The following is a 115089-nucleotide window of genomic DNA, read 5'->3' as shown; positions in this document are numbered from 1 at the left end:
CGTTGCCCTGGGCATCGTCCAGGCGAAGGATCTCGAAACGCATGGGCCTCTCCTTTTCTGGCCTCGGTGGCTCCCGAGGTGCATTCGGTTCGGTCGGTCGTGCAGCAGCCGGGAGGCGCACCGCTCCCGAGTCGGCAAGGAGGCGCGCACGAATGTTTCCCGGACAGAATCAAATATTACCCGAGCTAAAGACTTTTGTCCTGTGTTATCGCGAGACAGCGTGACGGGACTCACAACGGCGGGTTGACGGGCGGGAACGCGGAGGTGGTCAGCCCAGGCTCGGGCCGGCTCAGCCCCAGAAGGCGGCCAGGGCGGCGGCCGTCGCGGCCGGCTCCTCGGCGTTGGGTGAGTGGCCCGCGTCCGGCACGACCACCCGGGCGGCGCCCAGGCGCTCGGCCATCGCGGTCTGCTCCTCGACCGGCCAGGCGTAGTCCCGGACCCCGGAGAGCACCAGCTTGGGCAGTTCGACGGCGGCCAGCTCGGCGACCCGGTCGGGTGCGGCGATCAGGTGCGCGCCCATGGTGGCGAGCGCCTCCGGCACGTTGGCCAGCCAGCGGCGGTGCAGGAACCCGGCGATCTCCGGGCGCGGCCGGGTGGCCCCCGAGCCCTCCTCCATCTGCTGCATGACCTGCCAGATGGACTCCAGGTCCATTCCGCCCAGGGCGTCCACCAGCAGCTTGGTCCGGGCCGCCTCGCCCGGCTCGATCGCCCCGGGGCCGGTGGCCAGCAGGGTCAGCGAGCGCCAGGGCAGCGGCGCGCCCACCGACTTCAGGACGGCCTCCCGGACGACCTGGCCGCCGAAGGAGTGGCCGAGCAGGTGCAGCGGCCCGTCGCCGGCCAGCTCGGCGGTGAGCGCGAGGACGTCCTCGGCCAGCTCGGTGACCGCGTACGCCGCCGGGTCGGCCGGGCCGCCGGTCTCGTACTGGCCGCGCTGGTCCACCGCCACCACCCGGTAGCCCGCCTCGGCGAGGGGGGCGAGCAGGGCGATGAAGTCCTCCTTGCTGCCGGTGAAGCCCGGCACCAGCAGGGCCGTGGCCCGGGCCGGCCCGGCGGGCTCGGCCAGGTGCGCGGCGAACTCGCCCCGGCGGGTGCTCAGCCGCAGGGCCCGGGCGCAGCCGGGGAGGGTGAGGAACGGCGGCGTGCTCATCGGTGCGAGCTCCTTCGGGCGGTACGGGCAAGGGGGAAACGCCGGGCGGGCGGGTCGGTGCGATCCGACCCGCCCGCCCGGCTGGCTGTGCCGGGGCTCAGCTCTCCGGAGCCGCCTTCTTGGCGGCGGTCTTCCGGGCAGCCGTCTTCTTGACCGGAGCCTCGGCCGGGGCGGTTGCGGCGGCCTTGCGCGTCCGGGCGGCCGTCTTCTTGACCGGCGCCTCCGGAGCCTCGGCGGCCTCGGCCTTCTTCCGGGCAGCGGCCTTCTTGACCGGCGCGGCGGCGGCCTCGGCGGCGTCCGCGAGGGCCTTCTTGGCGGCGGTCTTGCGGGCGGCCGTCTTCTTGACGGGCACCTCGACCGCGACCTCGGCGGCCGGCGCGGCGGCCTTGCGCGTGCGGGTGGCCTTCTTGACCGGCGCTTCCACGGCCTCGGCCACGACGGCCTCGGCCTTCTTGACGGCGGTCTTGCGGGGGGCCGTCTTCTTGACGGGCACCTCGGCCACGACCTCGGCCGCGACCTCGACGGCGGCGGCCGTCTTCCGGGCGCGGGTGGCCTTCTTGACCGGCGCCGCCGGGGCCTCGACGGCCTCGGCGACGGCCTTGCGGGCGCGGGCGGCCTTCTTGGCCGGGGCCGGGACCTCGGTGGTCGCCGGCTCGGCGACCACGGTGGCGGTGGCGGTCTCGGCCACCGGGCTGCGGCGCGCGCGGGTGCGCGGAGCCGGTGCCTCGACCGTCTCCGGCGCCCGCTGCGCGGGCACCTCGACGACCACGGTGGTCACGGTCTCGACCGGCGCGGTGGTGGTGACCCCGGCGGTGACCCGGCGCGAACGGCGGGCCGGTGCCTTGGCCGGAGCCTCGACCACGGGCTCGGCGACCACGGGGGCCACCGGCTCGGCGGTAGCGGTGTTGGTGACCGGGGCGGTGACCCGGCGCGAACGGCGGGGCGCCTTGGCCACCGGCTCGGCGACCGCGGCAGCCGGCGTCGCGACCTCGGCCACGGGCTCGACGGCCTTGGCGACGGGCTCGACGGCCTTGGCCACCGGCTCCACGGCCTTCGCCACGGGCGCGGCGGCGGGCTGCTCGGTGCGGTTGCGGCGCGGGCGGCTCCGGCGGCCGGTCGGCTCGTCGTCGAAGGCGGCACCGCGCTGGACCGGGGTCCGGGAGGTGATGACGGGCGCCTTGGCCACCGGCGCGGGAGCGGCGTCGACCGCCGGAGCCTCGACCACGGCCTCGACGGCCGGCTCGGTGCCGCGGCGGCGCGCGCGGGTACGGCGGCCCGACTCCTCGGCCGGAGCCTCGGTGGCGGCTTCGGCCGCCGGAGCCTCGACCACGGCCTCGACGACCGGTTCGGCGGCGCGGCCACGGCGCGCGCGGGTACGGCGGCCCGACTCCTCGGCCGGAGCCTCGGTGGCGGCCTCGGCCACCGGAGCCTCCACCACGGCCTCGACGGCGGTCTCGGCCACCGGCTCGGTGCCGCGGCCACGGCGCGAGCGGGTACGGCGGCCCGTCCCCTCGGCCAGCGCCTCGGCGGCAGCGGCCGCCGGAGCGGCCGGGGTCTCGACCACGGCAGCCGTCTCGGCGGCGGCGGCCGCAGCGGCGGCGCTGCCGCGCGAGCGGCGACGCCGGCGACGCGGCGCCGCCTCGCCCTCGGCGAGCGGGGCAGCCGGACCAGCCGGGGTGCCGGGAGCGTCGACGGCGGTGACGGGGGCCTCGGTGGTGACGGCCTCGGCGGCGGAGCCACCGCGCGTGCGGCGGCGCTCGCGCGGCTGGCGGGCCGGACGCTCGGCCTGGCGCTCGGCGGCGGGCGCGTCACCGCGGCCGCCACGGCCGCCCTTGGCACCGCGGCCGCCCCGGCCGCCGGTCTCGCCCAGGTCCTCCATGACCTCGGCGCCGAGCCCGGCGCGGGTGCGCTCGGAGCGCGGCAGGATGCCCTTGGTGCCCGGGGCGATCTTCAGCAGCTCGTAGAAGTGCGGGGAGGTCGAGTAGGTCTCCTCCGGGTCGTTGAAGCTGAGCTCCAGCGCCTTGTTGATGAGCTGCCAGCGCGGGACGTCGTCCCAGTCGACCAGCGTCACGGCGGTGCCGGAGGCGCCGGCCCGGCCGGTGCGGCCGATCCGGTGCAGGTAGGTCTTCTCGTCCTCGGGGCACTGGTAGTTCATGACGTGCGTGACGCCCTCGACGTCGATGCCACGGGCGGCGACGTCGGTGCAGACCAGCACGTCGACCTTGCCGGAGCGGAAGGCCCGCAGGGCCTGCTCGCGGGCGCCCTGGCCGAGGTCACCGTGCACGGCACCGGCGGCGAAGCCGCGCTGGGTCAGCTGGTCGGCGACGTCGGCGGCGGTGCGCTTGGTGCGGCAGAAGATCATCGCCAGCCCGCGGCCCTCGGCCTGCAGGATGCGGGCGACCATCTCGACCTTGTCGAGCGAGTGCGCCCGGAAGACGTGCTGGTCGATGTTGGCCACGGTGTGGCCGGTGTCGTCCGGCGCGGCGGCGCGGATGTGGGTCGGCTGGCTCATGTAGCGGCGGGCGAGGCTGATGACCTGGCCCGGCATGGTGGCCGAGAAGAGCAGGGTCTGCCGCTTGGCCGGCAGCATGGTGATGATCTTCTCGACGTCGGGCAGGAAGCCCAGGTCGAGCATCTCGTCGGCCTCGTCGAGGACGAGCGCGCGGACCTTCGACAGGTCCAGCTTGCGCTGGCCGGCCAGGTCGAGCAGGCGGCCGGGGGTGCCGACGATGATGTCGACGCCCTTCTGCAGCGCCTCGACCTGCGGCTCGTAGGCGCGGCCGCCGTAGATGGCGAGCACGCGGACGTTGCGGACCTTGCCCGCCGTCTGCAGGTCGTTGGTGACCTGGGTGCACAGCTCGCGGGTCGGCACCACGATGAGCGCCTGCGGGCTGTCGCTGAGCTGGTCCTCGGTGGCGCGGCCGGCGTCCACGTCGGCGCGCACGACGGCCCGCTCGATCAGCGGGAGGCCGAAGCCGAGGGTCTTGCCGGTGCCGGTCTTGGCCTGGCCGATGACGTCGTGGCCGGTCAGCGCGACCGGCAGCGTCATCTCCTGGATCGGGAAGGGGTGGACGATGCCGACGGCCTCCAGGGCCTCGGCCGTCTCCGGGAGGATCCCGAGCTCTCGGAAGGTGGTCTTGTGGGTGTCAACGGTGGTGGACAGGGTGCTGCCTCTTCCATGAAAGAAGGGCCGAGAGCGAGAGGGCGGCGGGCAGCCAGCAGCCGTGGGCGGACCGTGAACGGGGCCCTGCGACAACTGGACGCACACCGCGCCGGCCCCTGCGGCCGGCCAGTCACGAGCGGCCCAGCTGGGGGCGCGTCGTGCGGCGGCGTGGGGGAGGATTCCCTGCGGGGCCATGCGCGGGACCTTCGCCGGGGGGCGGCGGGTCCGCGGCGACCTTCGCTCGGCCACTGATGCGGTGCCACGGCTTGAAGTCCAAGCCGAGGTCGGAGCCGATCGGGCTTCCGACCGGGCATCCGCGTACGTGAGGCCGGTGTCCGGAAGCGGAGTGCTGGTCACACACCGTCCGGCTACATCGGGCCTCCCTACCACCATACAGTCAGGCGGCGACTCGAACACGTGACGAGCCTTACTACGAGGCACTCGGTCACGGCGGGTCCTGGCCACGTGCACCCGAGGGTCTAGGGTGGCGAGTCATGGACACTCAGGACTCGAAGGCCCAGGACGGTACGTCGATCGGCGACTGGGAGAGCTGCTCGGCGGACCCCGGCTACCGTGCGGCGGTGCTGGACCTGCTCGGTGCCCTCGCGTACGGCGAGCTGAGCGCCTTCGAGCGGCTCGCGGAGGACGCCAAGCTGGCCCCCGGCCTCCCGGAGAAGGCGGCGCTGGCCCGGATGGCCTCCTCGGAGTTCCAGCACTACCAGCTGCTGCACGACCGCCTGGCCGAGGTCGGCGCGGACCCGACCGAGGTGATGACCCCCTTCGTCGAGCCGCTGGAGTCCTTCCACCGGATGACCGCCCCGGCCGACTGGCTGGAGGGCCTGGTCAAGGCGTACGTCGGCGACGCGATCGCCACCGACTTCTACCGCGAGGTGGCCGTCCGGCTGGACGACGACACCCGGGACCTGGTGCTGCGGGTGATGGCCGACACCGGCCACGCGGAGTTCGCGGTGGACCGCCTGCGCCAGGCCATCGCCGAGGACCCGCGGGTCGGCGGCCGGCTCGCCCTCTGGGGCCGGCGCCTGATGGGCGAGGCGCTCAGCCAGGCCCAGCGGGTGGTCGCCGAGCGCGACGCGCTCTCCAACCTGCTGGTCGGCGGCGCCCAGGTGCAGGGCTTCGACCTGGTCGAGGTCGGCAAGATGTTCAACCGGATCACCGAGGCGCACACCAAGCGGATGGCCGTGCTCGGGCTGGCCTCCTGACGGTTACGCGTGCCGGTGCCGCCCGCGCGGGCGGCTCCCCCGGCCTCCGGCCGGGCGGTGCCCCCTGGCGAGGTCCGGGCGGGCCAGCACGGAGACCAGGGCGACCGCCCCGAGGAGGGCGACCGCGAGTGAGACGCCGGGGAGCCGGCCCTCCAGCGCGTACCGGGTGATCAGGCCGCCGAGCAGGGCGGCCACCAGGCCGGTGCCGACGGTGAGGGTGCGCGGGGCCGGGTACCAGCCGGGCAGCAGTGCCAGGGCACCGACCCCGACGGTCAGGCCGATCAGGGCGAAGGCGATCGTCTCGACGGGCACCGCGGCCTCCTTGGGGGAGTGGCTCCTGAAGAAGCCCTACCGCGCCCGCGACCTCGGCAAACGCCGCCGCCCCGGGCCTCGTCAGGAGGCCCGGGGCGGGGTGTCGAACAGATTGCGGCTCAGAGGGTGCCGAAGCCCACCTTGCGCACGCTGGGCTCGCCGATCTCCACGTACGCCAGGCGCTCGGCCGGGACGATCACGCGGCGGCCGTGCTCGTCGCTCAGCGCGAAGACCTTGGCCGTGCCGTCCAGTGCCTGGGCGACGGCCTTCTCGATCTCCTCCGCGGTCTGCGTGCTGTCGAGAACGATCTCGCGAGGCGCGTGCTGCACGCCGATCTTGACCTCCACGGCTTCCGTCCCTCCGGGTTGCTCGCTGTGATGCGCCCCGCCGCTGAACTGCTGTTCGTGGCGGTTGCGCCGTACGGCTTCACCATAGAGCACCCGGATGGCCCGGAGGCGGAGCTCCGGGGAACGCCGACGGGGCCGGGGCGGCCCCTACTGCTCCGGCTGCTGCTCGGTGGGGTGCATCGGGAAGCCCTTGAGACCGCGCCAGGCCAGGCTGGCGACCAGCCGCACGGCCTCGTCGCGCGGGATCTCCAGGCCCTGGGAGAGCCAGTAGCGGGCGGTGATCTGGGCCATCCCGCAGACGCCCGCGGCGAGCAGCTTCGACTCGTGCTCCGGCAGGTCGGTGTCCTCGGCGATCACCTTGCTGACCAGCGTCGCGCTGGCGTCCGAGGCACGCTCGACCCGCTCGCGGACGGCCGGCTCGTTCGTCAGGTCGGACTCGAAGACCAGCCGGAAGGCGCCGGACTCGCTGGAGACGTAGGTGAAGTACGCCTCCATGGTCGCCGCCACGCGCATCTTGTTGTCCGTGGTCGCGGAGAGCGCGCCCCGGACGGAGTCGACCAGGGCGTCGCAGTGCTTGTCGAGCAGCGCGAGGTAGAGCTCCAGCTTGCCGGGGAAGTGCTGGTACAGCACCGGCTTGCTGACCCCGGCGCGGTCGGCGATGTCGTCCATGGCCGCAGCGTGGTAGCCCTGCGCGACGAACACCTCCTGTGCAGCACCGAGCAGCTGCTCACGGCGGGCGCTTCGCGGCAGGCGGGCACCGCGCGGGCGCTCCTGCGCCTCCTGGATGGCCGTCACGGGCGCTCCTCACTTCACGGTCAGCGGGCTGGCAAGGTGGTTGATTCTACTTTTCGGTAACTCGGTTCGCGCCGGTCGAAGGCGAGAAAAGCTCCGGACACCCTTGTCGGGTGCCCACAATACGGGGCTGGCCTGCACTGTCCATAGGCTGAGACCGCACAGGACTGTGGTCCCGCAGGCCCGCTCATTACCATCGTGCTCCATGAGTACCGATCAGCGGGTGACGGCCTCGGCCGAACCTCTCCGTACCGTTGCCGTCCCCGGGGCCGTGCTGGCCGTGACCGGGCCGCAGGCCGGGAGCGAGGGGCTGCCGCCCGCGCTCTTCGTGCACGGGCTCGGGGGGTCGGGGGACAACTGGCGCGAGCTGATGGCGGAGCTCGCGGGGGAGGTGGCGGGGGAGGCGGTGGACCTGCCCGGCTTCGGGTGGTCGGAGCCGCCGCTGGACGGGGACCACTCGCTGTCCGGGCACGTCCGGGCCGTGATCGGGTACCTGGAGGCGGCCGGGCGGGGGCCGGTGCACCTGTTCGGCAACTCGATGGGCGGCGCGGTGGCCGTCCGGCTCGCGGCGCTGCGGCCGGACCTGGTGCGCAGCCTCACCCTGATCTCGCCCGCGCTGCCCGAGCTGCCGCCGCAGCGCACCGCCTGGCCGACCGGCCTGCTGGCCGTGCCCGGGGTGCCGGCCCTGCTGCAGCGCGGACCCGCGCCGGACGTCGAGCAGGCCACCGACCGGCTGCTGCGGCTGGTCTACGGCGACGCCCCGGGCATACCCGCCGAGCGGCGCGAGCGCGCGGTGGCCGAGTTCCGCCGCCGGGCGGCGCTGCCGCACGCGCTGGCCGCCCTGGTCGGCAGCACCCGGGGGATCGTCTCGGCCTACACCCAGCGCGGCGACCAGTCGCTGTGGAAGCAGGCCGAGCAGGTGCGGGTGCCGGTGCTGCTGGTCTACGGCCTCAAGGACAAGCTGGTCTCCTACCGCTCCGCCCGCCGCGCCTGCGCCGCCTTCGCCGACGCCCGGCTGCTCGTCCTGCCGGAGTCGGGGCACGTGGCGATGATGGAGCACCCGGCGCAGGTCGCCCGCGCGGCCCGGGAGCTGATGGCCCGCAGCTGAGCGATTCCTTGGGCCCCGGAACGCCGTTCCGGGGCCCAAGTCACGCGGGTTCACTCGTTCAGGTGGCAACCAGGCACGTGACCGATGGGGCGTCCGCCGCGGGTTCTACCTTCGTGAGTGTCGGACCGAACAGGTGTGGGGGGAGAACGCACCAGAGGTCCGGGGCCGCGGGGAGCTGCAGTGCAGCCTCCTCCCGTGTGCCCGTACGGGGGCTCCCGCCGTGCCGCGGCCGCCCTTCCCGAACCCGCGCCGCCTCGCAACCAAGAAGAGGCCCGCTCAGCTCTGGAGGTCGTCGTGCGCGTAGCACTGCTCACCGAGGGCGTCCACCCGTACGCCCGGCGTAGTGGCGGCTGGTGCCGCCGACTGGTGGAGGGGCTGCCCGAGCACGAGTTCCAGCTCCACCTGCTGGCCACCGAGGCCTCGGCGCAGGCCCCGGCCGGCCCCGAGACGTACGAGCTGCCGCTGTGGGGCCGCCGGCCCGGCGGGCGCAGCCCGGCCGCGCACCGGCGCCGCCTCTACGGCCGCGCCTACCGGGAGTTCGTCCGGGCGCTGGTGCTGCCGGGCGAGCGCGCGTCCTTCGCCCCCGGCCTCTACCGGCTGGCCGAGCTGGCCCGCCAGGACGGCGCGCTCTCCGCCTTCCTCGCCTCCGGGCACGCCCAGCGGATCCTGGAGCGCGAGTGGCGGGCTCCCGGCGCCGACACCGCCGCCGGGCAGCCGCTGGTACGGGACGTGCTGGTCGCGGGTGATCTGCTCGAGCAGTGCCTGCGGCCGCTCACCGCGCCCTGGTACGGCGAGGGGCCCGGGCGGCTGGGCTCGGTGGACCTCTGCCACGTGGTCGGCGGCGGCCCGGCCGCGCTGCCCGCGCTGGTCGCCAAGCAGCTGCACGGGGTGCCGTTCGTGGTCACCGAGCACGGGCTGCACCTGCGCGAGCAGTACCGCAGCTACCGCAGTGCGCCGTACCGCTGGCCGGTCCGGGCGCTGCTGCTGAGCTTCTTCCGGCTGCTGACCGAGGAGACCTACCGGCAGGCCGCCGTGCTCACCCCCGGCAGCGCCTACGACCAGCGCTGGCAGCAGCACTGCGGGGCCGACCCGGCGCGGACCAGAGTCGTGCACGAGGGCACCGAGGCGGTCGGCCGGGCCGCGGCCGGGGCCGAACCGGAGCGGCCCACCCTGGTCTGGGCGGGCGCGCTGGAGCCCGGGCGGGACGCCGAACTCATGCTGCACGCCTTCGCCGGGGTGCGGGCCGAGCTGCCCGAGGCGCGGCTGCTCGTCCACGGCGAGGAGAGCGCCCCCGGCTACCTGGCGCACTGCCAGGAGGTGGCCGCCCGGCTCGGGCTCGGCAGCTCGGTGACCTTCGCCGGGCGGCCGCGCGGCCTGGCCCAGGCCTGGGCGGCGGGCACGGTGGTGGTCTTCACCGGGCTCACCCAGCGCAGCCCGCGGCTGCTGGCCGACGCGATGCTCAGCGGGCGGGCGGTGGTGACCACCGAGGTCGGGGTGGCCCGCGAGGTGGTCGGGCCGACCGGTCTGCTGGTGCCGCCGCGCAGCCCGCAGGCGCTGGCCGCCGCCTGCCTGGCCCTGCTGCGGGACGAGGAGCGGCGGGCCAGGCTCGGCCTGGCCGGGCGGCTGCGGGCGCAGGAGCGTTTCGCCGTGGAGCCCGTGGTCACCGCCTTCCGTGAGATCTACCTGGAGCTGGTCTCGCACTGGCCCGCCTTCCCCGCCGGGGACGGCTCCGCCGGAGAGCCGCTGCGCCCCTTCGCCCGCCCCGCCGAGTACTGGGTGGCGGGGGCGCTGGCGGAGGCCCACTGATGCAACGCCGCACGACGGGGGAGGCGGCGGATCCGGCCGGCCAGGGCGAGAACGGTGCCGGCGGGTTCGCCGATCCGGTGCGGGAGTTGATGGTGCGGCACCGGGAGGTGTGCGAGCAGGCGGTGGATCCGCTGGAGATCGCCGCCGCGCTGGAGGACTCCGGGCTGGGGCCGCCGGAGGCGGCGCGGTACCGGCACGCGGACGTGTTCACGCTCGCGGAGGAGCTGTACGCCCGGGTGCCGCGCTCGCCCACCGCCCAGCGGGCGGCGGCCGAGCCGGCCGGGTGGCGGTTCGGCCCGCTCGGGTGGGGGCGGCTGGCGCTGGGGCTGCTGCCGGCCGGGCCGCTCTGGTGGGCGGAGCCGGGCCTGGCGGTGGCGGCCGTGGGCGGGGTCGCGGTGGCCGAGCCGGTCGGGCGCTGGCTCGACCGGGCCGCCCGGGGCCACCTGGGCGCGGCGGCCACGCTGGCCGAGTACCGGGCCCGGATGCGGCCGGTGCTGCCGGTCGCGGTGCTGCTGCACCTGGCACTGGTGCTGGCCGGCGGCTTCGCCGCCATGGTGGTCACCGCCGTGCTCGAACCGCCCGACACCGGCCTGCTGCGCGAGGCGGTGACCAGGGCCACCCCGGTGGAGTGGGCGGCCCTGGCCGCCGCCGCCCTGCTGCAGTTGCTCGCGGTCGTGCTCCGCTCCCGGCCCGCCCTGGCCGCCCAGGCGCTCGCGCTCGCCGTCGCGGTGGCGGGTGGCGCCGGCCCGCCCGCGCTGCTGCTCGGCTGCGGCGCGGCGGGCGCGCTGCTGCTCCCGTACGCCTGGGCGCGGCTCGGCCGCCCCGGGGCGGCGGATCACGCCGAGCGGTCGGCGCCGAGGCACGGCCCCTGATGGCGCCCGCCCCGCCGAATCCGGCCGCGGACGAATCGGCCGCCCGGATCCGTCGGACGGGCTCCGGCACCCGCGCGGCGGACCACGCCAGGTGGCCGGCGTCCGAGCGCGGTCCCTGACCATGCCCGCCCCGGCGCGGCACGCCGCAGGCGGCGGCCGTCGACCGGACCCCCGCCGGGCAGGCGCCGCCGCCGGCCGACTCACCACCGGAACCACCCCGACAACCGATACCCGCCCGGCCCGTACGGGCGGGGCCTCGTGGAAGGACACACCCCTGATGAGGGTGCTGCTGCTGGGCGCCGACGGCTTCATCGGCCGCCGGGTCGCCGACCGTCTGCTGGCCGACCAGGACCTGACGGTCACCGTGCTCGGCCGACGCGACTCGGCCGACATCCGCTTCGACCTGACGGCGGGCAGCCCGGGCGCCCTCGCCCGGTTCCTGGACGCGGCGGCCCCGCAGGTGGTGATCAACTGCGCGGGCGCCACGTACGGCACCTCCCGGGCGCTGATCAAGGCCAACACGCTGGCCGTGGCCACCGTCTGCGAGGCGATCCGCCGCAGCCGGGAGCCGGCCCGGCTGGTGCACGTCGGCTCGGCCGCCGAGTACGGCCCGATGCCCGCCGGGGTGCCGATCCCGGAGGGGGCCGAGCCCCGGCCGGTGGGCCCCTACGGGGTGTCGAAGCTGGCCGGCACGGAGCTGGTGATCACCTCGGGGCTGGACGCGGCGGTGCTGCGGGTCTTCGACGTGGTCGGCCCCGGCTCGCCGACCGCCTCGCTGTTCGGCCGCCTCGCCGAGGGGCTGCGCCGGGCGCTGGAGCAGCACGAGCGGGTGGTCCGGATGCCGGACCTGTCCGGCTACCGGGATTTCGTGGACGTGCGGGACGTCGCGAGGGCGATCCAGGCGGCCGCCGTCTCGGCCGCCACGGGCGTGATCAACATCGGCAGCGGCCATGCCGTCCGGGCCCGGGAGGCCGCCCAGCTGCTGGTGCGCGCCTCCGGTTTCGAGGGCTCCATCAGCGAGGACGCCCGCCAGGTGCTGGTGCCGAGCCAGGTGGTGACCGACCTGCACCAGCAGCCGAGGGTGGTCGAGCCGCGCGCCGTGGTGGAGCCGGTGCAGTGGCGGCAGGCGGACGTCCGGACGGCCCGGGACCGTCTCGGATGGCGGACACTCGTACCGCTGGAGGAGTCCCTGGCGGACATCTGGATGGAGACGGCCTGCCGGGTCTGAGGTTCGGTCCGTACCCCGACGAGCCCGCTGAGGCGCTCAACCACGGGCTAGTCGGGGCGGCGCGCGTTCTCCGCCGGAATCCCATCATCCGATGTCAGGTGTCTCGGAGTTCGGACATGCTGTCTCGGAATAGCCGGGCCGCGTGACACTGTTGGCTTAGCTGGTATTCGAAACGCTATCGATCTGACGACCATCGGAGCCCCCGTGTCGCTGCCACCCCTGGTCGAGCCCGCCGCCGAGCTCACCATCGACGAGGTCCGCCGGTACTCCCGCCACCTGATCATCCCGGACGTCGGGATGGCCGGGCAGAAGCGGCTCAAGAACGCCAAGGTGCTGTGCGTCGGCGCCGGCGGCCTGGGCTCGCCCGCCCTGATGTACCTCGCCGCCGCCGGCGTGGGCACCCTCGGCATCGTCGAGTTCGACGTCGTCGACGAGTCCAACCTCCAGCGCCAGATCATCCACGGCCACTCCGACATCGGCCGCTCCAAGGGCGAGTCCGCGCGGGACTCGGTCAAGGAGATCAACCCGTACGTCAACGTGGTGCTGCACGAGGAGCGCCTCGACAACTCCAACGTGATGGAGATCTTCTCCGGCTACGACCTGATCGTGGACGGCACCGACAACTTCGCCACCCGCTACCTGGTGAACGACGCCGCGGTGCTGCTCGGCAAGCCGTACGTCTGGGGTTCGATCTACCGCTTCGACGGCCAGGCCAGCGTGTTCTGGGCCGAGCACGGCCCCTGCTACCGCTGCCTCTACCCGGAGGCGCCGCCGCCGGGCATGGTCCCCTCCTGCGCCGAGGGCGGCGTGCTGGGCGTGCTGTGCGCCTCGATCGGCTCGATCCAGGTCACCGAGGCCATCAAGCTGCTCGCCGGGGTCGGCGAGCCGCTGGTCGGCCGCCTGATGATCTACGACGCCCTGGAGATGAACTACCGTCAGGTGAAGGTCCGCAAGGACCCGAACTGCGCCCTCTGCGGCGACAACCCGACGGTCACCGAGCTCATCGACTACGAGGCCTTCTGCGGTGTCATCTCGGAGGAGGCCCAGGAGGCCGTCGCCGGGTCGACCATCACCTCGAAGCAGCTCAAGCAGTGGATGGACGACGAGGAGGACATCTTCGTCGTCGACGTCCGCGAGCCCAACGAGTACGAGATCGTCTCCATCCCGGGTGCCGTGCTCATCCCCAAGGACCAGTTCCTGATGGGTGACGCGCTGGAGCGCATGCCGCAGGACAAGAAGATCGTCCTGCACTGCAAGACCGGCGTCCGCTCGGCCGAGGTCCTCGCCGTCCTCAAGTCCGCCGGCTTCGCCGACGCCGTCCACCTCGGTGGCGGCGTGATCGGCTGGGTCAACCAGATCGAGCCCCACAAGCCGGTCTACTGACCGTCAGCCGACTGCTGAGCCAAGCACAGTGCCCGCCGAATCCGTTCGGCGGGCACTGTTGTTCTATCGGCTACCTGAGTCGGCTCCGGGCGCCGGTGCCGGTCAGGAGGAGATGCCCGGGATGGTGATGGTGCTGCCGACGACGTAGCGGCCGTCCGCCGTCGCCTGGGGCGTGACGTCCAGGGACTTGTATGTCTCCGCGACCACGGTGGGGACGCTCACCGTCAGGTTGTAGGTGATGGTCTGGCCGTCGGCGAGCGGGCGGTCGAGCGGCTTGGGGTCGGTCCACACCGTGCCGTCGCTGCCGGTGGTGACGTCCAGGTAGGACCCGTTGTTGTCCCAGTAAGCCACGGTGTTGGCCGCGGTCACCCCGTCGCCCAGGATGCCGACGCTCGGGGCGAAGTGCTGGTACGGGGCTCCGGTGTGGTTGGTCACGGTGAGCTGGTACCCCATGCCGTAGTGGCCGGTCCAGACGCCGTCGTGCACGAACGCGACGCTCAGGGTGGGCGTCCCGTGGTGCGCGGGGATGGCGCCGCTCACCGGCACGGCCGAGGCCGGTGCGACGGCGGCACCCGCCATGGCCAGGGCGAGCAGAGCGACGGACGCGGCCTTTACGGAGCCGAGCTTGACGTTCATGAGATTCCTTTCGGCGGCGGTAATTCGGGCGGTGACTGCGAAGGATTCTGCGGAAATCCGACGGCTGGTCACTATGGCCCCCAGTATGGCGTCGAACTATCTCGACGGCGGGCCGATTATCAGCATGTTGTCACGTCAGGAGTCAAGCAAGTAAGGGGAGTTGTCGTGCTTGATGAGCTCCGGGGCGACTTCGCCCATTAAACTTCGAGGGGCGACATTTCTCCTCAAGTATGTGCCGTTGTCCCTTTCTGTACGGTTGAGTCCGTCGAGCGCGTGAATTGGTAGCGACAGGTACGAACTGTCTCTAGTACATTGGCTGCCGCTCGCCGGGGGGAGAGCTCGGTGTGTCCTGGTCGGCAACCTCCGGCGCTGTCATCAGCAGCCAAGAGGGGACTACAGATGCGCCTAGCACCACGAAGAGCAGCGCTGGCCGGCCTGCTCGTACTCCTACCGGCGATGGCCGGCAGTCTGGCGGGTACGCCCGCCTTCGCCGGCACCGCCGGGGCGGGGGCGGCCGCCCGGCCGGCCGCGCCGGTCGCCCCGCACCCGCCCGCCGGCGGTGCGGAGGTGCCGGACCCGGACGGCTCCCTGCCGAAGGGGTGGCGGTCCTCGGGAGACCGTGCGGTGACGACCGCCGGTGACGGCCTGGGCTTCCACGTCCTGGCCGCGGACAGCGCCCAGGCCTACCGGTGGCGCACGGTGGCCTCGTTGGCCGAATCCGGCTTCGAGACCGACCTGTGGGTCGGCAACTCCTGTGTCACCGCGTCGGGGAAGCGCGCCGCCGTCGTCTACGCCCCGCGCCAGTTCACCAACAAGCCGGAGCTGATGCAGCGAGGAGCCTTCGCGGCGATCGTCGACCTCGAGTCCGGCGCCGTGACCAAGCTCCCCGAGCAGGTGTCCCTCGCGTACTTCGATCCGGGCTGCGGAGCGGGGGAGACGGTCGTCTTCACGCAGGGCGGCGACGCGGACCTCGGGAAGACCCGGCTGCTGGTGGTGGACGCGGCGACCGGGAAGACGGTCGACTCGCCCGTCGTGCCGGGGCAGTTCACCTCCGCCGTCCCGGTCCAGGACGGCGTGGTCGGTGCCCGCGGGGCCCAGCTGACCCGGGTCGACCGGCACGGGCAGGCGAGTGCGCTCGCCAAGACCTCGGGGGCGGCCTTCTCGATCCACCCCGACGCGGAGGGCGGCATCACCTTCCTCGACCACGACGGGGAGAGTGCCCAGGCGCGCAGGTACCACGGCGGTGCGGTCTCGACCCTGGCCCACGGCAAGCTCGGCGGGCTCGGCGTGCAGGCGGGAACCGCCGGCCGGGTGTTCCTGACCGGGAGCCCGGAGGGCCTGTCGTCACTTCCCCGGTCGGTCAAGGCGATCGCCGCCGCACCGGACGCCGTGGTCTCCTCCACAGGCGGCCTGGCCGTCGACCAGGCGGTGTCCGGCGCGGCCCGTCGTCTCGCCGACCAGCCGCTGGCCCCGCCCAAGGCCGACGGCGCCGCCGCCGTGGAGATCCAGGCCGAGGTGCCCGGCACCGGCAAGAAGCTCTCCTTCTCCGCCCCGTCCGCCGCGGACCACGCGCCGGTCGGGGACGCCGTCTCGCCGGCCCTCGGCAAGGCGGGGGTCACGCCGAAGAGCACCCCGCGGGCATCGGCCTCGCTCAGCAGCACCGGCAACGACGGCTCCACCGTCGACCTCGACGCCACCTGCGCCGTCGAGCGCAACAGCCCCGCGCTGCAGTCCTACCAACCGACACCCGGCCAGGTCGAGTGGGCGGTGGACATGGCGGTGCGGGGCAACCTGACCAGCAACTGGATCCGGCAGGGCGGCTGGCGCAACCTCGCCGGTCTCGGCACGGTCGACCCCCAGGGGATGTTCCCGCTCCCGGCCCTGGCCGGTGGCGGCCACATCCCGCCGCAGGTGCTGCTCGGGATCCTCGCGCAGGAGTCCAACCTCTGGCAGGCCGAAGGGGGCGCCATCCCCGGCCAGTTCGGCAACCCGCTGGTCGGCGGCTTCTACGGCCACCCGAAGGCGGACCCGAACAACCCGCAGGCCGTCTGGCAGATCGACTGGTCCAAGGTGGACTGCGGGTACGGGATCGGGCAGCAGACGGACGGGATGCACAGCGCCAGTGTCCTGCGCCCCGGTGACCAGGCCTGGCCCGCGGACCAGCAGCAGGCCATCGCGCTGGACTACGCCTCGAACATCGCGGTCGCGGCCCGGACGCTCTCGAACAAGTGGAACGAACTCCACGACCCCAACGCGCCGATGAAGGTCAACAGCGACAACCCGGCCTCGATCGAGAACTGGTTCACGGCAGCCTGGGACTACAACGCCGGGTTCACCCGCTACTCGCCGAGCAACCCCACCGCCCCCTGGGGGCTGGGCTACCTCAACAACCCGGTGAACCCGCTGTACCCGGCCGGGCGCGCCGCCTTCCTCGACAACAACCACTACGCCGACGCGGCGCAGCCGCAGAAGTGGCCGTACGAGGAGAAGGTGCTCGGCTGGGCGGCCTGGCCGATCAACACCGGCCGCTCCTACGACGACAACGGCAACCTCAACGGCGGCAACCCGGCCGGCTACGCCGCTGCCTGGTGGGTGAGCGCCGCGGAGCGGACGGCCATCAAGCCGCCCCTGGCCACCTTCTGCAACACCACCAACAACTGCGACCCCGGCAACCCGCCGCCGTGCGAGATCAACCACCTCGGGGCGAGCTGCGACACCCCCTACTGGTACCACTCCGCCGCGGTGTGGAAGGACTGCGTCTCCAACTGCGGTCACGAGACCATGACGTACAAGACGCTGCGCAGCGAGCCGGGCAACGGCACCACCGGTGCACCGGACTGCAAGGCGCCGGGCAGCGCGGGCGCCCCGCCCAGCGGGTCGCTGATCGTGGACTCCGTCTCGGGCGGCATCCCGCCGTTCCGGTCGGACTGCACCAGGACGTGGAGCAACGCCGGGACGCTCAGCTTCAACTTCCTGCCCGACTCGGCAGGCCACTACGAGGCGAAGGCGGACCTGCACCAGATCGGCGGCGGCTTCGGGGCGCACTTCTGGTACGCCCACACGCGCAGCTCCGGCAGCTCCGTGATCAGTGTGGCGAACAACATCCACCAGCCCACCCAGGCCGCCGGCCCGATGGCGATCACCGGGACGTGGAAGCTGTCCCAGCCGCTGAACGCGTGGACGAAGGTCTTCGTCCACCTGCCGGACACCGGCTCCCAGACGCGGCAGGCCATCTACACCGTTCACCTGGGTGACGGCACCACCGAGAACCGCGTGGTGAACGTCAACGCCAACACCAACCAGTGGGTCAGTCTGGGGGTGTTCCACTTCGTGGCCGGATCGGACATCCAGGGCGTCGAGCTCAGCAACTTCACCCAGGACGGCACCGGCGCGGGCGGTGACGACATCGCCTGGGACGCCGCCGCCTTCCAGCCGCTGCCGGCCAAGCCCGCGGACTTCGTGGTGGCGCTGGGCGACTCGTACTCCTCGGGCGAGGGCACCGGCAACTACTACTACAACAGCGACGTCAACGGTGCGAACGCGGTGACCCGCGACGCCTGCCACCGCTCGCCCAACGCGTGGTCCCGCCAGGCGGTCCTGGCCGACAGCGGCAGCTCGATCGGAGCCCGGGCCGACCAGAACGACGCGACCATGGACTACCACCTGATCGCCTGCGGCGGCGCGCGGGTGAACAACGTCCTGTCGGTGGACTCGCCGCGCGACGCGATATCGCTGAGCGACAAAGCCGGCGGCTTTCAGTCGGGCCAGGGGCAGAACGGCGAGATCGCCCAGCTCGACCAGGGGTTCCTGGACGCCAACACCACGCTGGTGACGATCTCGATCGGCGGGAACGACGCGAAGTTCAGCGACATCGTGACGAAGTGCGTCACGTACCTGGTGCTCTCCGACTGTTCGACCCTCGCTGACGACGAAACCGGTGCGCCACTCGCCCAGGCCGAACCGAAGCTCATGAACTCGGGCGTGCACGACTCGGTCGTCCTGGCCCTCACCGAGATTCACAAGCGGGCTCCCAACGCCCGGATCGTCCTGATGGGGTACCCGCCGCTGTTCGAGAACCACGGGAGCTGCCTGAGCGGCCGGCTCGACACCGCGACGATCTCCGCCTTCGCGATCGGCGGGCCGACTGCGGGCGTGCTGGCCACGCTGGTGGACATTGCCGCCAGTGTGCACATCGGCCCGGACGCGGACTGGATGGACCAGCTCGGGTTCACGCTGGACTCGTCCATGAGGGACGCGGTGGGTGTCGCCCGTGCCGCGGGAGTGCCCGCCACGTTCTCCGATCCCACCGCCGCCTTCGCCGGAAAGGCGATCTGCGGCAGCCCGCAGAGCATCAACGACTTCGTGATCAACAAGACCCCGGGGGAGAACCCCGGCAAGCCGTTCTCCGGTCAGTCGTTCCACCCGCTCGCGAGCGGCGCCTACACTTACTCGCTCGCGTTGAACAGCACCCTTCGGAGTCTGGGGCTCTGAGTGACCAAGCGAACCAAGACCGTGATAGCGATCACCGTCGGCACGCTGTGCCTGTTCGTGGTGACGGTGATCGCCCTGGTGAACGAGCTCTCCCCCTACTACCGGTCCTGGACCGAGTCCGGCATGGACGCTGCCGCGGATCACGCGCGCGCCGATGCCCGGGCGAGGGCGCACCGGATCCAGCAGGGGTTCGACGCGGCCGGCCATGGCAGTGATCAGGAGCGGCTGCAGGTGGCGGAGTCCCTGGTGAAGGCAGACTTGGGCTACGTGTTCCGGACCGAGGAGCAGGGGGCGGTCACCACGGTCTCGTTCGGCGTCAACGGGCGCGGCACGGCCCCTGACTCCATCGGCTCGGGGGAGACCGAGACCGGTCTGCGCCTGTGCGCCGCACTGTCCTGGCCCACCGGAGGTGACGGCAGGTCACGACTGAGTGACGTGCCGTGCCCGCCGGAGCTGCAGCCCATGGTGCAGGGCCCGCTCGGCTGGTCGGAGGGTCTGGCCAAGCTCAGCGGTTGAGGAACCGCCCGTACCACCGTGACGCGAGGACGCGCTGTGATCTCACAGCGCGTCCTTGCGTTGCAGGACGTTGTAGCAGACCCAACCGGGGATCACCGGGAGCCAGAAGGTCAGCGCCCGGTAGAGGAAGACGGCCGGGGTGGCGACGGTGGGCGGCACGTTGGCCAGGGTCAGCGCGCCGACCAGGGCGAGCTCGACCGGGCCGATGCCGCCGGGGGTGGGGATGGCGGAGCCCGCCGCGTTGGCGGTGAGGAAGACGACGGCGACGGCGGAGAAGCTCATCGAGCCGCCGAAGGCCTGGATCGAGGCATCGAGGCAGGCGGTGAAGCTGAGGGTGAGCAGCAGGATGCCGCCGAAGCCGGTGAGCAGCTTGCTGGGTGTCTGCATCAGGTCGAGCATCCGGGGCACCACGCCGAAGAACAGCGAGCGCACCCGGGTGACCACGAACCGCCGCAGCGGGCCGACGGCCGCGACCACCAGCGAGAGCACGGCGGCCGACAGCACCCCGATGATCACCGCCCGGGAGGCGCCGAGATCCCCGTTGGTCTGGCTGCCGGTGATCAGGCCGAAGCAGAACAGCAGCAGCAGGTGCCCGGCGAGCCCGGCCAGCTGCGAGGCACCGACACTGGCCACCGCCTGCACCGGCCGGATGCCGGCCTTCTGCAGGTAGCGGGTGTTGAGCGCGATGCCGCCGATCGCCGCGGGGGCGACCAGCTTCACGAAGGAGCCGGCCACCTGGGCGGCGACGGTGCGCCGGAAGGGCAGCCGCTCCGGCACGAAACCGGTCAGGCTCATCGAGGCCGCGATGTAGGTGAGCGCGGCGGCGGCCAGTGCGGCGGCCGCCCAGGCCCAGTTCATGTGGGAGAGCTTGAGCTGGGCGGGCTTGATGGTGGTCAGCGCCAGGTAGGCGGCGAAGGCCAGCGCGATCACGGTGATCAGCGTCTTCGGCTTGAGCCGCTCCAGCTTCTCCGGTGCGAGCGGCGCCTCCGGGGCGATCTGGAGGATCTGGCCGCGGATCCGGCTGAGCAGGTCCTCCCCGGCCACCGCGATGTCCTCCTCGGCCTGCTGCTGGGTGCGCTCGCCGGAGGCGACCTGCTCCAGGGCCAGCGCCTGGGCGGCGGCCTTGCGCTCCTTGGTCTGCTTGGCGAGGTCGCCCCTGGTCTGCCGGCTCAGGCCGACCGGCTGCAGCAGCGGCAGCGAGCCGGCCACCCGCTCGGCGCCGAGCACCGCGTTGGCGGTGGCCACCGCCCGCTCGGGCCCGACCCGCAGCGCGAAGGTGGTGAGCAGCTGGGCCAGGTCGATCCGCAGCGTGAGGTCACCGGCCGCGATGTCGCCGCCGGAGAGGTTGACCAGGCAGCCGGTCTTGTCGTCGACCACCAGCAGGGACTCGCCGGTGAGCCGGCGGTGGGCGATCCGGCGGTCGTGCAGCCGGCCGACGGACTCCCAGAGCGAGGCCATCACCTGGTCGGTGATCTCCTCGTCCGCCAGCTCGTCCAGGGTGCGGCCGGGCACCTGCTCGTAGACCAGGATCGCCGCGTCCGGGCCGAGCTCGGAGGTGGCCACCAGCTGCGGGGCGCGGGCGCCCGAGGCGGCGGCCGCGTACGCGATCAGTGCCTCCTGCTCCAGCGCCTGCCGCAGCGACTGCGGGCTTCGCCGCACGGCCACCGAGCGCAGCCGCAGGCGGCGCCAGGCGCGGTAGAAGAAGCCGGAGGCCTGCTGCTCGCGGTCGATGATGTGGACGTCCAGCGGCGGGCCGTCCTGCTGCTCGACGTAGTAGCGGCGGGTGCCGCCCGGCGCGTCGGGGGCGCGGTGCGCCCCGGCGGGGGAGAAGCCGACCTTGCGCAGGCCGGTCATCAGGTGGCTGCCGGTCGGGCGGATGTTCGGCGAGCCGATCGCGTACAGGGTGCCGTACGCCACGGACCAGCCGATCAGCACGGTGAGGATCAGCGAGAGCAGCGTGGTGTAGCCGCTGACCAGCTCGGTCATCCCGCTGAGGACGACCACCACCCAGAGCGCCACCCGCCAGCGCGGGCGGCTCGACATGCCGACGGCCGTCATGTAGGCGATCACCGGTGCCAGGTAGCCGTGCACCGGGTCGGTCAGGGTCTGGCCGCCGTCGGGTGGCAGCTGGGTGAGCGCGTCACGGATCTCGGCGGGCGCACCGGCGGCCACCCACCAGTCCACGCCGAGCGAGACGCCGTACGCGAGCACGGAGGCGAGCACGCCGTCCGCGACCCGCAGCCCGTCGCGCTTTATCAGCCGCTCGACGGCGAAGGCCAGCGGTACCGCGAGCACCGCCACGCTGGAGATCAGCGCGGCGACGGTGCTGAGCACCCCGGGGATGCGGTGGGCGTTGGTGGAGATGTCGTTCTCCAGGCCCGAGGTGGTCGAGACCGCGAAGCGGGCGACCAGGAAGAGCGCGATGATGCCGAGCAGCCCGGCCACGAAGCGGATCAGGTCCGAGGGGCGGTGCGCGCGGGCGGCGAGCAGCGGCTCGTCCACGGCGAGGTCGTCGCCGGGCTCCTGGTGCGCAGGCTCTTCGTCTGGTGGCCTCTCGCCCGCCAAACCCTTCTCCCCCTCGTACGGTGCCGCGTGCTCGGCCGGTGGTCGACCGAGCTGGTCAGGACGGTCGAACGGGTCGCCGACGGGAGGCTCGGAGCCCTCGTCCGCTGCCACGTCTACCGTCCCGGTCATCTGGTCTTGTCCTCGTATCACCACTCACCGCCCCGAAGATGGTGGCATGCTCCGGCCGCCCGTGCTGGACAGGGGGCTCACCGGGCGCGGCGAATCCCCCGCTCGGCGCCTGGGAGCCGGGCCGGGAACCGGCCGAACGAATGAGGAACAATCACGCAGATGACGGAGAGTACGGCCGAGGCGCCACCGCCCTATGTCGAGTCGGTCCTGGATCTGGCCGAGCGTATTCCCCCGGGCCGGGTGATGACCTACGGCGACGTGGCCGAGTACCTCGGGCAGGGCGGGCCCCGGCAGGTCGGGCGGGTGATGGCGCTGTACGGCGCGGCCGTGCCGTGGTGGCGGGTGATCCGGGCGGACGGCCGCCCGCTGCCGGGCCACGAGGACCGCGCGCTGGCCAATTACCGGGTGGAGGGCACTCCGCTGCGGCTGGTCGGCGGCGAGCCCCGGGTCGACCTGCGGCAGGCCCGGTGGGACGGCCGGCCCGGCGGCAGCTGAGGCGCGGGCAGCGGCGCACGTGGGGGGCTGCGCGCCCCCGGGTGGGCGGAAGCCGGGGACGGGAGCGGCGTAGGCTCGTTGTTCCCCTTCAGGTCTGAGGTCGTTGGTGTCTTCTCCCTTCCGTCTGGTGCGCAGCCCGCTCGCGCTGCCCGCGCCGCCCGTGCTCGACGAGTACCAGCGGGCGGTGGCCGAGCACGCGGGCGGCCCGCTGCTGGTGCTGGCCGGGCCCGGCACCGGCAAGACCACCACACTGGTGGAGTCCGTCACCCGCCGGATAGAGCGCGGCACGGACCCGGAGCGGATCCTGGTGCTCACCTTCAGCCGCAAGGCGGCGATGGAGCTGCGGGACCGGATGACGGGCCGGCTGGGGGCCGGAGGCGGGGGTGCCCAGGCGCCGCAGGCGACCACCTTCCACTCCTTCTGCTACGCGCTGCTGCGCGCGCACCAGGAGCCGGACGCGTACGCCGAGCCGCTGCGGCTGCTCTCCGGCCCCGAGCAGGACGTCATGGTGCGTGAGCTGCTCGCGGGCGGGGCGGAGGACGCCCGCGAGGGCGTCGGCCGGATCGCCTGGCCGCTGGACCTGCGGGCCTGCCTGACCACGCGCGGCTTCGCCGACGAAGTGCGTGCCGTGCTGGCCCGCAGCCGGGAGCTGGGCCTGGGCGAGGAGGAGCTCGGCCGGTTCGCGACGGGCGTGCAGCGGCCGGACTGGGCGGCGGCGGCGCACTTCCTGGCCGAGTACCTGGACGTGCTCGACCTGCGGGGCGTGCTCGACTACGCGGAGCTGGTGCACCGGGCGGTGCTGCTGGCCGAGCGGGCGGAGGTCGGGGCGGCGCTGCGGGAGCGGTACGAGGCCGTGTACGTGGACGAGTACCAGGACACCGACCCCTCGCAGGTCCGGCTGCTGCGGGCGCTGGCGGGGGGCGGCCGGGACTTGGTCGCGGTGGGCGACCCGGACCAGTCGATCTACGCGTTCCGCGGGGCGGACATCAACGGGATCCTGGACTTCCCGTCGGCCTTTCCGCGCTCGGACGGGCGGCCGGCCGATGTGAAGGTGCTGCGGGTCTCGCGGCGGTCGGGGGCCGTGGTCCTTGCCGCGACCCGGGAGCTGGCGCGGCGGATGCCGATGGGGCGGTTGCCGGCCGGGAAGTTGGCCGAGCACCGGTCGCTGCTGCCCGTGCGGGAGGGCGGCCGGGTGGAGGTCTACACGTACCCGACGCCGGGTGCGGAGCTGGACTCGGTCGCGGACCTGCTGCGCCGGGCGCACCTGGAGGACGGGGTGCCGTGGGGCGAGATGGCGGTGCTGGTCCGTGCCGGGGCGCGGTCGATTCCGGGCGTGCGGCGGGCGCTGGGCGCGGCCGGGGTGCCGCTGGAGATCGACGGTGACGATCTGCCGCTGCGGGAGGAGCCGGGGGTTTCGCCGTTGCTGCTGGCGCTGAAGGTGTGTGCGGCGCCGGCGGTGGAGTGCGACGCGGAGACGGCGCGGACGCTGCTGACCGGGCCGATGGGCGGCCTGGACGGGTCGGACCTGCGGCGGCTCGGGCGGGCGCTGCGGGAGGAGGAGCGGCGGTACCTGCGGCGGCGGGCCGCTGACGCTGCGGGTGCTGCTGAGGGTGAGGCGGCTGCGGCTGAGGGGGTGGTCACGCGCGTAGTTGATCCGGAGGGGCCTCGCGCCCCTGAGGGTGCTGCCGCGCCTCGCGGTGCTGAGGAGTTGCTGCGGGAGGCGCTGGCGGAGCCTGAGCGGTTGGTGGCGTTCGAGGTGGGGGCGGCGCGGCGGGCTTATGAGGTGGGGGTGTTGCTGCGGAAGGTGCGGGAGGGGCTGGCCGGCGGCTGGGGGGCCGAGGAGGCGCTGTGGGAGTTGTGGGAGGGGAGCCGGCGGTGGCGGGAGCGGTTGGAGCGGGCCGCGCTGCGCGGGGGTACGGCGGGGCGTAACGCCGACCGGGACCTCGACGCGCTCTGTGCGCTGTTCGAGACCGCCGCGCGGGCGGAGGAGCAGGTGGCCGGCCACCGGGGCGCCGCCGAGTTCCTCGCCGAGCTGGAGGCGCAGGACATCGCGGCGGACACGCTGACCGTCCGGGCCGTCCGTCCGGAGGCGGTCCGGCTGATGACCGCGCACCGGTCGAAGGGCCTGGAGTGGCGGGTGGTCGTGGTCGCGGGCGTCCAGGAGGGCCTCTGGCCCGACCTGCGCCGCCGTGGTTCGCTGCTCGAGGCGGACCGGATCGGCCGGGACGGCCTGGCCGAGCCGCTCTCCCCGGCCGCCCTGCTCGGGGAGGAGCGGCGCCTCTTCTACACGGCCGCGACCAGGGCGAAGGACCGGCTGATCGTCACGGCGGTCAAGGCGCCGGCCGAGGACGGGGACGAGCCGTCCCGGTTCCTGCGCGAGCTGTACCGGGAGGAGCTGGACCCGCGGACCGGCAAGGTGACCGCCCGTCGGCCGCAGGTGACCGTCGAGGACGTCACACACCGCCCCCGCCGCCCGCTCGCCGTCGCCGCCCTGGTGGCCGAGCTGCGCGCCGTCACCGTCGACCCCGCCCGCAGCCCCGAGCTGCGGCGGGCGGCCGCCGAGCGGCTGGCGCAGCTGGCCGAGGCGACCGACGAGGAGGGCGCACCGCTCGTGCCGGCCGCGCACCCGGACCGCTGGTGGGGCCTGCTCGACCGGACGGAGGCGCCCGATCCGCTGCGGGCGCCGGGCGAGCCGGTCCGGCTCTCCGGCAGCGGGCTGGAGCAGCTGGAGGGCTGCTCGCTGCAGTGGTTCCTGGACAAGGACGTGAAGGCGGCCGGGACGACCACCGCGGCCCAGGGCTTCGGCAACGTGGTGCACGCCCTCGCCGACGAAGTCGGCTCGGGCCGGACCCCGGCGGACCTCGCCGTGCTGATGGCCCGGCTGGACACGGTCTGGGACGCCCTCGCCTTCGACGCCCCCTGGAAGTCCCGCCAGGAGAAGGAGCAGGCGCGGGCGGCGCTCGAGCGGTTCCTGCACTGGCACGTCCTGGAGCGGGGCCGCACGACGGTGGCCACCGAGCACGGCTTCGACCTGACCCTGCCGGTGGGCGGGATCGAGATCCGCATCCGCGGTTCGATGGACCGGGTCGAGCGGGACGAGGCCGGCCGGGCGTACGTGGTCGACTTCAAGACCGGCAAGCAGATCCCGACCGACAAGTCCCTCCCGGACCACCGCCAGCTGGCGGTCTACCAGCTCGCGGTCGAGCACGGCGCCCTGGCCGACGTCCCCGGCTTCGAGGCGGGCGCCGTCTCCGGCGGCGCCGAGCTGGTCCACCTGCGCGAGCCCGCCAAGGGGGACGTCGAGTCGCCCAAGGTCCAGCACCAGGGCCCGGCCTCCGAGCCGTGGGTCTCCGACCTGCTCGCGGACACGGCCGGCAAGGTCCTGGCCGAGCGGTTCGTCCCGACGACGAGCGAGGGCTGCGCCCGCTGCTCGTTCCGCAGCAGCTGCTCGGCCCAGCGCGACGGCCGCCAGCTGATCGACTGAGATCGGGTTGCACTACCCAGGGGCGTGGGGCTCTGCTCAATCAACTGCGTGCGCGACCGGCCCTCTACGGAGGTGCACGGTTGCGCGCGCCGTTCCTCGCGCCCCTGAGGTGGTTGCTCTGAGCCGATCCGCTGCCCGGCCCGCTGTGGTTGCCCTCGGTTAGGTTGAGCCCATGTCCGCCGTGCTCGAAGACCCCCGCCAGCTCAAGGAGCTGCTCGGCATCCCCTTCAACCCGGAGCAGATGGCCGCGATCGGCGCGCCGCTGGAGCCGGCCGTGATCGTGGCCGGGGCCGGGTCGGGGAAGACGACGGTGATGGCGGCCCGGGTGGTGTGGCTGGTCGGGTCGGGGGCGGTGGGGCCGGAGCAGGTGCTGGGGCTCACGTTCACCAACAAGGCGGCCGGGGAGCTCGCGGAGCGGGTGCGCGGTGCGCTGCTGAAGGCCAGGGTGCTCGACCCGGCGGAGGAGAGCCTCGGCGAGCCGGAGATCTCCACGTACCACGCCTTCGCCGGCCGGCTCCTCAAGGAGCACGGCCTGCGCCTCGGCATCGAGCCCGACACCCGCCTGCTCGCCGACGCGACCCGGTTCCAGCTGGCCGCCAAGGTGCTCCGCTCCGCCCAGGGCCCGTACCCGGCGCTGACCGGTGCGTTCTCGGGCCTGGTCGCCGACCTGATCGCGCTGGACGGCCAACTGGCCGAGCACCTGGTGGAGCCCGCCGCCCTGCGGGCCTTCGACGCGGAGCTGCTGGACGTGCTCGCCACCGCCAGGCTCAGCAACGACGACCTGCGCGCCCTGCCCGTCACCGCCCGCGCCCGGCTGGAGCTGCTCGAGCTGGTCGAGGAGTACCGCCGCCGCAAGGCCAAGGCCGGGCTGATGGACTTCGGCGACCAGATCGCCGCCTCCGCCCGGCTGGCCCAGCAGCGGCCCGAGGTGGGCGCGCTGCTGCGCGAGCAGTACAAGGTGGTGCTGCTGGACGAGTACCAGGACACCTCCGTCGCCCAGCGTCTGATGCTGGCCGGGCTGTACGGGGGCGGCACCGGCCACCCCGTCACGGCCGTCGGCGACCCCTGCCAGGCGATCTACGGCTGGCGCGGCGCCTCGGTGGCCAACCTGGACGACTTCCCGAAGCACTTCCCGCACGCCGACGGCACCCCCGCCGCCCGCTTCGCGCTGAGCGAGAACCGCCGCAGCGGCGGGCGGCTGCTGGCCTTCGCCAACCACCTGGCCGCCGAGCTGCGGCAGATGCACGAAGGGGTGGAGGCGCTGCGCCCGGCGCCCGGGGCGGAGCAGGAGGGGTTCGTCCGCTGCGCCCTGCTGCCCACCCACGCCGAGGAGATCGACTGGCTGGCCGACTCGATCGCCCACCTGGTGCGCACCGGCACCGAGCCGGGCCGGATCGCGGTGCTCTGCCGGGGCGGGGTGGCCTTCCCCGACATCCACGCGGCGCTGGTGGCCCGTCAGGTGCCGGTGGAGGTGGTGGGCCTGGGCGGGCTGCTGCAGCTGCCGGAGGTGGCGGACCTGGTCTCGGTCTGCGAGGTGCTGCAGGACCCGACGGCCAACGCCGCGCTGGTGCGGCTGCTGATCGGCCCGCGCTGGCGGATCGGTCCGCGCGATCTGGCCCTGCTCGGCCGCCGGGCCACCGAGCTGGTGCGCACCGGCCGGGCCGAGGGGGTGGACGCGCTGACCGCCGCCGTGGCCGAGACCGACCCGACCGAGATCGTCTCGCTGGCCGACGCGCTGGAGAGCTTCCTCGACACCGAGCAGCCCGACGAGCTGCCGTTCTCCGCCGAGGCCCGGGTGCGCTTCGCCCACCTCGCCCGCGAACTGCGCGAGCTGCGCCGGGTACTGGCCGAGCCGCTGATGGACGTGCTGCACCGGGTGCTGGCCGTCACCGGCCTGGAGGTGGAGCTCGCCGCCTCGCCGTTGGCGCTGGCCGCCCGCCGCCGGGAGACGCTGCACAGCTTCCTGGACGTGGCCGCCTCTTTCGCCGATCTGGACGGCGACCCGGGCCTGCCCGCCTTCCTGGCCTTCCTGCGGGCGGCCCAGGAGTACGAGCGCGGCCTGGACAACAGCCTGCCCGGCGGGGAGAACACCGTGAAGGTGCTCACCGCGCACAAGTCCAAGGGCCTGGAGTGGGACGTGGTGGCCGTGCCCGGCCTGGTCAAGGGGGGCTTCCCGAGCGACAAGGGGCGCGAGCGCTGGACCAGCACCAAGAAGGTGCTGCCGCACGCCCTGCGCGGCGACACCGCGACCCTGCCGGTGCTCGACGGCTACGCCCCGAAGCCGATGGCGGCGTTCAAGAAGGAGATGGCCGAGCACGCCCGGATCGAGGAGCTGCGGCTCGGCTACGTGGCGTTCACCCGCCCGCGCGAGCTGCTGCTCGCCTCCGGCCACTGGTGGGGCCCGAGCCAGAAGCGCCGCCGGGGCCCGTCCGCCTTCCTGACCGAGCTGAAGGAGCACGCCGAGCGGCCGGGCTGCGGCGAGGTCGAGCACTGGGCCGAGCCCCCGCTGCCGGACGCGGAGAACCCGGCGCTGGCCGCCACCGTCGAGACGCCCTGGCCGCTGCCGCTGGACCCGGCCGCGCAGCAGGCCCGGCGGCGGGTCGCCGAGGTGGTGCAGCGGCGCCTGGCCGGCGCACCGGCGGCCGAGCCGGAGCCGATGGCTCCCGAGGACGAGCGGCAGGTGGCCTCCTGGGACCGCGACCTGACGGCGCTGCTCGGCGAGCTGTCGCGCTCGCGCCGGGCCGTGCGCGAGGTGCCGCTGCCGCCCTCGCTCTCGGCGACCCAGCTGCTGCGGGTGGCCGCCGACCCGGACGGCTTCGCCCGCGAGCTGGCCCGCCCGCTGCCGCGCCCGCCGAAGCCGGCCGCCCGCCGGGGCACCCGCTTCCACGCCTGGGTGCAGGCACAGTTCGAGCAGCGGGCCCTGCTCGCCCCGGACGCGCTGCCGGGGGTGGACGATGACGGCATCGAGGACGAGGTGGACCTGGAGCGCCTCAAGGAGGCCTTCCTGCGCAGCCCGTACGCCGGGCGGCAGCCGTACCGGGTCGAGACGCCGTTCCAGCTGGTGCTCGGGGGGCGGGTGGTGCGCGGCCGGATCGATGCGGTCTACCGGGAGCGTGACGGTGGCTCAGGGTCACCGGCCGGTGAGCGGTACGAGGTGGTCGACTGGAAGACCCACCGGGAGGAGACGGCGGACCCGCTGCAGCTGGCCGTCTACCGCCTGGCCTGGGCCGAGCAGGTGGGCGTCGAGCCCGAGCAGGTCACGGCTTCCTTCCTGTACGTCCGGAGCGGGCGGGTGGAAAGACCGTCAGGACTTCCTGGCCGAAAAGAGTTGACCAGGCTTCTGATCGGGAATAGTGAAGAATGAGTCACGCAGAGCATCCAAGTCGTCACAGCGTCGCGCGAAACCTGTGCACAGTGCACGTTTCGCGCCTATTGTGGGGTCGGTAACCGGTCATCCCCCGTACTCCGGCCACCAGCGAGGCCCGTGGGCCCTAACCCTCAGTCATCACCGCAGGTGTCCCCTGGCACCGGCCACCTTCCGCTGGAGAGACCGAAGTTGAGTGCGACCGGATGGATCAGAACGCGCCTCGGGGGCCTGCTCCCGTGGGCCGGGCCCGGTGGTGTGCCCGGCACGTGGCCGAGGACGGCCCTCGCGCTGCCGTACGTCGGCATGCTGCTCGTTGTCGGTCTCGACTGGTTCACCAATGTCGAGGTGACGGTCGAGCCCGCGCTCACCGCCGTGCCCGCGCTGGCCGCCGTGGTCAGCCGCCGGGCCTGGTACCCGCTGCTGATCGGGCTGTACACCGAGCTCGCCGCCTTCCTGATGGCCTGGAACAACGAGGTGCTCGACGAGTCGGTGCACAGCGCCACCGTCTTCGCGATAGCACTGGTCGCCGGCATCGGCTGGGTGAGCGTCACCCTGCGGCTGCGTCAGGAGCGGGCGCTGGCGGACGCGCAGGTGGTGGCCGAGATCGCCCGGCGGGTGCTGCTGCGCCGGGTGCCCGACCGGGTCGGCAGCGTACGGGCGGCCGTGCACTACGCGGCGGCGGCCGAGCACGCCTCGATCGGGGGCGACCTCTACGAGGTGGTCAACACCCGGCATGGGGTGCGGGCCGTGGTCGGCGACGTGCGGGGCAAGGGGCTGAACGCCGTGGAGACGGCGGCCGCCGTGCTCGGCGCGTTCCGCGAGGCCGCGCACCAGGAGCCCGAGCTGGCGCGGGTGGCCGGCTGGCTGGCCGTCAGCCTCGACCGGGCGCTGCACGAGAACGACCACCCCGGGGTGGAGGAGGAGTTCGTCACCCTGGTGCTGATCGGGGTCGGCCCCGACGGCTCGGCCGAGATCGTCAACTGCGGGCACCCGGCGCCGCTGCTGCTGCGCGAGGGCGAGCCGGTCCGGGCCCTGGAGCTGCCCGAGACGGTGCCGCCGCTGGGCGTGCTCGACCCCTGCGAGGTCCGGCCGCCGGTCCAGCGGCTGGCCGTCCGGGCGGGGGACCGCATCCTGCTCTACACCGACGGCGTGATCGAGGCCCGGGACCACCGGGGCGTCTTCTACCCGCTGGCGGAGCGGTTCCCGCACTGCGCGGTGGGCGGGCCGGTGGACGTGCTGGGCCGTCTCCACGAGGACGTCGTACGGCACGTGGGGCGGCGGCTGGGGGACGACGCGGCGATGCTGCTGCTGCAGTACGAGCCGGTCCACGCGGTGCCGCACCAGCTGAACGAGCAGGTGCTGGCGACCGGTTAGCCGGATACCTCAGGGCAACCACAGCAGGGGCGCGAGGAACGGCGCGCGCAACCGTGCACCCTCGTAGCGGGCTGGTCGCGCCGTTCCTCGCGCCCCTGGGCAGTGCAACTAGAGGTCGACCTCCACGACCAAGGGCCTGTGGTCGGAGACCGTCGCCCGGGGAGCCCCGGTCGGGCCGACCGCGGTGCGGGGGAGGCCCATCGCCAGGACGTGGTCGAACTGGACCGCGGGGCGGTGGGAGGGGTAGGTCGGGGTCTTGGCGAGGTCGTACCAGCCGTGCAGGCGGGGGCGGGGCTCGCGGGTGGTGCGGCGGCGGGGGCCGGGCTGGGCGAGGCGGGCCCGGCGGGCGGCCCGGGCGGTGCGGACGCGGTCGCGGGCGGAGGCCCCGCCGAGGACGGTCCGCGGCACGGCGCCGATCAGGTTGAAGTCGCCGAGGACCAGGTGCGGCTGCGGCAGGTCCGCAATCCAGCGGCGGATCGCGGCGAGCTGGGCCATGTTCCAGCCCGGCACGAAGGACAGGTGGGTCGCGACCACGGTGAACGGCCCGTGCTCCCCTTCGAGGACGGCGGCCAGCGCGGCGCGCGGCTCGTCCGGTACGGGGGTCAGCCCGCGCTTGCCCGCGACCCGCAGCGGCAGGCCGAACGGCGCCGGGGCGAACCGCCGGGCCCGCCAGTGCCGCACCGGCAGCCGGGTGAGCAGCGCCGTGCCGTACGAGGGCAGCTCGGTGGCGGTGTCGAGCTCGGCCGGCCCGTAGACGGTGAGCCCGGGGTGCGCCGGGTCGGTCACCCAGCCGGCCAGCGGGGCCGGGCGGCCGTGCAGCGCGGCGGCGAACCGCCAGTCGGCCGCGCCCATCGCCTTGGCTGCCACGGCCGTCTGGTCGGCCAGTCCGGAGCGCTCCTGGTGGCGGTCGACCTCCTGGAGCGCGAGCACGTCCGCGTCCAGCGCCGCGATCGCCTCGCCCAGCGGCTCGCCGGGATCGAGCGGGAAGGGCAGCGGGGTGCCGTCCTCGGCCAGGGGCTGACCGTGCAGCAGGTTGAAGGTCGCGATGCGCAGCTGGGTCACCGGACGACCGTACCCGGTCCGCCGGGCTGCGAGGCTTGAGCCTTCGGCGCATACCGGGTATACATACTTGGTATGTCCATCCGTCACGGTCTGCTCGCCCTCCTCGACCAGGGCCCGCGCTACGGCTACCAGCTGCGCACCGAGTTCGAGGCCCGTACCGGGGCCACCTGGCCCCTGAACGTCGGCCAGGTCTACACCACCCTCAGCCGCCTGGAACGTGACGGTCTCGTCGCCCCGCACGGGGAGGACGAGGAGGGCCACCTCTACTACGCCGTCACCGAAGCAGGACGCACGGAACTGCGCTCCTGGTTCGACACCCCGGTGCCGCGGACCAACCCGCCCCGGGACGAGCTGGCGATCAAGCTCGCGATGGCCGTGACGGTGCCCGGCGTGGACGTGACTGCCGTTGTGCAGGGCCAGCGCAAGCACAGCATGAAGGCCCTCCAGGACTACACCCGGCTCAAGGGCCAGGCGCTGGTCGGCGACACCGGCAGCCAGGCCGACCTCGCCTGGCTGCTCGTGCTCGAGCAGCTGATCTTCCAGACCGAGGCGGAGATCCGCTGGCTGGACCACTGCGAGAGCCGGCTGGTCCAGCGCGCCGCCCTGCCCGCCCCGGCCGAGGCCCCCGCGGAGCCCGCCAAGCCCCGGCGCCGAGCCCGCCTCTAAGACTCTTATCCGACCCAGCACCACCAGGGGGAGACGTTGACCACCTCTCAGCAGCCCGTACTCGAGCTCCGTGGCGTGACCCGCGTCCACGGCCAGGGCACCACCGAGGTGCATGCCCTCAGAGGGGTGGACCTGGCGGTGCGGCCGGGTGAGTTCGTGGCGGTGATGGGCCCTTCGGGGTCGGGGAAGTCGACCCTGCTGACGCTGGCGGGCGGGCTGGACACGCCGTCGGGCGGTCAGGTGCTGGTGGAGGGGACGGTGCTGGGCGAGCTGTCGCGCAAGGAGCTGGCCCGGGTGCGGCGGCGCAGCGTGGGGTACGTGTTCCAGGACTACAACCTGATACCGGCGTTGACGGCGGCGGAGAACATCGCGCTGCCGCGTGAGCTGGACGGGACGTCGACCCGGGCGGCCCGGCGGGAGGCCCTGGCGGCGCTGGTCGAGCTGGGGATCGAGGAGCTGGCGGACCGCTTCCCGGACGAGATGTCCGGCGGTCAGCAGCAGCGGGTGGCGATCGCCCGTGCGCTGATCGGTCAGCGGCGGCTGGTGCTGGCCGACGAGCCGACCGGCGCGCTGGACTCGGCGACCGGTGAGGCCGTGCTGGCCGTGCTGCGGGCCCGCTGCGACGCGGGGGCGGCCGCGATGATGGTCACCCACGAGGCCCGGCACGCCGCCTGGGCGGACCGGGTGGTCTTCCTGCGGGACGGCCGGATGGTCGACCAGAGCGTGAGCCAGGACGCCGCCAGCCTGCTGGTGAGCGCCGCCACCAACAGCCTCGACGGGCCGGTGGCGTAAGTGAGCCTCAGCAGCTGGCGCGTCGCGCTGCGGATCGCCCGCCGGGACGCCCTGCGGGCCAAGGGCCGCAGCGCCCTGGTGCTCGCCATGATCGCCCTGCCCGTGCTCGGCGTCACCGGCGCCGACATCATGTACCGCAGCGCGCAGCTCGACCCGGGCGAGAAGGCCGCGCGGGTGATGGGCCGCGCCGACGCCCTGGTCTCGGTCTTCGACCGGGGGTACACCGCGGCGCAGGCCCCCGACTTCAACGACGGCCGCACCGGCGACGGCCCCGAGGCCGGCAAGCAGCTGACGCCCGAGCAGAAGCGCAGCCTGGCCACCGACCCGGCCATGCTGGTCAAGGAGCTGCTGCCCGCCGGCACCACGCTGGTCCCGGTGAGCACGAGCAGTGCGATCACGACCACCAAGGAGGGCCAGCTCAGGGTGGGCGCCGCCGAGGCGGACCTCACCGATCCGGTCTGGCACGGCAAGCTCGACCTGGTCGGGGGCCGGGCCCCGGCCAGCGCGCGGGAGGTCGCCGTCTCCCGGCATTTCCTGGACCAGTCCGGGCTGCGCGTGGGCGACACCACCTCCCCGCGCGGTCTGCAGCCGTTCACCATCACCGGCGTGGTCGAGGATCCGGGCTCGCTGGGCGAGGACACCCTGGTGGCCCGCCCCGGTGCGCTGGTCGCCCCGCTGGAGGCCGGCAAGGCGGCCGAGCAGCGCATGGAGACCTGGCTGGCGAAGCTGCCCGCCGGGGCGGTGCTGGACTGGCCGAAGGTGCTCGAACTCAACAAGTACGGCATCACCGCGAGCTCGCGCAGCGTGCTGCTCGACCCGCCGCCGCGCTCCGAGGTGCCGTACTTCCAGCAGCAGCACATCTCGACCGACACCCTGGAGAACCCGCTCCTGGTGATCACCGTGACGGTGGCCGGGATGGCCCTGCTGGAGATCGTGCTGCTCGCGGGCCCGGCCTTCGCGGTCGGCGCGCGGCGCTCGCGCCGCCAGCTCGGCCTGCTCGCCGCCGCCGGCGGCGACCGCGGGCAGGTCCGGGCCGTGGTGCTCGGCGGCGGGGTGGTGCTCGGGCTGGCCGGTGCGGTGGTCGGCGTGGTGCTGGCGATCGGCATGGTGGCCGTACTGCGCCCGTGGGCGGAGACCCGGGCGGGCAGCCGGTTCGGCCACTTCGACCTGCAGCCGGTGGACCTGCTCGGCATCGCGGCGATCGGCCTGGTCACCGGCCTGCTGGCCGCCGTCGTGCCGGCCGTGCAGGCGGCCCGGCAGGACGTGGTGGAGGCGCTGAACGGCCGCGGCGCGATCAAGCCCGCCAACCGCAAGCTGGCCCTGCTCGGCCTGGTGATGCTGATCGGCGGCGCCGCGCTCGCCCTCGGCGGGCAGGCCATGGGCGGCAGCCGCAGCACACCGGTGCTGGGCGGCTCGATGATCGCCGAGCTGGGCATGGTCGCGCTCACCCCGATCCTGGTCGGCCTGTTCGGGCGGCTCGGCCGCTGGCTGCCGCTCAGCCCCCGGCTCGCGCTGCGCGACGCCGTCCGCCACCGGGGCCGTACCGCCCCGGCCGTGGCGGCCGTGATGGCCGCCGTCGCCGGCTCGGTCGCCGTCGGCATCTACACCACCAGCAACGACCAGCAGAGCCGCGAGCACTACGACGCGCGGATGCCCAGCGGCGCCGTCGGCCTCGTCTTCGGGTACCGCTCGGACGCCCTGACCACCGCCGCCCAGCAGCGCGAGGCCGTGGAGCGGGCCGTACCGGGCCTGGGCACCAGGGCCGACATCGCCTCGGCCGTCTACCCGGCGAACTGCAAGCAGGGCGACAACTGCGGCTACGTCGAGGCGGTGCTGCCCAAGGACCAGCGCTGCCCGGCCTACGACCGGGGGGTCAGCCAGGCGGACTTCGAGCGGTTGAGGCATGACCCGCGGTGCACCAGCCAGCCCTCCTACCTCAGCCGGTACGGCTCGGTGCCGGTCGGGGACGCGGCGGCGCTGCGCAACCTCTTCGGCGCGCAGGACAGGGCGGCCGAGGCCGCGCTCGCGGCGGGCAAGGCGGTGGTCTTCGACTCCCGCTACCTGCAGGGCGGCAAGCTGACCCTGCGGCTGAACGAGCCCTACCAGCACAGCACGCCGACCGTCGGCGCCGACGGCTCGGTGACGGAGCAGCGGGAGCCGCAGACCCACGAGATCACGGTGGACGCGGTGGTCACCACCGCCCAGGTGCAGGCCGCGCCGGTGCTGCTGAGCCGGGACACCGCGCAGCGGCTCGGGCTGGCCGTCCACGACTCGGGTTCGGTCTGGCTGCCCCCGGCCGCGCCCAGCAGCGGGGCCGAGCAGCGGGCGAGCTCGGCGGTCGGCAAGCTCGACTCGGAGAGCCAGCTGGACGTCGAGCGGGGCTACCAGTCGATCCAGGGGCTGATGTCGCTCGGGCTGACCGTGTTCGCGGCGCTGGTCGCGCTCGGCGCGGCCGGGATCGCCACCGGTCTCGCGGCGGCCGACTCCCAGCGAGACCTGGCCACCCTGGCGGCGGTCGGCGCGACCGGCGGCATCCGCCGCAGGCTCTCGGGCTTCCAATGCGGGGTGATCGCCGCGATGGGCGCGGTACTCGGCACCGTCTGCGGGGTGGTGCCCGCCGTGGCGCTGCGCAAGGTCGAGGCGCTCGCGGCCTCCGCCACCTCGAGCGTTCCGGGAGCCGACCACGTGGTGATCGCCTTCCCCTGGCTGACCATGGCTGTCACCCTGCTCGCCCTGCCCGCGGTCGCGGTGCTGCTGGCCACCCTGCTCACCCGCTCCCGGCTGAGCCTGGCGCGGCGCGAGGGGTAGGCGGGACGTCCGGTGGCGGGGCTGAGGGCCCCGTCACCGGACGGTCTAAAGTCGTCCGTATGACGAAAACCCCGGACAGCGCCGTCCGCTCCTTCATCGACCAGCACCAGCCCGCCTTCCTCGCCGACCTGGCCGACTGGCTGCGCATCCCCTCCGTCTCGGCCGACCCGGGGGCGGCCGCGGACGTCCGCCGCTCCGCCGAGTGGCTGGCCGCGAAGCTGACGGAGACCGGCTTCCCGGTCGCTGAGGTGTGGGAGACGGACGGCCTGCCGGCCGTCTTCGCCGAGTGGCCCTCGGGCGAGGCCGGGGCGCCGACGGTGCTGGTCTACGGGCACCACGACGTGCAGCCCGCCGCGCAGGCGGACGGCTGGGCGACCGACCCGTTCGAGCCCACCGTGATCGGCAAGCAGCTCTTCGCCCGCGGCGCCGCCGACGACAAGGGCCAGGTCTTCTTCCACACCCTGGGTGTCCGGGCCCACCTGGCCGCCACCGGCCGCACCGCCCCGGCGGTCAACCTCAAGCTGCTGATCGAGGGCGAGGAGGAGTCCGGCTCGCCGAACTTCGCCGCCCTGGTGCGCCGCGAGGCCGAGCGGCTGGCCGCGGACGTGGTGATCATCTCGGACACCGGCATGTGGTCCGAGACCACGCCCACCGTCTGCACCGGCATGCGCGGCCTGATGGACGCCCAGATCGACTTCTTCGGCCCGGACACCGACATCCACTCCGGCTCCTTCGGCGGCGCGGTGCCCAACCCCGCCACCGTCGCGGCCGAGCTGGCCGCCGCGCTGCACGACGCCGACCGCAAGGTCGACATCCCGGGCTTCTACGAGGGCATCGTCGAGCTGACCGAGCGCGAGCGCGAGCTGTTCGCCGCGCTGCCCTTCGACGAGGCGCAGTGGCTCAGGGTCGCCAAGTCGTACGCCACCGAGGGCGAGGCGGGGTACACCACCCTGGAGCGGATCTGGGCCCGTCCGACGGCCGAGGTCAACGGCATCTGGGGCGGGTACACCGGCCCCGGCGGCAAGACCATCGTGCCGGCGGAGGCGCACCTCAAGCTCTCCTTCCGGCTGGTCGCCGGCCAGGAGCCGGAGAAGGTCCGCGAGGCCGTCCGCGCGTGGGTGGCCGCCCAGGTGCCCGAGGGCATCCGGTACGAGCTGGTCTTCCCCGGCGCGACCCGCCCCTGCCTGACCCCGCTGGACCACCCGGCGCTGCAGTCCACCGTCCGGGCGATGGGCCGGGCCTTCCAGCAGGAGGTGCTGTTCACCCGCGAGGGCGGCTCGGGCCCGGCTGCCGACCTGCAGGACGTGCTGGGCGCGCCGGTGCTCTTCCTGGGCATCTCGGTGCCCTCGGACGGCTGGCACTCGGTGAACGAGAAGATCGAGCTGGACCTCCTCGCCAAGGGCGTGGAGACCGCCGCGTACCTGTGGGGCGAGCTGGCCGAGAGCTGGCCCCGGGCGTGACGACCCCTGCCGCTGCTGACACCTACCTGAACGGGGATGGACCGAGTTGAGCACCGCGCCTGACACCGCCGCACCCCAGGGCGTGGCCCACCTCGCCCTCGCCCGGGCCGGGGTGGACCGGGCCGCCCAGCACCGCTTCGACGAGCCGTGGCTGGCGGCGGCCTGGAGCCACCCGAGCACCCAGGTGCTGCCGATCTCGGAGGGCGAGGCCTTCGTGGTCGACACCGAGAAGGGCAGCGAGCTGGTGCTGCTGCCCTCCTTCGAGGCGCCGCAGACCGGTGACCGCTACTTCCTCGGCACGGACGAGAGCGGCACCTCGTACTTCGCGCTGGCGGGCGACAGCCTTCCGGGCCGGCTGGACGGCGACGCCCGCCCGGCCGGGCTGCGCGAGGTCGGGGCCTCGCTCTCCGACCGGGACGCGGGCCTGCTGGTGCACGCCGTGGCGCTGGAGCACTGGCACCGCCGGCACAGCTTCTGCTCCCGCTGCGGGCACCCGACCGAGAAGGCCGGGGCCGGGCACGTGCGCCGCTGCACCTCCTGCGCCGCCGAGCACTACCCCCGGACCGATCCGGCGGTGATCATGTTGATCACCGACGAGCAGGACCGCTGCCTGCTCGGCCGCCAGGCGCTCTGGCCGGAGGGCCGCTGGTCCACCCTGGCCGGGTTCGTCGAGCCCGGCGAGTCGCTGGAGCAGGCCGTGGCCCGGGAGGTCCTGGAGGAGGCCGGGGTCCGGGTCGCAGAGGTCAGCTACGTGGCGAGCCAGCCGTGGCCCTTCCCGGCCAGCCTGATGCTGGGCTTCGTGGGCAAGGCCGACCCGGCCGGCAGCACGATCGCGGTGGACGGCGAGGAGCTGGCCGAGGCGCGCTGGATCTCCCGCGAGGAGCTCCGGGCGGGAATGGCGGCCGGGGAGATCGTGCCGCCCTCGGGAATTTCGATCGCCCGTCACCTGGTCGAACTCTGGTACGGGGAGCCGCTGCCTTCCTCGGCGCGCTGGTAAAGGCGCGGAACCGGCGCAGAAGCCGGAGTGCGGAATGGCAAGGGGGCGTGCGGGAATTACCCGCACGCCCCCTTGTCATTCACCTTGTGCTATTCACCTCGCCGATTCGCCGGGAATGGCTTTCCCGGGCTAGCAGGCCGCCTGGTCCGGCATGGTGTCCAGCCAGCAGCTCACCGTCTTGCCGGTCAGCCGGGTGGTGACCGTCCACCGGGCGCAGAGCGCGGAGACGATCGCCAGACCCCGGCCGGAGGAGTCCTCCTCGGTGGCCTCGCGGGGCTGCGGGAGGCTCCGGCCGAAGTCCGCGACGGAGATCTGCAGGGCGCTGTCGGTCAGTGCCAGGGTGACCGAGATGGCCCCCTGGCCGTACCGCAGGGCGTTGGTGACCAGCTCGGACACCAGCAGCTCGGCGGCGTCCGCCAGGGCCGTGGAGCCCCAGGCGGCCAGCGCCGTCCTGGTCAGCCGCCTGGCCCGGCCCACGTTGGCCGGGCGTGGCGGGAAGGAGGCCGACGCCGACCACGCGCCGTGCTCGGCGGCGTCCAGCGCCCGGCCGGGCCGGTGCTCGGCCCCCGAGGGGGCGGTGCGGTGCTTCTCGGGTTGCCGGGCGCCGGTCTGGCGCGCGGCGGTGGATTCGGGCATGGTTCCGCCCCCGGGGAGTGCCGATGGGAATGTCCTGCGTGTCCTGACTGGCGGGCTGAGCCGGGGCAGAGTTGGGTAGGATCGGCCTCGGAATCCCCAATCCCGGCCAATATTGGCGGGTTTGGCTGAAATGGCGCAAGCCGAATCGCTACATTCCTCGCGTGACAATCCCTCGGGGCAGTGCCCAATCCCCCAAGTACCAGCGGCTGGCCGCCGATCTGCGCCGCCGCATCGCGGCCGGAGAATGGCGCGGCAACGCCGCGCTCCCGGTGGAGACCGAGCTGGAGCAGCACTACGGCGTGGCCCGGAACACGGTCCGCCTGGCGGTGGACGTGCTGGTCAACGAGGGGCGGCTGGTCCGCCTCCAGGGCAAGGGCACGTACCTCAAGGAGCACCCGATGCTGGACCACCGGGCGTACGGGCCCGCGCTGGTGCCGGGGCAGCGGGACTGCCTGGCCGGGCCGAGCGAGATCTACACGAAAGAGGCGACCGCGGCGGGCCGTCAGTTGACGGCGGACTTCGAGATGCTGATCGTCCGGGCCCGGGAGGACATCGCCGAGCGGCTCGGACTGCGGCCCGGCGAGGCCGTGGTGGTGCGGCGTCAGCTCCGGCTGATGGACCGTGAGCCCTACTCGATCGAGGAGAGCCACTACCGGGCCGGGCTGGCCGCGGGCACCCCGCTGATGGAGCCGGACGAGGTGCCGGGCGGGGACGAGGAGGTGCTGGCCGGCCTGGGCCGCACCGAGATCGGCGGGATCGACCACCTGGTCTCGCGGATGCCGGGCCCGGAGGAGGCCGCGTGGTTCCAGGGCGGCCCCGGGGTGCCGCTGCTGGTCCAGACCCGGGTGACCTACGACCGCCGGGGGCCGGTGCGGGTGATCGAGACCCGCTACTCGGCGGACCGCTGCCGGCTGGTCTACGGGCTGGGGGAGCTCGGCGGGCGGCCGATGGGGCCTGCGGGGCCGCCCGCCTGAGGAGGCGTCAGCCCGCCAGGGCGGCCTGACTCAGCTGTCCGTCAGCCCGCCAGGGCGGCCTGACTCAGCTGCCTGTCAGCCCGCCAGGGCGGCCTGAACCTGGCGCAGGCTCGGGTTGGTCATGACGACCTGCTCGCCGCCGCCGACCGGCTTGACGATGACGGTCGGGACGACCTGGTTGCCGTTGTTGACCGACTCCACGAAGGAGGCCGAGGCCGGGTCCTCCTCGATGTTGATCACGTCGTAGGCGATGCCCTCGCGGTCCATCTGGCTCTTGAGGCGGTTGCAGTAGCCGCACCAGGTGGTGCTGTACATCGTCACGGTGCCGGACATCGCGGAGGCTCCTTCGGGAGGGGGCGTACGGTCGGAAGGGAAGAACGCCCGGCGTGCGCGTAGCATTCCGCGCCGCTCGCCGGGTTGTAGATCCGATGATCGCACCCGGCCTGTGGACAAATCCCGGCACGTGACCGCCGAGCCTGGCACGATCCTCGGACGGCCGGGGTGTCCCCAGGGGCTGAGAGGATGGTCGGCATGCAGGAAGAGCTTCTGGCCGGGTTCGGCCCCAACGCGTACGAGACCTCGCCGTACGGGGGTGCCTCGAGTGCCGACGCCGTGCTCGCGGGGTTGGACCCGGAGCAGCGGGCCGTCGCCACCGCCCTGCAGGGGCCCGTCTGCGTCCTCGCGGGCGCCGGGACGGGCAAGACCCGGGCCATCACCCATCGGATCGCCTACGGGGTGCGCAGCGGCGTCTACCAGCCCGCGCAGGTGCTCGCCGTCACCTTCACCGCCCGTGCGGCGGGGGAGATGCGCGGGCGGCTGCGCCAGCTCGGCGCGGAGGGCGTGCAGGCCCGGACCTTCCACTCCGCCGCGCTGCGCCAGCTCCAGTACTTCTGGCCGCGCGCGATCGGCGGCGAGGTGCCGCGGCTGCTCGAGCGCAAGGTGCAGCTGGTCGCCGAGGCGGCCGGGCGCAGCGGCCTGCGCGTCCAGCGCACCGAACTGCGCGACCTGACCAGTGAGATCGAGTGGGCCAAGGTCACCCAGATCGTGCCCGACGACTACCCGGCCGCCGTGCTCAAGACCGGCCGTGAGGCCCCGCGCGACCCGGCCGAGATCGCCCGGGTCTACGCGACCTACGAGCAGACCAAGCGCGACCGCGGCGTGATCGACTTCGAGGACGTGCTGCTGCTCACCGCCGCGATCCTGGAGGACCGCCCGGAGATCGCGGAGCGGGTCCGGGCCCAGTACCGCCACCTCACGGTGGACGAGTACCAGGACGTCTCCCCGCTCCAGCAGCGCCTGCTCGAGCAGTGGACGGCGGGCGGCGCCAGCCTGTGCGTGGTCGGCGACGCGAGCCAGACGATCTACTCCTTCACCGGCGCCACTCCGGACTACCTGCTGAACTTCCGCACCCGCCACCCCGAGGCCACCCTGGTCAAGCTGGTGCGCGACTACCGCTCCACCCCGCAGGTGGTGCACCTGGCCAACGGCCTGCTGGCCAAGGCGAGCGGCCAGGCCGCCCAGCACCGCCTGGAGCTGGTCTCCCAGCGCGAGGCCGGCCCCGAGCCGGTGTACGTCGAGTACGCCGACGAGCCGACCGAGGCGGAGTCCACCGCCCGCCGGATCAAGGACCTGCTGGCCCAGGGCGTGCGGGCCAGCGAGATCGCGGTGCTGTTCCGCACCAACGGCCAGTCCGAGGTCTACGAGCAGGCGCTGGCCGACCTCGGGATCTCCTACCAGCTCAAGGGTGCCGAGCGGTTCTTCGAGCGCCCCGAGGTGCGGGACGCCGTGATGCTGCTGCGCGGCGCCGCCCGCGCGGGGGCGGACCCGCTGCTGGTGGACGCGCCCGACCTCGCGGGCCAGACCAGGGCCGTGCTCGCCAGCCGGGGCTTCACCCCGGAGCCCCCGGCCGGCTCGGGCACCGTGCGCGAGCGCTGGGAGTCGCTGGCGGCGCTGGTGCGCCTGGCCGAGGAGTTCGAGGCGGCCCGGCGCCAGGCCGGCCTGGCCGCCGACCTGGCGGCCTACGTGGCCGAGCTGGACGCCCGCGCCGCCGCCCAGCACGCGCCCGCCGTGGAGGGCGTCACGCTGGCCTCGCTGCACGCCGCCAAGGGCCTGGAGTGGGACGCCGTCTTCCTGGTCGGTCTGACCGAGGGCACGCTGCCGATCATCTACGCCAAGACGGACGAGCAGATCGAGGAGGAGCGCCGGCTGCTCTACGTGGGTGTCACCCGCGCACGGGTGCACCTCTCGCTCTCCTGGGCGCTCTCGCGCTCCCCGGGCGGGCGCGCGAGCCGCAAGCCCACGCGCTTCCTGGACGGGCTGCGCCCCGGCTCCGGCGCCTCCGGGCCGCGCACCCGGGGTGGCCGCGGCGGTGTCGAGCTGGGCGCCGAGCGCTCGGCGGGCCGCAAGGTGCGCGGGCCGGTCAAGTGCCGGGTCTGCGACCGCACGCTGACCGAGGCGGTGGAGCGCAAGCTGCGCCGCTGCGAGAGCTGCCCCTCCTCGATGGACGAGGCGCTGTACGACCAGCTGCGCGGCTGGCGGATGGCCCAGGCCCGGGAGCAGGGCGTGCCGGCGTACGTGGTCTTCACCGACGCGACGCTGATGGCGATCGCCGAGGACACCCCGAAGACGCCGCGTGAACTGGCCCTCATTCCAGGTGTGGGGGCGATGAAGCTGGACAAATACGGGGCCGCCGTGCTCTCGTTGTGTGCGGGGGAGCCACCGGTGGACGAAACGACCGACCCGGCCGATGAGGTCGCGGACGTGTCGCCGTTCGCCGACGACACCCCCGTGGACGTTCCGGGGGAGTTCGACGAGCCGGCCTGAGGCCGCTCGATGATCTTCGCCGAGCGCTCCGCTCCGGCTCGCGAAAACTCTCCCCCAGCCTTCGGCCGGGAGGGGCCCCTGGAAAAATAGTTTGCGCCCCGCCCGCAGCGCGCAATAGCCTGCCGGAGCGGTCAAGGGAACGAGATCGCGAGCTGCACAGGGTCGCTCCTGCGCGCCAACTTTTGTATCTGCTGTACCTGCACGACCTGACAGACATCCGAACATCGGGGCCCGGGGGACTGGGCACCGCGAGACGCCGAGAGGAGGCGAAGACAGTGGAAACCACGAAGAAGATCACCAAACTGACTGGCCAGACCGTTTTCGTCATGCCCTCGTGCGCCTCGGCGCAGTTCGGCACCGCCGGCTTTGCCGCTTCCGCCTCCGTGCTCTCGCGCGGTGCGGTCCAGCTCGCCGGCAATGGTCTGGGTCTCGACGCCACCGGTGTCTCCATCGTTGTCAGTGGTCTTGGCCACACTGGAGCAACCTTCGCCGAGACGGGTCTGTCCATTGACTGGGCCGAGTTTGGCGGCAGCCGCGAGCTGCGCAGCGAGCGAGGAATCCCGGCACCGAAGGCAGTGGTAGCGGCGGCCAAGCATGGCGTCTATGCCCAGGTCATCGGGGCCGATAACACCCAGCAGCAGGACGAGCAGCAGCAGATCAACCCGGCCTCGGCCGCCCCGATGGGCGCCATGGCCGTCCGGATGCGGGCCTTCCGCGGGCCTCAACCCTGGAGAGAACGAACCTGAGTCAGCCTCAGGTCGAGCCTCCAGGGCCGTGGAACCCGTACACCGGGATCCGCGGCCCTTCTGTTTTGTCCGGTACGTCAGACCCCCTGGCCCTTCGGGGCCTCCGGATCGGCCCCACCAGCCAGCCGATCCGGAACCACAGAGAAAAGACGAGGAACACCAGTGCCAACGGTCATCACACCGCCACTCCCGTCCGTACCGACAGACATCACCAAGGCCGACCAGGCCGACCCTCCGGAGGTATCCCTTATGCAGCTCACCGCGATCGACGACGCCGAGGCGCTCGGTCTCCCCATCCCCTGCCGCGCCTTCGACCCCGAGGTCTTCTTCGCCGAGACCCCGGCGGACGTCGAGTACGCCAAGTCGCTGTGCGGCACCTGCCCGGTCAAGGAGGCCTGCCTCGCCGGTGCGCTGGAGCGGCGTGAGCCGTGGGGCGTCTGGGGCGGCGAGCTCTTCGTCCAGGGCGTCGTCGTCGCCCGGAAGCGTCCGCGTGGCCGTCCGCGCAAGACCGAGGTCGCGGCGTGAGCCCCGCAGCCTCCGCAGTGGCCGTCCGCAGGGGAGAGCAGCCCCCGCTGGACAGCGCCCTGCGCCGATCGATCCGCCTCGCCGCCGCCAAGGCGGACGCGGCAACCTCCCGTCCGTTCCCCAGCTCGTACCAGCAGGACCACCACATGAACCCCGTCGCCGACACCGCCGCCCGCCACGCCGCTCAGGCCACCGAACTTCAGATCCAGAACAGGACCCTCGAGATGCATCTCATGCACGAAAACCTGGCCCGTGCCCATATGCAAGAACGCCTCCAAGAGGCTGAGCACGAACGACAAGGCGTCCGCGTCGCCCGTGCGGCCCGCCTGGTGCGGCGCGCCGAGCGCGCCTCGCTGCGGGCCCGCAAGGCGCTCGCCCTGGCCGTGATGTGAGCAGCCCGCACCCGCGGAGCTGACATACTCGCAGCCCTCTGACCCAGCAGACGCCGAAGGCCGCTCCCCAGCTCGGGGAGCGGCCTTCGGCGTCCGAGGTGGGCCGGGCGGTGGAGCCCGGCCCACCGTCCAGTGGGTCAGAGGCCCTGGTAGCCGAACATGTCGACGACCAGGTCGATCGGGGCCCAACCGCCGTTGTAGAACGACACCTTGCCGTCCTTCACCTGGGCGATGACCTGGTTGGGGATGGTCTCGCCGGCCGACCAGTTCAGGTTGGAGGCCAGCGGGCGGTCCTGCCCGTGCGGGTACACCGTCAGGAAGCCACCGCTGCCCGGATTGGTGACCGTCACGTTGAGCGTGGCGCTGGAGATGCCGCCGTAGCAGAACGAGAGGTCGAGCGTGCCGCCCGCCGGGATCTGCGCGGCCTTACGGGGCTGGCCGCCGCAGAAGTCGTACGTGACCTGACGGGTGTCCATCAGCCGCTCGGGGTTGACCGTGCGGAAGATGTCGTGGCCGTTGGCGTCGTAGTAGCCCTCGACGTCGGCGACCACCTGGACGGTGCCGGGGGTGCCACCGGCGTACAGCGTCACGCTGCCGTCCGCCGCCACCGGGACGGTGACCAGGTTGGCGATGGTCCTGCCCGGCGTCCAGTTCAGGCTGGAGACGGTCGGCCGGGTCTGGCCGTGCGGGTAGACCGACAGGTAACCGCTGTTGGTCGGGGCGGTGACCGTGACGTTCAGGACGGCCGCCTCCACGCCGGTGGCCGGCACGCCCTTGGTGCCCGCCACCTTGAGGTCCACCGTGCCGCCGGCCCGCACCGCGCCGGCCGTGCCGCCGGTGCCGTTACGGGTGTCCAGGATCCGGTTCGGGTTCATGGCGTGGTAGACGCTGCCGCTCGGGCCGTAGTAGCCCGCGATGTCGGCGATCACGTGCACACCGCCGTTGCCGTGGTGCCAGAAGGTCACCTTGCCGTCCGGGCTGACCGGCACGGTGACGGCGTTGGCGATGGTCTCCCCGGCCGACCAGTTCAGGTTGGAGCCCGAGGAGCCCGTCCCGGTCGGGTAGACCTGGAGGTAGCCGTAGCTGGCCGGGGCGGTCACCGTGACGTTCAGGGTCACGGCGGTGATTCCGGCCGGGATGCCGTTCCTGCCGGTCACCTGGAGGTCGAGCCAGGCGGACAGCGGGGTCGTGGTGCTCACCCCGACGGCCGAGCGGGTGTCCAGGATGCGGGTCGGCCCGGTCGGGGTGTAGAGGCTGCCGACGTCCTGCAGCTCGGTGGCGCCGCGGTCCCGGATGCCGGATCCCGTCCCGGTGTTCGGGGTGAGCGGGTCGTCCTTGGAGCTGTTGCCCCACAGGTCGGTGGGGAGCATGCCGGGGGCGTTCTCGTCCGCCGAGTCGACGGCCGGCAGCGGGGCGGCGTGCCGGTCGCCCTGCCAGTTGATGCCCGGGTCGCCGAAAGAGTCGTTGGCGCCCTGCTTGGCGCCCGTACGGAAGGCCGCGAGATCGTCGTAGGGCGTGCCGGCCCAGTCGTAGGCCGTGCCACCGTAGAGCGTGTTGACGACGTTGTAGTCGCTCTTGGTCCCGGTGGCGGAGGTGGCGTCGACCTTCACGCGCGGGGTGCCGCTCGGACATCCGCTGTCCGGACCGGCGTTGATGCTCCCCGAGAGGACGTTGTTCTCGATCGTCGCACCGGAGGACGCGCCGGTCAGTGCGAGGCCGGTCCGGCACCCGTCGTAGATCGAGTTGGCGACCACGACCGTGCCGGGTGCGTCGGTCACCGTGATGGTGGGCGTCCCGCCACCGACCTGGTTGGTGGTCAGCACGGTGTTCGTGGAGCCGCCGTCGACCAGGATGCCGCCCTGGGAGTACCAGAGGTCGAACTTCGCGACCGTGACCCGGTCGGACTTGCCGGTGACCCGGAAGGCTGCCTGGGGGGCGCCGTGGATCGTCCCGCTGACCAGGCTGACGTCGACGGAGTTCTCGATGTGTGCGGCCTCGCCCAGGGCAGCGAGGTTGAGGTTCGTGAAGCGGACGTGCTGCGCGCCGGTGATGTTCAGCGCGTAGTTCGTCCCGCCGGGGTCGCTGCTGCCGATCGTCGCGCCGGCATCGGTCGGGCGCTCCCACGAGCCGAGGTCGGTCCGGAAGGTGATGGGCGCCTGGGCCGTACCGGACCGGGTGATGTTCACCTGCTCCGGGTACGTCCCCTTGGCGATGTGCACGATCTGGCCGGGCAGCACGACCTTCGCGGCCGCCGAGACGGTGCAGAACGGCTGCTCCTGCAGACCGCTGCCGCTGTCCGAGCAGTGCGCGCCGCTGCCGTTGTTCACATAGAGGTTGGCCGGGGCCGCGCCCGCGCCCAGTGGTCCGACCGCCGGCAGCGCTATCGCGCCCAGCAGTACGGCGGCGCCCAGTGCGCCGGTTCGAGTCTTGATGATGCCCCCCATGGGCGGAGAAGACGGGTGCCCCGTCGAAGGACTGAAGGCGGTCCCGGACCCAGTGGTCTCCGCTCCGGTGGACCGCGCCCGCGATCCTTTCACACGGCTTTCACCGGACACCACGGGGTTGTCCGTCGGGGGCGGACGGACTCCGCGGGGCTCAGTCCTCGGCGAACCCGGGGAGCCAGGCGGTGAGTTCCTCGTGCAGCCGTACCGTCGCGCCGAGCTGGCAGAGCACCCCGATGGTGCTGAGCGTGACGCGGTGGATCAGCAGGTAGGAGGGCGGCAGGTTGAGCTGCTTGCCGAGCTCGTACGCGGGGGAGCGCGGGTCGGCGATCCGGGCCGCCTGGGAGCGCATCCACTCCCGGGAGAAGGTGAACTGCTCGACCGTGGTCGGCTCGATGATCGGCCGCAGGTAGGCGAGCACGGCGTCCGGGTCCAGGGTGATGGTCGGGCGGACGAAGCCCTCCTGACGGAGCGTCCGGTAGACCTCGTGCGCGTCGCCCGCCAGGGCGAGGCGCAGCGAGGCCCCGATCGGGGTCGGCAGACCGCCCGGCAGCCGGTCGACGGTGCCGAAGTCCAGCACGCCCAGGCGCCAGGTCGCCACCGGGCCGTCGGTCTTCAGCAGCCGGAAGTTGCCCGGGTGCGGGTCGGCGTGCAGCAGGCCGGTCCGGCTCGGCCCGGCGAACAGGAAGCGGGAGAGCAGCTGCCCGGCCCGGTCCCGCTCGGCCTGGCTGCCGGCGGTGATCACCTGGGAGAGCGGGGTGCCGTCCATCCACTCGGTGACCAGTACCGTGCCGGTCTGCGAGACGACGCCGGGCACCGCGATGTCCGCGTCCCCCGCGAACTCCTCGGCGTGCACGCGCTGGGCCTCGGCCTCCAGCTCGTAGTCCAGCTCCTCCGAGACGCGCTCGCGCAGCTCGGCGATCAGCGGCTTGACGTCCATCCCCGGGATCAGCGGCCCGAGCACCTTCGCGAGGAGGGCCAGCTGGGAGAGGTCGGAGAGCAGGGCGTCGCCCGCACCCGGGTACTGGATCTTCACGGCCACCACCCGGCCGTCCCGCCAGACGGCCCGGTGCACCTGGCCGATCGAGGCGGCGGCGGCCGGGACGTCCTCGAACTCCTGGAACAGCTCGCGCCAGTCGGGGCCCAGCTGCTCGGCCAGCACGCTGTGCACGGTCCTGGTCGGCATCGCCGGGGCGCTGTCCTGAAGCTTCGTCAGGGCGGCCCGGTAGGGGCCCGCGACCTCCTCCGGGAGGGCGGACTCGAAGACGGACATCGCCTGACCGAACTTCATCGCACCGCCCTTCAACCGCCCGAGGGTGGAGAACAGCTGCTCGGCCGTCTGCTGCTGCAGCTCGGCGGCGACCACGTCGGCGGGCCGCCCGCCCAGGCGCTTCCCGAGACCGAGGGTGGCCCGCCCGGCGAAGCTCAGCGGCAGCGCGGCGAGGCGGGCGGTCCGCGAGACCGCCTTGCGGGGCATGTCAGACATGAACGCTCACCCGTGCCTCCTAGCGGATCGTGGTCACTAGCCATTGTGCCGCCTCGCTGCGCGGGCCCGACAGGATACGTCGAACGGGAGGCCGCAACTCCCGGGGGGTGCTGCCCCGCAGGGGCTGCGTCACCAGGTGCAGCCGCAGTCGGGGTGGACCCGGAGGCGGAGCCTTCGGGTCATGCCGTCGGCGGCCGACACCTCGCACCAGCCGTCCACGCTGGGCGGCCGGACGCCGTCGAGGTGGAGCCCGGCGTGGAGGGCGGCGAGGCCGGCGACGGTGGTGGCCAGGGCGCTGTCACAGGCGGGGGTGCGGGGGCGGCCGGCGGCGCCGGGGGCGAGCTGGGCGAGCAGGCGGGGCCAGCAGTCGTCCTCGTCGCGGCGGGTGAGGGTGGCGCAGCTGCCGCAGGCGGAGACGCCCGGCAGGACGAGCGGGCCGACCACGCCGAGGTGCTCCAGGACGCCCACGTACAGGTGCGGGATCCCGGCCCGCATCAGCCGCTGGGACTCGGCGGCGAGCCCGGTGAAGGCGGCGCTGCCGTCGCGCGGGGCCAGCACCACCAGGGCGGGTGGTCCGCCGGGGCCGGGGCGGCGGGGCCGCTCGGTGGGCGGGGCACCGACGGCGCGCTGCACGGCCTCCCGGGCGGCCGTGGTGCGCAGCCGCCCGATCTCGCCGGGGGCGAGCCCGCCGGGCGAGCAGTCCGCCGCCGTGACCCGGCCCTGGTCGAGCAGCTCGACGGCGCCGATGCCACCGGCGGCCAGCGCGGTGCCGATGGCCACGCCGATCCGCCCCGCGCCCCGGATCTCCACCCGCGCCCGGGCCCGGGCGCCGAGCACGGCCGCGGCCCCACCCGGCCCGGGGTGCACCAGGGAGAGCGAGGCCAGGTCGGGGGCGAGCAGCTCCTGCCGGGCCCGGGAGTGCTGGGCGAGTGCCTCGGTGGTGGCGGCGGTGTCGTCCAGCAGCCCGCCCTGCTCGAGCGAGCCGAGCAGCTCCTCGGCGAGCGCCGCGCCGAGGCCGAGCCGCTCGCCGGCGGCCAGCAGGGCGGGCCGCTCCCGGGTGCCGTCGAGCAGGTCTAGGAAGGCGGCGACCGGTCTGCTCACCTCGTCCACCACCCGGGCGTGGTGGCGGAGCGTGCCGAACTGCAGGGTGTCCTGGTCCCGCCAGACCCGGGAGAGGGCGGGCTTGAGCGTCGGGCGCACGATGACCTCCACGGTGTCCTGCGCAGCAGGGGTGCTGGTGGGGGAAGCATGCCCGAGATCGGGGCGCTGACGTGCGGCGCTGTCCACAGGCTCGGTGTGATGAGCGGATGGTCGGACGGCGCGGGCTGTGGACAACCGGAGGGGCGGCGGAGACGGATGTTCAGGTGGAGAGCGGTGAGAGTTCGGCCACGGCAGCGGCCTTCTGTCGGAGTCAGCAGGTAACGTCCTTTGACATGGCAGCCGAACCGGACTCCCATCGGTCGGCGTCGCGCCAGCGTGCCCGGGCAGCTTCCGGGTCAGGGGTCGTGACGCCGAGCAGTCGAGCGCGCTCCACCGAGGCGGCGCCCACCGAGGCGCCGGAGCAGCGGCCGCTGGGCCCGGTGGAGGTCCGCCGCAGCGCCCGCCGCAGCCGTACCGTCTCCGCCTACCGCGAGGGTGACCGGACGATCGTGCTGATCCCGGCGCGGATGTCCGCCGCCGAGGAGCAGCGCTGGGTGGCGCGGATGCTGGAGCGGCTGGCGGCCAAGGAGAGCCGCCGGGTGCTGGGGGACGAAGCCCTGGTGGCCCGGGCCCGCGAGCTGTCCCAGGAGTACCTGGGCGGCCGGGCCGTCGCCGGGCACGTCCGCTGGGTGACCAACCAGAACTCCCGCTGGGGCTCCTGCACCCCCAGCGAGGGCACGATCCGCCTCTCGCACCGCCTCCAGGGCATGCCCGAGTACGTGGTCGACTACGTGCTGCTGCACGAGCTGGCGCACCTGCTGGTGCCGGACCACGGCCCGGCGTTCTGGGCCCTGCTCGAGGCGTACCCGCGCACCGAGCGGGCCCGGGGCTACCTGGACGGCGTGGCCTCGGCGGCCCGCCTCCCGCACATCCCCGGCGCCCGCGAGCAGTAGCCCAGGGCGTGTCTTCCGGATCACGCCGGGCGGTCGCCGCCGGGGCACGCGCCCTCCTTGCCCGCCATCGGGCAGGAGGGGCCCTCCGCCGGCTTCTCCTCGGTCGCCGATGCTCCGCATGGACTTGCCCCCAGCCTTCGGCCGGGAGGTGCCCCCGCGTCGGCGCCGCCCGCGCGTCACCGGGCGACGCCCGCCCCGCGGCGCCAGCCGCCGATGTCACAGCCGACGCGACCCGAAAGACACGCCCTCTAGGCGGTCAGCTTCTCCGCGAGGGCGGTCAGCACGCGCACCGAGGTGTCGGTCAGCTCCGGCAGGTGCCCGTACTCGAACCAGCGCAGGTCCAGCGACTCCTCGCTGATCAGCTCCTGCGCGCCCGCCGGGGCCAGTGCGACGTACTGGACGTCGAGGTGGGTGTTCTCCGGCCGGTCCTTGCCCGTGCAGCGGACTCGGTGGCGGTCGAGCTTGACCGGCACCGGCTGCCCGTCGGGCCCGGTCAGCAGGCGCAGGCCCGCGATGCCGGACTCCTCGATGGCCTCCCGCAGCGCGGCGGCGGCGAGCGAGGAGTCCCCCGGCTCGCAGTGGCCGCCCATCTGCAGCCACTGGCCGACCTTGGGGTGGAGGGTGAGCAGCACCCGCCCGGCCGCCGGGTCGACCACCAGCGCGCTGGCGGTGATGTGGGCTGGCAGGCAGGAGCGGTAGAGGCCCTCGGGCTCGGCGGCGAGGTGGGCGAGGTAGTCGGCCCGCAGCTCGGTCTGGTCGCCGTCGTAGGCCGTCCAGGCCGTGAGGGCCCGGACGGCGTCGCTGTGCAGGGTGGCGCTCATGCCTTCGGGTTGTCCTTGTCGTCGTTCTCGTCCCGTGCCGGGTCGGTCTTGCCGGCCGCGGCGTCGCCGAGCAGCTTGTCGAAGGCGTCGAAGTCGATGCCGCCCTCCAGCTCCGCGTCGGGCGAGCGGTGCACGAAGCCGTCCGGGTCGTCCAGGTCGGTGGCGGTGGGCAGCATGTCGGGGTGCTCCCAGAGGGCGTCGCGGCCCTCGACGCCCCGGGCGTCGGCCAGCGAGGCCCAGAGCCGGGAGGCGTCGCGCAGGCGGCGCGGCCGCAGCTCGAGGCCGACCAGGGTGGCGAAGGTCTGCTCGGCCGGGCCGCCGGCGGCCCGGCGGCGGCGGACCGTCTCGCGCAGCGCTTCGGCCTGCGGCAGGTGCGGTTCGGCGGCGGCGTGGACCACGGCGTCGACCCAGCCTTCGACCAGCGCGAGCGCCGTCTCCAGGCGGGCCAGCGCGGCCTTCTGGGCGGGCGTGTCCTCGGGCTGGAGCAGGCCGCCCGCGAGGGCCTCCTGGAGCGCCTCGGGGTTGGCCGGGTCGAGCTGGCCGACCAGCTCCTCCATCCGGGTGGTGTCGACCTTGATGCCGCGGGCGTAGGCCTCGACGGCGCCGAACAGGTGGGCCCGCAGCCACGGCACGTGGGCGAACAGGCGCTGGTGGGCGGCCTCGCGCAGGGCCAGGTAGAGCCGGACCTCCTCGGCCGGGACGCTCAGGCCCTCGCCGAACTCGGCCACGTTCTGCGGCAGTAGAGCGGCCTTGCCGGCCGGGGCGAGCGGCAGGCCGACGTCGGTGGAGCCGACCACCTCGGCGGCCAGCGCTCCGAGCGCCTGGCCGATCTGGGTGCCGAACATCGCGCCGCCCATCGAGCGCATCACGCCCATCAGCGGCCCGGCCATGGCCTGCATCTCCTCGGGCAGCACCCCGCCCATGGCGTTGCCGACCCGCTCGGCGACGGGGTCGACCAAGTCCTTCCAGACCGGCAGGGTCGCCTCGACCCACTCGGCCCGGCTCCAGGCGACGGCGGTGCCCGCGCCGGAGGGGAACTCGGTGACGGAGTCCAGCCAGAGGTCGGCGAGGCGGACGGCCTCTGCCACCGCGGAGCGCTCGGTGTCGCTGACCGAGCGGTCCTTGGCCCGCCCCTCGGGCTGCTCGGCGACCACGGTCTGCCGGGCGATGTCCTTGGCGAGGTCCCAGTTCACCGGGCCGCCGTCGAAGGAGAGCATCTGGCCGAGCTGCTGGAAGGCGGCGCCCAGGTCGTTGGGGTTGAGCCCGCCGAGCATCGCGCCGAAGGGGTTGTCCCCGCCCGGGCCGCCGGGCGCGCCGCCCATGCCGAAGAGCGCGCCGAAGGGGTTCCCGGCGCCGAAGCCGAAGGGCTGCTGCGGGGTGGGCTCGGAGCCCTCGTCGCCCTTCTTCTTGGCCTTGTTCTCGTCGGGCTCCTCCGGCGGAACGCCGAATCCGAAGGGGAGGTCGTCGCTCACGGGGTCCTCGATCTGTCGGCCGTCACGCGGGGGAGTGGCGGGGGTACGGCGGGCTCTCGGCGGCGGAGTGTGAGCGGTCCGGCTCGCGCCGGGTGCACCACGGGGCCCGCGCCTCGGGCAGGATGGTCGGTACGTGACACTCGTACGTACGCACATAAGCTAACCGTGGAGGATGGCCGGTGAGTTCCCCGCCTTCGGACGTTCGCTCTGGGCTGACCGGAGGTGAGGACGCCCCTGCTGCCGCGGGTTCGCCGTCTCCAGCCTACGGCGGCAAGCCGCTCACCGTGGCCGTCACGGGGGCCGCCGGGCCGCTCGGTGAGCGGGTCGCGGCGCGGCTGGTGGCCTCGCCGGGAGTGCGCAAGGTGCTGGCCCTCGACGACCGCCGGGGCGAGGTGCCGGGGGCGCAGTGGCGGGTGCTCGACGTCCGGGATCCGGCGGTGGCCGAGCGCCTCGCCGGGGTGGACGTCGTGGTGCACCTGGCGATGGACCTGGGCATGGAGAGCGATCCGCGCGCCCGGAGCGCGTACAACGTCCGGGGCGCGCAGACGGTGCTGACCGCCGGTGCGGCGGCCGGGGTGAGCCGGGTGGTGCTGTGCACCTCGGCGATGGTCTATGGCGCGCTGGCCGACAACGAGGTGCCGCTCGCGGAGGACGCCGAGCTGCGGGCCACCGAGGAGGCCTCGCTGGTCGGCGACCTGCTCGAGATCGAGCGGCTGGCCCGCCGCGCGCCGCGCGCCCACCCCGGGCTGCAGGTCACCGTGCTGCGGCCGGCCGTGGTGGTCGGCCCGGGCGTGGACACCGTGCTGACCAGGCACTTCGAGGCGCCCCGGCTGCTCGTGGTGGCCGGCTCCCGGCCCTGCTGGCAGTTCTGCCACCTGGACGACCTGGCCTCGGCCCTGGAGTACGCGGCGCTCGGGCTGGTCGAGGGCGAGGTGACCGTCGGCTGCGACGGCTGGCTGGAGCAGGAGGACGTCGAGGCGCTCTCCGGCATCCGGCGGATGGAGCTGCCCGCCTCGCTCGCGCTCGGCACCGCGGCCCGGCTGCACCGGCTCGGCCTCACCCCGGCCCCGGCGGGCGACCTGGCGTACACCATGTACCCCTGGGTGGTCTCCGGCAGCCGGCTGCACGAGGCCGGCTGGCGGCCCTCGCGGACCAACGAGCAGGTGCTCGGCGAGCTGCTCGAGCAGGTCTCGGGCAAGCACGCGGTGGCCGGACGGCGCCTGGGCGGCAAGGAGGCGGCGACCAGCCTGGGCGCGGCGGGCGCGACGGTGGCGCTGATCGGTACGGCGGCGCTGGTGCGGCGGGCGCGGAAGCAGCGCCGGTTCTGACCTGGATTTATCGCATCGTGAAAGTTTTCAATCGTGATGCGGAAGGCTATTGCTCCTGACCGGCTGTGTTGAGGAAAAATGGTGAGCATGTCCGAGAACCACGACCCCATCCGTCTGCTCGCGATCCGCGAGACCCCGCTCTCGCTGGACGAGGTCTACGAAGCGGTGGGCCACGACGCCGCGGGCGGCACCACCGTCTTCGTCGGCACCGTGCGTGACCACGACGGCGGCAAGTCGGTCGCCGCGCTGGAGTACAGCGCGCACCCGACGGCCGAGCAGGAGATGCGGCGGATCGCCGAGAAGATCTGCGCGGACTTCCCGGTCAAGGCGCTGGCCGCCGTGCACCGGATCGGCCGCCTGGAGATCACCGACAAGGCCGTCATCGTCGCGGTCTCCTGCGCGCACCGGGGCGAGGCCTTCGCCGCGGCGCGGCGGCTGATCGACGACCTCAAGCACGAGGTGCCGATCTGGAAGCACCAGGTGTTCAGCAACGGCGAGGAGGAGTGGGTCGGCGCCGGCGAGTGCTGATCACCCGGGTGGCGGCCGCCGGCCGCACCGGTACTCCCTGCAGGTGAGCACCTCCCCGGGGCCGTAACCCGGATGGCGCCGCGACCGTTCTGCGTGCGGGTGGTTAATCTGCTCATAGACACGACGAGCTGGGAGTACGGACACATGGCTGCGCTCGCCTGGTTGATCATCCCCGTCATTGCCGCAGTGCTCGCCATGGTGTGGGCCGGCTGGGCGGCACGCACCCCCCGGTCCACCGGGGACCCCGCCTCGCTGGCCGAGCACCAGCGCTTCCTGGCCGCCATGGAGCGGAGCACGAGGACCGGTGCGGGCGTCGGCGAGGGCGGCGGTCCCCGGTGAGACGGACACCGGGCCCGGGCGGCGCCGGGTAGCGGTCGTCCCGTACTGTCGAGCCATGCCACGCCGCTCTGCGACGATGCTCGCCGCCACGCTGACGCTCATAGCACTGCTCTGTGTCTCGGTGCTGCTCAAGGTGCCGTACTCCGAGATGAGTCCCGGCCCGACGTACAACACGCTCGGGACGCAGGACACCGACGGCAAGCCGGTGATCAGCATCTCCGGACACCAGACGTACCCGACCAGCGGGCACCTGAACATGACCACCGTGCAGGTGACCGGGGCCAAGTACGAGCCGAGCCTGGTCTCGGCGGTGGTGGGGTGGCTGCGCAGCGACGTGCTGGTGGTGCCGCACGACAACCTGTACCCGCAGGGGCAGACCGACCAGCAGGCGCAGCAGCAGAACGCGGAGGAGTTCGCCAACTCCGAGGACAGTGCCAAGACCGCGGCGCTCTCCCAGCTGGGCATCCCCTTCGGTACCGAGGTGGTCGTGCAGTCGGTGATCGCGGGCGGGCCCTCGGAGGGCAAGCTGCACGCGGGGGACCAGATCGTGGCGATCGACGGCACCTTGGTCACCCAGAAGGACCAGGTGGCCAAGCTGGTCAGCAAGCACAAGCCCGGTGAGACGGTGAAGTTCACCGTGGTGCCGCACGGCAAGGACAGCCCGAACCCGTCGGCGGCCGACGAGTCCACCGTCCCGGTGGTGACGGCCAAGGCGCCGGACGAGGACCGGGCGATCGTGGGGATCACGCCGGGCGTGACGCACACCTTCCCGTTCCAGATCGACATCGGTCTGCAGGACGTCGGCGGGCCGAGTGCCGGGCTGATGTTCTCGCTGGGCATCATCGACAAGCTCACGCCCACCGACCTGACCGGCGGCAAGTTCGTCGCCGGGACGGGGACGATGGACGACGACGGCTCGGTCGGGCCGATCGGCGGGATCGCGATGAAGCTGATCGCGGCCCGCGACAAGGGCGCCCAGTACTTCTTCACCCCGGCGGACAACTGCACCCAGGCCGCCAAGGCCACCCCGGACGGCCTGCAGCTGATCAAGGTCGAGAAGCTGAGTGACGCGCTCGACGCCCTGACGCAGATCCGCGCCGGCAAGACGGACAACCTGCCGTCCTGCAGCAAGTAGGCAGTACCCAGGGGCGCCTCGCGCCCCTGGGCAGTGCAACTCAGGCGAACGTTGCCAAGAGAGCCTCGGTCAGACCGGGCACCAGGTCCGGGCCGGTGAGGACCTCGCGGGCGATGTCCTTGGAGCGCAGGCGCAGGGCGGTCTCCTTGGCGCCGCCGCGCAGGACGGCGGCGGTGATGCGGACCTCCTCGCGGGCGGGGTGGTTCGCGACCCACTCGGCGAGCTGGGCCTCGCTCGCGTTCTTCGGGCGGGACTGCTCGGCGCCCGGCGGGAGCATCAGGCGCTCGACGACGAGCGCGCAGCCGGCGATCATGTCGGGCCAGGCGATGGTGCCGAGGAACTTGTCGAGCTCCATCCCGGCCGGCAGCTCGTCCTGCTCGATCGGGGTCAGGCCGGGCTCGCCCTCGGTCAGGCCGAGCTTCTTGGCGAGCTGGGGGTCGCTTCGCCGCAGCTGCTCGCTGTCGACCAGGGCGAAGAGCCGGGCCGGCATGTCCCAGCCGAGGCTGGAGGCGTACTCGTCGATCTCCAGCGCGGCGCGGGTCAGCGGGGACGCGGCGGGCGGGAGCGAACCGCCGCCGACGGTGTTCGGTGCATCGGACATGACCCAATCCTCACACGCGCGGGCACCCGGGCGATCCGCGCACCGCAGTCGTCCGTAAACCGTGGGAACTCGGGCGAACACCGATTAAGTTGCACTGAGGACTGCCCCGACCACTCACCACGACACAACAGCAGAGGTGCCACCTTGGTATTCCAGATGCCGGACCGCCCCAGCCCGGGGTTCCGAGGCAGAGTGGGTCCGCCCTCGCGGCGGGCGCGGGTGCTGATGCTGACGGTGGGTGTGCTGGCGGCTCTCTTCCTGCTGTTCGTCATGTTCTCCGGGGTGTGGACGGACTGGCTGTGGTTCAGGTCCGTGCACTACGCCTCGGTGTTCAGCTCCCAGCTGTGGACGAAGGTCGGCCTGTTCGCCGTCTTCGGCCTGCTGATGACCGTGGTGGTCGGCGCCAACATCTGGCTCGCCCACCGGCTGCGCCCGCCGCTGTCGGCGATGTCGGTCGAGCAGCAGAGCCTGGACCGCTACCGGATGGGCATCGCGCCGTACAAGCGCTGGCTCCTGATCGGCGTCTCGCTGGTGGTCGGCCTGATCTCGGGCGCCGCGGCCTCCGGCCAGTGGCGCACCTGGATGCTCTGGACCAACCAGGTCTCCTTCGGCGAGAAGGACAGTCAGTTCCACCTGGACGTCTCCTTCTACGCCTTCTCGCTGCCCTGGTACGAGTTCCTGCTCGGCTTCGCGTTCAGCGCCGTGATCGTCTCGGTGCTGGCGGCCGTGCTGGTGCACTACCTGTACGGCGGCCTGCGGCTGCAGGGCCCCGGCCGGCGCGCCAGCGCCGGGGCGCAGGGGCACCTTGCGGTGCTGCTCGGCGTGTTCGTGCTGCTCAAGGCGGTGGCGTACTGGCTGGACCGGTACGGCCTGGCGGTGAAGTCCGGCTCGTACAAGGGCGTGGACAGCTGGACCGGCCTTCGGTACGTGGACGCGAACGCCTTCCTGCCCGCGAAGACCATCCTGTTCTTCGTCGCGATCATCTGCGCGGTGCTGTTCTTCCTGACCCCGGTGCGCCGCACCTGGGCCCCGGCGCTGATCGGCTTCGGGCTGATGGCGCTCTCGGCGGTGCTGATCGGCGGGGTCTACCCGGCGCTGGTGCAGCAGTTCCAGGTCAAGCCGAACGAGCAGGCCAAGGAGACCCCGTACATCCAGAAGAACATCGACGCGACGCGCCAGGCGTACGGGATCGCGGACAGTCAGAGCCAGGCGTACACGCCGAAGGACTCGACCACCCAGGACGCGCTCAAGCCGGACGCGCAGACCATCAAGGACATCCGGCTGCTCGACCCGAACGTGGTCTCGCCGGCCTTCCAGCAGATCGAGCAGCAGCGCTCGTACTACGCCTTCCCGCAGACGCTGAACGTCGACCGGTACGGGACGGGCATGGACGCGCAGGACACCGTGATCGGGGTGCGCGAGCTGGACCTCAAGGGGGTGCAGCAGCGGAACTGGATCAACGACCACTTCAAGTACACCCACGGCTACGGCGTCGTCGCGGCCAAGGGCAACCAGGTCAACGGCCAGGGCCAGCCGGTCTTCACCGAGTCGGGCCTGCCCACCACGGGCGCGCTGGGCGACTACCAGCAGCGGGTCTACTACGGCGAGAAGAGCCCGGACTACTCGATCGTCGGCGGCACCAACCAGGAGATCGACTACACCTCCGACGCCGGCGGTGACAAGACCTACCAGTACACCGGCGGCAGCGGCGTCTCGCTGGACAACCCGCTCACCCGGGCGGCCTTCGCGGTGAAGTACGCCGAGCCGCAGATCCTCTACTCCGGGGCGATCGCGAGCGGCTCGAAGATCATTTTCGACCGGACGCCCAAGGAGCGGGTGGAGAAGGTCGCGCCCTGGCTCTCGATCGACGCCGACCCGTACCCGGTGGTGGAGAACGGCAGGCTGGTCTGGGTCCTGGACGGCTACACCACCTCGGACGGCTTCCCGTTCTCCTCCAAGACCACGCTGGGCGACGTCACCAAGGACTCGCTCACCGGGGCGCGCGGCGAGACCCTGACCGCCGCCAACAAGGTGAACTACATCCGCAACTCGGTGAAGGCGACGGTCGACGCGTACACCGGCGAGGTGACGCTCTACCAGTGGGACGAGAGCGACCCGGTGCTGAAGACCTGGATGAAGGCCTTCCCCGGCACGGTCGAGCCCAAGAGCGCCATCCCGGCCACGCTGATGCCGCACCTGCGGTACCCGCAGGACCTGTTCAAGGTGCAGCGCGACCTGCTGGCGCAGTACCACATGACCGATGCCAACGCCTTCTTCAACGGCACCGACATCTGGCAGGTCCCGGCCGACCCGACCACCAGCACCAACGAGGTGCAGCCGCCGTACTACCTGACGGTCCGGATGCCCGACGCGCCGACGGCCAGCTTCTCGCTGACCACCTCCTTCGTGCCGAGCAAGCGGGACAACCTGGCGGCCTTCATGGCGGTCAGCGCCGACCCGGGCCCGGACTACGGGAAGATCCGGATCCTCAAGGTGCCCGGTGACACCGGCACGCTGGGGCCGAACCTCGCGCAGGCGAAGTTCAACTCGGACCCGGAGGTGGCCCGCCAGCTGAACATCCTCAAGAACGGCGGCGACTCGGACGTCGAGTACGGCAACCTGCTGACCCTCCCGGTCGGTGGCGGCCTGCTCAACGTCGAGCCGGTGTACGTGCGCGGGCGGACCGCGAAGTACCCGGTGCTGCAGAAGGTGCTGGCGGTGTACGGCAAGGACAACGTGGCCTTCGAGAACACCCTGGAGGACGCGCTGAAGAAGGTCTTCGGCGCCGCCACCGCGGGCACCACCCCGACGGCCCCGACCACGCCCACCACCCCCGGCACCACGCCGACCCCGCCCACCACGGGCACGCCGGCCGGCCCCGCGCTGCAGAAGGCGCTGCAGGACGCCCAGAAGGCCTTCACCGACGGGCAGACCGCCCTGAAGAACGGCGACTGGGCGGCGTACGGCGTGGCGCAGAAGGCGCTGCAGGACGCGCTCAACGCGGCGGCCGCCGCGCAGGCGCCGGGTGCCTCCCCGTCGGCCTCGCCGTCGCCGTCCCCGTCCCCGTGATCGGTTACTGATTTCTGATCCACTCCGCGTCCGTGCTACGGTTGAGGCACAACGACGCGGGGTGGAGCAGCTCGGTAGCTCGCTGGGCTCATAACCCAGAGGTCGCAGGTTCAAATCCTGTCCCCGCTACTCTGAACCGAAGGCCCGGAGATTCACTCTCCGGGCCTTCGGTGTTCTCCGGCGCGTTCCGGTGCGGTGGCGCATCCGCGCAGGTGGGCTCCGGTACTATCGACCGTCGCCAACGATGCCGACACCAGCACCCTGTTGCCGGGGTTTGTGAGGCCCAAGTGTCGGGAAATCGACAAAGCGCCGAAGCAATCTCGCCGGGCTTCGGCCGACCCCGCCAATATCGGCCGGGCAGGTGTACGCGGGTTGCGGGTGATGCCACGATGGACCACACGGGGGACGACGGACGGCCGATGACGGGCCGTCGGCCGGGGAAGGACCGCCGCAGCACTCCGGGGGGAGGGAAATCGGCGTGAAGCTGATCGGCAGGAACGGGCCGGGTGCCAAGCCCGCCGCGAGCACCCTCGAGCAGGCCGTACACGAAGCGCCTGACGCTGTGTCCGGCAACGGCGGGTCGGAGCACGACACCGACACCTGGGCGCAGAGCCCCGATGACACCCGTGGCGCCCTGCCCGCCCAGCGCACCAGTGCGCTGACGGCCCCTCGGCCGGAGTCCGGTTACGGCCCCGACAGCCTCGTCCACCTCTCCACCCGTGACTTCACCGCCGCCGTCGGCACCTACCCGTCCGCACGCCCGGTCGAAACCGACTCCGTGCTGGACGATCTCGACGGCGCCAGCTTCGAGACGGCGCTGGCCGCCCGCGAGCAGGCCGCCCTGGAGAGCCGGCACCGGGAGGCGGCCGACGGGGGCGACCCCGGCGCGGCCAGCCAGCTCGGCGCGCTGCTGCTGCGCCGGGGGGAGCTGGAGGACGCGGAACCGTATCTGCGGGCCGCCGCCGCGGCCGGCCAGCGGGCCGCCGCGAACAACCTCGGTGTGCTGCTGCACCAGCGCGGCCACCGCGCGGAGGCGGCCCAGTGGTGGCGCCAGGCCGCCGTCGCGGGGAGCGCGCCCGCCGCGCACGCCCTCGGTCTGCAACTGCGGGACCAGGGCGAGGAGGAGGCGGCCGAGTACTGGCTGCACTTCGCCGCCGAGCAGGGCCACCCGCTGGGTGCCTACGCGCTGGGCGACCTGATGGAGCACCGGCGCGACGTGCGGGCCGAGCGCTGGTTCCGTGCCGCCGCCGACGCCGGGCACCGTGAGGCCGCGTACCGGCTCGCCCGGATGCGGGAGGCGGCGGGCGACAAGGAGACCGCCGAGACCTGGTACCGCACCGCCGCCGCGCGCAGCCACGCCCGCGCGGCGCTGCGGCTCGGCGTGCTCCTGGAGGAGCGCGGCGACCACGACGAGGCCGCCCGCTGGTACCGGCAGTCCGCCCAGAACGGCGAGGCGCGGGCCGCCTGCGCGCTGGGCTTCCTGCTGCGCGACGCGGGCGAGCAGAGCGCAGCCGCCGAGTGGTGGCAGGAGGCCGCCGAGGCCGGGGACGGCAATGCCGCCAACGCGCTCGGCGCGCTGTACGCCGGCCGGGGCGAGGCCGCCGAGGCCGAGCAGTGGTACCGGGTCGCCATGGAGGCGGGCGACCAGAACGGCGCCTTCAATCTCGGCCTGCTCTGCGCGGGCCTGGGCCGGGAGGCACAGGCCGAGCAGTGGTACCGGCGCGCGGCCTACGCCGGGCACCGGGAGGCGTGCAACGCGCTGGCCGTGGTGCTGCTGCAGCGCGGCGACGAGTCCGGCGCCGAGCCGTGGTTCTCCAAGGCCGCGGAGTCCGGCAGCGTGGACGGCGCCTTCAACCTGGGCGTCCTGCACGCCGGGCGCGGGGAGCAGCAGCAGGCGCACGAGTGGTACGCGCGCGCTGCCGCGGAGGGGCACGGCGAGGCCGCGCTCCAGCTCGCCGTCGCCCAGGAGCAGCGCGGGCAGCTGTCCGCCGCCCTCGACCGCTACCGCCAGGCCGCGGCCGGCGGCTCGGCGGAGGGCGCGTTCCGGCTGGCCTCCCTGCTCGACCGGCGCGGGGACGCCGACGCGGAGGCGGAGCACTGGTACGCCGTCGCCGCCGATGCCGGGCATCGGCGGGCGCAGGTGCGGATGGGCGTACGGGCCGCCGAGCGCGGGGCGCTGGAGATCGCGGAGAGCTGGTACCGGCGGGCGGCGGAGGCGGGGAGCCGCAGCGCCGCGTTCAACCTGGGGCTGCTGTTGGCCCGTCAGGACAGCGAGACCGAGGCGGTGCTCTGGTACACCCGGGCGGCGGACGCCGGGCACGGGCGGGCGGCGCTGCGGCTCGCGCTGCTCTCGCTGCGGCGCGGCGAGCCCGTTCAGGCGGAGAGCTGGTGCCAGCGGGCCACCGAGTACGGGCCGGCGGAGGTCGCGGAGCGGGCTTCGCGGTTGCTGGGCGCCCTGAGCGCGGAGCTCAGCGCTTAGAGCAACCACTTCAGGGGCGCGGGTAACGGCGCGCGCAACCGTGCACCTTCGTAGCGGGCTGGTCGCGCAGTTCCCCGCGCCCCCGGAGCGCTGCCCCAGTCAGGCGCAGTCGGGGCACAAGCCCCGGTAGGTAACTTCCGCCCCGGAGATGACGAAGCCGAAGCGCTCGGTGGCGGGGAGGGCCGCGACTGGATCACCCTGGGGGTGGACGTCGCGGATGGCGCCGCAGCCGGAGCAGACGAGGTGCTGGTGGGCGTGGTGGGCGTTGGGGTCGTACCGCTTGGCGCGGCCGTCGGTGGAGACCTCGAGGACCTCGCCGAGGGAGACCAGTTCGCCGAGCGTGTTGTAGACCGTGGCGCGGCTGATCTCGGGGAGCCGGTCGGCGGCACGGGCGTGCACCTCGTCGGCGGTCAGGTGGACGTGGTCCCCGTCCAGGACCTCGGCGACGACTCTTCGCTGCGAAGTCAGCCGCCAGCCGCGTCCGCGCAGGCGTTCCAGCAGGTCACTCATGCAGTCAGGTTAGCAACTTTCGCAAGTTTGAGTCAGTGTTGACTTAGACAAAGTCCAAGATAGGATCGAGTCCTCACGACCGGATATCGCGGAGGTGCTCCCTTATGACTGCCCAGGAAGAGCTGCGGCCCACCCTCACCACCGAGGCCGGTGCTCCCGTCGCCGACAACCAGAACACGGAGACGGCTGGCATAGGCGGCCCGGCGCTGATCCAGGACCAGCTGCTGTTCGAGAAGCTCGCGCACTTCAACCGGGAGCGCATCCCGGAGCGCGTGGTGCACGCGCGCGGCGCGGCCGCCTACGGCACCTTCACCGTGACCGCCGACGTCACCCCCTACACCAGGGCGAAGTTCCTCGGCGAGATCGGCAAGCAGACCGAGACCTTCCTCCGCTTCTCCACCGTCGCGGGCAACCTCGGCTCCGCCGACGCCGTCCGTGACCCGCGCGGGTTCGCGCTGAAGTTCTACACCGAGGAGGGCAACTACGACCTCGTCGGCAACAACACCCCGGTGTTCTTCATCAAGGACGCCATCAAGTTCCCCGACTTCATCCACACCCAGAAGCGGGACCCGTACACCGGCTCGCAGGAGGCGGACAACGTCTGGGACTTCTGGGGCCTGTCGCCCGAGTCGACCCACCAGGTGACCTGGCTGTTCGGTGACCGCGGCATCCCGGCCACCTACCGCCACCTCAACGGCTACGGCTCGCACACCTACCAGTGGCAGAACGAGGCCGGCGAGTACTTCTGGGTGAAGTACCACTTCAAGACGGACCAGGGCATCAAGAACCTCACCGCCGACGAGGCCGCCAAGCTCGCCGGTGAGGACCCGGACAGCCACCAGCGCGACCTGCGCGAGTCGATCGAGAACGGCGACTTCCCGTCCTGGACGGTGCAGGTGCAGATCATGCCCGCCGCCGACGCCGCGAACTACCGCTTCAACCCGTTCGACCTGACCAAGGTCTGGCCGCACGAGGACTACCCGCCGATCGAGATCGGCAAGCTGGAGCTCAACCGCAACCCGGAGAACGTCTTCGCCGAGGTCGAGCAGTCGATCTTCTCCCCGGCGCACTTCGTGCCCGGCATCGGCCCGTCCCCGGACAAGATGCTCCAGGGCCGCCTGTTCGCCTACGCGGACGCCCACCGCTACCGCGTCGGCATCAACGCCGACCACCTGCCGGTGAACCGCCCGCACGCCACCGAGGCGCGGACCAACAGCCGGGACGGCTACCTCTACGACGGCCGCCACGGCCGCCAGAAGAACTACGAGCCCAACTCCTTCGGCGGCCCGGTCGAGACCGGCCGTGCGCTCTGGGCCGCCGTCCCGACGGTGGCCGGCGCGAGTGGCAACCACGCCGCGCCCTCGCACGCCGAGGACAGCGACTTCGTCCAGGCCGGCAACCTCTACCGCCTCTTCTCCGAGGACGAGAAGGCCCGCCTGATCGCCAACCTGGCCGGCTTCATCGCCAAGGTCTCGGCCGACCGCGAGGACATCGTCGAGCGTGCGATCGACAACTTCCGCCAGGCCGACGCCGACTACGGCCAGCGCCTGGAGTCGGCCGTCCGCGAGCTGCGCAAGCAGTAAGCGGCGGCACCCCCAAAGCCGCGGGCCCGGGTTCGGATCACCGAACCCGGGCCCGCGCCCATTCCCGTACGGGGGGTCAGACGCTCAGCCGCCGCAGCGTCTCGGCGTGCAGCAGGCCGTTGCTGGCCACCGCCTCCGCGCCGCTCGGGCCGTCGATGCCGTCCAGACCGGTGAAGCGGCCGCCCGCCTCCTGGACCACGATGCAGGGCGCCGCCATGTCCCACAGCGAGAGCTCCGGCTCGGCCGCGATGTCCGCCGCGCCCTCGGCCACCATCATGTAGGACCAGAAGTCGCCGTAGGCCCGGGTGCGCCAGCAGGCCCGGGTGAGGTCCAGGAAGTGGTCCAGGCGGCCGCGCTCCTCCCAGCCGGAGAGGGAGGAGTAGGAGAGCGAGGCGTCGGAGAGCTTCGACACCTGGGAGACCGAGATCCGCTGCGCCTTGGCCAGGCTGCGGCCGGCGTACGCGCCCAGGCCCTTGGCGGCCCACCAGCGGCGGCTGAGCGCCGGGGCGGAGACGATGCCGACCACCGGCTCCTCGGTGCCGTCCGGCTGGACCTCGAGCAGCGCGATCAGGGTGGCCCAGACCGGCACCCCGCGCACGTAGTTCTTGGTGCCGTCGATCGGGTCGATCACCCAGCGGCGCGGGCCGGAGCCGACCATGCCGTACTCCTCGCCGAACACCGCGTCGCGCGGCCGGGCCCGCTGGAGCACGCTGCGCACCTGGTCCTCGGCGGCCTTGTCGGCGTCGCTGACGGGCGTCAGGTCGGGCTTGGTCTCGACCTTGAGGTCCAGGGCCTTGAAACGGTCCATGGTGATCGAGTCGGCCGAGTCGGCGAGGACATGGGCGAGGCGGAGATCGTCGTGGTAGTCGGCCATGCCCGAAACCCTAGCGCTTCAGTGTCCCGAACCGCTGAGCTGCAGGCCGACAACTCCGGCGATCACCAGGCTGATCGAGACCAGCTTGAGCACCGAGCTCGGCTCGTTCAGCCAGATGATCCCGTAGATGGCGGTGCCGGCCGCGCCGATGCCGGTCCACACCGCGTAGGCGCTGCCGACCGGCAGGGACTTGAGCGAGAGGGTGAGCAGGCCGAAGCTGCCGAGCGCGAAGCAGGCGAACGCGACGGTCGGCCAGAGCTTGGTGAACCCGTCACTCAGCTTGAGGTTGATCGCGAAGCCGGTCTCCAGGAGACCGGCCAGGATCACCATCGCCCATGCCATCAGCGCTGACTCCCTGCCCCGGAAGGGCCGGACCGATCAGTCCGACCGTCATATCCGTCGATCTTCCTATTCTGGCCGGGGCGGCGGGCTCCGAACCTTCCCAGCGGAGCCGAACGGGCGTCAGTCGCCTTCGCGGGCCTCCTTGGAGGAGAGCAGGCGGCGCAGCGAGTAGAGCCGGGCCTGCTCGGCGTGGCCGTCGGTGACCCAGGCGTCCAGCGCGCAGTCCGGCTCGTCGTGGCTGCAGGCGCGCGGGCAGTCGACGGTGCCGGGCTCCAGGTCGGGGAAGGCGAGGATCACCCGGGACGGGTCGATGTGCGAGAGGCCGAAGGAGCGGAAGCCGGGCGTGTCGATCACCCAGCCCGGGTCCAGCGCCTTCTTCGAGCCGGGCTTGACCCCGGGCGGCGGGGGCAGCCGCAGCGCGAGGGCCGAGACGGTGGTGTGCCGCCCCCGGCCGGTCACCGCGTTGACGTGCCCGGTGGTCCGCTGGTGCAGCGGCACCAGTGCGTTGACCAGGGTGGTCTTCCCGACGCCGGAGTGCCCGATGAAGACGGTCGAGCGCCCGCGCAGGTGCTCGCGGACGGCCTCGGCGCCGGTGGTCTCCAGCTCGTCCCGCCGCGTCACCACGTACTGGATGCCGAGCGGGGCGTAGGCCTCGAGCAGCGGCTCGGCCGGGGCGAGGTCGGCTTTGGTGAGCACCAGGATCGGCTCCATGCCCGCGTCGTACGCCGCCACCAGGCAGCGGTCGATCAGCCGGGGCCGGGGCTCGGGGTCGGCCAGCGCGGTGACGATCGCCAGCTGCTGGGCGTTGGCGACCACGATCCGCTCGTACGGGTCGTCGTCGTCCGCGGTGCGCCGCAGGACGGAGCTGCGCTCCTCGACCCGGACGATCCGGGCCAGGGTGTCCGGATCGCCGGAGAGATCGCCGACCACGTTGACCCGGTCGCCGACGACCACGCCCTTGCGGCCCAGCTCACGGGCCTTCATGGCGACGACCTGGCGTTCGGTCCTGGTGCCCGCGTCGACCAGGCAGGTCAGCCGGCCCCGGTCCACGGTGAGGATCATCGCGTCAGCGGCGTCCTCGTGCTTGGGCCGGATCCGCGTCCGGGGCCGGGAGCCCTTGCGGCCCGGGCGGTTGCGGATGTCGTCCTCGTCGGCGTCCTTGCCGTAGCGGCGCATGGTGCTCGTACCCCCGATCAGACCTGGCCGAGGAGGTCGGCCCACATCCCGGGGAAGTCCGGCAGGGTCTTGGCCGTGGTCGCGACGTTCTCCACCTGGACGCCCTCGACCGCCAGGCCGAGGACGGCGGCGGCGGTGGCCAGCCGGTGGTCCTCGTAGGTGTGGAAGACACCGCCGTGCAGCTTGCGCGGGCGGATCCGCAGGCCGTCCTCGGTCTCGCTGACGTCGCCGCCGAGGTCGTTGATCTCCTTGGCCAGCGCGGCCAGGCGGTCGGTCTCGTGCATGCGCAGGTGGGCGATGCCGTACAGGTGCGACTCGGAGTCGGCCAGCGCGGCCACGGCGGCGATCACCGGGGTGAGCTCGCCGACGTCGTGCAGATCGACCTCGATGCCCTGGATCCTGCCCGTGCCGGTGAACTCCAGGCCCTCGTCCGTGAAGCGGCAGGACCCGCCCATCGCGGTGTAGATCTCCCGCAGCTGGTCGCCCGGCTGGTAGGTGTGCTTGGGCCAGTCGCGGACGACCACCTTGCCGCCGGTGACCAGCGCGGCGGCGAAGAACGGCGCGGCGTTGGAGAGGTCCGGCTCGACCACCAGGTCACGGCCGATCAGGGCGCCGGGGGCGACCCGCCAGACGTCCTTCTCGCCGCCGTCCTCCGGCGCGTCGACCTGGGCGCCGGCCTTGCGGAGCATGTCGACCGTCATCCGGATGTGCGGCAGGGAGGGCACGGTCTCGCCGATGTTGCGGATCTCCACGCCGTTGTTGAAGCGCGGGCCGGAGAGCAGCAGGGCGCTGATGAACTGGGAGGAGGACGAGGCGTCCACCTCGACCAGGCCGCCGTCCAGGCTGCCGGTGCCGTGCACGGTGAGCGGGAAGCCGCCGCGTCCGCCGTCGTCGATCCGGGCGCCGAGCGCGCGCAGGGCGTTGATCACGCCGTGCTGGGGGCGCTCGTAGCTGCGCGGGTCGCCGTCGAAGTGGACCGGGCCGTCGGCCAGCGCGGCGACCGGCGGCAGGAAGCGCATGACCGTGCCCGCGTTGCCCACGTCCACCTGGGCCGGGCCGTGCAGCGGGCCGGGGATGACCCGCCAGGCCTCGCCGCCGCCGGTGCCGCCGGCGTCGGAGTTGACCGTCTCCTCGATGCTGACGCCGAGCGCCCGCAGGCCGTCCGCCATCAGCTGGGAGTCCCGGCTGCGCAGCGGCCGGCGCACCCAGCCCGGCCGGGCGGCCAGCGCGGCCAGCACCAGCGCGCGGTTGGTCGCCGACTTGGAACCGGGGATGGTGACGGTCGCGTCGACGGCGGAAGTCGCGACAGGAGCGGGCCACAGGGCTTCAGTCATGGCCTCAGTCTAGGGGCGGACGCTCCGGGGCCCGGCTACCGCAGGGCGGGCATCGGGGTCTGTCTCATGACTCGCGTCGGATCAGGCCGGGTCGTTCGGTGCGTGCTGTCGGCGTGCGGCAGGAACGCCCTCGTAGCGGAGCTACTTGGGCGTTTCGGCCGTGCGGCGAGAGTGCGTGCCGGGCGGGCCGGACCTGGCGGGAGTCATGAGACAGACCCCAACAGCCAGTTGCCGCCCGCGAGGAGGCAGGCGAGGGCGATCACCAGGAAGAGGGTCACCCAGAGCACGGCGCTGATCCCGGTGAGGCGGGCCAGCTGGTCGGCGTCGGAGTCCCGCGCGCCGCCGCGGCGGCGCTTGTGCTGGAGCTCGACCACCGGCCGGACCCCGGCCAGCAGCAGGAACCAGATGCCGAGGTACGCGAACGCCGCGTGCAGCTGGTCGCCGCCGTACCAGGAGACCAGGAAGAAGACGGCCCCGGTCACCACCACGGAGAGCAGCCCGAAGGCGTTGCGGATCATCACGAGCAGCCCGGCCAGCAGCACGATCGAGATCCAGAGCAGCGCGGTGACCCGGTGCGCGGACAGCAGCGCGGCTCCGCCCAGCCCCAGCAGCGGCGGGGCGGTGTAGCCCGCGGCGGCGGTGAGCACCATGCCGAGGCCGTGCGGCTTGCCGGAGGAGACGGTCAGGCCCGAGGTGTCGGAGTGCAGCCGGATGCCGGAGAGGCGGCGGCCGGTGAGCAGCGCGGTGAGGCCGTGGCCGCCCTCGTGCGCGATGGTCACCACGTTGCGGCTGAGCCGCCAGACCGGGTGCGGCAGGATCGCGGCCAGCGCGACCGCCGCGGTGCCGAGGACCAGCCAGCGCGGCGGGTCGGGCTGGGTGCCGACTGCTCGCTGCCATACCTCCGTGACGTCCATCGGGTGCCTCCTGTGCGGGTGTGCCGATCCGGCAGCCTCCCATGCCAGGACGGTCCGGCGGTACCTGCCGGTTCTCACTCGGACGGCCGATGCGCCCTCTAGGCTGGCCCGCATGTGTGGTCGGTTCGCTTCCAGCACCAAGCCCGAGGACCTGGTCGAGATCTTCGGGGTCGAGCAGTGGGACCCGACGGAGACCGTCGCCCCGAGCTGGAACGTCGCACCGACGGATGCCGCGTACGTGATCCTCGACCGGGCGCCGAAGGGTTCCGTCGATCCGGTGCGGCAGCTGCGCGTGCTGCGGTGGGGGCTGGTGCCGGCCTGGTCCCGCACCGCCGAGACTGCGGTGAAGATGATCAATGCGCGGGCGGACACGGTGCACGAGAAGCCCGCCTACCGGCAGGCCTTCGCCTCGCGGCGCTGCCTGATCCCGATCGACGGCTACTACGAATGGCAGACCGTCCCGGCGGTCAAGGGCAAGCCGCGCAAGCAGCCGTACTTCGTGAGCCGGGCGGACGGCGGAGTGCTGGCCCTGGCGGGGCTGTACGAGTTCTGGCGGGACCGGAGCCGCCCGGGGGACGACCCGGAGGCCTGGCTGGTGACCTGCACCGTGGTGACCACGGAGGCGGAGCCGCTGCTGGCCCCCATCCACGAGCGGATGCCGCTGTTCCTGGACCAGGGCGCGTTCGACGCCTGGCTGGACCCGGCACTGAACGAACCGGACGAGCTCCGGGGCCTGCTCGTCCCCCCGCCGCCGGGAGCCCTGCAGGCCGTACCGGTCGCGGCGGCGGTCGGGAACATCCGCAACAACGGCCCCGAGCTGCTGCGGCCCCTGGCGGCGGAGGCCGTGGACACGGGAGACCTGAGCCTTTTCTGAAGCGTCAGCCAGAACAGGGGCGCGAGGAACTGCGCGAAGCGGGAGGCTGCGGGCCGGCACGTGGCTGGTCGCGCAGTTCCTCGCGCCCCTGATAGTGCAACCCCTGAAGTGCCTAAAGTGACGGTATGCAATCCCTGGTGGAGACCCCGGTCGGTACGGCTCGTGTCACTCGCTTCGCGGCGAAGCAGCCGAAGGCGCTCGTGGTGCTCGGGCACGGGGCCGGCGGCGGGATCGAGGCGGCGGATCTGCAGGCGCTGGCCGCCGGGCTGCCTGCCGTCGGGTTCAGCGTCGTGTTGATCGAACAGCCGTGGCGGGTGGCCGGGAAGAAGGTGGCGCCGGCGCCGAAGACCCTGGATGCCGGGTGGCTGCCGGTGCTCGAGGAGCTGGCGAAGGACGGGCTGCCGCTGGTGGTGGGCGGGCGCAGTGCCGGGGCGCGGGTGGCCTGCCGGACGGCGGTGCAAACCGGCGCGTCGGCGGTGCTCGCGCTGTCGTTCCCGCTGCACCCGCCGGGCCGGCCGGAGCGGAGCCGGGCCCAGGAGCTGACGGAGTCCGGCCGACCCACGCTGGTGCTGCAGGGGGCGGCGGACACCTTCGGTACGCCCGAGGAGTTCCCCGAGCTGCCCGAGCGGCACCGGCTGGTGGCCGTGCCGTACGGGAACCACTCCTTCGCCGTGCCCAAGCGCGCGCCGTACACCCCGGCCGAGGCGATGGCGCTGATCACCGGGACGGCGGGCGACTGGTTGGGCGAGCTGTTCGGCTGAGCCGTACGGGAGTTGGGGACGGTCGCGGTGGGCGGGAATGTTGCCGGGGCGCGCCTGGTTTACACCTACCGTCAGTAGGTGTCCCGGTGGAAAGGCAGGGCAGATGGGTTCGATCGCGTGCCCCGAGCGGACGGCCAGGAGCGAGGCGTCGGACGCTGTCGCGCCGGTCTGGTCCGACTGGTTGGTCGCGGGCGAGAAGCCGGTGAGCCCGATATCCTCGCTGTCGGGTGGGCCCGCCGTGGGCTTCAGCCGCCATGCCGAGGAGGTGGGTCCGGTCGTCGGGACCGAGCACGATGCCGAGTCTGGCGAGGTTCTGCCGGTGAGCGAGGTGCTCACGGGCGAGGAGCTGGCCGAGGCGATCGGTGAGGACACCTTCCGGGTGTCGGCCCAGGAGACCGAGGAGGCCCGGCGGGAGCGCTTCGAGCGCGACGCCCTGGGCTACCTCGACCCGATGTACTCCGCCGCCCTGCGGATGACCAGGAACCCGGCGGACGCCGAGGACCTGCTGCAGGAGGCGTTCGCCAAGGCCTATGCGTCGTTCCACCAGTTCCGTGAGGGCACGAACCTCAAGGCCTGGCTGTACCGCATCCTCACCAACACCTTCATCAACTCGTACCGCAAGAAGCAGCGCGAGCCGCAGCGGACGGCCGCCGAGGAGATCGAGGACTGGCAGCTGGCCCGGGCCGAGTCGCACATGTCGACCGGTCTGCGTTCGGCCGAGGCCCAGGCGCTCGACCACCTGCCGGACAGTGATGTGAAGGACGCCCTCCAGGCGATCCCGGAGGAGTTCCGGATCGCGGTCTATCTTGCTGACGTAGAGGGCTTTGCGTACAAGGAGATCGCGGACATCATGGGTACACCCATCGGTACGGTGATGTCCCGGCTGCACCGTGGCCGTCGGCAGCTGCGCGGCATGCTGGAGGATTACGCCCGTGAGCGCGGGCTCGTCCCGGCTGGTAGCGGGGCAGGGCAGGAAGCGAAGGGCGCGGGCTCATGAGCTGCGGCGATCCGCACGACACCGAGTGTGGCGAGGTGCTCGACCACCTCTACGAATTCCTCGACAACGAGATGAACGAGGGCGACTGCGTCAAGCTGCGCGTGCACTTCGAGGAGTGCTCGCCCTGCCTGGAGAAGTACGGTCTCGAACAGGCGATCAAGGCGCTGATCAAGCGCTCCTGCGGCTGTGACGACACGCCGGCCGATCTGCGCGGCAAGGTGCTGGCCCGGATCGACTCGATCCGCTCGGCGCAGCGCCGGGCCGAGGCGGTGACGGTGGCCGAGTCCGCCGCTCCTGCCGCGGCCCCGGCCGCCGCTGCCGAGTAGGGCTCGACCGGGTCGGGTGCACCCGTCCTAATCTCACTCGTTCGGGTGAGCTGAGGCGGTGTCGGCCAGGGCGATCCCCGTGGAGCGGCCCCACACCCCGGGTGGAGGCCTATTCTCCTGACGGGCCCTCACCGTGAGGTGCCCCGAGGGCACTGGGGTCGTGGCGGGGTGGCGGAGATCGCTGGTGAGGGCGCGGCACTGCCGGGAGCCGAGCTGCCGGACGTCGCACTGCCGCCTGCGGCCGTCCGGTACGTGGCGGCCGTGCTGGCCGCCGCCGTGCTCTGTCTGCTGAGCCCCGCCGTGCTGCCGGGCACGGCCGGGCCGGTCGACTGGCGGCAGGTCGCCCTGCTGGCCTTCCTACACGCCTGCTGGGACGCACTCGCCCAGGGGCGGCCCACCCCCTGCTTCCGGCTGGTCCGCCGGGCGCTGCGCCGCCCGACCACGGCCGAGGCCGTGCCCGGCCCGGCCTCGGCCTTCTTCCCGGTGCTGTTCGCCGGGGTGCTGATGCTGCCGCCGGCCGCCGCCGCACTGGTCGCGCTGCCCGCCGCGCTGGCGGCGCACGAGCACCGGCGGTGGCGGCAGCTGCGCCGCTGCTGGAACGCGGCGCAGCTCGCGCTGGCGGCGTTCACCGCGGCCGTGGTCTTCCGGCTGCTCGGCGGGCCCCGGCTGCTGCTCGGCTCGCACTTCCCCGGGGCGGTGCTGCCGGTGCTGGCCGCCGTCGCGGTGTTCTGCCTGGTCAACCTCTCCCTGGTGGCCGGGATGCGGCACCTGGCCGAGCCGGCCTGCAGCTCGGCCGCCCGGCGGCCCGGGCGACTGCTGTCGGTGCTGGTGCACGGCGCCGGCGGGCTGATGGTGGCGGTGCTCTGGCAGGGCCCGTACGGCGCGTTCGCCGCGGTGCTCGCGCTGCTGCCGCTGTCGATCTCCGCCTGGGTCTTCGCCGAGGGGCACCGGGAGCGGACGGCGCATCAGGCCGCCGTGCAGGCGCTGGTGCAGGCGGTGGAGATCAAGGACGCGTACACCAGGGGCCACAGCGAGCGGGTCGGCCGGGCGGCGGTGCTGATCGCGCGTCAGCTGGGGATGGCCGAGGAGCGGGTGCGCACCCTGCACTTCGCCGGCACCCTGCACGACGTGGGCAAGCTCGGGGTGGCCACCGAACTGCTGAGAAGGAACGGTCCGCTCAGCGAGGCCGAGCGGCGGGCCGTTGAGGTGCACCCCGTCTTCGGGCACGAGCTGGTCCGCGACATCACCTTCCTGGGCGAGGCCCGGGCGGGCATCCTGCACCACCACGAGCGGATGGACGGGCGCGGCTACCCCGCCGGGCTGGCGGGGGAGGGCATCCCGGAGTTCGCCCGGATCATCTCGGTGGCCGACGCCTTCGACTCGATGACCTCCACCCGCTCGTACCGGCGCGGGCGGCCGGTGCCGGAGGCGGTGGCGGAGCTGGAGCGCTGCGCGGGCAGCCAGTTCGACCCGGCGATGGTGCGGGCGCTGGTGGCCGCGGTGGCCGAGCACGGCTGGCGGCCGGCCCTGCCGCCGCCGGACCACGACGTGGTGCCGGACATTCCGCTGGGGGTGCCGGAGCCCGCGCGGCGGCCGGTGGGCGGGGCGCCGTGAGCTGGGCCCGGCTGGTGCACCTGGGGGCCGGCGCGCTGCTGCTCGCCGCGCTGCTCGGCCTCGCGCGGTCGGGGATCGACGAGCCCCGGGTGGCCGTGGCCTTCGCGGTGGTCATCGCCCTGGGCGAGCTGGCCCGGGTGCGCCTGCCCGGCGGCCGCGACCAGGCCCCGATCGGCGCGGCGGTCACCCTCGCCTACGCCCTGCTCGGCCCGCTGCGCGGGGTGCCGACCGGTCACGGCGTGCTCCAGGTGGTCGCCGTGGCGGGCCTGGGCACCCTGCTCGGCTCCGTCCGGCTGCCGTGGTGGCCGAAGGAGAGCCCGGGGGGCCGGACCGATCGCGAGACCGGGGCGGCGGGGGAGGCGGGCGGCCCGCGGCACCGCCGGGCGGCGCCGGCCGCCGGGCCGGGCCTCGGGGTGGGCCTCGGGGTGGCGGGGAAGCCCGCCGGAGCGGGAGGACTCCGCGGGCTCGGGCTCCTCCGGCCGACCCGCCGGGCCAGGCCGGCCGGGCCCGGGCAGGCCGTGGGCGCCGGGGCGGGGCAGGTCTGGGTGGACACGCTGGCCCGGCGGCTGCTCGGCGCCGCCTTCGCGGCGACGCTCTTCCAGCCGCTGTACAACAGCGGGGCGCTGGACCGGGCCGCCCTCGGCGGGCCCGGGTACGGGGTGTACCTGACGGTGGTGGCCGGGCTGACCGCACTGTGCGACGCGACGCTGGCGGCCGTGCTGCACCGGGGCCGGACGGGGCTGCGGTTCACCGCCGCGCTGGAGGACGAGCTGCGCTCCCTGCTCGGGATCGGCTCGGCGGTGGTCGCCACCGGCATGCTGGTCAGCCTGCTGGCCGGGGAGATCGGGCTCTGGGCGCTGCCGCTGTTCTGCACCCCGCTGCTCTTCGTCCAGGCCTCCTTCCGGCGGGCCGCCGCCGTGCGGGCGACCACCGGGCAGACCATCGAGACGCTGGCCCGGGCCACCGAGATCGCCGGGTACACCCCGGTGGGCCACGCGCGCAGGGTCGCCGACACGGCGCGTGAGCTGGGCCGTGAGCTGGGCCTGGGCACCCGTGAGCTGGCCCTGCTCGAGTACGCGGCGCTGATGCACGACATCGGCCAGCTCTCGCTGGTCGAGCCGGTGCCCGGCGGCGCCACCGCGAGCCTCGCGCTGCCCGCCCAGCAGCGGATCGCCCGGCTCGGCAGCGAGGTGATCCGCCGGACGGGCGTGCCGCGGCAGGTCTCCCGCCAGGTGGCCCGGCTGGCCGACCCGTACCGTCGCCCGGACGGCGGGCCGGACCGCAGCCTGCCGCTGGCGGCCCGGATCATCAAGGTGGCCAACGCCCACGACGAACTGCTGACCGCCGCGCTCGGCGGCGGGCTGGGCCCGGCCGAGGCGCACCGGGCCGCGCTCGAGCGGCTGCGGGCGGACGGCGCGGCCGGGTACGACCCGCGCGTGCTCGCCCTTCTCGGGCGGAGCGGGCCCGCGCCGGCGGGCCAAGACCCGAAAGTACCGGTGCAAGACGCGAAAGTCGGCGCGAGAAGCGCGCTCAAGGGGCGCCGTGGTTGGATGCGGTCATAGCGTGGAACACCGGAGGCGGGGCGCACCCGACCACCGGCACGGCTACCGGCGGACGACTACGGCAGGGACGGAACGTGAGGATCTTCCACCGCACACGGCACCGGCCGTCGGCCACCTGGCGGCAGACGACCGACCGCGCCTTCACGCTGATCGGTGACGGCCGCTACGAGGACGCCGGGGCGCTGCTCGTGATGGCCGCGGACCTGGAGCCCTGGCTCTCCGACTCCTGGTTCAACCTGGCCCTGCTGCACAAGTTCCGCCGGGACTGGGACCAGGCCCGTACCGCCGGGCTGCGGGCCGTCGCGCTGCTCGACCGCGAGCACGGCGCCCCGGACTGGTGGAACCTCGGCATCACCGCGACCGCGCTGCAGGACTGGGCGCTGGCCCGGCGGGCCTGGCAGGCCTTCGGGCTGAAGCTCCCGCCCGGCCCGCCCGCCGGGCCGGTCGAGCTTGACCTCGGCACCACGCCGGTGCGGCTCTCCCCGGACGGCGAGTCCGAGGTGGTCTGGGGCAGACGCCTGGACCCGGCCCGGATCGAGGTGCTCTCCATCCCGCTGCCCTCCTCCGGCCGCCGCTGGGGCGAGGTGGTGCTGCACGACGGCGCCCCGCACGGCGAGCGGGTGGCCGACGGGGTCGCCTACCCCGTCTTCGACGAGATCGAGCTGTGGGCGCCCTCGCCGGTGCCCACCTACGTGGTGCTGCTGCAGGCCGCCACGGCGGGGGACCGGGACGCGCTGGAGCGCCTGGTGGCGGACGCCGGGTACGCGGCGGAGGACTGGACGGCCTCGGTGCGGCTGCTCTGCCGGGCCTGCTCGGAGAGCCGGATGGCCACCGACGACGGCAACACCGCGCACCACGACCCGCACGACGACGGCGACGCCGCGCACCCCGGCCACCTGAGCCACCTGAGCGGCAGCAGCGGGCTGTCCTGGCTGGCCGAGCGGGAGTGCGGGATCGCCGCGCCGGCCTCGCTGGTGCGGACCCTGCTCGACCGCTGGGTCACCCTCTCCCCGGCCACCCGGGCCTACCGGGACTTGGAAGAGGTGTGCTGAAGTAAGGGCCGGTGATCGTCCTGGGGCCGTACCCTTGAGCGGTACATCTCGGAGACGTCAGGAAAGCGAACACCAACGATGGCCGACCAGCACACCCACGACCACGACCACGACGGGCACGACCACTCGGACCACGAGCACGAGACCGGCGAGCAGAAGGTCGTCGGCGAGCTGCCGGACCTCTCGAAGGGCACCGCCCGCCCGATCACGGTGGTCGGCAACCCCGTCCTGCACCGCGAGTGCCAGACCGTCACCGTCTTCGACGAGGCGCTCTCCGAGCTGATCGACGACATGTTCCAGTCGATGTACGCCGCCGAGGGCGTGGGCCTCGCGGCCAACCAGATCGGCGTGGACGCCAAGGTCTTCGTCTACGACTGCCCGGACGACGACAACGTCCGCCACATCGGCCACGTGATCAACCCGGTGCTCGAGCCCTTCCCGGCCGACCGCCGCCGCCAGCTGGACGACGGCAACGAGGGCTGCCTCTCCGTCCCCACCGCCTACGCCGAGCTCCCCCGCCCGGACTACGCCGCCGTCACCGGCGTCGACAAGCACGGCAACCCGGTCCGCGTCGAGGGCACCGGCTTCTTCGCCCGCTGCCTCCAGCACGAGACCGACCACCTCTTCGGCTTCCTCTACATCGACAAGCTCTCCAAGCGCGACCGCAAGGACGCCCTGAAGCAGATGGCCGAGGGCACCGCGAAGTACGCCACCGTCCCGAACGCCTGACGGTACGACGAAAGGGGGGCCCGGTTCGGGCCCCCCTTTCGCACGGGCGCTCTAGAAGTCGTCGTCGAAGGCGACGGAGCCCTCGACGGCCACCTGGTAGGCGGAGACGCGGCGCTCGAAGAAGTTGGTCAGCTCCTGGACGTTCTGGAGCTCCATGAAGCCGAACGGGTTGGTCGAGCCGTAGCGGATCGGCATCCCGAGGCGGGCCAGGCGCTGGTCGGCGACGGCCTGGAGGTACTCGCGCATGGACGCGGTGTTCATGCCGGGCAGGCCCTCACCGCACAGGTCCTGGGCGAACTGGAGCTCGGCCTCGACGGCCTCCTCCAGCATCTCGGTGACCTGCTTGGCCATCTCCTCGTCGAAGAGGTCCGGCTCCTCCTCGCGGACGGTGTCCACGACGGAGAAGGCGAAGTCCATGTGCATGGACTCGTCCCGGAAGACCCAGTTGGTACCGGTGGCCAGGCCGTGCAGCAGGCCGCGCGAGCGGAACCAGTACACGTAGGCGAAGGCGCCGTAGAAGAACAGGCCCTCGACGCAGGCGGCGAAGCAGATCAGGTTGAGCAGGAACGCGCGCCGGTCGTCCTTCGACTGCAGCGAGTCGAGGTGGTCGACGGCGTTCATGTACTTGAAGCAGAACTGCGCCTTCTGGTGGATGGAGGGGATGTTCTCCACCGCCGCGAAGGCCGCCGCGCGGTCGTCCGGGTCGGGCAGGTAGGTGTCGAGCAGCGTCAGGTAGAACTGGACGTGCACGGCCTCCTCGAACAGCTGCCGGGACAGGTAGAGCCGGGCCTCGGGCGAGTTGATGTGCTTGTAGAGGCTCAGCACCACGTTGTTGGCGACGATCGAGTCACCGGTCGCGAAGAAGGCGACCAGCCGGCCGATCATGTGCCGCTCGCCCTCGCTGAGCTTGGCGAGGTCGGCGACGTCGGAGTGCAGGTCCACCTCCTCGACGGTCCAGGTGTTCTTGATCGCGTCACGGTACCGGTCGTAGAACGACGGGTAGCGCATCGGGCGCAGGGTCAGCTCGAAACCGGGGTCGAGCAGCATCTTGCGGTCGTCGTTCGGCATTACTGGCAGGCCTCGCAGGACTCGGGGTTCTCCAGGGAGCAGGCGAGCGCTGCCTCCTCCTCCGGGGTCATGGTCGGGGTGTTGACCGGCACGGGCGCGGCGGCGCGGGCGGTGCCCGAGGCGGCCTGGGCGATCCGGGTGGCCGGGCGCGAGCGCAGGTAGTAGGTGGTCTTCAGACCGACCTTCCAGGCGTACGCGTACATCGAGCTGAGCTTGCCGATGGTCGGGGCGGCCATGAAGAGGTTGAGCGACTGGCTCTGGTCGATGTACGGCTGCCGGGCGGCGGCCAGGTCGATCAGGGCGCGCTGCGGCAGCTCCCAGGCGGTGCGGTAGAGCGAGCGGACCTCGGCGGGCAGCCAGTTGAGGTCCTGGACCGAGCCGTTGGAGTCGCGCAGCGCGTCGCGGGTCTGCGCGTCCCAGACGCCCAGCTCCTTGAGCTCGGCGACCAGGTACGGGTTGACCTGGAGGAACTCGCCGGAGAGGGTCTCGCGCTTGAACAGGTTGGAGACCTGCGGCTCGATGCACTCGTACACACCGGCGATCGAGGCGATCGTCGCGGTCGGCGCGATGGCGAGCAGCAGGGAGTTGCGCAGGCCGGTCTCGGCGATCTTCGTGCGCAGGGCGTCCCAGCGGTCGGCCCAGGCCGGAGCGGTGTCGAAGTGGTCGATGTGCAGCTGGCCGCGGGCGGCGCGGGTCTCGGCGTAGGCCGGGTGCTGCCCGAACTGCTCGGCGAGCTCGCTGGAGCGCTCGTAGGCGGTCAGCATGATGCGCTCGGCGATCAGGGTGGAGAGCTGCTTGGCCTCGGCGGAGTCGAAGTCCAGGCGGAGCTTGAAGAAGACGTCCTGCAGGCCCATCACGCCCAGGCCCACCGGGCGCCAGCGCGAGTTGGACGCGCCGGCCTCGGGGGTCGGGTAGAAGTTGATGTCCACCACGCGGTCGAGGAAGGTGACGGCGGTGCGGACGGTGGCGTCCAGGCGCTCCCAGTCCATCGCGCCCAGCAGGTCGGCGGCGGTGGCGCCGGCGGCGACGTGGGCGCCGAGGTTGACCGAGCCGAGGTTGCAGACGGCCGTCTCGGAGTCGTCGGTGACCTCGAGGATCTCGGTGCACAGGTTGGAGGAGTGCACGGTGCGGCCGGGCACGGCGGTCTGGTTGGCGGCGCGGTTGGAGGCGTCCTTGAAGGTCATCCAGCCGTTGCCGGTCTGCGCCAGGGTGCGCATCATCCGGGCGTACAGGGTCTGCGCCGGGATGGTGCGGACGGCCTTGCCCTCGGCCTCTGCCTTCAGGTACGCGGCGTCGAAGTCGGCGCCCCAGAGGTCGACCAGCTCGGGCACGTCGGCCGGGGAGAACAGCGACCAGTCGGTGTTGGCGTTCACGCGGCGCATGAACTCGTCCGGGATCCAGTGGGCGAGGTTCAGGTTGTGGGTGCGCCGCGCCTCCTCGCCCGTGTTGTCGCGCAGCTCGAGGAACTCCTCGATGTCCGCGTGCCAGGTCTCCAGGTAGACGCAGGCCGCGCCCTTGCGGCGGCCGCCCTGGTTGACGGCGGCGACCGAGGAGTCGAGGGTGCGCAGGAACGGCACGATGCCGTTGGACTTGCCGTTGGTGCCGCGGATCAGCGAGCCGCGCGAGCGGATGCGGCTGTAGGACAGGCCGATGCCGCCGGCGTGCTTGGACAGGCGGGCGATCTGCGCGTAGCGCGAGTAGATCGAGTCCAGGTTGTCCAGCGGGGAGTCCAGCAGGTAGCAGCTGGACATCTGCGGGTGCTTGGTGCCGGAGTTGAACAGCGTCGGCGAGGAGGGCAGGTAGGAGAGCGCGCTCATCAGCGCGTACAGCTCGGCGACCTCGCGGACGGCCGTCTCGGAGTCGCCGACGGCCAGGCCCGAGGCGACGCGGAGCAGGAAGTGCTGCGGGGTCTCGATCACCTTGCGGGTGATCGGGTGGCGCAGCAGGTAGCGGGACTGCACGGTGCGCAGGCCGAAGTACTCGAAGCGGTCGTCGCCCCGCTGGTCGATCAGCTCGTCCAGGCTGTCGGCGTGCTTGGCGACGAAGGCGGCGGTGGTGTCGCCGATCAGGCCCTCGGCGTGGCCGACGGCGATCGAGGCGGAGAAGGAGACGGCGCCCTGGCTCACGGCCTCGTCGGCGATCTCCAGGGCGAGCAGGCGGGCGGCCAGCTTCGAGTACTGCGGGTCCTCGGCGATCATCGAGGCGGCGGCCTCGACGGCCAGAGAGCGCAGCTCGGCGAAGTCGGAGCCCGCGTGGCGGCCGCGCAGGGCGGCGGCGGCGACGTGGCCGGGGTCCACCTGGGGGAGGTCGACACTGCGGTCGGTCAGCAGCCGCAGGAGCGCAGCACCGGGGTCGGTCTGGTCGTGATCGGCGGAACCCTGGGACGGCAGGGCAACTGCTGCGATGGTCAAGGCGCTCTCCTGGCGGCGGCGGAACGACGTGGTCGCCAGGGCCGCCTGGGCACAGGGGAACGCGGCGCGGCGCGCTCGTTCGAGCGCGCGCGTTTCAGACCCCCCGGCCCGCCCGCGAGGCCCGGACGTGACTCAGTGCTGCAAGGCGCCTGCGGGGAAGCCGTGTGCACACCGTCGGCAGGTCATCGGACTTACGGCGCGCCCGTAGGGGTGCGCAGCTCACCGCTGCGGGGCAGTCCCGGACTTTCACTGGGTTCCCCTGCTTCGACAGCGAGAGTGAGCATACATGTTGTGGCGGAGGTCGGATGCGACCCCAGATGTAGTGCCGCGTGTCGTGGTCGGCTGGTAGCTCGGAGCCACCGTACGGCCCGTCAGATCACCGGATCGTCGAAGGTCAGACCGTACGTGAGCAGGTCGATCCCGGGGCGCGGGGCCCAGTCCCGCTCGGGGGTCCGGCGGAAGCCGACCCGCTCGTAGAGCCGGTGTGCGGCCGTCATCGAGGGCCGGGTGGAGAAGGCCATGGCGGTCAGTCCGAGCTCCCGGGAGCGGGCGATCGAGGCCCGGACCAGGGCCTCGCCGACGCCTCTCCCGCGGGCCGCCGAGCCCACCGCGAGCATCCGGATCTCGCCCTCGTGCGGCTCGGCGATGTCCGCCCATTCGGTGCCGCCGGAGGCGAAGGTCACACAGCCGAGCACGTGGCCGGCGCCGTCGACGGCGACGAACAGCTCGGCCTCCGCGAGGCGGCGGCGGGCGTCCCGGAGGAGCTCGACGTACGGGCTGTCGGGGTCGGTGTGGCCATCGCCGACGAACGCCTCGACGGTGACGGCTCCGGCGCCCTCGAGGTCCTCCTCGCGGGCCGGGCGGATGACGATGTCCATCCGGACATTGTGCCCGAAGATGTGTTCGACTCCGTCGGGTAGCCCGTCGGGCGGTGCCGGTTGTCCCGGCCGAGCCGGGCCAGGCGGTCGACGTCGCGGCCGACCAGGGTGCCGAGGAGGCCGAAGCCGGCGAGGACGGCGAGCAGGGGCAGGAACTGCGTGATCGAGGTCATGCCTCCAGCCTCGTCCGTGGCGCGGATCCGGACGAGTGGCAGGAATGACCGATTGCATCGATATCCTGCCAGTGGCATCCTGGGCCCATGCCGAACCCCCCGCTGAACCCCGCGCTGAAGAACGTGGTCGCCGTGGTGCTCGAGCCGGTGCACCCCTTCGAGCTGGGGGTGGCCTGCGAGGTCTTCGGCCTGGACCGCAGCGACGACGGGCTGCCGGTGTACGACTTCGCGCTCGCCTCCGACCGGCCCGGGCTGCTGCGCACCCACGCCGGCTTCAGCGTGGACGTGCCGTACGGGGTCGAGCGCCTCGCCGAGGCCGATCTGGTCATCGCCGCCGCCACCGGCATCCGGGAGAGCTACCCCGAGCCGCTCCTGGCGGCCCTGCGGGCCGTGGTGGCGCGCGGCTCCCGGGTGCTGTCGATCTGCAACGGCTCCTACCTGCTCGGCGCCGCCGGGCTGCTCGACGGGCGCCGCTCCACCACGCACTGGCGGCACGCCGACAGGATGGCCGCGCTGTACCCCGCCACCACGGTCGAGCCGGACGTGCTCTACGTGGACGAGGACCCGGTCATCACCTCCGCCGGGACGGCGGCCGGGATCGACGCCTGCCTGCACCTGGTGCGCAAGCTGCAGGGGGCCGAGGTGGCCCGGGGGATCGCCCGGCGGATGGTGGTGGCCCCGCACCGGGACGGCGGGCAGGCCCAGTTCGTAGCCCGCCCGCTGCCGGAGTGCTCGGCGGACTCGCTGGGCGGCCTGCTCGAGTGGCTGCGCCACCACCTGGACGAGGAGCTGACGGTGGACCAGCTCGCCGCCCGGGCGCACATGTCCCCCCGGACCTTCGCCCGGCGCTTCCAGCAGGAGACCGGCACCACCCCGCACCGCTGGCTCACCAACCAGCGCCTGCTGCACGCCCAGCGCCTCCTCGAGGGCACCACCGAGCCGGTCGACTCGGTCGCCGCCCGCAGCGGCTTCGGCAACGCCGCCACCCTGCGCCACCACTTCACCCGCTGGCTCGGCACCACCCCCCAGGCCTACCGCCGCACCTTCGGGACGGCGTCCTAGAGGTGGTCCACGGCGTTCCACTGCTCGGGGCCCAGGCGGGTGCCGTCGGAGCGCCAGAGGCTGGTGGAGCAGTTGCGGACGGGCGGCAGGGCGAGGAGCTCGGGCTCGGTGAGGCGGTCGAGGACGTAGCGGAGCATCAGGACCGGGCAGTCGTGGGAGACGATCAGGACGGGGTGGCCGGCCTCCTCCTCGCAGATGTCGCGCAGGCAGCTGCGCACCCGCAGGGCGACGTCCAGGAAGGACTCGCCACCGGGCGGGCGGTAGTAGAGCTCGCCCATCTTGCGGCGCCGGGCGGCCTCGGCGGGGTGCTCCTTCTCGATCGCGGCCTGGGTGAGCATCTCCAGGACGCCGAGCTCTCTGTCCCGCAGCCGTTCGTCGAAGCGGACCGGCAGGCCGACCGGGACGGCGCCGAGCCCGGAGGCCTGGGCCAGGGCGGTGCGGGCGGTGTCGGCGGTGCGCAGGTACGGCGAGCACCAGACCGAGCGCGGCCGGTCGGCGGGCGGCAGGGCGGCCCACCACTCGCCGAGCCGCTGGGCCTGGCTGCGGCCCTGCAGGGAGAGCGGGATGTCGGCGTCCCGGCAGGTGATCGGCACCGTCAGGGCCCCCGTCTCGGCGGCGAGCGCGAACTCGACGTTGGCCGTGCTCTCGCCGTGCCGGGTGGCGATCAGCACCGAGGGCAGCGGACGGGCCGGCCCGGGCCGGTGGCCGTTGAGGGCGGGGGCGGTGTCGACGACGGTCTGCGGTTCTGCCATGGCTGGTCTCTCCCCGTTGGTCGGTGCCCGGGCCGGGCGGTACCCGGGCCGGGTGTTGCCCGGGCCGGGCGGCAACCGGACTGGGTGGCGTACGAAAAGATGATCGCGCCGCCTCCTCCAGTGTTGAGGGAGGAGACGGCGCGATCACAGGGCGCGCGCGGGGGCGGGGGAGTGCGCCCGGGTGGCGTCGGGTGGCGCGGGAGCCGGCCCGGCCCCGGCGTCAGTGCGCTATGGCGGGCGCGGGGGCGTCCTTGACGGCCTGGTCGTCGTAGTCGGCGGTGTAGTCCGCCCGGGTGGTCTCGTCGGGGCCCTCGGGGGCCTTGGCCGCCTTCAGGACCAGCGTCAGGACCACGGCGACGGCGAGGTTGAGCGCGAAGGCGGTGACGCCGATGTACCCGATCTCGCCGATGACGGGGATCTTGGTGCTGTTGCCGCCGAAGTGCTTGGTGGCGGGCGAGGCGATGTTGTACGCCTGCCAGGTGCCGTACGCCATGCCGACCGCCCAGCCGGCCAGCAGGGCCCAGCGGTGGAACCAGCGGGTGAACAGGCCGCCGACGATCGTGACGAAGGTCTGCAGGATCCACAGGCCGCCGAGCAGCTGGAAGTTGATGGCGACCTGCTTGTCCATGCTGAGCACGAAGACCAGCGCGCCGACCTTCACCAGCAGCGAGGCGAGCTTGGCGACCTTGGTCTCCTGCTCCGGCGTGGCGTCCGGCTTCAGGAACTCCTTGTAGATGTTGCGGGTGAAGAGGTTCGCCGCGGCGATCGACATGATGGCGGCCGGCACCAGGGCGCCGATCCCGATCGCGGCGAAGGCCACACCGGTGAACCAGTCCGGGAAGAGGCTGTCGAACAGCTGCGGCACCGCCAGCTGGGCGTTGTAGCCCTTGACGCCCTTGCCGACCCCGGCCGCGATCGCCATGAAGCCGAGCAGCGCGAGCAGGCCGAGCATCAGCGAGTAGGCGGGCAGGATCGCCATGTTGCGGCGCACGGTGTTGCGGGACTTGGCGGCCAGCACGCCGGTGACGGTGTGCGGGTACATGAACAGCGCCATGGCCGAGCCGAGCCCGAGGGTGGCGTACGTCCACTGCGCCGAGGGGCCCGTCACCATCGAGCCGACCGGCTTGTGGGTGGCCGGGTTGAGCGCGCTGAACTTGGCCGCCGCGCTGTCGAAGATGTGGCCGTAGCCGCCGAGCCGCAGCGGGATGTAGATCACCGCGACGATGATCACGATGTAGACCAGGGTGTCCTTGACGAACGCGATCAGCGCGGGCGCCCGCAGGCCGGAGGAGTAGGTGTAGGCCGCGAGCACGGCGAAGGCCAGGAAGAGCGGCAGGTCCTTGACGAACCAGTTGGCGTTCTCACCGCCGCCGACCCCGAGGGTGTCGAGCACCGCCTGGATGCCGACCAGCTGGAGCGCGATGTACGGCATGGTGGCCAGGATGCCGGTGAGCGCCACGGCCAGCGAGAGGCCCTTGGAGCCGTACCGCCCGCGCACGAAGTCGGCCGGGGTGACGTAGCCGCGCACCCGGGCCACCGACCAGAGCCGGGGCAGGAAGAGGAAGACCAGCGGGTACGCGATGATCGTGTACGGCACCGCGAAGAAGCCGGCCGCACCGCCCGCGTAGACCGCCGCCGGGACGGCGATGAAGGTGTACGCGGTGTAGAGGTCGCCGCCGAGCAGGAACCAGGTCACCCAGGTGCCGAAGCTGCGGCCGCCGAGCCCCCACTCGTCCAGGTGCAGGGCGTTGTCCGCCTTGCGCCAGCGGGCGGCGAAGAAGCCCATCACGGTGACGAGCAGGAAGAAGAGGATGAACACCACCAGGGCGGTGACGTTGACGCCGTGCCTCACTGGTCGTCACCCGCCTTCGCGGCCTTGCGGTTCTTCTCGTCCCGGTTCAGCAGGAGGTAGGCGGCGCAGGTGAAGACCGCGGAGAGCGGGATCCACATGATCTGGTACCAGTAGAAGAACGGCACCCCGCCGATCTTCGGCTCCAGCTTGGCGTAGGAGGAGACCCAGAGCAGGGCGACCACCGGCACGGCCAGGCTGATCACCGCCAGGACGCGTTCAGGGGTCACCACCGGCACGGCGGCCGACGGTTCGGGTGCGGACGCCATGGTGGGCACCTCCGGCTCGGTGATCAGTACGGCGTGAAACCTAGTGAAACGGAGTGATCCGTGTCACTAGGTTTCGCCGAATCTCCCCGATGTCGGGTGCGGCGCTGTCAGGTCCGGCCGGTCGGAAGGCCTACTGCTCGGGGCGCTGCAGGCGGGTGATGAACTTGTAGCGGTCGCCGCGGTAGATGGAGCGCACCCACTCCACGGGCGCCCCCTCGGCGTCGAAGGAGTGCCGGGAGAGCTGGAGCATCGGCAGGCCCAGGTCGGAGCCGAGCAGGCCGGCCTCGCGCGGGTTGGCCAGGGTGGTCTCGATGGTCTCCTCGGCCTCGGCGACGGTGACGCCGTAGACCTCGCGCAGCGCGGTGTAGAGGGAGTTGTGCTTGGCGAGGTTGCGGCGCAGCGCGGGGAAGCGCTTGGCGGAGAGGTGCGCGACCTCGATCGCCATCGGGTCGCCGTTGGCCAGGCGCAGGCGCTCGATCCGCAGCACCCGGCTGCCGGGCTTGATGTCGAGCAGCGGGGCGAGACGGTCGTCGGCGGTGACGTAGCCGATCTCGATCAGCCGGGAGGTGGGCTCCAGGCCCTGGGCCCGCATGTCCTCGGTGTAGGAGGTGAGTTGGAGCGCCTGGGCGACCTTGGGCTTGGCGACGAAGGTGCCCTTGCCCTGGATCCGCTCGAGTCTGCCCTCGACGACCAGCTCCTGCAGGGCCTGCCGGACGGTGGTGCGGGAGGTGTCGAACTGGGCGGCCAGCGCGCGCTCGGGCGGGACGGGGGTGCCGGCCGGCTGGGTCTCGGTCAGCTGCAGCAGGTGGCGCTTGAGGCCGTAGTACTTGGGCACCCGGGCGGTCTGGTCGGCCGCCGACTGCCCCGGGAGGCTCTTCGCCTGGGGGTCGCTCACCTGGGCTGCGCTGCCCCCGTCGCTGGTCATGTGCCGTTTCTCCCGCTACTCGCGGGGCCTTCCCCAGGCCCCGCCGCCTTGTTAACGGCACACATCGTTGCACGTATGCCAGGTGAACGGGGAGCGCATCACACGATGAGGCAGGAGCGGTGTCGGCTTGATAACGGGTGGCACTGATCAACCCCGGAGCCGTTGACACGCCCATTGGTCTAGGCCAAGCTCCAGGCATCTGGTCTACACCTCTGTTGACCACACCATGAATTCCAACCCCGTCCCATGGCTCCGCGATGCCAATTCCTGCCGAATTGTGCGGGTATGTCGCTGCCGCCGATGGGGGCTGTTCTCAAAACACCAGGCATCCCCAGGAGGATGGCGTGAAGCGTCAGCTCATCGCGGCGGTCGGCGTCGCAGCAATGGTCGTCGGCCTCGCGGCTTGTGGTTCGGACGCCAAGAAGGACGGCGCCGCGGCGGACGCGAAGCCCACCGCGCTCACCGTCTGGCTGACCGTCGACGCCCAGCAGAACTGGCCCGACCTGGTCAAGTCCGCGGACGACGCGCTGACCGCCAAGTACCCGGGCATCAAGATCAACCACGAGTACTACGGCTGGAAGGACAAGAACCCGAAGCTGGACTCGGTCCTGGCCACCGACCAGGTGCCGGACGTGGTCGAGATGGGCAACACCGAGATGCTGCCCTACATGATCAAGGGCGCGCTGGCCCCGCTCGACGCCTCGAAGTTCGAGAACAGCTCGGCCTGGCTGGACGGCCTCAAGGCCTCCGCCACCTACAACGGCAAGACCTACGGCGTGCCGTACTACGCCGGTGCCCGAGTGGCCACCTGGCGCAAGGACATCGCCGCCGACGCCGGCGTGACCGCCGTGCCGACCACCTACGCCGAGCTGACCGCGGCCCTGGACAAGATCCAGGCCAAGCAGGGCGACAAGTTCTCCGCCTTCTACCAGCCCTCCCGTGACTGGTACGCCGCGATGTCCTACGTCGCGGACGCGGGCGGCCAGATCGCCAAGCAGGACGGCGGCAAGTGGAAGGCCACCCTGGAGAGCCCGGAGGCGATCAAGGGCCTGAACTCCTGGAAGGACTCCGTCTCCAAGTACATGAAGGGCGACCTGACCAAGGACGACTCGGACCGTTACATCGTCTACGGTCTGGGCACCTCGGGCATGATCTACGGCGCCGGTTGGGAGGGTGGCTCCGCCGCCGACCCGAAGTTCGACAAGACCGGTGGCAAGCTCAAGGACAACCTGGTCTCCTTCGTGATGCCCGGCCCGTCCGGCAAGTCGCTCTCCACCTTCCTGGGCGGCTCGGACCTCGCCGTCCCGGTGAAGTCGAAGGCCCAGGGCGCCGCCGCCGAGTGGATCAACGCCTTCACCAACAGCAAGGCGCAGGAGGCCCTCATCAAGGCCGGCAACCTGCCGAACAACAAGACCCAGCTGGCCCCGCTCAAGACGGACCCGAAGGTCGGCCCGTCGGCCAACGCGGCCGAGATCAGCTGGTTCGTCCCGACCGCGCCGGGCTGGCTGCAGGTCGAGAAGTCGAACATCCTGCAGAACGCCCTGCAGGACATCGCCCAGGGCAAGAAGACCGTCGAGGCTGCCGTGAAGGACGCCGACACCGCGATCGACGCCGTCATCAACAACGCCTGATCCACCACCCGGCCCGTCGGCCCCCTTCGCCGGAAGGGGGCCGACGGGCCACCGGCCGTGAGGCCCCGGCCCTCCCCTCAAGGGCTTTCGAAGTTTGCAAGCGCCAGGCGTAGCTGAGGAGCACGTGATGAGTGCCGAGACATCCACCGCGAAGGTGCCGCCGCAGCGGCCCGCTTCAGCCCCCGCGGGGGAACAGGCCCCGGCCAGAACCGGCGGGCTGCCGCGCGGCAAGCGGTTCACCGGGATGGCGGTGCCGTGGCTGCTGCTGGCCCCGACCATGCTGGTGCTGGCCGTCGTGCTCGGCTACCCGCTGGTGCGGCTGGCGACGCTCTCCTTCCAGAAGTTCGGCCAGTCCCAGCTGTGGGGCTTCCAGCCGACCGAGTGGGTGGGGTTCCAGAACTTCACCACCGTGCTCGGTGACAGCACCTTCTGGTCCGTGGTGGTGCGCACCATCGTCTTCGCGGGCGGGGCGGTCGTCTTCACGATGATCCTCGGCATGCTCATCGCGATGCTGCTGATGCGCGTCTCCGGCTGGGTCAAGACGCTGATCAACATCGCCCTGGTGGCGAGCTGGGCGATGCCGATCGTGGTCGCCGTCACCGTCTTCAAGTGGATGTTCGACACCGACTACGGCGTGGTGAACTGGCTGCTCAGCCAGATCCCCGGGGTCGACTTCAGCCGGCACAACTGGTTCACCTCCTCCACCCAGGGCTTCACGATCATCATGGCGCTGGTCGTCTGGGGCGCGGTGCCGTTCGTCGCGATCACCCTGCACGCCGGCCTCACCCAGGTGCCCAAGGAGCTCGAGGAGGCCGCCCGGATGGACGGGGCCGGCGCCGTCAAGGTCTTCCGCTACGTCACCCTGCCGGTGCTGAAGCCGATCATCGTCATGCTGGCCACCCTCTCCGTCATCTGGGACATGGGCGTCTTCCCCCAGGTCTTCCTGATGCGCAGCGGCCACCCCGAGCCCGAGTACCAGCTGCTGACCACGTACTCGTACGACAAGGCCTTCGTGGTCAACGACTACTCGATGGGTTCGGCCATCGCCCTGCTGACCGTGCTGCTGCTGCTCGGCGTGATCGCCGTGTACATGCGCCAGATGCTGAAGATCGGAGAGGTCGAGTGAGCACCCCCACTCTCAAGGTGAAGCAGCCGAAGCCCAAGGGCCGCGGCGTCTACAACGCGATCGGCCTGGTGGTCGCGGCGGTCATCGGCTTCCCGGTGTACTGGATGCTCAACACCGCGCTGAAGCCCTCCAAGGACGCGATCGCGCCGAGCCCGAAGTTCCTGCCGTTCCCGCTCTCGACGGAGAACTTCCACCGCGCGCTCCAGGTCTCCGACTTCTGGGGTCCCGTCACCCGCAGCCTGATCATCGCCGCCTCCACCGTGGCGATCGGCCTGGTGGTCGGCCTGCTGGCGGCGCTGGCGATCTCCCGGTTCGCCTTCCGCGGCCGCAAGGTGGTCATCGTCGGCATCCTGACGGTGCAGATGGTGCCGCTGGTCGCGATGATCATCCCGGTCTTCCTGCTGCTCAACGACCTGAAGCAGTACGACAAGCTCTCCGGCATCATCCTGACTTACCTGACCTTCGTGCTCCCGTTCACCATCTGGACCCTGCGCGGGTTCATCGTGAACATCCCCAAGGAGCTGGAGGAGTCCGCGATGGTCGACGGCTGCACCCGCACCGGCGCCTTCGTCCGGGTGGTCTTCCCGCTGCTCGCCCCCGGCATGGTCGCCACCGCGATCTACGGCTTCATCCAGGCCTGGAACGAGTACCTGTACGCGCTCCAGCTGCTCTCGCAGCACAACACCACCGCCACCGTCTGGCTGGGCAACTTCACCACCACCCGGGGCACCGACTACTCCGCGATGATGGCCGGTTCGACCATGATGGCCATCCCCGTGGTGATCTTCTTCCTGCTGGTCCAGCGTCGTATCGCCTCCGGCCTCACGGCCGGTGCGGTGAAGGGGTGACGGGCGTGAGCATCCTGGTTCCGACCGTGCCGGACAGCGACCAGCTGCACCGCGACGCGCTCACCGTGCTGCAGCCCGGCTTCGTGGGCACCAGCGCCCCCGACTGGGTCCGGCGCCACCTGGCGGCCGGCCTCGGCTCGGTCGCGCTGTTCGGCCGCAACGTCACCGACCCGGCCCAGCTGGCGGCGCTCACCGCCCAGCTGCGGGCGGAGAACCCGGACGTACTGGTCGCCATCGACGAGGAGGGCGGCGACGTCACCCGCCTCGAGTCGGGCTCCGGCTCCTCCTGGCCGGGCAACCTCGCGCTCGGCGCGATCGACGACCCGGCGCTCACCCGGGACGTCGCCCGTGAGCTCGGCCGCGCGCTGGCCGAGTGCGGTGTGAACTACAACTGGGCGCCCTCGGCGGACGTCAACTCCAACCCGGGCAACCCGGTGATCGGGGTCCGCTCCTTCGGCGCCGACCCCGAGCTGTGCGCCCGGCACACCGCCGCCTGGGTCGAGGGCCTGCAGTCGGTGGGCGTGGCGGCCTGCGCCAAGCACTTCCCCGGGCACGGGGACACCGCCGTCGACTCCCACCTCGGCCTGCCGGTGGTGGAGGTGGACGTCGACCTGCTGCGCTCGCGCGACCTGGTGCCGTTCAAGGCCGCGATCGCCGCCGGGGCCAAGGCCGTGATGACCGCTCACATCATGATCCCGGCCCTGGACCCGCGGCTGCCCGCCACCCTCAGCCCCGCCGTGCTGAGCGACCTGCTGCGCGCCGCGCCCGCCGACGGGGGCCTGGGCTACCAGGGCCTGATCGTCACCGACGGGATCGAGATGGGCGCCATCGCCGACACCTTCGGGATCGGCGAGGGCACCGTGCTCGCGCTGGCCGCCGGGGCCGACGCGATCTGCGTCGGCGGCGGCCTGTCCGACGAGGAGACGGTGCTGCACCTGCGCGGCGCCATCGTGGCGGCCGTCCGCTCCGGCCGCCTGTCCGAGGAGCGCCTGGCGGCCGCCGCCGAGCGGGTCCGCGGGCTCGGCAGCTGGGCCAGGATCGAGGCCCAGGGCGAGCTGGTCGAGCCGGACCTGGCGATCGGCCTGCAGGCCGCCCGCCGCGCCCTGCGGGTGGTCCGCGCCCCGGGCCGCCCGGCGGCCCCCGTCACCGAGCGGCCGTACGTCGCCTCGTTCTCCCCGCAGGCCAACATCGCGGTGGGCGACGAGACCCCGTGGGGCGTGGCCGGCATGCTCGCCGCCCGGCTGCCCGGCACCCGCTCGGCCAGCTTCGGCCCGGAGGCCGCGGCCGACCCGGCCGGTCTGGACGAGCTGACCGCCCAGGTGGTGGCCGGGGCCGAGGGCCGCCGCCTGGTGGTGGTCGTCCGTGACGCCCACCGGCACGCCTGGATGGCCGCCGCGCTGGACCGCCTGGTGACCGCCCGGCCGGACGCCCTGGTGGTCGAGATGGGGGTGCCGCAGGCCCGCCCGGTCGGCGCGCTGCACATCGCCACGCACGGCGCGGCCCGGGTCTGCGGGCTGGCCGCCGTCGAGGTCCTGACAGGGCAGTTCAGCGGCTGATCCATCGTCAACGCTTTTATGACCCAGGGGTTTTGGAGTTTTTACTCCCAAGCCCCTGGGTCTATTTGCTTTTGCAGCACGGGAGTTGATGGTGTTCCCTCAAGAGAGCCTTAAAGGGCTTTTAACAACAGCTTTGCAACATAAGGGATTTGCTGCTTCTGCTTCCGTTGACTTCGCAAGTGGTCTAGGCCAGGCTCCGGTCATCTGCAATGACGGAGGTATGTGTGAAGCGTCAGCTCCTGGCCGCGATCGGCGTGTCCGCCCTGCTGGTGTCCCTGGCGGGCTGCGGCTCCGGTGCGGCCCCGGCCGCCAAGCCGTCGGACGATCCGGCGAAGGCCACCGGTTCGGTGACGGTCTGGCTGATGCCCGAGGCGCAGGCCAACTGGCCGGAGCTGGTGCAGCAGGTCAACGACCAGTTCGCCGCCAAGTACCCCAAGGTCGACCTCAAGCTCGCCTACCAGACCTGGGGCGAGAAGATCGGCAAGCTGGACGCCGCACTCAAGGGCGGCTCCGCCCCCGATGTGGTCGAGCTGGGCAACACCGAGACGATGAAGTACATCCTCAACGGCACGCTCGCCCCGCTCGACAAGGCGAGCTTCGACAACTCGGACAGCTGGATCAAGGGCCTGGTCAGCACCTGCACCTACCAGGACAAGCTGTTCTGCGTGCCCTACTACTCGGGCGCCAGAGTGGGCCTCTACAACTCCACGATGTTCCAGGAGGCCACCGGCAGCGCCGACCTGCCGACCACCGAGGAGGGCCTGCGCAGCGCGCTGGACAAGGTGCAGGCCAGGCACAAGGGCGACAAGTCCTTCTCGCCGCTCTACCTGCCCGGCCCGTACTGGTACGCCGCGATGTCGTACGTGGCCGCCTCCGGCGGGGCGATCGCCCGCTTCGACAGCTCCGGGCAGTGGCACGGCGCGCTCAGCGACCCGAAGTCGCAGGAGGGCATCGCGCACTTCGTGGACCTGGTGAAGAGCTACAACCACGGCGACCTGACGGTCAACGAGGCCGACCAGGCGACGGTGCTCGGCCGCTCCAAGACCGCCATGGTCTACGGCAACAGCTGGGAGGTGTCGAGCGCGATCGCCCCGCTCACGGGGGACCCGAAGCTCTCCGGCGCGCTCAAGGTGGCCGTGATGCCCGGCCCCGGCGGCAAGCCGCTGCCCTCCTTCATCGGCGGCTCGGACCTCGCCGTCACCGCCAAGTCGCCCAGTGCCAAGCTCGCGGCCGACTGGGTCCGGATGTTCACCAGCACCAAGTCGGAGCAGCTGCTCGCGGACAAGGACACCCTGCCGAACAACCTCACCCAGCTGGCCCCGCTGAAGTCCAAGCCGGCCACGGCGGCCGCGGCCAACGCGGCGGTGGACGCCTGGTTCACCCCGTTGGCGCCCGGCTGGGGCGCGGTGGAGAAGCAGAACGTGCTGGTGAACATGTTGAACAGCATCTTCGGCGGTACCTCGGTGGAGGCTGCGACCAAGGCGGCGGACGCCCAGATCGACCAACTGATCAACAACCCCTCCTGAGCCGGTCGCCGCAGGCCCGGAGGGCGGACGGAACTGGCCCGGGTCTGCGGCTCCCCGTAGGATCGTCGGAGTATCACCGCAGCGAGTGTGCGGACTCGCCGCCGTAGAGGTCCCCCGACCGGGCAGCCGCCCGGGAGGGGTGCAGAACCATCTCATCGGAGGCTCATCAGATGTCCGACACGCAGACCAGCTCCACCGTCCCCGGACGCATCATGGCGGCGGAGATGGCCGAGCAGCCGGCCGTCCTGCAGCGCATCCTCGACGAGGGCGCTCCCAAGATCCGCGAGATCGCGGCCGAGATCGCCGCCCGCAATCCCCGCTTCGTGCTGCTGACGGCGCGCGGTACGTCCGACAACGCCGCGCTGTACGCCAAGTACCTGGTCGAGGTGCTGCTGGGCAAGCCGGCCGGCCTGACCTCGATGTCCACCACCACCGCGTACGGCGCCAAGCCGGATCTCACCGACTGCCTGGTGATCACCGTCAGCCAGTCCGGCGGCTCGCCCGACCTGGTGGCCTCCACCAAGGCGGCCCGCGAGGCCGGGGCGATCACCCTGGCGGTCACCAACAACGCGGCCTCGCCGCTGGCCGAGGTCTCCGAGTTCCACATCGACGTGCTGGCCGGCCCGGAGAAGGCGCTCCCGGCCACCAAGACCTACACCGCCGAGCTGCTCGCCCTCTACCTGCTGGTCGAGGGCCTGCGCGGGGGCGACGGCTCGGCCGCCAAGGCGCTGCCGGAGCTGGCCGCCGGCATCCTGGGCCGCCAGGCCGAGGTCAAGGCGCTGGCCGAGCGGTACCGCTTCGCGCAGCGCCTGGTGCTCACCTCTCGCGGCTACGGCTACCCGACGGCCCGTGAGGCCGCGCTCAAGCTGATGGAGACCACCTACATCCCGGCCTCCCCGTTCTCCGGGGCCGACCTGCTGCACGGCCCGCTGGCCATGGTGGACAACGTCTCGCCGGTCATCGCGATCGTGCCGGACGGCAAGGGCGGCGAGGCGCTGCAGCCCGTCCTGGACCGGCTGCGCGGCCGGGGCGCCGACCTGGTGGTCATCGGCCAGCAGGAGCAGGTGGACGCGGCCTCGGCCGGGTTCGCGCTGCCGGCCGGCGTGCCGGAGGAGGTCCAGCCGATCCTGGAGATCCTGCCGCTGCAGCAGCTGGCCTACGAGGTGACCATCGCGCGCGGCCAGGACCCGGACGCTCCCCGGGCTCTCGCCAAGGTGACCGAGACCCACTGACAGGAACCACAACGGGGCGCGAGGAACGGCGCGACCAGCCGGGCACCCAGGTGCATGGCTGGCAGCGCAGTTCCCCGCGCCCCTTGGTGTTGCAACTGGCCGCACGGCGGAGAAGCATCCGGAAAACACTACGGGCCACGGCGCCGACACAGGACCCTCAACCTGTGCGGCACCGCAGCCCGGAGCTGTCGTCGGGCGCCGTGGTGGCCGGGAGCTGTGCGGGGCTCCGGGTCTTCGGGCGACCGACCGAGGAGCGGCCTCGCGCGGTCAGGGCAGTTGCGCGGGGGGCCTCTCCTTGGTGCACTTTCATTGTGGACTAGACCAATCTGGTTGTCCAGACGCTCCCGCGAATTGGTCTGGACAACTCCGTGGACGTACCTCCTGGGCGCCGTCGGCGGCCCCGGGGGCTACGCTCGCCCTGTGCCCTCGCTGAACGATCTCGTCCGCCGCCACACCACCCTGACCGGTGCCGATGTGGAGTGGCTCCACATGCTGGTCTCGGAGTGGCAGCTGCTCTCCGACCTCTCCTTCGCCGACCTGGTGCTGTGGATCCCGACCTGGGACGGCATCCGCTACGTCTCGGTGGCCCAGATGCGGCCGAACACCGGCCCGACCTCCTACCAGGACGACATGGTCGGCCACCTGGTGCCGCGCGGTCGCCGGCCGCTCCTCGACGCCGCCTTCGACGAGGGCCGGATCGTCCGCGAGGGGGATCCGGAGTGGCGCGAGGAGGTGCCGGTGCGGGTGGAGTCCATCCCCGTCCGGCGCGAGGGCCGGGTGCTCGGGGTGATCGCCCGCAACACCAACCTGCTGACGGTGCGCACGCCCAGCCGGCTGGAGCTCACGTATCTGCAGAGCGCCTCCGACCTGGCCCAGATGATCGCGGCCGGCACCTTCCCCTACCCGGGCGTCGAGCAGGCCGACATGGACGCCGCCCCCCGGGTCGGCGACGGCCTGATCCGCCTGGATGCCGACGGCATCGTCACCTACGCCAGCCCCAACGCGCTCTCCGCCTACCACCGGCTCGGCCTCACCACGGACCTGGTGGGCAGTCATCTCGGCCGGACCACCGCGGAGTTGGCACCCCCGTCGCGCGGGCCGGTGCACGAAGCGCTGGTCAAGCTGGCCAGCGGCTGGGCGCCCCGGCAGACCGAGGTGGAGGCCCAGGGCGGGGTGGTGACCCTGCGGGCCATCCCGCTCAAGCCCAAGGGCACGCTGACCGGTTCGCTGGTGCTCGCCCGGGACGTCACCGAGCTGCGCCGGCGCGACCGCGAGCTGATGACCAAGGACGCCACCATCCGGGAGATCCACCATCGGGTGAAGAACAACCTGCAGACGGTGGCCGCGCTGCTGCGCCTGCAGTCCCGCCGGATGGACTCCGACGCCGGGCGGGCCGCGTTGGACGAAGCCGTGCGCCGGGTCGGCTCGATCGCCATCGTGCACGAGACGCTCTCGCAGACCCTGGACGAGCGGGTCGCCTTCGACGAGATCGCCGACCGGGTGCTGGCGATGGTGATGGAGCTGTCCCAGGACGGCCGGGTGGCCACCAAGCGCTCCGGCAGTTTCGGCATCCTGGCCGCCGAGGTGGCCACCCCGCTGGCGATGGTGCTGACCGAGCTGCTGCAGAACGCGCTGGAGCACGCCTTCGGCCCGAAGGCCGGCGGCCACCTGGAGGTCAGCGCGCTCCGCGGCCGGGCCCCGGCGAGCGGGAAGGGCTGGTCGGACAGCTGGAACGGCGGCGCCAAGCCGGAGGAGTACCTGCTGATCACCGTGCAGGACGACGGCCGGGGGATGCCGGAGGGCTTCGACCCGCAGCAGGCGGGCAACCTCGGGCTGCAGATCGTCCGCACGCTGGCCACCAACGAGCTCGGCGGCACCTTCGACATGGTGGCCGCGCCCGGCGGTGGCACCAAGGTCGTGCTGGAGATCCCGGTGCGGTAGCGCACCAAAGGGTGACTCCCCTGCGCCGCAGGGGAGTTGAGGCAGTGTCGGAGAGCGAAACGAGGCCCTGCCGACCGGGGGGGTGGGTCGGCAGGGCCTCTCAACCCGTTCCGGCCGTCGGGGGGAGTCGGCCGGAACGGGGGCTCGTGGTGGTGCTGTGACGCCCGGTGCGTTGCACACGGTGAGCGCCCTAGGACCACAATATTGCTCTAAGTGAACAGTATCAAGTGCCAGGGCCGCTCGGCGTCGCACGATCTCACCCGGGGGAGAACCGGGGCGTGATCCGCGCTGCGGAAGGCTTCGGCCGAAGGAGCGGCGAAGCCCTTGATCATGGGTTGATCGGCGGTACTACGGTACGGCGGTGTGTCAGGCAGTGCGGGCGCGGTTGCGGGCGGCACGGCGCTTCATCGCGCGACGCTCGTCCTCGCTCATCCCGCCCCAGACGCCGGCGTCCTGGCCGGTCTCCAGCGCCCACTGCAGGCACTGCTCCATGACGGGGCAGCGGCGGCACACGGCCTTGGCTTCCTCGATCTGCAGCAGAGCAGGGCCGGTGTTCCCGATGGGGAAGAACAGCTCCGGGTCCTCTTCGCGGCAGACAGCGCGGTGGCGCCAGTCCATGTTCGTCCAACTCCTCCGGTCGGTTGGGCTGTGGCCCCGGCCGACACAATCGATGGTGGCTTGTGAATGTGAACGCTTTCACGAATCCCGCAACAGCAAAAGGGACCAAAGGCCTGATCAGGCCGGGGTGGTCTGTGCTGGGGTGGGGTTCGGGCTATCAAGGGACTCCGTGCTGCGACGTGTCCCGATCGCCATGTAGAGGTTCGCAAACCTCGGGCTCGGATACAACCCCCTTCGGTGAGGAATTTTTGATTCTTCGGTGTCGCATAGCTCACAGCCGGTACTTCTTAGGAGTGAAGGGGGCTTGTGCGTTCGAGAAGAAGGGTCGGGCCCCCTTCTGGTCACACAATCACACGCAGTGCCCGCCGAACGCCTGTGAAACTGACGCGACTCCTGTCTCCAAGGTGGTCCCCATCGACCTGGAATGGGGCCGGTTCCTCTGAAACCAAGGTGAAGTGCCGGACGTCGTGGTAGGAAACGACGTGCTTCCCGCTTGGGCCGACCGGCCCCTTGTCGTCATCCGCAGGCGTGTGCGAGCGCAGAATCTGACGGACCGTTCGAGCCGTGCCGAACGCGGTCATTCGAGTGATGCCGAAGATGTCGAGGTCCTTCTCGAAGGAGGCCTCGGGCGAGGGCAGCACCGGCCGGTTGCCGAGATACGTCCACGGAGAGGTGTTGGAAACTATGGTCATCACCAGACCCGGCACGGCCTCCTGGCCGTTCAGCTCCAGGGTGATGGGCCCCGACCGGCGGTGTTCACGCTCCGTGACGTAGTGCCGGAGCGCCTGGTTGACGTAGAGGGCGTGAGTTGACTTCCGCCCGGCCTTGCGCTGCTCCTCCACCCGGCCGACCACGCCGGCGTCGAAGCCCAGGCCCGCGGTGAAGGTGAACCAGCGGTCCGGCTCGCCCTCGCTCATCGCCTTGCCCAGGCTGATCGCCCGCTCGCGGCGGTGCTCCAGTGCGTCGAGCAGCGCTCCGGTGGCCTCCACCGGGTCGTTGGGCAGGCCCAGCGCGCGGGCGAAGACGTTGGTGCTGCCGCCGGGGACGACCGCCAGGCGCGGCAGCCGGTCGGCCGGGCCGTGCGTCAGGAGGCCGTTGACGACCTCGTTGACCGTCCCGTCGCCGCCCAGGGCCACCACGAGGTCCACCGTGCCGTCCTCGGCCGCCGCGCGGGCCAGATCGCGGGCGTGGCCCCGGTACTCGGTGTGCGCGACCTCCAGCTTCAGGTCGCTGCGGAGAGCGTGGGTGAGGACGTCGCGGGTCCGTCCGCTGGTGGTGGTCGCCTTCGGGTTCACGACCAGGAGAGCGCGCATGGCGATCAGCCTACGGGGCGGCACGCCGGGATCGGACGTGCCCGCCCCGTCCGATCCCCTGGGGGCGGCGGCGTACCCTGCTGGGGTGACCACGGAGACCAGCACCCCTGCCAAGCCCACCGCCCTGATCGCCGGTGCCGCGATCACCCTGCTCGAGGGCACGGCCCTCGCCGGGTGGGGCCTCTACGACGTGGTCAGCGGCCTGACCGGCCCCTCGGCCGACCTCGGCCGCAGCGAGTTCGGCGGGGTGATCCTGCTGGTGATGGGCCTGCTGCCGCTGCTCGCCGGGCGGGCGCTGCTGCAGGCGCGGCGCTGGGGCCGGAGCCCGGCCGTGCTGACCAACTCGATCTGCCTGCCGGTCGCCTACTACATGTGGCAGGGCCTGCCGGCCGGCGCGGTGGTGGTCGGGGTGCTGGGGCTCGCGGGGATCGTCACGCTGCTCAACCCGAAGGTCACCGAGGTCCTCTACAGCTGACCGGCGGTACGCGTGAGGCCCTGTACGGCACCGCCGTACAGGGCCTCACGCGTTCTACTCCTCGACGAGAAGCTTCTCGCGGAGCTGGGCGAGGGTGCGGGCCAGCAGGCGCGAGACGTGCATCTGGGAGATGCCGACCTCGGTTGCGATCTGCGACTGGGTCATGTTCCGGAAGAACCGGAGCACGAGGATCTTCTGCTCCCGGGGCGGGAGTTGGGCCAGCAGGGGCTTGAGCGACTCCCGGTACTCGACCCCCTCCAGAGCCTCGTCGGTGGCGCCCAGGGTGTCGGCCACGGCGGGCGACTCGTCGTCGCTGTCCGGGACGTCCAGCGAGAGCGTGGAGTAGGCGTTGGCCGACTCCAGGCCCTCCAGCACGTCCTCCTCGGAGATGCCGAGGTGCTCGGCCAGCTCGTGCACCGTGGGGGAGCGGCCGTGCCGCTGGGAGAGCTCGCTGGTCGCCGTGGTGAGCGAGAGCCGGAGCTCCTGCAGGCGGCGCGGCACGCGGACCGCCCAGCCCTTGTCCCGGAAGTGGCGCTTGATCTCGCCGACGATGGTCGGCGTCGCGTAGGTGGAGAACTCGACCCCGCGCTCGTGGTCGAAGCGGTCCACCGACTTGATCAGCCCGATGGTGGCGACCTGGGTCAGGTCGTCCAGCGGCTCGCCGCGGTTGCGGAAGCGGCGGGCCAGGTGCTCGACCAGCGGGATGTGCATCCGGACCAGCTGGTTGCGCAGCTCGACCCGCTCGGGCGACCCCTCGGGCAGCGCGGCGAGCCGGACGAAGAGCGCCCGCGCGGCCTCGCGGTCCGGTGCGCCGGAGCGGTGCGTCTGGGCGGGCAGCGCGCGCGCCGGCTCCGGCGGGTCGGCTTCGGCGATGGCGTCGGGCTGGGGCTCCGATGCCGGATCGGTCGGCTGGGTCATCCGATGGCTGTCCTTCGGGTGCACGTCGTCTGCGGTGGTTCGGGCGTCGGGCGCCGCGGCGCTCGGTACTGCCACGGCGCGCGCCTGCGGGGGCACGGCCGGCCCGGCGGTCGCCGCCGGGTGTCCGGCGGCACCTGTGCGGTTCAGCTCACTCACGGCGATCACCCGTTCCGTTCCGGGAGCACTTCACTGGTGGGGTACCGCTGGGCGGTACGGGGGAGCCGTACGGCCGGCGCTGGGCGCCGGGCGTACGGCTTCACGGGTGGGGCGCTCAGAGGCCGACGGGTGTGCCGCCGCGCTTCTTGAGGAGACTGATGCTCACCGTGTTGTCCGCGCCGACCGAGGACTCCACCTCGCCGGCCAGCGCGGAGAGCACCGTCCAGGCGAAGGTGTCCCGCTCGGGGGCCCGCCCGTCGGTGGTCGGGGCCGAGACGGTCACCCGGAGCGAGTCACCGACCAACCGGAACTCGCAGGAGAGGACCGAGCCCGGCACCGCCTGCTGGAGCAGGATGGCGCAGGCCTCGTCCACCGCGATCCGGAGATCCTCGATCTCGTCCAGGGTGAAGTCCAGCCGGGCCGCGAGGCCGGCCGTTGCCGTCCGCAGCACCGAGAGGTAGGCCCCCGCCGCGGGCAGCCGGACCTCCACGAAGTCCTGCACTCCGGGCTCGCCGTCGATCTGGGACACCCTCACCTCCTGGGTGACGCGCGGTGCTTGTGGCGGCAGCGCTTGGTGCGACGCCGCCGCGGCACTTCCTGTTGCATTGCTCAACTGCTTCGCCCCAACTGTCCAGAGGGGTGGTGCGGTACGTTCCGGTCATACCCAACCGGGGGAGGCCGGAAAGCCGCGCATCCGCCCGAGACGTTACCGCGATCGGGTACAGGATGTCGCGATCTCGGACGGTCGTCATGTGAACGAGCGACGACCCGCCGGGGTGCCGGTCAGGAGCCGAGAGCTGTGAGCGCCTCGTCGGTGAGCCGGTAGACCGTCCAGCCGTCCATCGGGATCGCGCCGAGCGACTTGTAGAAGCCGATGGAGGGGGCGTTCCAGTCGAGCACGGACCACTCCATCCGGGAGTAGCCGCGCTCGACGCAGATCCTGGCCAGCTCGGTGAGCAGCGCCTTGCCGTGGCCGCCGCCGCGGGCCTCGGGGCGGACGTAGAGGTCCTCCAGGTAGACGCCGTGGGTGCCGCGCCAGGTGGAGAAGTTGCGGAACCACAGCGCGAAGCCGACCGTCTCGCCGGTGGTGTCGTCCGCCGCGACCAGACCGAAGACGGCCGGGTGCTCGCCGAACAGCGCGTCCTGCAGCTGTTCCACGGTGGCGACGGCCGCCTCGGGCTCCTTCTCGTACTCCGCGAGCTCGCGGATCATGGTGTGGATGGCGGGGACATCGGTGACGGTGGCGTTGCGGATCATAGGGCCGAGGGTACTCGGGCCCGTTCGGATCGGGCCCCGCCGTTCGGATCAGGCCTCGTCCCAGGCCTGGATGCCGGTGAGATCGGTGATCTTGCCGTCCTTGATGTTGCCCATCGCGTTGCAGAGCACCTTCGTGCCGTCCGGGTACTCGCAGGACTCCATCCACGCGATGTGGCCGTCCCCGACGATCACGCTCTCCAGCTTGTGGGTCATGTCCCGGCTGTAGACGTCGGAGAGCACGGCGTCGATCTCGGTCCGGCCGTGCGCGACCATCGGGTGGCTGGGCTGGCTGCGGTGGTCGACCATCCGCATCTCGGCGTCGTCCGCGTACAGGGACAGCAGGGTGGAGGCCTTGCGCCCCTCGATGCCCATCCGCAGGGCCTCGGTGTCGAAGGCGGTCGTGGCCATGGTGGTCTCCTTCGCTCGTTGCCACGAGCCGGACCATGGCGGTTCGACCCGCACATTTCGAGCGTACGCCCGCCTGTGGGCCGGGGCATGCCCCGGACGCACGACCGCCCCCGGCCCGCGCGGTGGCGGGAGCGGGGGCGGCTGTGTCAGGTCTGAACCGGGTTCAGGCCTTCTTGGTCTCCCAGAAGATCGCGTCGATCTGGGCGATCAGGTCGAGCAGGGCCTGGCCGGTGGCCGGGTCGTTCGAGCCCTTGGCGGCCGAGGCGGCCTTGCCGGCCTGGTTGAACAGGTCGTGCAGCTGCGGGTACTTCTCGAAGTGCGGGGCCTTGAAGTAGTCGGTGTGCAGCACCGAGAGGTGGTGCTTGACCAGCTCGGCGCGCTCCTCCTTGATGACGATGGCGCGGGTGCGGAACGCCGCGTCCTCGTTGGCCTGGTACTTCTCCTGAGTGGCCTTCACCGACTCGGCCTCGATCCGGGCCTGGGCCGGGTCGTAGACGCCGCAGGGCAGGTCGCAGTGGGCGTGCGCGGTGGCTCGCGGAGCAAACAGACGAGAGAACATGGGAGTCCTTCCTTAGATCGTCTTCCCGCGCCTGAGATTACCCTTACGACCGCCGGGATTCGCTCAGCGGGGGTCGGACGGTCCGTCAATCGGGGTGATGAAGTTGTCAGCAGGGCGTGGCGGATTGCTGCCGTTCGGTGTGGTCGACGTGGCGGGGCCCTCGATGGTGCCCACGCTGTCCGACGGTGACCTGGTGCTGGTCCGCTACGGCGCGAGGATCCGGCCGGGGGCGGTGGTGCTCGCTCGCCACCCGCTCCGGCAGGACCTGCTGATCGTCAAGCGGGCGGCGGAGCGGCGCGGGCGGGGGTGGTGGCTGCTCTCCGACAACGAGTTCGTGGAGAGCGACAGCCGGGAGTACGGGGCCGTGCCCGAGGAGCTGGTGCTGGGGCGCGTGCTGCTGCGGCTTCGGCCGCGGCTGCGGTGGCTCTACCGCCTGCCCGGCGAGCACCGCAACCCGTCGAGCCGCTGATCACCACCCCGCCGCGCGGCGGGTACTCCGCATCCGTACCAGCTGGCATTCTTCCTCCATCGCATGCGAAGCATCACTCTCGGTGACAATTCTTCAAGTGGGGGAGTCATGAAAATGCGTTCGGGTGCCGTCGGTCGCCGACTGGCACAGGGTCTTCTCGCGGCGGCGCTGGCGAGCCCGCTGCTGGTGCTGGCCCCGGCCACCACCGCCTCGGCCGACCCCGGTTTCTGCGGAGTCCGAGTCGACGGTCCGGAGCCGGTCAGTCACGGGGACGCCCCGTACTTCGCCTACCTGGTACGGAACAAGTGCTCAAGCGCGCACAGGTTCCAGGTCTACTTCCCGCAGCTCGGGCGTTCGACCTTCTGCGAGAGCGTCGACCCGTACGGGACGTACACCTACATCTATGCGTACGACACCAACTCGTGGGAGATCCGCTCATGCTGACCAGGAGCCGCAAGGCTGTCTCCGCCGCGTTGACTACCGCAGCAGTCGGCCTCGCCCTGGCCGTGGCCGGTCCGGCGGACCTCGCTTCGGCCGACCCGGGGTTCTGCGGAGCCCGGGCCGGGGTGAACGCCGGGGCGGGCGCCGGGGACATGATCTACACGGTGCGCAACCGCTGCGGCAGCGGCCACAACTTCAAGGTGTTCCTGCCGCAGTCGGGGCGGACCAGCTCCTGCATGGGGGCTCCGCCCTACGGGTACGCGTACATCCTCATGCAGTGGGCCGACGAGAACTGGCAGGTGCAGGCCTGCTCCTAGCCCGGCTGTGAGGCCGACGCCGCCGCCTCCTGGCGCTTGCGGGCGCGGTAGGCGGCGACGTTGGCCCGGGTGGCGCAGCGGTCGCTGCAGTAGCGGCGGGACCGGTTGGTGGAGGTGTCCAGGTAGGCGTTGCGGCAGGGGGCGGCCTGGCAGATGCCCAGGCGGTCGGCGCCGAGTTCGGTGAGGTTTATCGCCAGGCCCATGCAGGCGACGGCGGTGAAGTTGGCCGCGGCGGTGGGGGCGTTGTCGGCCAGGTGCAGGTGCCAGCGGGGCCGCCCGGCCTCGTCCAGGTAGTCGTGGCCGGAGACCAGCGGGCTCACCGGGTACTCGACCAGCAGGCTGTTGAGCAGGTCGACCCCGCGCACCTCGTCGCCCTCGGCCGCCGCCTCGAACACCCCGCGCAGCCGGGCCCGGACGCCCCGCAGCCGGGGCAGATCGGCCTCGTCGGCCAGTGCGGCGGCCCGGCTGGGCTCGCCGAACAGGGCCCGGACGGCCTCGACGGAGGTGAGCACGTCGGTGCCGCGCTCGGGCTCCTCGGTGTTCACCAGCCGGACGGCGAAGTCGGCGTACGAGGCGAGCTCCACGGGGGTCCTTCCCAGGACGGTAACGGGCGATGTGCCTCCAGGGTATTACCAAAGCCCGGGTACGTGTCGGCGCCCGCCACCGGAGGGTGACGGGCGCCGGGGTACGACAGGGTTCAGAGCACCTTGGACAGGAAGGACCTGGTCCGCTCGTGCTGCGGATTGGCGAGCACCTCGCGCGGGGTGCCGGCCTCGACCACGACGCCGCCGTCCATGAAGACCAGCGCGTCGCCGACCTCGCGGGCGAAGCCCATCTCGTGGGTCACCACGACCATGGTCATGCCGTCCTGGGCCAGGCCGCGCATGACGTCGAGCACCTCGCCGACCAGCTCCGGGTCGAGCGCCGAGGTGGGCTCGTCGAAGAGCATCAGCTTGGGCTGCATGGCCAGCGCGCGGGCGATCGCCACGCGCTGCTGCTGGCCGCCGGAGAGCTGGGACGGGTAGTTGCCCGCCTTGTCGGCCAGGCCGACCCGCTCCAGCAGCGCCATGCCGCGCTCACGGGCGGAGGCCTTGGACTCGCCCTTGACCTGCACCGGGGCCTCGATGACGTTCTCCATGGCCGTCATGTGCGGGAAGAGGTTGAAGTGCTGGAAGACCATGCCGATGTCGCGGCGGCGCTGCGCCACCTCGCGGTCCTTCAGTTCGTACAGCTTCTCGCCGCGCTGGCGGTAGCCGACCAGGTCGCCGTCGACCGATAGCCGGCCGCCGTTGATCTTCTCCAGGTGGTTGATGCACCGCAGGAAGGTCGACTTGCCGGAGCCGGACGGGCCGACCAGGACGAAGACCTCGCCCTTGTTGACCTGCAGGTCGATGCCCTTGAGCACTTCGACCAGGCCGTAGGACTTCCGTACGCCCTCGGCCTTGACCATGGGGACGGCCGTGTCGGCGGGGGTCTTGTTCAGCTCAGTCACAGGTGACCGCCTCCGTCGTGCCCGGTGACGACATCGCCAACGGTGGCAGGTGCCGGTCGGCGCCCGGCGAACAGGCCGCGCAGCCGCTGCAGCGGGGTCGGCGGCAGCACGCGGTTGGCGCCGCGCGCGTAGTGGCGCTCGATGTAGTACTGGACGACCGTCAGGATCGAGGTCAGCAGCAGGTACCAGACGCTCGCCACCATGAGCAGCGGGATCTCCTGGAAGGTCCGGGTGGCGATGTTGCTGGTCGCCCGGAACAGCTCTTCCAGCGAGATCGTCGAGACCAGCGAGGTGGTCTTGAGCATCGAGATGGTCTCGTTGCCGGTCGGCGGGATGATCACCCGCATCGCCTGCGGAAGGATGATCCGCCGCATGGTGCGGGCCTGGCTCATGCCGAGCGCGTGGGCGGCCTCGGTCTGGCCGACCGGCACCGACTGGATGCCGCTGCGGACGATCTCCGCCATGTACGCGGCCTCGTTGAGCCCGAGGCCGAGCAGGGCGGCCGTGAACAGCGGGATCAGGTTGTTGGTCGACTCGCTCCAGAACATCGGGCCGAAGGGGACACCGAGGCCGAGCTTCGGCCACAGGGTGCCCAGGTAGAACCAGACGGCCAGCTGGACGAGCACGGGGGTGCCGCGGAAGACCCAGATGTAGAACCAGGCGGTGCTGGAGAGCACCGGGTTCGCGGACAGCCGCATGACGGCCAGCAGCGTGCCGCCGACCACGCCGATGACCATGGACAGCGCGGTCAGTTCGAGGGTGACGACCAGGCCGTGCGTGACGGTCGAGTCGAAGAAGTACTTGCGGAAGACGCCCCACTGGAACTGGGGATTGGTGACGAGCGCGTGGATGAGCATGGCCGCGAGCACGAGCACGACGGCGGCTCCGGCCCAGCGGCCGGGGTGGCGGACCGGGACGGCCTTGATGGCCTCAGGCCGTCCCGACGGCACCGCGCCCTGATCTTGAGAGTTCACTGTGTGGCCTCAGGGTCTGGTTTACGGAGAAGAGCAGGGCGGTCAGTTGCCGTTGATGACCGACTTGTCGATGGCGCCCGCCTGCACGCCCCACTTCTCCAGGATCGCCTTGTACGTGCCGTCCGTCATCAGGGCCTGGATGGCACCCTGGACGGCCTTGGTCAGGTCCGAGCCCTTGGGCAGCACGACGCCGTACGGGGCGGTGTCGGTGACCGAGCCGATCTTCTCCAGCTGCCCGTTGGTCTGCTGGATGGCGTAGTCGACGACCGGGGAGTCGGCCAGCATGACCTGGTCGCGGCCGGAGAACAGCGCCTGGGTGACGTCGGTCTGCAGCTCGAACTGGTCACCGTTGTTCGGGACGGTCGGCTTGCCGGCCTTGGTGCAGGCGGGGTTGATGGTGTTCTTGACGGCGTCGGCCTGGGTGGTGCCGGTCTGGACGGCGACCTTCTTGCCGCACAGGTCGGTGGCGTCGATCTTGTCCGGGTTGCCCTTCTTGACGGCCGTGCCGGTGCCGGCCGAGAAGTAGGTCACCATGTCGACCGTCGCCTCGCGCTCCTTGGTGGCCGTGAAGGAGCTCAGGCTCATGTTGTACTTCTTGCCGACGATGCCCTGGATGATCCCGTCGAACTTCGCGTTCTGGACGTCGGCGGACAGGCCGAGCTTCTTGGCGATCGCGCCCGCCAGGTCGACGTCCATGCCGACGATCGTGCCCTTGGCGTCCGTGAACTCGTTCGGCGCGTAGGACGCGTCGGTGGCGACGATCAGCTTGCCGGAGGACTTCACGTCGGCGGGCACCAGCGCGGCCAGGGCGGAGTCGGCGGTGACGTCCTTGATCGTGGCGCTGGCGCTCGGCGCGCCGGAGCTGCTGCTGGAGCTGGAGGAGCTGCCGCAGGCGGTGAGCAGCAGCGAACCCGTCGCGAGGACGGTCAGGGCGATCAGTCGCGGAGTACGGACGGTCATGGGGGAGATCTCCTCCTGGGAGCTCGGGCGAGCGCGCCGCGGGGGCGGCGCACCGGGGCCGGTGGGCCCGTACCGCGGTGTACGGGCCCTCGGGTGGTGCTGGTCGTGCCGTCGCCACCCTCCGCCGAGGTGGACGAGCGAACGCTGCCTCGACCGGCGCCCCCTGGCCAGGAGGCTGGGTGGCTGTCGCGATCCGAGATGGGGGGAATCCTGCCATCCTGTGCCGCGGAACGGGCCCATCTGCAGATCAAAATCGGATAACGAGGGGTCAGACTGTCCGCTATCCGGATCGATTCCTGGCTCCTGTCACCCTGCGAATAAGTATGCAGAGCAGGGTGGGTTACTGACGGGTAATCAGTCTCCGCCGTTCACCACGGCGTTCTGCGCCGCACCCGCCGTCAGGCCCCACTTGGTCAGGACGGTGTCGTAGGAGCCGTTGCGGATCACCTGGTCCACCGCCTTGGCCAGGGCGTCGCGCAGCTGCTGGTTGCCCTTGGCGACGCCGATGCCGTACGGCTCGGGCTGCTGCTGAGCACCCGCCACCTCGAACTTCGCGTCGTTCTTGGCCGCGTACACGGCCACCGGGAAGTCGTTCAGGTCGGCCACGGCCCGGCCGGCGGCGACCTCGGCCCGGGCCAGGTCGTCGCTGTCGCTGTAGTGCACCGTGAGCGGCTTGCCCGACCGCTCGCAGGCGGTCACCTGGTGGTTCACGATCTCGGCCTGGGTGGTGCCGCGCTGGAGTGCCACGGTGTGGCCGCAGAAGTCGTCCAGGGTCTTGATGCCCTTCGGATTCCCCTTGCCGACCAGGATCGAGGTGCCGGCTATGAAGTAGTCGACGAAATCCACCCCGGGATTGATCACCTTGCCGTTCTCGTCGGTGCCGTCGCGGCGCTGGCGGCTGTCGGTGAGCGCCGACATGACAGCGTCGAACTTCTTCTCCTGGAGACCGGGGATCAGTTTGTCGAACGGAGTGTCCACGATCTGTACCTTCACGCCGAGCACCTTGCCCAGCTCGAGCGCGAGATCCGGGTCGAGGCCGAGCGGCGTGCCGTTGGCGTCCTTGTAGTCGACCGGCGCGTACGTCAGGTCGGAAGCGATCTTCAGGACTCCCGCGGACTTCACCGGAGCCGGCAGCTGACTGCGCAGCGCGGCCGTCGGGTCCTTGCTGCCGGCGGTGCTGGAACAGCCGGTGACCAGCAGCGATCCGGCCGCGAGGGCGGCGCAGGCGCGGGCGGCAGGGCCGGTGGGCAGGGTGGTTCCGTGCATGCGGGGCTCCTCCGGGTGGGAGAGGGGGTCTCGGTCACCTGGTGGGCGCGGGTGTGCCAAAAGGCGCCGCGCAACCCCTGAGACGGGCGCACGGACAACCAAATCCGGTGACTGAGACACGGATCTAACCATCCCGCCCTGCCGGACCGGCTGGGGGGTGTGTCAGAATCACGTACCGGGTGACCCCCGAACCAGAACCCAGACCCGCCGAGTCGCGACAGACCCGGGGCGCGTAGGACCGGAAGCCGAGGACTCGGCTCCGGAGCCGAAGTGCCAGCTCCCCTCCGAGTCTGCGGTTCACTCCTGCGAGTGTGTGTCGGTTTCGTTCCCGCCACCCTGGCTCCGCCGGTACTTCCGAAACCGGCGGCGGTCAAGTGGCGATCAGGGGATGAACAGCACGTCAACAGGACATAAAGGGCATAGGTGCGATGCCCCGGTCCGACCTACGCTGACTCGATCGCACGACGCAGCACCCTAAAACCCTCATTCGAGGGCGCCGCCCGACGGCAGCGCCAAGCCCGCGTTTCCTGTCCCGCCCGTCGGCCCGCGCCCTCGCTGAATATGACGAAGAGGTCATTGTGGCAGCGGAGATCATCCACCCGAACACCGAGGACACCGTCGACCCGGTCGACGCCGTCTTCGCGCTCCACCGCGGCGGCAAGATGGAGACCGTCGCGACGGTGCCGGTGCGCGACGCGGACGACCTGTCCCTCGCCTACACCCCCGGCGTCGCCCGGGTCTGCACCGCGATCGCCGAGCAGCCCGAGCTGGTCAACGACTACACCTGGAAGTCCAACGTGGTCGCCGTCGTCACCGACGGCACCGCCGTGCTGGGCCTCGGCGACATCGGCCCCGAGGCCTCGCTGCCCGTCATGGAGGGCAAGGCGATCCTCTTCAAGCAGTTCGGCGGCGTGGACGCCGTGCCGATCGCGCTCGCCACGACCTCGGTGGACGAGATCGTCGAGACCGTGGTCCGGCTCGCCCCGTCCTTCGGCGGCGTGAACCTGGAGGACATCTCGGCCCCGCGCTGCTTCGAGATCGAGCGCCGCCTCCAGGACGCGCTGGACATCCCGATCTTCCACGACGACCAGCACGGCACCGCGATCGTCACCACGGCCGCACTGTGGAACGCCGCCAAGGTCACGAACCGCGAGATCGGCTCGCTGCGGGCCGTCATCTCCGGCGCGGGAGCCGCCGGCATCGCGATCGCCAAGATGCTGGTCGCGGCCGGCATCGGCGACGTGGCCCTGTGCGACCGCCGCGGTGTCATCGTCGAGGGCCGCGAGGACCTGACCGACGTCAAGGCCGAGATCGCCGCGCTCACCAACAGGGCCGGGATCAAGGGCAGCCTGAACGAGGCGCTGGCCGGGGCGGACGTCTTCATCGGCGTCTCCGGCGGCACCGTGCCGGAGGAGGCTGTGGCCACCATGGCCGAGGGCTGCTTCGTCTTCGCGATGGCCAACCCGAACCCGGAGATCCACCCCGAGGTCGCGCACCGCTACGCCTCGGTGGTCGCCACCGGCCGTTCGGACTTCCCGAACCAGATCAACAACGTGCTGGCCTTCCCCGGCATCTTCGCCGGCGCCCTGCAGGTCCGGGCCACCCGGATCACCGAGGGCATGAAGCTGGCCGCCGCCCAGGCGCTGGCCGCCGTGGTCGCGGACGAGCTGACCCCGCAGAAGGTCATCCCGTCCCCGTTCGACGAGCGTGTCGCCCCGGCCGTCACCAAGGCCGTCGCCGAGGCCGCCCGCCGCGAGGGCGTCGCCCGCCGGTAACCGCCGCCTTCCGGGGGCACGGAGTTGCGTACGTCACTCTGTGCCCCCGGGCGGTCGCGCTCGGCGGTATGGTCCCGGCATGTACGCCGCCTACGCCGCACGCATCGACGCCGACGATCCGCTGAGCGCCCTGGAACTGGGCGAGCTCCCCGAGCCGGAGGTCCGGCCGGGCTGGAGCGTGGTGACCGTCAAGGCCGCCACCCTCAACCACCACGACCTGTGGTCGCTGCGCGGGGTGGGGCTGCCCGCCGAGCGGCTGCCGATGATCCTGGGCTGCGACGCGGCCGGGGTCGACGAGCACGGCAACGAGGTGGTCATCCACTCCGTGATCGGCCAGAGCGGCCACGGGGTCGGACCGGACGAGCCGCGCTCGATCCTCACCGAGCGCTACCAGGGCACCTTCGCCGAGCGGGTGGCCGTACCGACCTGGAACCTGCTGCCCAAGCCCGCCGGGCTCTCCTTCGCCGAGGCCGCCTGCCTGCCCACGGCCTGGCTGACGGCGTACCGGATGCTGTTCACCAAGGCCGGCGTGAAGCCGGGCGACACCGTGCTGGTGCAGGGCGCCGGCGGCGGTGTGTCCACCGCGCTGGTGGTCCTGGCCAAGGCGGCCGGCCTGCGGGTCTGGGTCACCGGCCGGGACGAGGCCAAGCGGGCCCGGGCGCTCTCGCTCGGCGCGGACGCCGTGTTCGAGAGCGGCGCGCGGCTGCCCGAGCGGGTCGACGCCGTCATGGAGACGGTCGGCGCCGCCACCTGGAGCCACTCCGTCAAGGCGCTCAAGCCGGGCGGGGCCGTCGTCATCTCCGGCGCCACCTCCGGCCCGCACCCCAAGGCCGCCGAGCTGAACCGGATCTTCTTCCTCGAGCTGCGCGTCATGGGCTCCACCATGGGCACCAAGGAGGAGCTGGCCGGCCTGCTGGCCCTCTGCGAGGGCACCGGCATCCGCCCGGTCATCGACGCCGCCTACCCGCTCACCGAGGCCCGCGAGGCCTTCGCCCGCCTCGCCAAGGGCGACGTCTTCGGCAAGCTCGTCCTGACGCCCTGACCCTGGAAAGCACTGCGCCCCGCCCGGCGGACCGGACAGGGCGCAGTGCTGCTGCGGCGGTGCCTACTGCTGGTAGCCGAACAGGTCGACGACCATGTCCACCGGGCCCCAGCTGCCGTTGTACAGCGAGATCTTGTGGTCCTTGACCGGCACCACGACCTGGTTCGGGATGGTCTGGCCGGCCACCCAGTTCAGGTTCGAGGCGAGCGGGCGGTCCGTGCCGTGCGGGTACACGGTCAGGAAGCCCGGAGCGGTCGGCCGGGTGATCGTCACGTTCAGCGTGACGGCGTACGGCTCGGGCATCTCGCCGAGGTCGACCACCAGGGTGCCCCCGGCGGGGACGGGCGCGGCCTTGCGGGTCGGGGCGCCGCTGGCGCGGTACTCCTGGTCGATCCGGGTGTCCATCAGACGGTAGGGGCCGTCCGCGTGGTAGGTGTCGTAGCCGTCCGCGCTGTAGTAGCCGGCGACGTCGGCGAGGATGTCGACGGAGCCCGCGGGGCCGCCCGCGTAGAAGGACACCTTGCCGTCGACCACCGGCACGGTGACCAGGTTGGCGATGATCTGGCCGGGGCTCCAGTTGAGGTTGGAGGCCTTCGGACGGGCCTGGCCGTGCGGGAACACGGTGAGGAAGCCGCCGCTCTGCGGCTTCACGGCCGTGACGTTCAGCGTGACCGCGGTGACGCCCGTCGCCGGGATCCCCTTGACCCCCGCGACCTGCAGGTCGATGGTGTTGCCGCCCTGGGCGAGCTTGGTGCCGCCGCGGGTGTCCATGATCCGGGTCGGGCCGGCCGCGGTGAAGACGCTGCCCTTGTTGCTGTAGTAGCCGGCCAGGTCGGCGATCACGTGAGTGCTGCCGGCCGGGCCGCCCGCGTAGAAGGACACCTTGCCGTCGACCACCGGCACGGTGACCAGGTTGGCGATGGTGGTGTTGGCCGTCCAGTTGAGGTTGGACGCCGTGGGGAGCTGCCGGCCGTGCGGGTAGGCGGTCAGGAACCCGGGGGCGGTCGGCGCCGTCACGGTGACGTTCAGGGTCACCGCGGTGACGCCGGTGGCGGGGACGCCGGCGACGCCGGCCACCTGGAGGTCCAGGGTCTGGCCGGCCTTGACCGCACCGATGCCGTCCCGGGTGTCCAGCAGACGGGTCGGACCGGCCGGGGTGTAGACGCTGCCGAAGTTGTAGTTCTCCCAGGCGCCGCGGTCCCGGATGCCCGAGCCGGTGCCGGTGTTGGGGATCACCGGGTCGTCCGCGGCGGGCCGGCCGGTCATGTCGACCGGGAGCATGCCCGGGGCGTTCTCGTCCGCCGAGTCGAGGATCGGGCTGGTCGGCACCTTGGCGGGGCTCTGCCCGATCGACGGGTCGGCCACGAAGTCGTGCCCGCCCTGGCTGGTCGCGGTGGTGAAGTCGGCCTGGGTGTTGTACGCCTGGTCGGCCCAGTCGTAGGCCGGGCCGCCGCTGAGCGGGGCGATGACGTTGAAGTCGGCCTTCGTCCCGGTGGTGGCGCCCGACATCACCCGGATGCCGGTGTGGTTGGTGTCGGCACCGCACGGCTTGGGCGGGTAGCTCATCGTGTCGGTGTTGATCACGTTGTTCTCGAGCGTCGCACCGGTGGAGGCGCCCGTGAGGACCAGACCGTCGTGGCAGTTCGTGCTGACCGTGTTGTTGACCAGGATCGTCCCCGGCGCGTCGGTGACCAGCACGGCGCCGGTGTCGCTGCCGGTCACCACGGTGTCCGACGCGTGGTCGATCCCGATCCCGCCGGTACGGAACCGGCCCAGGGTCACCTTGCTGGAGCCGTTGGTCACCTTGACGCCGTCGGTCTGCGTCATGGAGTACGCCGAGCTGCGCATCAGCGTGATGTCCGAGGAGTTGTCGACCACGAACGCCTCCTGCTGCGGGGAGGCGCCCTGGAAGCCGTTGATCACCAGGTGCTGGGCGTTGCTGATGACCACGGAGTGGTCGACGGGGTGCTTCCAGTCGGTGTTGCCGATCTGGGCGTAGGTCGGGTCCCAGTTCCCCCACGGGCCGAGCGAGTCGCTGCCACCGATGAAGGTGATCGGGGCGGCTGCGGTGCCGGAGTGGGTGAGCGTGACCTGCTCGGGGTAGTTGCCGGCCGCGATGTGCACGGTCTGGCCGGCCACCACCACGTTCGCCGCCGCCTGGACGGTGCAGTAGGGAGCGGACTCGAGGCCGGTGCCCTGGTCGGTGCAGTGGGCGCCGGGGTTGCTGTTCACGTACAGGTCGGTCGTCGCGGCCCGGGCCCCCGCGACCGGGAGCAGCGCGGTGCCGAGCACCGCGGCGCTCGCCAGCGCGGCTATGCGGCTGTTGATGATGCCCCCCAAGGGCGAGAAGAAGGTGAGCGCGCCGGGGAGCGGTGTCCCGCACGGCAGCAGCTGGGATCCTCTCACGATCTCCTCACCCGCACCACGGCTTACCAGGAGGCACGTCCGTGCCCCCGGGGTGAACTCCCGGGGGCACGGACGGCGCCGGCGGGGCCTCAGCGAAGGCGCTCGGCGGCGGCGGTCAGGACGGCCTGGGCCTCGGCGAGCCGAGCCGCCGTCACGCCGGAGTCGCGGGCGGCGTCGCGGATGTGGTCGCGGAAGCGGTCGAGCAGTCGCTCCAGCTCACGGGCCGGGTCGGCGGTCGGGTCGACGGCGGCCCAGGGCGGGAGGTCGGTGGGGGTCTTGTCGAGGTCGACCCGCTCGACGCGGATCTCCTCGGCGGGGGCGTCGGGGGCGGCGGGGCCCCACTTGGCGGCGTCGGCCAGGCCGGAGAGGCTGCGGGTGAGCTCGGCCAGGCCCTCGGCGAGGCCGGTGGACCAGTCGCCCCGGGCCGCCGCCTCGCGGACCTGCTGCTCGACCCGCTGCTTGATCCGCAGCGCCTCCTGCTGGGCGGCAGAGCGCGCGGCCTTGGACTGCTCGCGCAGCCGCCGGGCCTCGGCCTCCGCCGCCTTGGCCTTCGCCTTGGCGGCCCGCTCCTGCTCCTTGGCGCGGCGGGCCTGCTCCTTGGCCTGCTCCTTGAACCGGTCGAACTCCTCCTTGGCCCGCTGCCAGGACTCCTTGTCCCCGAAGGCGCCGGACCACGGGTCACCCGGGCGGGAGGCCTTGGGGGCCTCCTTGGCGGCGCCCCACAGCTCCTCGCGCAGGCCCTTCGCACCCTCCCGGACGTCCTCCCGGATCGCCCCGGCCAGCTTGGAGACCGAGTCGTGGATCTCGGCCTCCAGCTCGGCCAGCTCGGCCTGCCGGGCCGCCAGCTCGACCCGGCCGGCCTCGGTCAGCCGGTAGACCTTGCGGCCGCCCTCGGAGCTGTGGCTGACCAGCCCCTCCTGCTCCAGCTTGGCGAGCCGGGGGTAGACGGTGCCCGCGGAGGGCGCGTAGGTGCCGGCGAAGCGCTCCTCCAGCAGGCGGATCACCTCGTAGCCGTGCCGGGGGGCCTCGTCCAGCAGCTTCAGCAGGTAGAGGCGCAGCCGGCCGTGGCCGAAGACGGGGGTCATCTCAGTTCTCCTCGGTGGCGGTGGCGGGGGCGGGCAACTCCTTGACGAAGCTCGGGCGCTCGTCCTCCGGCTCGGGGCGGCGCAGCACGGTGACCGGGCCGGAGACGGTGGTGACCTGGAGCTTGCCGCTGCCGGAGCCGAGCTCGCCGGCCAGGCGCTTGGCGCCCCAGGTGGAGTTGACGGTCAGCTCCTCGAAGGTGCTGGAGAGGTCGCCGCTGGTGGTGCCGAGCTCGACCTTGGTGTCGGCCAGCGAGGGGAGCCGGATGCCGACCGGCCCGCTGACGGTGCCGACGGTGATCTCGGCGACGGTGCGCACGTCCAGGTCGAGGGTGACGGAGCCGCTGACCGACTTGGCCTGCACGCGGTCGGCGGTGCCGGCCACCACGGTCAGGTTGCCCGAGACGGAGTTGACCCGCAGCTCGCCGGAGACGGACTGCGCGTCCACGTTGCCCGAGACGGTGTTGGCGTCGATCCGGCCGGAGAGGCCGACCAGGGTGGTCTCGCCGCTGGCGCCGATCACGCCGACCCGGCCGGAGACGCCGGAGACGGTGACGTCGGCCGAGGCGGAGCCGATCTTGACCTCGGTGCCGGCCGGGACGGTCAGCGAGACGTGGGCGGTGTTCTTCTTGCGCAGGGTGGCGAAGAGGGCCTTCACCGCGCCCACCGAGCCCAGGGTGTCGGAGAGCTTCTCCCAGCCGAGCTCCTTGTAGGCCACGGTCAGCACGCCCTGCTCCAGCGAGACGAGCAGCGGGTCACCCTCGAGCTCGGTGACCTCGAGCCGGGCCGGGCCCTCGGCCGCGACGACGTTGACCTCGCCGCCGAGCACGCGGACGTGCAGCGTGCCGACCGGCTCGTCGAGGGTGATCTTCTCAGGTCCGTTGACCGTCCACTGGGTCATGACTAACCGCCTCCCGTTGCGCGATTCACGATGTATCGCGTTGCTGTCCACTAACACGATATGTCGCGAGCGGGCGAAGTCAAGCCTCTTCCGCCGGAATCAGGGGCGGCCTCGGGGATGACCCCGAGACGGAACGCCGAAGGGCCCGGAGACAGGAGGCTTCTTGGGTTCTAGTGGTCGTCGCAACACCCCAGCTCAAGGGGTGCGATGGACTTCGAGATCCGTGAGGACCGGACACCGCAGGGTCCTCGGAAGCT

General features: G+C 72.4%; 98 protein-coding genes, 1 tRNA gene and 1 riboswitch (1 of these 100 only partly in view). Of the genes, 54 read left to right on the top strand and 45 right to left on the bottom strand.

Features of this window, described 5'->3' with window-relative positions:
- The 3 genes from ABT095_RS02395 to ABT095_RS02385 all read right to left on the bottom strand — a co-directional run.
- Window positions 1-43, bottom strand: partial view of a DUF8834 family protein gene (locus ABT095_RS02395; RefSeq protein WP_350527370.1) — the 5' end (the start) only. The gene continues 104 nt to the left of window position 1, outside the view; the window shows 43 of its 147 coding nt (coding positions 1-43); the start codon lies at window positions 41-43; its stop codon lies off the left edge, out of view.
- A 246-nt stretch (window positions 44-289) separates the two neighbouring features.
- Entirely contained in the window at window positions 290-1147 is an 858-nt protein-coding gene (locus ABT095_RS02390; RefSeq protein ID WP_350527369.1) for an alpha/beta fold hydrolase, read from the bottom strand.
- Window positions 1148-1244: 97 nt separating this feature from the next.
- Window positions 1245-4196 (bottom strand): DEAD/DEAH box helicase, encoded by a 2952-nt coding sequence (locus tag ABT095_RS02385; RefSeq protein WP_350527368.1) that lies wholly within the window; start codon window positions 4194-4196, stop codon window positions 1245-1247.
- A 608-nt stretch (window positions 4197-4804) separates the two neighbouring features.
- On the opposite strand from ABT095_RS02385, the gene ABT095_RS02380 reads away from it, so the two are divergent.
- Window positions 4805-5530 carry a ferritin-like fold-containing protein gene (locus ABT095_RS02380; protein WP_350527367.1) on the top strand — a complete coding sequence of 242 codons (726 nt, stop codon included), beginning with the start codon at window positions 4805-4807 and terminating at the stop codon, window positions 5528-5530.
- Between the two features lie 3 nt (window positions 5531-5533).
- Here the strand turns inward: ABT095_RS02380 and ABT095_RS02375 are convergent, their stop codons facing one another.
- From ABT095_RS02375 to ABT095_RS02365, 3 genes are all read right to left on the bottom strand, one after another.
- A complete protein-coding gene (locus tag ABT095_RS02375) occupies window positions 5534-5842 on the bottom strand; it encodes a hypothetical protein (protein ID WP_350527366.1) in 309 nt (102 codons plus the stop codon).
- A gap of 119 nt (window positions 5843-5961) precedes the next feature.
- Window positions 5962-6189, bottom strand: coding sequence for a DUF3107 domain-containing protein (locus tag ABT095_RS02370; protein WP_350527365.1), 228 nt, complete (start codon window positions 6187-6189; stop codon window positions 5962-5964).
- Window positions 6190-6336: 147 nt separating this feature from the next.
- Complete coding sequence (locus ABT095_RS02365) at window positions 6337-6984, bottom strand: TetR/AcrR family transcriptional regulator (RefSeq protein WP_350527364.1); 648 nt, start codon at window positions 6982-6984, stop codon at window positions 6337-6339.
- Between the two features lie 202 nt (window positions 6985-7186).
- Here ABT095_RS02365 and ABT095_RS02360 point away from each other — a divergent pair, with 202 nt between their 5' ends.
- The 5 genes from ABT095_RS02360 to moeZ all read left to right on the top strand — a co-directional run bounded on the left by ABT095_RS02360 (window position 7187) and on the right by moeZ (window position 13378).
- Window positions 7187-8089 carry an alpha/beta fold hydrolase gene (locus ABT095_RS02360; protein WP_350527363.1) on the top strand — a complete coding sequence of 301 codons (903 nt, stop codon included), beginning with the start codon at window positions 7187-7189 and terminating at the stop codon, window positions 8087-8089.
- A 294-nt stretch (window positions 8090-8383) separates the two neighbouring features.
- Window positions 8384-9895 (top strand): DUF3492 domain-containing protein, encoded by a 1512-nt coding sequence (locus tag ABT095_RS02355; protein WP_350527362.1) that lies wholly within the window; start codon window positions 8384-8386, stop codon window positions 9893-9895.
- Window positions 9895-10767: a hypothetical protein gene (locus ABT095_RS02350; RefSeq protein ID WP_350527361.1), complete on the top strand. Its 873-nt coding sequence runs from the start codon at window positions 9895-9897 to the stop codon at window positions 10765-10767. The genes ABT095_RS02355 and ABT095_RS02350 overlap by 1 nt, the downstream gene beginning before the upstream one ends.
- Window positions 10768-11044: 277 nt before the next feature.
- A complete protein-coding gene (locus ABT095_RS02345; protein WP_350527360.1) occupies window positions 11045-11995 on the top strand; it encodes an NAD-dependent epimerase/dehydratase family protein in 951 nt (316 codons plus the stop codon).
- A 204-nt stretch (window positions 11996-12199) separates the two neighbouring features.
- Window positions 12200-13378, top strand: a complete 1179-nt coding sequence (gene moeZ / locus ABT095_RS02340; RefSeq protein WP_350527359.1) for an adenylyltransferase/sulfurtransferase MoeZ — start codon at window positions 12200-12202, stop codon at window positions 13376-13378.
- A 102-nt stretch (window positions 13379-13480) separates the two neighbouring features.
- On the opposite strand, the gene ABT095_RS02335 is transcribed toward moeZ, so the two are convergent.
- Complete coding sequence (locus ABT095_RS02335) at window positions 13481-14014, bottom strand: hypothetical protein (RefSeq protein ID WP_350527358.1); 534 nt, start codon at window positions 14012-14014, stop codon at window positions 13481-13483.
- A gap of 399 nt (window positions 14015-14413) precedes the next feature.
- On the opposite strand from ABT095_RS02335, the gene ABT095_RS02330 reads away from it, so the two are divergent.
- Together ABT095_RS02330 and ABT095_RS02325 are read left to right on the top strand one after the other, a co-directional pair.
- On the top strand, window positions 14414-18505 hold the full coding sequence (locus ABT095_RS02330; protein WP_350527357.1) for a golvesin C-terminal-like domain-containing protein: 4092 nt from the start codon (window positions 14414-14416) through the stop codon (window positions 18503-18505).
- On the top strand, window positions 18506-19021 hold the full coding sequence (locus ABT095_RS02325; protein WP_350527356.1) for a hypothetical protein: 516 nt from the start codon (window positions 18506-18508) through the stop codon (window positions 19019-19021).
- A 42-nt stretch (window positions 19022-19063) separates the two neighbouring features.
- Here ABT095_RS02325 and ABT095_RS02320 read toward each other — a convergent pair whose 3' ends face one another.
- Complete coding sequence (locus ABT095_RS02320; protein ID WP_350527355.1) at window positions 19064-21715, bottom strand: flippase-like domain-containing protein; 2652 nt, start codon at window positions 21713-21715, stop codon at window positions 19064-19066.
- Window positions 21716-21874: 159 nt separating this feature from the next.
- Between ABT095_RS02320 and ABT095_RS02315 the strand changes: the two genes are divergently transcribed.
- The 4 genes from ABT095_RS02315 to ABT095_RS02300 all read left to right on the top strand — a co-directional run bounded on the left by ABT095_RS02315 (window position 21875) and on the right by ABT095_RS02300 (window position 30435).
- Window positions 21875-22210 carry an MGMT family protein gene (locus ABT095_RS02315; protein ID WP_350527354.1) on the top strand — a complete coding sequence of 112 codons (336 nt, stop codon included), beginning with the start codon at window positions 21875-21877 and terminating at the stop codon, window positions 22208-22210.
- A 106-nt stretch (window positions 22211-22316) separates the two neighbouring features.
- Window positions 22317-25694 carry an ATP-dependent helicase gene (locus ABT095_RS02310; RefSeq protein ID WP_350527353.1) on the top strand — a complete coding sequence of 1126 codons (3378 nt, stop codon included), beginning with the start codon at window positions 22317-22319 and terminating at the stop codon, window positions 25692-25694.
- A gap of 172 nt (window positions 25695-25866) precedes the next feature.
- On the top strand, window positions 25867-29058 hold the full coding sequence (locus tag ABT095_RS02305) for an ATP-dependent helicase (RefSeq protein ID WP_350527352.1): 3192 nt from the start codon (window positions 25867-25869) through the stop codon (window positions 29056-29058).
- Window positions 29059-29316: 258 nt separating this feature from the next.
- Window positions 29317-30435 (top strand): PP2C family protein-serine/threonine phosphatase, encoded by a 1119-nt coding sequence (locus tag ABT095_RS02300; protein WP_350527351.1) that lies wholly within the window; start codon window positions 29317-29319, stop codon window positions 30433-30435.
- A 108-nt stretch (window positions 30436-30543) separates the two neighbouring features.
- Here the strand turns inward: ABT095_RS02300 and ABT095_RS02295 are convergent, their stop codons facing one another.
- Window positions 30544-31497, bottom strand: coding sequence for an endonuclease/exonuclease/phosphatase family protein (locus tag ABT095_RS02295; protein ID WP_350527350.1), 954 nt, complete (start codon window positions 31495-31497; stop codon window positions 30544-30546).
- Between the two features lie 72 nt (window positions 31498-31569).
- Between ABT095_RS02295 and ABT095_RS02290 the strand changes: the two genes are divergently transcribed.
- From ABT095_RS02290 to nudC, 5 genes are read left to right on the top strand one after another with little or no spacing between them, the layout of a single operon-like run.
- Window positions 31570-32163, top strand: coding sequence for a PadR family transcriptional regulator (locus tag ABT095_RS02290; RefSeq protein ID WP_350527349.1), 594 nt, complete (start codon window positions 31570-31572; stop codon window positions 32161-32163).
- A 36-nt stretch (window positions 32164-32199) separates the two neighbouring features.
- Window positions 32200-32955 (top strand): ABC transporter ATP-binding protein, encoded by a 756-nt coding sequence (locus ABT095_RS02285; protein ID WP_350527348.1) that lies wholly within the window; start codon window positions 32200-32202, stop codon window positions 32953-32955.
- Window positions 32956-35763 carry an FtsX-like permease family protein gene (locus ABT095_RS02280; protein WP_350527347.1) on the top strand — a complete coding sequence of 936 codons (2808 nt, stop codon included), beginning with the start codon at window positions 32956-32958 and terminating at the stop codon, window positions 35761-35763.
- A 59-nt stretch (window positions 35764-35822) separates the two neighbouring features.
- The gene (locus ABT095_RS02275) at window positions 35823-37223 is read left to right on the top strand and encodes a dipeptidase (protein WP_350527346.1); all 1401 of its coding nucleotides are present in this window, start codon (window positions 35823-35825) and stop codon (window positions 37221-37223) included.
- Between the two features lie 46 nt (window positions 37224-37269).
- Window positions 37270-38220: an NAD(+) diphosphatase gene (gene nudC / locus ABT095_RS02270; protein WP_350527345.1), complete on the top strand. Its 951-nt coding sequence runs from the start codon at window positions 37270-37272 to the stop codon at window positions 38218-38220.
- Window positions 38221-38349: 129 nt separating this feature from the next.
- Here the strand turns inward: nudC and ABT095_RS02265 are convergent, their stop codons facing one another.
- On the bottom strand, window positions 38350-38856 hold the full coding sequence (locus ABT095_RS02265; protein WP_350527344.1) for an ATP-binding protein: 507 nt from the start codon (window positions 38854-38856) through the stop codon (window positions 38350-38352).
- Window positions 38857-39017: 161 nt separating this feature from the next.
- Between ABT095_RS02265 and ABT095_RS02260 the strand changes: the two genes are divergently transcribed.
- Window positions 39018-39830, top strand: coding sequence for a GntR family transcriptional regulator (locus ABT095_RS02260; RefSeq protein WP_350527343.1), 813 nt, complete (start codon window positions 39018-39020; stop codon window positions 39828-39830).
- 75 nt (window positions 39831-39905) lie between these two features.
- Here ABT095_RS02260 and ABT095_RS02255 read toward each other — a convergent pair whose 3' ends face one another.
- On the bottom strand, window positions 39906-40163 hold the full coding sequence (locus ABT095_RS02255; RefSeq protein ID WP_350527342.1) for a mycoredoxin: 258 nt from the start codon (window positions 40161-40163) through the stop codon (window positions 39906-39908).
- A gap of 189 nt (window positions 40164-40352) precedes the next feature.
- Here ABT095_RS02255 and ABT095_RS02250 point away from each other — a divergent pair, with 189 nt between their 5' ends.
- The 4 genes from ABT095_RS02250 (at window position 40353) to ABT095_RS02235 (ending at window position 44316) form a co-directional block, all read left to right on the top strand.
- On the top strand, window positions 40353-42653 hold the full coding sequence (locus ABT095_RS02250; RefSeq protein WP_350527341.1) for an ATP-dependent DNA helicase UvrD2: 2301 nt from the start codon (window positions 40353-40355) through the stop codon (window positions 42651-42653).
- Between the two features lie 275 nt (window positions 42654-42928).
- Window positions 42929-43399, top strand: a complete 471-nt coding sequence (locus tag ABT095_RS02245; RefSeq protein WP_350527340.1) for a hypothetical protein — start codon at window positions 42929-42931, stop codon at window positions 43397-43399.
- A 162-nt stretch (window positions 43400-43561) separates the two neighbouring features.
- Entirely contained in the window at window positions 43562-43924 is a 363-nt protein-coding gene (locus ABT095_RS02240; RefSeq protein WP_502884793.1) for a WhiB family transcriptional regulator, read from the top strand.
- A gap of 71 nt (window positions 43925-43995) precedes the next feature.
- Window positions 43996-44316 (top strand): putative WhiB-interacting protein, encoded by a 321-nt coding sequence (locus ABT095_RS02235; RefSeq protein WP_502884810.1) that lies wholly within the window; start codon window positions 43996-43998, stop codon window positions 44314-44316.
- Window positions 44317-44453: 137 nt separating this feature from the next.
- On the opposite strand, the gene ABT095_RS02230 is transcribed toward ABT095_RS02235, so the two are convergent.
- The 3 genes from ABT095_RS02230 to ABT095_RS02220 form a co-directional block, all read right to left on the bottom strand.
- The gene (locus ABT095_RS02230) at window positions 44454-46760 is read right to left on the bottom strand and encodes a right-handed parallel beta-helix repeat-containing protein (RefSeq protein WP_350527338.1); all 2307 of its coding nucleotides are present in this window, start codon (window positions 46758-46760) and stop codon (window positions 44454-44456) included.
- Window positions 46761-46911: 151 nt separating this feature from the next.
- Window positions 46912-48243 carry an ABC1 kinase family protein gene (locus tag ABT095_RS02225; protein ID WP_350527337.1) on the bottom strand — a complete coding sequence of 444 codons (1332 nt, stop codon included), beginning with the start codon at window positions 48241-48243 and terminating at the stop codon, window positions 46912-46914.
- 129 nt (window positions 48244-48372) lie between these two features.
- Window positions 48373-49443 carry a ThiF family adenylyltransferase gene (locus tag ABT095_RS02220; protein WP_350527336.1) on the bottom strand — a complete coding sequence of 357 codons (1071 nt, stop codon included), beginning with the start codon at window positions 49441-49443 and terminating at the stop codon, window positions 48373-48375.
- Between the two features lie 233 nt (window positions 49444-49676).
- Here ABT095_RS02220 and ABT095_RS02215 point away from each other — a divergent pair, with 233 nt between their 5' ends.
- Window positions 49677-50336, top strand: a complete 660-nt coding sequence (locus ABT095_RS02215; RefSeq protein ID WP_350527335.1) for a M48 metallopeptidase family protein — start codon at window positions 49677-49679, stop codon at window positions 50334-50336.
- A gap of 248 nt (window positions 50337-50584) precedes the next feature.
- Here ABT095_RS02215 and ABT095_RS02210 read toward each other — a convergent pair whose 3' ends face one another.
- Together ABT095_RS02210 and ABT095_RS02205 are read right to left on the bottom strand one after the other, a co-directional pair.
- Complete coding sequence (locus tag ABT095_RS02210; protein WP_350527334.1) at window positions 50585-51157, bottom strand: NUDIX hydrolase; 573 nt, start codon at window positions 51155-51157, stop codon at window positions 50585-50587.
- On the bottom strand, window positions 51154-52629 hold the full coding sequence (locus ABT095_RS02205; protein WP_350527333.1) for a zinc-dependent metalloprotease: 1476 nt from the start codon (window positions 52627-52629) through the stop codon (window positions 51154-51156). The genes ABT095_RS02210 and ABT095_RS02205 overlap by 4 nt, the downstream gene beginning before the upstream one ends.
- A 179-nt stretch (window positions 52630-52808) precedes the next feature.
- Between ABT095_RS02205 and ABT095_RS02200 the strand changes: the two genes are divergently transcribed.
- The 4 genes from ABT095_RS02200 (at window position 52809) to ABT095_RS02185 (ending at window position 55959) form a co-directional block, all read left to right on the top strand.
- The gene (locus ABT095_RS02200) at window positions 52809-53957 is read left to right on the top strand and encodes an NAD-dependent epimerase/dehydratase family protein (protein WP_502884792.1); all 1149 of its coding nucleotides are present in this window, start codon (window positions 52809-52811) and stop codon (window positions 53955-53957) included.
- 87 nt (window positions 53958-54044) lie between these two features.
- Window positions 54045-54485, top strand: a complete 441-nt coding sequence (locus tag ABT095_RS02195) for a molybdenum cofactor biosynthesis protein MoaE (protein ID WP_350527331.1) — start codon at window positions 54045-54047, stop codon at window positions 54483-54485.
- 144 nt (window positions 54486-54629) lie between these two features.
- A complete protein-coding gene (locus ABT095_RS02190; RefSeq protein WP_350527330.1) occupies window positions 54630-54824 on the top strand; it encodes a hypothetical protein in 195 nt (64 codons plus the stop codon).
- Between the two features lie 55 nt (window positions 54825-54879).
- A complete protein-coding gene (locus tag ABT095_RS02185; RefSeq protein WP_350527329.1) occupies window positions 54880-55959 on the top strand; it encodes a YlbL family protein in 1080 nt (359 codons plus the stop codon).
- Between the two features lie 40 nt (window positions 55960-55999).
- On the opposite strand, the gene ABT095_RS02180 is transcribed toward ABT095_RS02185, so the two are convergent.
- Window positions 56000-56560, bottom strand: coding sequence for a PPA1309 family protein (locus ABT095_RS02180; RefSeq protein ID WP_350527328.1), 561 nt, complete (start codon window positions 56558-56560; stop codon window positions 56000-56002).
- A gap of 156 nt (window positions 56561-56716) precedes the next feature.
- Between ABT095_RS02180 and ABT095_RS02175 the strand changes: the two genes are divergently transcribed.
- The 3 genes from ABT095_RS02175 to ABT095_RS02165 all read left to right on the top strand — a co-directional run bounded on the left by ABT095_RS02175 (window position 56717) and on the right by ABT095_RS02165 (window position 62108).
- A complete protein-coding gene (locus ABT095_RS02175; RefSeq protein WP_350527327.1) occupies window positions 56717-59629 on the top strand; it encodes a UPF0182 family membrane protein in 2913 nt (970 codons plus the stop codon).
- A gap of 55 nt (window positions 59630-59684) precedes the next feature.
- Window positions 59685-59758, top strand: a tRNA-Met gene (locus tag ABT095_RS02170).
- Window positions 59759-60407: 649 nt separating this feature from the next.
- Window positions 60408-62108, top strand: coding sequence for a tetratricopeptide repeat protein (locus tag ABT095_RS02165; RefSeq protein ID WP_502884809.1), 1701 nt, complete (start codon window positions 60408-60410; stop codon window positions 62106-62108).
- A gap of 99 nt (window positions 62109-62207) precedes the next feature.
- Here ABT095_RS02165 and ABT095_RS02160 read toward each other — a convergent pair whose 3' ends face one another.
- On the bottom strand, window positions 62208-62618 hold the full coding sequence (locus ABT095_RS02160; RefSeq protein ID WP_350527326.1) for a Fur family transcriptional regulator: 411 nt from the start codon (window positions 62616-62618) through the stop codon (window positions 62208-62210).
- A 104-nt stretch (window positions 62619-62722) separates the two neighbouring features.
- Between ABT095_RS02160 and ABT095_RS02155 the strand changes: the two genes are divergently transcribed.
- Window positions 62723-64201, top strand: coding sequence for a catalase (locus ABT095_RS02155; protein ID WP_350527325.1), 1479 nt, complete (start codon window positions 62723-62725; stop codon window positions 64199-64201).
- 76 nt (window positions 64202-64277) lie between these two features.
- Here ABT095_RS02155 and hisN read toward each other — a convergent pair whose 3' ends face one another.
- The 5 genes from hisN to ABT095_RS02130 all read right to left on the bottom strand — a co-directional run bounded on the left by hisN (window position 64278) and on the right by ABT095_RS02130 (window position 68841).
- Entirely contained in the window at window positions 64278-65075 is a 798-nt protein-coding gene (hisN, locus tag ABT095_RS02150) for a histidinol-phosphatase (RefSeq protein ID WP_350527324.1), read from the bottom strand.
- Between the two features lie 18 nt (window positions 65076-65093).
- The gene (locus ABT095_RS02145; RefSeq protein ID WP_350527323.1) at window positions 65094-65417 is read right to left on the bottom strand and encodes a DMT family transporter; all 324 of its coding nucleotides are present in this window, start codon (window positions 65415-65417) and stop codon (window positions 65094-65096) included.
- 120 nt (window positions 65418-65537) lie between these two features.
- Window positions 65538-66593: a ribosome small subunit-dependent GTPase A gene (gene rsgA, locus ABT095_RS02140; RefSeq protein ID WP_350527322.1), complete on the bottom strand. Its 1056-nt coding sequence runs from the start codon at window positions 66591-66593 to the stop codon at window positions 65538-65540.
- Window positions 66594-66610: 17 nt separating this feature from the next.
- Window positions 66611-67927, bottom strand: coding sequence for a 3-phosphoshikimate 1-carboxyvinyltransferase (gene aroA / locus ABT095_RS02135; protein WP_350527321.1), 1317 nt, complete (start codon window positions 67925-67927; stop codon window positions 66611-66613).
- A gap of 203 nt (window positions 67928-68130) precedes the next feature.
- Window positions 68131-68841 carry a M50 family metallopeptidase gene (locus ABT095_RS02130; protein ID WP_350527320.1) on the bottom strand — a complete coding sequence of 237 codons (711 nt, stop codon included), beginning with the start codon at window positions 68839-68841 and terminating at the stop codon, window positions 68131-68133.
- 112 nt (window positions 68842-68953) lie between these two features.
- Here ABT095_RS02130 and ABT095_RS02125 point away from each other — a divergent pair, with 112 nt between their 5' ends.
- The 8 genes from ABT095_RS02125 (at window position 68954) to def (ending at window position 76756) form a co-directional block, all read left to right on the top strand.
- Window positions 68954-69715, top strand: a complete 762-nt coding sequence (locus tag ABT095_RS02125) for an SOS response-associated peptidase (RefSeq protein WP_350527319.1) — start codon at window positions 68954-68956, stop codon at window positions 69713-69715.
- A gap of 125 nt (window positions 69716-69840) precedes the next feature.
- Window positions 69841-70476, top strand: a complete 636-nt coding sequence (locus tag ABT095_RS02120; RefSeq protein ID WP_350527318.1) for an alpha/beta hydrolase family protein — start codon at window positions 69841-69843, stop codon at window positions 70474-70476.
- 265 nt (window positions 70477-70741) lie between these two features.
- Window positions 70742-71473 carry a sigma-70 family RNA polymerase sigma factor gene (locus ABT095_RS02115; RefSeq protein ID WP_502884808.1) on the top strand — a complete coding sequence of 244 codons (732 nt, stop codon included), beginning with the start codon at window positions 70742-70744 and terminating at the stop codon, window positions 71471-71473.
- Window positions 71470-71799, top strand: a complete 330-nt coding sequence (gene rsrA / locus ABT095_RS02110; RefSeq protein WP_350527317.1) for a mycothiol system anti-sigma-R factor — start codon at window positions 71470-71472, stop codon at window positions 71797-71799. Before ABT095_RS02115 ends, rsrA begins: the two co-directional genes overlap by 4 nt.
- A gap of 168 nt (window positions 71800-71967) precedes the next feature.
- Window positions 71968-73413 carry an HD-GYP domain-containing protein gene (locus ABT095_RS02105; protein ID WP_350527316.1) on the top strand — a complete coding sequence of 482 codons (1446 nt, stop codon included), beginning with the start codon at window positions 71968-71970 and terminating at the stop codon, window positions 73411-73413.
- Window positions 73410-74975, top strand: coding sequence for an HD domain-containing protein (locus ABT095_RS02100; RefSeq protein ID WP_350527315.1), 1566 nt, complete (start codon window positions 73410-73412; stop codon window positions 74973-74975). The genes ABT095_RS02105 and ABT095_RS02100 overlap by 4 nt, the downstream gene beginning before the upstream one ends.
- 74 nt (window positions 74976-75049) lie before the next feature.
- On the top strand, window positions 75050-76027 hold the full coding sequence (locus ABT095_RS02095) for a tetratricopeptide repeat protein (RefSeq protein ID WP_350527314.1): 978 nt from the start codon (window positions 75050-75052) through the stop codon (window positions 76025-76027).
- A gap of 78 nt (window positions 76028-76105) precedes the next feature.
- Complete coding sequence (gene def, locus ABT095_RS02090; protein WP_350527313.1) at window positions 76106-76756, top strand: peptide deformylase; 651 nt, start codon at window positions 76106-76108, stop codon at window positions 76754-76756.
- A 51-nt stretch (window positions 76757-76807) separates the two neighbouring features.
- Here def and ABT095_RS02085 read toward each other — a convergent pair whose 3' ends face one another.
- From ABT095_RS02085 to ABT095_RS02075, 3 genes are all read right to left on the bottom strand, one after another.
- Window positions 76808-77824 (bottom strand): ribonucleotide-diphosphate reductase subunit beta, encoded by a 1017-nt coding sequence (locus tag ABT095_RS02085; RefSeq protein ID WP_350527312.1) that lies wholly within the window; start codon window positions 77822-77824, stop codon window positions 76808-76810.
- Entirely contained in the window at window positions 77824-80235 is a 2412-nt protein-coding gene (locus ABT095_RS02080) for a ribonucleoside-diphosphate reductase subunit alpha (protein ID WP_350527311.1), read from the bottom strand. The genes ABT095_RS02085 and ABT095_RS02080 overlap by 1 nt, the downstream gene beginning before the upstream one ends.
- A gap of 159 nt (window positions 80236-80394) precedes the next feature.
- Window positions 80395-80525: riboswitch (cobalamin riboswitch) on the bottom strand.
- A gap of 81 nt (window positions 80526-80606) precedes the next feature.
- Entirely contained in the window at window positions 80607-81113 is a 507-nt protein-coding gene (locus tag ABT095_RS02075; protein WP_350527310.1) for a GNAT family N-acetyltransferase, read from the bottom strand.
- A gap of 53 nt (window positions 81114-81166) precedes the next feature.
- Between ABT095_RS02075 and ABT095_RS02070 the strand changes: the two genes are divergently transcribed.
- Both ABT095_RS02070 and ABT095_RS02065 read left to right on the top strand, forming a co-directional pair.
- Window positions 81167-81334 carry a hypothetical protein gene (locus ABT095_RS02070; protein ID WP_350527309.1) on the top strand — a complete coding sequence of 56 codons (168 nt, stop codon included), beginning with the start codon at window positions 81167-81169 and terminating at the stop codon, window positions 81332-81334.
- 39 nt (window positions 81335-81373) lie between these two features.
- Window positions 81374-82348 carry a helix-turn-helix domain-containing protein gene (locus tag ABT095_RS02065; RefSeq protein ID WP_350527308.1) on the top strand — a complete coding sequence of 325 codons (975 nt, stop codon included), beginning with the start codon at window positions 81374-81376 and terminating at the stop codon, window positions 82346-82348.
- Here ABT095_RS02065 and ABT095_RS02060 read toward each other — a convergent pair.
- From ABT095_RS02060 to ABT095_RS02045, 4 genes are all read right to left on the bottom strand, one after another.
- Window positions 82345-83100, bottom strand: a complete 756-nt coding sequence (locus ABT095_RS02060; protein ID WP_350527307.1) for a histidine phosphatase family protein — start codon at window positions 83098-83100, stop codon at window positions 82345-82347. The two genes, ABT095_RS02065 and ABT095_RS02060, sit on opposite strands and share 4 nt — an antisense overlap.
- Window positions 83101-83320: 220 nt before the next feature.
- Window positions 83321-84952 carry a monocarboxylate uptake permease MctP gene (mctP, locus tag ABT095_RS02055; RefSeq protein ID WP_350527306.1) on the bottom strand — a complete coding sequence of 544 codons (1632 nt, stop codon included), beginning with the start codon at window positions 84950-84952 and terminating at the stop codon, window positions 83321-83323.
- Window positions 84949-85218, bottom strand: a complete 270-nt coding sequence (locus ABT095_RS02050) for a DUF3311 domain-containing protein (protein ID WP_350527305.1) — start codon at window positions 85216-85218, stop codon at window positions 84949-84951. Before ABT095_RS02050 ends, mctP begins: the two co-directional genes overlap by 4 nt.
- A gap of 130 nt (window positions 85219-85348) precedes the next feature.
- Window positions 85349-86143, bottom strand: coding sequence for a GntR family transcriptional regulator (locus ABT095_RS02045; RefSeq protein WP_350527304.1), 795 nt, complete (start codon window positions 86141-86143; stop codon window positions 85349-85351).
- A 344-nt stretch (window positions 86144-86487) separates the two neighbouring features.
- Between ABT095_RS02045 and ABT095_RS02040 the strand changes: the two genes are divergently transcribed.
- From ABT095_RS02040 to ABT095_RS02010, 7 genes are all read left to right on the top strand, one after another.
- Complete coding sequence (locus tag ABT095_RS02040) at window positions 86488-87774, top strand: extracellular solute-binding protein (protein WP_350527303.1); 1287 nt, start codon at window positions 86488-86490, stop codon at window positions 87772-87774.
- A gap of 127 nt (window positions 87775-87901) precedes the next feature.
- Window positions 87902-88900: a carbohydrate ABC transporter permease gene (locus tag ABT095_RS02035; RefSeq protein ID WP_350527302.1), complete on the top strand. Its 999-nt coding sequence runs from the start codon at window positions 87902-87904 to the stop codon at window positions 88898-88900.
- Window positions 88897-89748 (top strand): carbohydrate ABC transporter permease, encoded by an 852-nt coding sequence (locus ABT095_RS02030; RefSeq protein WP_350527301.1) that lies wholly within the window; start codon window positions 88897-88899, stop codon window positions 89746-89748. The genes ABT095_RS02035 and ABT095_RS02030 overlap by 4 nt, the downstream gene beginning before the upstream one ends.
- Window positions 89749-89762: 14 nt before the next feature.
- Window positions 89763-91304 carry a glycoside hydrolase family 3 protein gene (locus tag ABT095_RS02025; protein ID WP_502884807.1) on the top strand — a complete coding sequence of 514 codons (1542 nt, stop codon included), beginning with the start codon at window positions 89763-89765 and terminating at the stop codon, window positions 91302-91304.
- A 224-nt stretch (window positions 91305-91528) separates the two neighbouring features.
- A complete protein-coding gene (locus tag ABT095_RS02020) occupies window positions 91529-92830 on the top strand; it encodes an extracellular solute-binding protein (RefSeq protein ID WP_350527299.1) in 1302 nt (433 codons plus the stop codon).
- A gap of 170 nt (window positions 92831-93000) precedes the next feature.
- Window positions 93001-94062 (top strand): SIS domain-containing protein, encoded by a 1062-nt coding sequence (locus tag ABT095_RS02015; RefSeq protein WP_350527298.1) that lies wholly within the window; start codon window positions 93001-93003, stop codon window positions 94060-94062.
- Between the two features lie 420 nt (window positions 94063-94482).
- A complete protein-coding gene (locus ABT095_RS02010; RefSeq protein WP_350527297.1) occupies window positions 94483-96003 on the top strand; it encodes a sensor histidine kinase in 1521 nt (506 codons plus the stop codon).
- Window positions 96004-96369: 366 nt separating this feature from the next.
- Here the strand turns inward: ABT095_RS02010 and ABT095_RS02005 are convergent, their stop codons facing one another.
- Complete coding sequence (locus ABT095_RS02005) at window positions 96370-96621, bottom strand: WhiB family transcriptional regulator (protein WP_014138019.1); 252 nt, start codon at window positions 96619-96621, stop codon at window positions 96370-96372.
- A 341-nt stretch (window positions 96622-96962) separates the two neighbouring features.
- Window positions 96963-97934, bottom strand: coding sequence for a diacylglycerol/lipid kinase family protein (locus tag ABT095_RS02000; RefSeq protein ID WP_350527296.1), 972 nt, complete (start codon window positions 97932-97934; stop codon window positions 96963-96965).
- 85 nt (window positions 97935-98019) lie between these two features.
- On the opposite strand from ABT095_RS02000, the gene ABT095_RS01995 reads away from it, so the two are divergent.
- Entirely contained in the window at window positions 98020-98409 is a 390-nt protein-coding gene (locus ABT095_RS01995; RefSeq protein ID WP_350527295.1) for a hypothetical protein, read from the top strand.
- Window positions 98410-98463: 54 nt separating this feature from the next.
- Here the strand turns inward: ABT095_RS01995 and ABT095_RS01990 are convergent, their stop codons facing one another.
- The 5 genes from ABT095_RS01990 to sodN form a co-directional block, all read right to left on the bottom strand.
- Window positions 98464-99423, bottom strand: a complete 960-nt coding sequence (locus ABT095_RS01990) for an RNA polymerase sigma factor SigF (protein ID WP_350527598.1) — start codon at window positions 99421-99423, stop codon at window positions 98464-98466.
- A 175-nt stretch (window positions 99424-99598) separates the two neighbouring features.
- A complete protein-coding gene (locus ABT095_RS01985) occupies window positions 99599-100012 on the bottom strand; it encodes an ATP-binding protein (RefSeq protein ID WP_350527293.1) in 414 nt (137 codons plus the stop codon).
- A gap of 254 nt (window positions 100013-100266) precedes the next feature.
- Window positions 100267-100740 carry a GNAT family N-acetyltransferase gene (locus ABT095_RS01980; RefSeq protein WP_350527292.1) on the bottom strand — a complete coding sequence of 158 codons (474 nt, stop codon included), beginning with the start codon at window positions 100738-100740 and terminating at the stop codon, window positions 100267-100269.
- 48 nt (window positions 100741-100788) lie between these two features.
- Entirely contained in the window at window positions 100789-101148 is a 360-nt protein-coding gene (locus ABT095_RS01975) for a nuclear transport factor 2 family protein (RefSeq protein ID WP_350527291.1), read from the bottom strand.
- Window positions 101149-101311: 163 nt separating this feature from the next.
- On the bottom strand, window positions 101312-101707 hold the full coding sequence (sodN, locus tag ABT095_RS01970) for a superoxide dismutase, Ni (protein ID WP_350527290.1): 396 nt from the start codon (window positions 101705-101707) through the stop codon (window positions 101312-101314).
- Window positions 101708-101804: 97 nt separating this feature from the next.
- Between sodN and sodX the strand changes: the two genes are divergently transcribed.
- The 3 genes from sodX to ABT095_RS01955 all read left to right on the top strand — a co-directional run bounded on the left by sodX (window position 101805) and on the right by ABT095_RS01955 (window position 102934).
- Window positions 101805-102176 carry a nickel-type superoxide dismutase maturation protease gene (sodX, locus tag ABT095_RS01965; protein WP_350527289.1) on the top strand — a complete coding sequence of 124 codons (372 nt, stop codon included), beginning with the start codon at window positions 101805-101807 and terminating at the stop codon, window positions 102174-102176.
- Between the two features lie 114 nt (window positions 102177-102290).
- On the top strand, window positions 102291-102620 hold the full coding sequence (locus ABT095_RS01960) for a hypothetical protein (protein ID WP_350527288.1): 330 nt from the start codon (window positions 102291-102293) through the stop codon (window positions 102618-102620).
- Window positions 102614-102934: a hypothetical protein gene (locus ABT095_RS01955; RefSeq protein WP_350527287.1), complete on the top strand. Its 321-nt coding sequence runs from the start codon at window positions 102614-102616 to the stop codon at window positions 102932-102934. The genes ABT095_RS01960 and ABT095_RS01955 overlap by 7 nt, the downstream gene beginning before the upstream one ends.
- Here the strand turns inward: ABT095_RS01955 and ABT095_RS01950 are convergent.
- From ABT095_RS01950 to ABT095_RS01930, 5 genes are all read right to left on the bottom strand, one after another.
- The gene (locus ABT095_RS01950; RefSeq protein WP_350527286.1) at window positions 102931-103518 is read right to left on the bottom strand and encodes a CGNR zinc finger domain-containing protein; all 588 of its coding nucleotides are present in this window, start codon (window positions 103516-103518) and stop codon (window positions 102931-102933) included. The genes ABT095_RS01955 and ABT095_RS01950 overlap by 4 nt on opposite strands.
- A 113-nt stretch (window positions 103519-103631) precedes the next feature.
- Window positions 103632-104384, bottom strand: a complete 753-nt coding sequence (locus ABT095_RS01945) for an amino acid ABC transporter ATP-binding protein (protein WP_350527597.1) — start codon at window positions 104382-104384, stop codon at window positions 103632-103634.
- Window positions 104385-104422: 38 nt separating this feature from the next.
- Window positions 104423-105400, bottom strand: coding sequence for an amino acid ABC transporter permease (locus ABT095_RS01940; RefSeq protein WP_350527285.1), 978 nt, complete (start codon window positions 105398-105400; stop codon window positions 104423-104425).
- Window positions 105401-105442: 42 nt separating this feature from the next.
- Window positions 105443-106360, bottom strand: coding sequence for an ABC transporter substrate-binding protein (locus ABT095_RS01935; RefSeq protein ID WP_350527284.1), 918 nt, complete (start codon window positions 106358-106360; stop codon window positions 105443-105445).
- A gap of 354 nt (window positions 106361-106714) precedes the next feature.
- Window positions 106715-107626 (bottom strand): ABC transporter substrate-binding protein, encoded by a 912-nt coding sequence (locus ABT095_RS01930; protein ID WP_350527283.1) that lies wholly within the window; start codon window positions 107624-107626, stop codon window positions 106715-106717.
- Between the two features lie 578 nt (window positions 107627-108204).
- On the opposite strand from ABT095_RS01930, the gene ABT095_RS01925 reads away from it, so the two are divergent.
- Window positions 108205-109401, top strand: coding sequence for an NAD(P)-dependent malic enzyme (locus tag ABT095_RS01925; protein WP_350527282.1), 1197 nt, complete (start codon window positions 108205-108207; stop codon window positions 109399-109401).
- Window positions 109402-109480: 79 nt separating this feature from the next.
- Complete coding sequence (locus tag ABT095_RS01920; RefSeq protein ID WP_350527281.1) at window positions 109481-110443, top strand: zinc-binding dehydrogenase; 963 nt, start codon at window positions 109481-109483, stop codon at window positions 110441-110443.
- 63 nt (window positions 110444-110506) lie between these two features.
- On the opposite strand, the gene ABT095_RS01915 is transcribed toward ABT095_RS01920, so the two are convergent.
- From ABT095_RS01915 to ABT095_RS01905, 3 genes are all read right to left on the bottom strand, one after another.
- Window positions 110507-112849, bottom strand: coding sequence for a right-handed parallel beta-helix repeat-containing protein (locus ABT095_RS01915; protein WP_350527280.1), 2343 nt, complete (start codon window positions 112847-112849; stop codon window positions 110507-110509).
- An 89-nt stretch (window positions 112850-112938) separates the two neighbouring features.
- Window positions 112939-113934: a PadR family transcriptional regulator gene (locus ABT095_RS01910; protein ID WP_350527279.1), complete on the bottom strand. Its 996-nt coding sequence runs from the start codon at window positions 113932-113934 to the stop codon at window positions 112939-112941.
- A gap of 1 nt (window position 113935) precedes the next feature.
- On the bottom strand, window positions 113936-114832 hold the full coding sequence (locus tag ABT095_RS01905; RefSeq protein WP_350527278.1) for a DUF4097 family beta strand repeat-containing protein: 897 nt from the start codon (window positions 114830-114832) through the stop codon (window positions 113936-113938).
- Window positions 114833-115089 lie beyond the last annotated feature (257 nt).

Origin of the sequence: Kitasatospora sp. NPDC002227, assembly GCF_040296285.1 — a bacterium.
Lineage (GTDB): Bacteria > Actinomycetota > Actinomycetes > Streptomycetales > Streptomycetaceae > Kitasatospora.
The sequence above is the reverse complement of the archived record's forward strand: the minus strand, read 5'-3'. Positions and strand labels throughout refer to the sequence as shown.

Coding starts and splice junctions, on each gene's coding strand:
- ABT095_RS02180 (WP_350527328.1), bottom strand. CDS start 56,560: ATGTCCGATGCACCGAACACCGTCGGCGGCGGTTCGCTCCCGCCCGCC.
- ABT095_RS02060 (WP_350527307.1), bottom strand. CDS start 83,100: ATGGCAGAACCGCAGACCGTCGTCGACACCGCCCCCGCCCTCAACGGC.
- ABT095_RS02085 (WP_350527312.1), bottom strand. CDS start 77,824: ATGCCGAACGACGACCGCAAGATGCTGCTCGACCCCGGTTTCGAGCTG.
- ABT095_RS02050 (WP_350527305.1), bottom strand. CDS start 85,218: ATGGCGTCCGCACCCGAACCGTCGGCCGCCGTGCCGGTGGTGACCCCT.
- ABT095_RS02155 (WP_350527325.1), top strand. CDS start 62,723: ATGACTGCCCAGGAAGAGCTGCGGCCCACCCTCACCACCGAGGCCGGT.
- ABT095_RS01945 (WP_350527597.1), bottom strand. CDS start 104,384: ATGGTCAAGGCCGAGGGCGTACGGAAGTCCTACGGCCTGGTCGAAGTG.
- ABT095_RS02195 (WP_350527331.1), top strand. CDS start 54,045: ATGTCCGAGAACCACGACCCCATCCGTCTGCTCGCGATCCGCGAGACC.
- ABT095_RS02350 (WP_350527361.1), top strand. CDS start 9,895: ATGCAACGCCGCACGACGGGGGAGGCGGCGGATCCGGCCGGCCAGGGC.
- ABT095_RS02130 (WP_350527320.1), bottom strand. CDS start 68,841: ATGGACGTCACGGAGGTATGGCAGCGAGCAGTCGGCACCCAGCCCGAC.
- ABT095_RS02275 (WP_350527346.1), top strand. CDS start 35,823: ATGACGAAAACCCCGGACAGCGCCGTCCGCTCCTTCATCGACCAGCAC.
- ABT095_RS02000 (WP_350527296.1), bottom strand. CDS start 97,934: ATGCGCGCTCTCCTGGTCGTGAACCCGAAGGCGACCACCACCAGCGGA.
- hisN (WP_350527324.1), bottom strand. CDS start 65,075: ATGGCCGACTACCACGACGATCTCCGCCTCGCCCATGTCCTCGCCGAC.
- ABT095_RS02160 (WP_350527326.1), bottom strand. CDS start 62,618: ATGAGTGACCTGCTGGAACGCCTGCGCGGACGCGGCTGGCGGCTGACT.
- ABT095_RS02210 (WP_350527334.1), bottom strand. CDS start 51,157: ATGAGCGCCACCCTGCACAGCGACGCCGTCCGGGCCCTCACGGCCTGG.
- ABT095_RS02315 (WP_350527354.1), top strand. CDS start 21,875: ATGACGGAGAGTACGGCCGAGGCGCCACCGCCCTATGTCGAGTCGGTC.
- ABT095_RS02015 (WP_350527298.1), top strand. CDS start 93,001: ATGTCCGACACGCAGACCAGCTCCACCGTCCCCGGACGCATCATGGCG.
- ABT095_RS01935 (WP_350527284.1), bottom strand. CDS start 106,360: ATGACCGTCCGTACTCCGCGACTGATCGCCCTGACCGTCCTCGCGACG.
- sodN (WP_350527290.1), bottom strand. CDS start 101,707: ATGTTCTCTCGTCTGTTTGCTCCGCGAGCCACCGCGCACGCCCACTGC.
- ABT095_RS02265 (WP_350527344.1), bottom strand. CDS start 38,856: ATGCCCGAATCCACCGCCGCGCGCCAGACCGGCGCCCGGCAACCCGAG.
- rsgA (WP_350527322.1), bottom strand. CDS start 66,593: ATGCGCCGCTACGGCAAGGACGCCGACGAGGACGACATCCGCAACCGC.
- ABT095_RS02290 (WP_350527349.1), top strand. CDS start 31,570: ATGTCCATCCGTCACGGTCTGCTCGCCCTCCTCGACCAGGGCCCGCGC.
- ABT095_RS02145 (WP_350527323.1), bottom strand. CDS start 65,417: ATGGCATGGGCGATGGTGATCCTGGCCGGTCTCCTGGAGACCGGCTTC.
- ABT095_RS02330 (WP_350527357.1), top strand. CDS start 14,414: ATGCGCCTAGCACCACGAAGAGCAGCGCTGGCCGGCCTGCTCGTACTC.
- ABT095_RS02125 (WP_350527319.1), top strand. CDS start 68,954: ATGTGTGGTCGGTTCGCTTCCAGCACCAAGCCCGAGGACCTGGTCGAG.
- ABT095_RS02360 (WP_350527363.1), top strand. CDS start 7,187: ATGAGTACCGATCAGCGGGTGACGGCCTCGGCCGAACCTCTCCGTACC.
- ABT095_RS01910 (WP_350527279.1), bottom strand. CDS start 113,934: ATGACCCCCGTCTTCGGCCACGGCCGGCTGCGCCTCTACCTGCTGAAG.
- aroA (WP_350527321.1), bottom strand. CDS start 67,927: ATGACTGAAGCCCTGTGGCCCGCTCCTGTCGCGACTTCCGCCGTCGAC.
- ABT095_RS02385 (WP_350527368.1), bottom strand. CDS start 4,196: ATGACGCTGCCGGTCGCGCTGACCGGCCACGACGTCATCGGCCAGGCC.
- rsrA (WP_350527317.1), top strand. CDS start 71,470: ATGAGCTGCGGCGATCCGCACGACACCGAGTGTGGCGAGGTGCTCGAC.
- ABT095_RS01960 (WP_350527288.1), top strand. CDS start 102,291: ATGCGTTCGGGTGCCGTCGGTCGCCGACTGGCACAGGGTCTTCTCGCG.
- ABT095_RS01905 (WP_350527278.1), bottom strand. CDS start 114,832: ATGACCCAGTGGACGGTCAACGGACCTGAGAAGATCACCCTCGACGAG.
- ABT095_RS02305 (WP_350527352.1), top strand. CDS start 25,867: ATGTCCGCCGTGCTCGAAGACCCCCGCCAGCTCAAGGAGCTGCTCGGC.
- ABT095_RS02075 (WP_350527310.1), bottom strand. CDS start 81,113: ATGGACATCGTCATCCGCCCGGCCCGCGAGGAGGACCTCGAGGGCGCC.
- ABT095_RS02225 (WP_350527337.1), bottom strand. CDS start 48,243: ATGTCTGACATGCCCCGCAAGGCGGTCTCGCGGACCGCCCGCCTCGCC.
- ABT095_RS02335 (WP_350527358.1), bottom strand. CDS start 14,014: ATGAACGTCAAGCTCGGCTCCGTAAAGGCCGCGTCCGTCGCTCTGCTC.
- ABT095_RS02390 (WP_350527369.1), bottom strand. CDS start 1,147: ATGAGCACGCCGCCGTTCCTCACCCTCCCCGGCTGCGCCCGGGCCCTG.
- ABT095_RS02175 (WP_350527327.1), top strand. CDS start 56,717: ATGCCGGACCGCCCCAGCCCGGGGTTCCGAGGCAGAGTGGGTCCGCCC.
- ABT095_RS02005 (WP_014138019.1), bottom strand. CDS start 96,621: ATGGACTGGCGCCACCGCGCTGTCTGCCGCGAAGAGGACCCGGAGCTG.
- ABT095_RS02380 (WP_350527367.1), top strand. CDS start 4,805: ATGGACACTCAGGACTCGAAGGCCCAGGACGGTACGTCGATCGGCGAC.
- ABT095_RS02120 (WP_350527318.1), top strand. CDS start 69,841: ATGCAATCCCTGGTGGAGACCCCGGTCGGTACGGCTCGTGTCACTCGC.
- ABT095_RS01955 (WP_350527287.1), top strand. CDS start 102,614: ATGCTGACCAGGAGCCGCAAGGCTGTCTCCGCCGCGTTGACTACCGCA.
- ABT095_RS02185 (WP_350527329.1), top strand. CDS start 54,880: ATGCCACGCCGCTCTGCGACGATGCTCGCCGCCACGCTGACGCTCATA.
- ABT095_RS02255 (WP_350527342.1), bottom strand. CDS start 40,163: ATGTCCGGCACCGTGACGATGTACAGCACCACCTGGTGCGGCTACTGC.
- ABT095_RS02320 (WP_350527355.1), bottom strand. CDS start 21,715: ATGACCGGGACGGTAGACGTGGCAGCGGACGAGGGCTCCGAGCCTCCC.
- ABT095_RS02215 (WP_350527335.1), top strand. CDS start 49,677: ATGGCAGCCGAACCGGACTCCCATCGGTCGGCGTCGCGCCAGCGTGCC.
- ABT095_RS01975 (WP_350527291.1), bottom strand. CDS start 101,148: ATGGCCACGACCGCCTTCGACACCGAGGCCCTGCGGATGGGCATCGAG.
- def (WP_350527313.1), top strand. CDS start 76,106: ATGGCCGACCAGCACACCCACGACCACGACCACGACGGGCACGACCAC.
- ABT095_RS01930 (WP_350527283.1), bottom strand. CDS start 107,626: ATGCACGGAACCACCCTGCCCACCGGCCCTGCCGCCCGCGCCTGCGCC.
- ABT095_RS02035 (WP_350527302.1), top strand. CDS start 87,902: ATGAGTGCCGAGACATCCACCGCGAAGGTGCCGCCGCAGCGGCCCGCT.
- ABT095_RS02230 (WP_350527338.1), bottom strand. CDS start 46,760: ATGGGGGGCATCATCAAGACTCGAACCGGCGCACTGGGCGCCGCCGTA.
- ABT095_RS02190 (WP_350527330.1), top strand. CDS start 54,630: ATGGCTGCGCTCGCCTGGTTGATCATCCCCGTCATTGCCGCAGTGCTC.
- ABT095_RS02045 (WP_350527304.1), bottom strand. CDS start 86,143: ATGACCAGCGACGGGGGCAGCGCAGCCCAGGTGAGCGACCCCCAGGCG.
- ABT095_RS02065 (WP_350527308.1), top strand. CDS start 81,374: ATGCCGAACCCCCCGCTGAACCCCGCGCTGAAGAACGTGGTCGCCGTG.
- ABT095_RS01980 (WP_350527292.1), bottom strand. CDS start 100,740: ATGATCCGCAACGCCACCGTCACCGATGTCCCCGCCATCCACACCATG.
- ABT095_RS01920 (WP_350527281.1), top strand. CDS start 109,481: ATGTACGCCGCCTACGCCGCACGCATCGACGCCGACGATCCGCTGAGC.
- ABT095_RS02345 (WP_350527360.1), top strand. CDS start 11,045: ATGAGGGTGCTGCTGCTGGGCGCCGACGGCTTCATCGGCCGCCGGGTC.
- sodX (WP_350527289.1), top strand. CDS start 101,805: ATGAAGTTGTCAGCAGGGCGTGGCGGATTGCTGCCGTTCGGTGTGGTC.
- ABT095_RS02250 (WP_350527341.1), top strand. CDS start 40,353: ATGGTCGGCATGCAGGAAGAGCTTCTGGCCGGGTTCGGCCCCAACGCG.